General features: G+C 49.4%; 101 protein-coding genes, 3 tRNA genes and 1 pseudogene (2 of these 105 cut by a window edge). 37 read left to right on the plus strand and 68 right to left on the minus strand.

All coding sequences use genetic code 11. The features are described from left to right. From trpB to pyk, 6 genes are all read left to right on the plus strand, one after another. Nucleotides 1–593, plus strand: partial view of a tryptophan synthase subunit beta gene (trpB, locus tag AUMI_RS02860; protein ID WP_096381105.1) — the end only. 613 nt of this gene lie to the left of the window's left edge; the window shows 593 of its 1206 coding nt (coding positions 614–1206); its start codon lies beyond the left edge, outside the window; it ends in the stop codon at nt 591–593. Beyond that, on the plus strand, nt 590–1357 hold the full coding sequence (gene trpA, locus AUMI_RS02865; protein ID WP_096381107.1) for a tryptophan synthase subunit alpha: 768 nt from the start codon (nt 590–592) through the stop codon (nt 1355–1357). Before trpB ends, trpA begins: the two co-directional genes overlap by 4 nt. Nucleotides 1358–1390: 33 nt before the next feature. Further along, nucleotides 1391–2251 carry a prolipoprotein diacylglyceryl transferase gene (gene lgt / locus AUMI_RS02870; RefSeq protein WP_096381110.1) on the plus strand — a complete coding sequence of 287 codons (861 nt, stop codon included), beginning with the start codon at nt 1391–1393 and terminating at the stop codon, nt 2249–2251. 178 nt (nt 2252–2429) lie between these two features. After that, nucleotides 2430–6992 (plus strand): glutamate synthase large subunit, encoded by a 4563-nt coding sequence (gltB, locus tag AUMI_RS02875; protein ID WP_096381112.1) that lies wholly within the window; start codon nt 2430–2432, stop codon nt 6990–6992. After that, a complete protein-coding gene (locus AUMI_RS02880; protein ID WP_096381115.1) occupies nt 6985–8442 on the plus strand; it encodes a glutamate synthase subunit beta in 1458 nt (485 codons plus the stop codon). The genes gltB and AUMI_RS02880 overlap by 8 nt, the downstream gene beginning before the upstream one ends. 63 nt (nt 8443–8505) lie before the next feature. Then, nucleotides 8506–9951, plus strand: coding sequence for a pyruvate kinase (pyk, locus tag AUMI_RS02885; protein WP_096381117.1), 1446 nt, complete (start codon nt 8506–8508; stop codon nt 9949–9951). Nucleotides 9952–9995: 44 nt separating this feature from the next. Here pyk and AUMI_RS02890 read toward each other — a convergent pair. After that, a tRNA-Leu gene (locus tag AUMI_RS02890) sits at nt 9996–10076 on the minus strand. Between the two features lie 35 nt (nt 10077–10111). Here AUMI_RS02890 and AUMI_RS02895 point away from each other — a divergent pair. Beyond that, nucleotides 10112–10729: an ANTAR domain-containing response regulator gene (locus AUMI_RS02895; RefSeq protein ID WP_096381120.1), complete on the plus strand. Its 618-nt coding sequence runs from the start codon at nt 10112–10114 to the stop codon at nt 10727–10729. Here the strand turns inward: AUMI_RS02895 and AUMI_RS02900 are convergent, their stop codons facing one another. Further along, the gene (locus tag AUMI_RS02900) at nt 10730–11077 is read right to left on the minus strand and encodes a PaaI family thioesterase (RefSeq protein WP_231951860.1); all 348 of its coding nucleotides are present in this window, start codon (nt 11075–11077) and stop codon (nt 10730–10732) included. Nucleotides 11078–11204: 127 nt separating this feature from the next. On the opposite strand from AUMI_RS02900, the gene polA reads away from it, so the two are divergent. From polA to uvrC, 6 genes are all read left to right on the plus strand, one after another. Further along, nucleotides 11205–13922 carry a DNA polymerase I gene (gene polA / locus AUMI_RS02905; RefSeq protein ID WP_096381125.1) on the plus strand — a complete coding sequence of 906 codons (2718 nt, stop codon included), beginning with the start codon at nt 11205–11207 and terminating at the stop codon, nt 13920–13922. Between the two features lie 148 nt (nt 13923–14070). Beyond that, nucleotides 14071–15528, plus strand: coding sequence for a 30S ribosomal protein S1 (gene rpsA, locus AUMI_RS02910; protein ID WP_096381127.1), 1458 nt, complete (start codon nt 14071–14073; stop codon nt 15526–15528). Between the two features lie 63 nt (nt 15529–15591). Next, complete coding sequence (gene coaE, locus AUMI_RS02915; RefSeq protein WP_096381130.1) at nt 15592–16185, plus strand: dephospho-CoA kinase; 594 nt, start codon at nt 15592–15594, stop codon at nt 16183–16185. Between the two features lie 4 nt (nt 16186–16189). Next, entirely contained in the window at nt 16190–18268 is a 2079-nt protein-coding gene (gene uvrB, locus AUMI_RS02920; RefSeq protein ID WP_096381132.1) for an excinuclease ABC subunit UvrB, read from the plus strand. Nucleotides 18269–18272: 4 nt separating this feature from the next. Beyond that, entirely contained in the window at nt 18273–21125 is a 2853-nt protein-coding gene (gene uvrA / locus AUMI_RS02925; protein WP_172418301.1) for an excinuclease ABC subunit UvrA, read from the plus strand. Between the two features lie 4 nt (nt 21126–21129). Next, nucleotides 21130–22998, plus strand: coding sequence for an excinuclease ABC subunit UvrC (uvrC, locus tag AUMI_RS02930; RefSeq protein ID WP_096381136.1), 1869 nt, complete (start codon nt 21130–21132; stop codon nt 22996–22998). Here the strand turns inward: uvrC and AUMI_RS02935 are convergent. After that, a complete protein-coding gene (locus AUMI_RS02935; RefSeq protein WP_096381139.1) occupies nt 22983–23705 on the minus strand; it encodes a glycerophosphodiester phosphodiesterase family protein in 723 nt (240 codons plus the stop codon). The two genes, uvrC and AUMI_RS02935, sit on opposite strands and share 16 nt — an antisense overlap. Nucleotides 23706–23770: 65 nt before the next feature. On the opposite strand from AUMI_RS02935, the gene AUMI_RS02940 reads away from it, so the two are divergent. Next, nucleotides 23771–24535 carry an SDR family oxidoreductase gene (locus AUMI_RS02940; RefSeq protein WP_096383413.1) on the plus strand — a complete coding sequence of 255 codons (765 nt, stop codon included), beginning with the start codon at nt 23771–23773 and terminating at the stop codon, nt 24533–24535. Nucleotides 24536–24537: 2 nt separating this feature from the next. After that, nucleotides 24538–24996 carry an NUDIX hydrolase gene (locus tag AUMI_RS02945; RefSeq protein ID WP_231951862.1) on the plus strand — a complete coding sequence of 153 codons (459 nt, stop codon included), beginning with the start codon at nt 24538–24540 and terminating at the stop codon, nt 24994–24996. Nucleotides 24997–25042: 46 nt separating this feature from the next. On the opposite strand, the gene AUMI_RS02950 is transcribed toward AUMI_RS02945, so the two are convergent. Further along, nucleotides 25043–25642, minus strand: a complete 600-nt coding sequence (locus tag AUMI_RS02950) for an HdeD family acid-resistance protein (protein WP_096381143.1) — start codon at nt 25640–25642, stop codon at nt 25043–25045. A 390-nt stretch (nt 25643–26032) separates the two neighbouring features. Here AUMI_RS02950 and AUMI_RS02955 point away from each other — a divergent pair, with 390 nt between their 5' ends. Genes AUMI_RS02955 through glpK form a run of 3 tightly spaced genes read left to right on the plus strand, consistent with a single transcriptional unit; the run spans nt 26033 to nt 29940 of the window. After that, a complete protein-coding gene (locus AUMI_RS02955; RefSeq protein WP_231951864.1) occupies nt 26033–27184 on the plus strand; it encodes an MFS transporter in 1152 nt (383 codons plus the stop codon). An 18-nt stretch (nt 27185–27202) separates the two neighbouring features. Further along, complete coding sequence (locus AUMI_RS02960; protein WP_096381148.1) at nt 27203–28396, plus strand: MFS transporter; 1194 nt, start codon at nt 27203–27205, stop codon at nt 28394–28396. Nucleotides 28397–28425: 29 nt separating this feature from the next. Next, nucleotides 28426–29940, plus strand: a complete 1515-nt coding sequence (gene glpK, locus AUMI_RS02965; protein WP_096381151.1) for a glycerol kinase GlpK — start codon at nt 28426–28428, stop codon at nt 29938–29940. On the opposite strand, the gene trpD is transcribed toward glpK, so the two are convergent. Next, complete coding sequence (gene trpD / locus AUMI_RS02970; RefSeq protein ID WP_096381153.1) at nt 29937–30989, minus strand: anthranilate phosphoribosyltransferase; 1053 nt, start codon at nt 30987–30989, stop codon at nt 29937–29939. The two genes, glpK and trpD, sit on opposite strands and share 4 nt — an antisense overlap. A gap of 92 nt (nt 30990–31081) precedes the next feature. Between trpD and ctaE the strand changes: the two genes are divergently transcribed. The 4 genes from ctaE to qcrB are packed head-to-tail and all read left to right on the plus strand — an operon-like array spanning nt 31082 to nt 35219. Beyond that, the gene (gene ctaE, locus AUMI_RS02975; RefSeq protein ID WP_231951811.1) at nt 31082–31696 is read left to right on the plus strand and encodes an aa3-type cytochrome oxidase subunit III; all 615 of its coding nucleotides are present in this window, start codon (nt 31082–31084) and stop codon (nt 31694–31696) included. Nucleotides 31697–31717: 21 nt separating this feature from the next. After that, nucleotides 31718–32518 (plus strand): cytochrome bc1 complex diheme cytochrome c subunit, encoded by an 801-nt coding sequence (qcrC, locus tag AUMI_RS02980; RefSeq protein WP_096381157.1) that lies wholly within the window; start codon nt 31718–31720, stop codon nt 32516–32518. Nucleotides 32519–32556: 38 nt separating this feature from the next. Further along, complete coding sequence (gene qcrA / locus AUMI_RS02985) at nt 32557–33621, plus strand: cytochrome bc1 complex Rieske iron-sulfur subunit (RefSeq protein ID WP_096381160.1); 1065 nt, start codon at nt 32557–32559, stop codon at nt 33619–33621. Further along, complete coding sequence (qcrB, locus tag AUMI_RS02990; RefSeq protein ID WP_096381162.1) at nt 33618–35219, plus strand: cytochrome bc1 complex cytochrome b subunit; 1602 nt, start codon at nt 33618–33620, stop codon at nt 35217–35219. Before qcrA ends, qcrB begins: the two co-directional genes overlap by 4 nt. 611 nt (nt 35220–35830) lie before the next feature. Here qcrB and AUMI_RS02995 read toward each other — a convergent pair. The 5 genes from AUMI_RS02995 to AUMI_RS03015 all read right to left on the minus strand — a co-directional run bounded on the left by AUMI_RS02995 (nt 35831) and on the right by AUMI_RS03015 (nt 40827). Then, nucleotides 35831–36250, minus strand: coding sequence for a cytochrome c oxidase subunit 4 (locus tag AUMI_RS02995; RefSeq protein WP_096381164.1), 420 nt, complete (start codon nt 36248–36250; stop codon nt 35831–35833). Nucleotides 36251–36257: 7 nt separating this feature from the next. Further along, complete coding sequence (gene ctaD / locus AUMI_RS03000) at nt 36258–37970, minus strand: aa3-type cytochrome oxidase subunit I (RefSeq protein ID WP_096381166.1); 1713 nt, start codon at nt 37968–37970, stop codon at nt 36258–36260. Between the two features lie 9 nt (nt 37971–37979). Beyond that, entirely contained in the window at nt 37980–38870 is an 891-nt protein-coding gene (ctaC, locus tag AUMI_RS03005; protein WP_172418242.1) for an aa3-type cytochrome oxidase subunit II, read from the minus strand. A gap of 136 nt (nt 38871–39006) precedes the next feature. Then, nucleotides 39007–39363, minus strand: a complete 357-nt coding sequence (locus AUMI_RS03010) for a HesB/IscA family protein (protein WP_096381169.1) — start codon at nt 39361–39363, stop codon at nt 39007–39009. Nucleotides 39364–39444: 81 nt separating this feature from the next. Next, on the minus strand, nt 39445–40827 hold the full coding sequence (locus AUMI_RS03015) for a dipeptidase (protein WP_096381171.1): 1383 nt from the start codon (nt 40825–40827) through the stop codon (nt 39445–39447). 42 nt (nt 40828–40869) lie between these two features. On the opposite strand from AUMI_RS03015, the gene AUMI_RS03020 reads away from it, so the two are divergent. Then, nucleotides 40870–41427, plus strand: coding sequence for a DUF3043 domain-containing protein (locus tag AUMI_RS03020; protein WP_096381173.1), 558 nt, complete (start codon nt 40870–40872; stop codon nt 41425–41427). On the opposite strand, the gene AUMI_RS03025 is transcribed toward AUMI_RS03020, so the two are convergent. The 13 genes from AUMI_RS03025 to AUMI_RS03085 all read right to left on the minus strand — a co-directional run bounded on the left by AUMI_RS03025 (nt 41424) and on the right by AUMI_RS03085 (nt 57533). Further along, nucleotides 41424–42491, minus strand: coding sequence for a quinone-dependent dihydroorotate dehydrogenase (locus tag AUMI_RS03025; protein WP_231951812.1), 1068 nt, complete (start codon nt 42489–42491; stop codon nt 41424–41426). The two genes, AUMI_RS03020 and AUMI_RS03025, sit on opposite strands and share 4 nt — an antisense overlap. Continuing rightward, complete coding sequence (gene nrdR, locus AUMI_RS03030) at nt 42488–42955, minus strand: transcriptional regulator NrdR (RefSeq protein ID WP_096381175.1); 468 nt, start codon at nt 42953–42955, stop codon at nt 42488–42490. Before nrdR ends, AUMI_RS03025 begins: the two co-directional genes overlap by 4 nt. A gap of 4 nt (nt 42956–42959) precedes the next feature. Then, nucleotides 42960–44276, minus strand: coding sequence for a histidinol dehydrogenase (gene hisD, locus AUMI_RS03035; RefSeq protein ID WP_096381177.1), 1317 nt, complete (start codon nt 44274–44276; stop codon nt 42960–42962). 20 nt (nt 44277–44296) lie between these two features. After that, complete coding sequence (gene dnaE / locus AUMI_RS03040) at nt 44297–47812, minus strand: DNA polymerase III subunit alpha (RefSeq protein WP_096381180.1); 3516 nt, start codon at nt 47810–47812, stop codon at nt 44297–44299. A 37-nt stretch (nt 47813–47849) separates the two neighbouring features. Further along, complete coding sequence (lnt, locus tag AUMI_RS03045) at nt 47850–49334, minus strand: apolipoprotein N-acyltransferase (RefSeq protein ID WP_096381181.1); 1485 nt, start codon at nt 49332–49334, stop codon at nt 47850–47852. After that, entirely contained in the window at nt 49335–51776 is a 2442-nt protein-coding gene (locus AUMI_RS03050) for a DEAD/DEAH box helicase (RefSeq protein WP_096381184.1), read from the minus strand. 2 nt (nt 51777–51778) lie between these two features. Next, nucleotides 51779–52603 (minus strand): twin-arginine translocase subunit TatC, encoded by an 825-nt coding sequence (tatC, locus tag AUMI_RS03055; RefSeq protein WP_342393815.1) that lies wholly within the window; start codon nt 52601–52603, stop codon nt 51779–51781. 7 nt (nt 52604–52610) lie between these two features. Then, nucleotides 52611–52817 (minus strand): Sec-independent protein translocase subunit TatA, encoded by a 207-nt coding sequence (gene tatA / locus AUMI_RS03060; protein ID WP_096381188.1) that lies wholly within the window; start codon nt 52815–52817, stop codon nt 52611–52613. Nucleotides 52818–52852: 35 nt separating this feature from the next. Beyond that, nucleotides 52853–53824 (minus strand): helix-turn-helix transcriptional regulator, encoded by a 972-nt coding sequence (locus AUMI_RS03065; RefSeq protein ID WP_096381190.1) that lies wholly within the window; start codon nt 53822–53824, stop codon nt 52853–52855. Then, nucleotides 53824–54816 (minus strand): helix-turn-helix transcriptional regulator, encoded by a 993-nt coding sequence (locus AUMI_RS03070; protein ID WP_096381193.1) that lies wholly within the window; start codon nt 54814–54816, stop codon nt 53824–53826. Before AUMI_RS03070 ends, AUMI_RS03065 begins: the two co-directional genes overlap by 1 nt. Nucleotides 54817–54822: 6 nt before the next feature. Then, nucleotides 54823–55770, minus strand: a complete 948-nt coding sequence (locus tag AUMI_RS03075; protein ID WP_096381195.1) for an FKBP-type peptidyl-prolyl cis-trans isomerase — start codon at nt 55768–55770, stop codon at nt 54823–54825. A gap of 66 nt (nt 55771–55836) precedes the next feature. Then, nucleotides 55837–56844: a tRNA (adenine-N1)-methyltransferase gene (locus tag AUMI_RS03080; RefSeq protein ID WP_096381198.1), complete on the minus strand. Its 1008-nt coding sequence runs from the start codon at nt 56842–56844 to the stop codon at nt 55837–55839. Continuing rightward, complete coding sequence (locus tag AUMI_RS03085; RefSeq protein ID WP_231951814.1) at nt 56841–57533, minus strand: HAD family hydrolase; 693 nt, start codon at nt 57531–57533, stop codon at nt 56841–56843. Before AUMI_RS03085 ends, AUMI_RS03080 begins: the two co-directional genes overlap by 4 nt. A gap of 65 nt (nt 57534–57598) precedes the next feature. On the opposite strand from AUMI_RS03085, the gene AUMI_RS03090 reads away from it, so the two are divergent. After that, entirely contained in the window at nt 57599–58522 is a 924-nt protein-coding gene (locus AUMI_RS03090) for a proteasome assembly chaperone family protein (protein ID WP_096381202.1), read from the plus strand. Here the strand turns inward: AUMI_RS03090 and AUMI_RS03095 are convergent. Continuing rightward, nucleotides 58519–59343 (minus strand): undecaprenyl-diphosphate phosphatase, encoded by an 825-nt coding sequence (locus AUMI_RS03095; RefSeq protein ID WP_096381205.1) that lies wholly within the window; start codon nt 59341–59343, stop codon nt 58519–58521. The two genes, AUMI_RS03090 and AUMI_RS03095, sit on opposite strands and share 4 nt — an antisense overlap. Nucleotides 59344–59449: 106 nt before the next feature. On the opposite strand from AUMI_RS03095, the gene AUMI_RS03100 reads away from it, so the two are divergent. Continuing rightward, a tRNA-Leu gene (locus AUMI_RS03100) sits at nt 59450–59532 on the plus strand. Between the two features lie 38 nt (nt 59533–59570). On the opposite strand, the gene AUMI_RS03105 is transcribed toward AUMI_RS03100, so the two are convergent. The 3 genes from AUMI_RS03105 to AUMI_RS03115 form a co-directional block, all read right to left on the minus strand. Next, nucleotides 59571–60032, minus strand: coding sequence for a hypothetical protein (locus tag AUMI_RS03105; protein WP_096381207.1), 462 nt, complete (start codon nt 60030–60032; stop codon nt 59571–59573). 86 nt (nt 60033–60118) lie between these two features. Beyond that, nucleotides 60119–61909, minus strand: a complete 1791-nt coding sequence (locus AUMI_RS03110) for a DEAD/DEAH box helicase (RefSeq protein ID WP_096381209.1) — start codon at nt 61907–61909, stop codon at nt 60119–60121. Nucleotides 61910–61952: 43 nt separating this feature from the next. Continuing rightward, nucleotides 61953–62756 (minus strand): TrmH family RNA methyltransferase, encoded by an 804-nt coding sequence (locus AUMI_RS03115; RefSeq protein WP_096383419.1) that lies wholly within the window; start codon nt 62754–62756, stop codon nt 61953–61955. A gap of 61 nt (nt 62757–62817) precedes the next feature. Here AUMI_RS03115 and AUMI_RS03120 point away from each other — a divergent pair, with 61 nt between their 5' ends. Further along, a complete protein-coding gene (locus AUMI_RS03120) occupies nt 62818–63684 on the plus strand; it encodes a Sir2 family NAD-dependent protein deacetylase (protein WP_096381211.1) in 867 nt (288 codons plus the stop codon). Here AUMI_RS03120 and AUMI_RS03125 read toward each other — a convergent pair. Together AUMI_RS03125 and AUMI_RS03130 are read right to left on the minus strand one after the other, a co-directional pair. Then, a complete protein-coding gene (locus AUMI_RS03125) occupies nt 63649–64734 on the minus strand; it encodes a glycosyltransferase family 4 protein (protein ID WP_096381214.1) in 1086 nt (361 codons plus the stop codon). The two genes, AUMI_RS03120 and AUMI_RS03125, sit on opposite strands and share 36 nt — an antisense overlap. Beyond that, complete coding sequence (locus tag AUMI_RS03130; protein ID WP_096381215.1) at nt 64734–65630, minus strand: alpha/beta fold hydrolase; 897 nt, start codon at nt 65628–65630, stop codon at nt 64734–64736. The genes AUMI_RS03125 and AUMI_RS03130 overlap by 1 nt, the downstream gene beginning before the upstream one ends. A gap of 68 nt (nt 65631–65698) precedes the next feature. Here AUMI_RS03130 and AUMI_RS03135 point away from each other — a divergent pair, with 68 nt between their 5' ends. Then, nucleotides 65699–66400: an exonuclease domain-containing protein gene (locus AUMI_RS03135; RefSeq protein WP_231951815.1), complete on the plus strand. Its 702-nt coding sequence runs from the start codon at nt 65699–65701 to the stop codon at nt 66398–66400. A 57-nt stretch (nt 66401–66457) separates the two neighbouring features. Here the strand turns inward: AUMI_RS03135 and AUMI_RS03140 are convergent, their stop codons facing one another. The 3 genes from AUMI_RS03140 to glgA all read right to left on the minus strand — a co-directional run bounded on the left by AUMI_RS03140 (nt 66458) and on the right by glgA (nt 68795). Next, nucleotides 66458–66709, minus strand: coding sequence for a type B 50S ribosomal protein L31 (locus AUMI_RS03140; protein WP_096381219.1), 252 nt, complete (start codon nt 66707–66709; stop codon nt 66458–66460). A 95-nt stretch (nt 66710–66804) separates the two neighbouring features. Beyond that, nucleotides 66805–67590, minus strand: a complete 786-nt coding sequence (locus AUMI_RS03145) for an ABC transporter ATP-binding protein (protein WP_096381222.1) — start codon at nt 67588–67590, stop codon at nt 66805–66807. A 20-nt stretch (nt 67591–67610) separates the two neighbouring features. After that, nucleotides 67611–68795 (minus strand): glycogen synthase, encoded by a 1185-nt coding sequence (gene glgA / locus AUMI_RS03150; protein ID WP_096381224.1) that lies wholly within the window; start codon nt 68793–68795, stop codon nt 67611–67613. Between the two features lie 95 nt (nt 68796–68890). On the opposite strand from glgA, the gene glgC reads away from it, so the two are divergent. Both glgC and serB read left to right on the plus strand, forming a co-directional pair. Next, complete coding sequence (gene glgC, locus AUMI_RS03155) at nt 68891–70129, plus strand: glucose-1-phosphate adenylyltransferase (protein ID WP_096381226.1); 1239 nt, start codon at nt 68891–68893, stop codon at nt 70127–70129. Further along, nucleotides 70126–70794: a phosphoserine phosphatase SerB gene (serB, locus tag AUMI_RS03160; protein ID WP_096381228.1), complete on the plus strand. Its 669-nt coding sequence runs from the start codon at nt 70126–70128 to the stop codon at nt 70792–70794. Before glgC ends, serB begins: the two co-directional genes overlap by 4 nt. On the opposite strand, the gene fabG is transcribed toward serB, so the two are convergent. Continuing rightward, a complete protein-coding gene (fabG, locus tag AUMI_RS03165; protein ID WP_231951818.1) occupies nt 70791–71498 on the minus strand; it encodes a 3-oxoacyl-ACP reductase FabG in 708 nt (235 codons plus the stop codon). The genes serB and fabG overlap by 4 nt on opposite strands. Nucleotides 71499–71578: 80 nt before the next feature. On the opposite strand from fabG, the gene AUMI_RS03170 reads away from it, so the two are divergent. After that, entirely contained in the window at nt 71579–71854 is a 276-nt protein-coding gene (locus tag AUMI_RS03170; RefSeq protein ID WP_096381233.1) for a DUF3099 domain-containing protein, read from the plus strand. Further along, the gene (locus tag AUMI_RS03175; RefSeq protein ID WP_096381236.1) at nt 71851–72735 is read left to right on the plus strand and encodes an SURF1 family cytochrome oxidase biogenesis protein; all 885 of its coding nucleotides are present in this window, start codon (nt 71851–71853) and stop codon (nt 72733–72735) included. The genes AUMI_RS03170 and AUMI_RS03175 overlap by 4 nt, the downstream gene beginning before the upstream one ends. Here the strand turns inward: AUMI_RS03175 and leuA are convergent. The 12 genes from leuA to lepA form a co-directional block, all read right to left on the minus strand. After that, nucleotides 72732–74459: a 2-isopropylmalate synthase gene (gene leuA, locus AUMI_RS03180; RefSeq protein ID WP_096381238.1), complete on the minus strand. Its 1728-nt coding sequence runs from the start codon at nt 74457–74459 to the stop codon at nt 72732–72734. The genes AUMI_RS03175 and leuA overlap by 4 nt on opposite strands. A gap of 131 nt (nt 74460–74590) precedes the next feature. Continuing rightward, complete coding sequence (era, locus tag AUMI_RS03185; RefSeq protein WP_096381241.1) at nt 74591–75520, minus strand: GTPase Era; 930 nt, start codon at nt 75518–75520, stop codon at nt 74591–74593. Continuing rightward, nucleotides 75520–76815, minus strand: coding sequence for a hemolysin family protein (locus AUMI_RS03190; RefSeq protein ID WP_197702073.1), 1296 nt, complete (start codon nt 76813–76815; stop codon nt 75520–75522). Before AUMI_RS03190 ends, era begins: the two co-directional genes overlap by 1 nt. Then, nucleotides 76812–77282 (minus strand): rRNA maturation RNase YbeY, encoded by a 471-nt coding sequence (gene ybeY, locus AUMI_RS03195; protein WP_096381244.1) that lies wholly within the window; start codon nt 77280–77282, stop codon nt 76812–76814. The genes AUMI_RS03190 and ybeY overlap by 4 nt, the downstream gene beginning before the upstream one ends. Then, nucleotides 77279–78256: a PhoH family protein gene (locus AUMI_RS03200; protein ID WP_231951865.1), complete on the minus strand. Its 978-nt coding sequence runs from the start codon at nt 78254–78256 to the stop codon at nt 77279–77281. The genes ybeY and AUMI_RS03200 overlap by 4 nt, the downstream gene beginning before the upstream one ends. 46 nt (nt 78257–78302) lie before the next feature. Beyond that, complete coding sequence (locus AUMI_RS03205) at nt 78303–78653, minus strand: histidine triad nucleotide-binding protein (protein ID WP_096381248.1); 351 nt, start codon at nt 78651–78653, stop codon at nt 78303–78305. 9 nt (nt 78654–78662) lie between these two features. Further along, nucleotides 78663–79391 (minus strand): 16S rRNA (uracil(1498)-N(3))-methyltransferase, encoded by a 729-nt coding sequence (locus tag AUMI_RS03210; protein ID WP_096381250.1) that lies wholly within the window; start codon nt 79389–79391, stop codon nt 78663–78665. 4 nt (nt 79392–79395) lie between these two features. Next, nucleotides 79396–80505 (minus strand): molecular chaperone DnaJ, encoded by a 1110-nt coding sequence (gene dnaJ / locus AUMI_RS03215; RefSeq protein ID WP_096381252.1) that lies wholly within the window; start codon nt 80503–80505, stop codon nt 79396–79398. A gap of 26 nt (nt 80506–80531) precedes the next feature. Beyond that, nucleotides 80532–81551 carry a heat-inducible transcriptional repressor HrcA gene (hrcA, locus tag AUMI_RS03220; RefSeq protein ID WP_096381254.1) on the minus strand — a complete coding sequence of 340 codons (1020 nt, stop codon included), beginning with the start codon at nt 81549–81551 and terminating at the stop codon, nt 80532–80534. Nucleotides 81552–81617: 66 nt separating this feature from the next. Then, entirely contained in the window at nt 81618–82844 is a 1227-nt protein-coding gene (gene hemW, locus AUMI_RS03225) for a radical SAM family heme chaperone HemW (RefSeq protein WP_096381256.1), read from the minus strand. Nucleotides 82845–82847: 3 nt separating this feature from the next. Beyond that, entirely contained in the window at nt 82848–83510 is a 663-nt protein-coding gene (locus AUMI_RS03230) for a DUF1990 domain-containing protein (protein WP_096381258.1), read from the minus strand. Continuing rightward, entirely contained in the window at nt 83507–85354 is a 1848-nt protein-coding gene (lepA, locus tag AUMI_RS03235; protein ID WP_096381260.1) for a translation elongation factor 4, read from the minus strand. The genes AUMI_RS03230 and lepA overlap by 4 nt, the downstream gene beginning before the upstream one ends. Nucleotides 85355–85529: 175 nt before the next feature. Between lepA and rpsT the strand changes: the two genes are divergently transcribed. Continuing rightward, nucleotides 85530–85790 (plus strand): 30S ribosomal protein S20, encoded by a 261-nt coding sequence (gene rpsT / locus AUMI_RS03240; protein ID WP_096381263.1) that lies wholly within the window; start codon nt 85530–85532, stop codon nt 85788–85790. A 44-nt stretch (nt 85791–85834) separates the two neighbouring features. On the opposite strand, the gene holA is transcribed toward rpsT, so the two are convergent. The 3 genes from holA to AUMI_RS03255 are packed head-to-tail and all read right to left on the minus strand — an operon-like array spanning nt 85835 to nt 89433. Further along, entirely contained in the window at nt 85835–86839 is a 1005-nt protein-coding gene (gene holA, locus AUMI_RS03245) for a DNA polymerase III subunit delta (RefSeq protein WP_096381265.1), read from the minus strand. A 9-nt stretch (nt 86840–86848) separates the two neighbouring features. Then, nucleotides 86849–88870: a ComEC/Rec2 family competence protein gene (locus tag AUMI_RS03250; protein WP_096381267.1), complete on the minus strand. Its 2022-nt coding sequence runs from the start codon at nt 88868–88870 to the stop codon at nt 86849–86851. Then, nucleotides 88867–89433, minus strand: a complete 567-nt coding sequence (locus AUMI_RS03255) for a ComEA family DNA-binding protein (RefSeq protein WP_172418243.1) — start codon at nt 89431–89433, stop codon at nt 88867–88869. Before AUMI_RS03255 ends, AUMI_RS03250 begins: the two co-directional genes overlap by 4 nt. A gap of 240 nt (nt 89434–89673) precedes the next feature. Between AUMI_RS03255 and AUMI_RS03260 the strand changes: the two genes are divergently transcribed. After that, nucleotides 89674–90720 carry an FUSC family protein gene (locus AUMI_RS03260; protein WP_096381271.1) on the plus strand — a complete coding sequence of 349 codons (1047 nt, stop codon included), beginning with the start codon at nt 89674–89676 and terminating at the stop codon, nt 90718–90720. Here the strand turns inward: AUMI_RS03260 and AUMI_RS03265 are convergent, their stop codons facing one another. From AUMI_RS03265 to AUMI_RS03280, 4 genes and pseudogenes are all read right to left on the minus strand, one after another. Next, entirely contained in the window at nt 90721–91962 is a 1242-nt protein-coding gene (locus AUMI_RS03265; RefSeq protein WP_148664046.1) for a glycoside hydrolase family 3 N-terminal domain-containing protein, read from the minus strand. A gap of 13 nt (nt 91963–91975) precedes the next feature. Next, nucleotides 91976–92248 (minus strand): metal-sensitive transcriptional regulator, encoded by a 273-nt coding sequence (locus tag AUMI_RS03270; protein ID WP_096381276.1) that lies wholly within the window; start codon nt 92246–92248, stop codon nt 91976–91978. Further along, a complete protein-coding gene (locus AUMI_RS03275) occupies nt 92245–93897 on the minus strand; it encodes an FAD-dependent oxidoreductase (RefSeq protein WP_096381279.1) in 1653 nt (550 codons plus the stop codon). The genes AUMI_RS03270 and AUMI_RS03275 overlap by 4 nt, the downstream gene beginning before the upstream one ends. 30 nt (nt 93898–93927) lie before the next feature. Continuing rightward, nucleotides 93928–94996, minus strand: a pseudogene (locus AUMI_RS03280) (LLM class flavin-dependent oxidoreductase). A gap of 164 nt (nt 94997–95160) precedes the next feature. On the opposite strand from AUMI_RS03280, the gene AUMI_RS03285 reads away from it, so the two are divergent. Both AUMI_RS03285 and AUMI_RS03290 read left to right on the plus strand, forming a co-directional pair. Next, nucleotides 95161–96249 carry an ABC transporter ATP-binding protein gene (locus AUMI_RS03285; RefSeq protein ID WP_096381281.1) on the plus strand — a complete coding sequence of 363 codons (1089 nt, stop codon included), beginning with the start codon at nt 95161–95163 and terminating at the stop codon, nt 96247–96249. Between the two features lie 89 nt (nt 96250–96338). Continuing rightward, nucleotides 96339–97676 carry a DUF4032 domain-containing protein gene (locus AUMI_RS03290; protein ID WP_096381283.1) on the plus strand — a complete coding sequence of 446 codons (1338 nt, stop codon included), beginning with the start codon at nt 96339–96341 and terminating at the stop codon, nt 97674–97676. Here AUMI_RS03290 and AUMI_RS03295 read toward each other — a convergent pair. The 12 genes from AUMI_RS03295 to AUMI_RS03350 form a co-directional block, all read right to left on the minus strand. After that, entirely contained in the window at nt 97673–98023 is a 351-nt protein-coding gene (locus AUMI_RS03295; protein ID WP_096381286.1) for a zinc ribbon domain-containing protein YjdM, read from the minus strand. The genes AUMI_RS03290 and AUMI_RS03295 overlap by 4 nt on opposite strands. A 50-nt stretch (nt 98024–98073) precedes the next feature. Then, nucleotides 98074–98149, minus strand: a tRNA-Ala gene (locus tag AUMI_RS03300). Nucleotides 98150–98191: 42 nt separating this feature from the next. Beyond that, nucleotides 98192–98566, minus strand: a complete 375-nt coding sequence (gene rsfS, locus AUMI_RS03305; protein ID WP_096381288.1) for a ribosome silencing factor — start codon at nt 98564–98566, stop codon at nt 98192–98194. Beyond that, the gene (locus tag AUMI_RS03310; protein WP_096381290.1) at nt 98567–100084 is read right to left on the minus strand and encodes a hypothetical protein; all 1518 of its coding nucleotides are present in this window, start codon (nt 100082–100084) and stop codon (nt 98567–98569) included. Next, nucleotides 100081–100680 carry a nicotinate-nucleotide adenylyltransferase gene (gene nadD, locus AUMI_RS03315; protein ID WP_096381292.1) on the minus strand — a complete coding sequence of 200 codons (600 nt, stop codon included), beginning with the start codon at nt 100678–100680 and terminating at the stop codon, nt 100081–100083. The genes AUMI_RS03310 and nadD overlap by 4 nt, the downstream gene beginning before the upstream one ends. Nucleotides 100681–100690: 10 nt before the next feature. Next, nucleotides 100691–100885: a hypothetical protein gene (locus AUMI_RS03320; protein WP_096381295.1), complete on the minus strand. Its 195-nt coding sequence runs from the start codon at nt 100883–100885 to the stop codon at nt 100691–100693. Nucleotides 100886–100917: 32 nt separating this feature from the next. Then, nucleotides 100918–102189, minus strand: coding sequence for a glutamate-5-semialdehyde dehydrogenase (locus tag AUMI_RS03325; RefSeq protein WP_096381297.1), 1272 nt, complete (start codon nt 102187–102189; stop codon nt 100918–100920). Nucleotides 102190–102222: 33 nt separating this feature from the next. Further along, nucleotides 102223–103005, minus strand: a complete 783-nt coding sequence (gene proB / locus AUMI_RS03330) for a glutamate 5-kinase (RefSeq protein ID WP_096381299.1) — start codon at nt 103003–103005, stop codon at nt 102223–102225. Beyond that, entirely contained in the window at nt 102995–104515 is a 1521-nt protein-coding gene (obgE, locus tag AUMI_RS03335; RefSeq protein WP_096381301.1) for a GTPase ObgE, read from the minus strand. Before obgE ends, proB begins: the two co-directional genes overlap by 11 nt. 91 nt (nt 104516–104606) lie before the next feature. Next, entirely contained in the window at nt 104607–104858 is a 252-nt protein-coding gene (gene rpmA / locus AUMI_RS03340) for a 50S ribosomal protein L27 (RefSeq protein ID WP_096381303.1), read from the minus strand. A gap of 18 nt (nt 104859–104876) precedes the next feature. Further along, the gene (rplU, locus tag AUMI_RS03345) at nt 104877–105185 is read right to left on the minus strand and encodes a 50S ribosomal protein L21 (protein ID WP_096381305.1); all 309 of its coding nucleotides are present in this window, start codon (nt 105183–105185) and stop codon (nt 104877–104879) included. A gap of 175 nt (nt 105186–105360) precedes the next feature. Beyond that, on the minus strand, nt 105361–107739 hold the full coding sequence (locus AUMI_RS03350) for an Rne/Rng family ribonuclease (RefSeq protein ID WP_096381308.1): 2379 nt from the start codon (nt 107737–107739) through the stop codon (nt 105361–105363). 289 nt (nt 107740–108028) lie between these two features. On the opposite strand from AUMI_RS03350, the gene AUMI_RS03355 reads away from it, so the two are divergent. Then, on the plus strand, nt 108029–108625 hold the full coding sequence (locus AUMI_RS03355) for a vitamin K epoxide reductase family protein (protein ID WP_231951820.1): 597 nt from the start codon (nt 108029–108031) through the stop codon (nt 108623–108625). A gap of 2 nt (nt 108626–108627) precedes the next feature. Next, nucleotides 108628–110088: a DHA2 family efflux MFS transporter permease subunit gene (locus AUMI_RS03360; protein ID WP_096381310.1), complete on the plus strand. Its 1461-nt coding sequence runs from the start codon at nt 108628–108630 to the stop codon at nt 110086–110088. A gap of 45 nt (nt 110089–110133) precedes the next feature. Here AUMI_RS03360 and ndk read toward each other — a convergent pair whose 3' ends face one another. The 4 genes in view from ndk to ileS are tightly spaced (each overlapping or abutting the next) and all read right to left on the minus strand, a layout consistent with a single transcriptional unit that may run on beyond the window. Further along, nucleotides 110134–110553 (minus strand): nucleoside-diphosphate kinase, encoded by a 420-nt coding sequence (gene ndk / locus AUMI_RS03365; protein WP_096381312.1) that lies wholly within the window; start codon nt 110551–110553, stop codon nt 110134–110136. Further along, entirely contained in the window at nt 110550–110906 is a 357-nt protein-coding gene (locus tag AUMI_RS03370) for a DUF4233 domain-containing protein (protein WP_172418244.1), read from the minus strand. The genes ndk and AUMI_RS03370 overlap by 4 nt, the downstream gene beginning before the upstream one ends. Further along, on the minus strand, nt 110903–112366 hold the full coding sequence (locus AUMI_RS03375) for a bifunctional folylpolyglutamate synthase/dihydrofolate synthase (protein ID WP_231951822.1): 1464 nt from the start codon (nt 112364–112366) through the stop codon (nt 110903–110905). The genes AUMI_RS03370 and AUMI_RS03375 overlap by 4 nt, the downstream gene beginning before the upstream one ends. Next, on the minus strand, nt 112359–115343 hold the 3' portion of the coding sequence (gene ileS / locus AUMI_RS03380; RefSeq protein ID WP_096381317.1) for an isoleucine--tRNA ligase. It continues 360 nt past the right edge of the window; only the last 2985 of its 3345 coding nucleotides appear in the window; its start codon lies beyond the right edge, outside the window — the gene reads right to left on this strand; the stop codon is at nt 112359–112361. Before ileS ends, AUMI_RS03375 begins: the two co-directional genes overlap by 8 nt.

Below are 115343 nucleotides of genomic sequence, written 5' to 3' on the forward strand. Positions count from 1 at the left end.
GTGATTTCCACAAGATTATTGGTGAAGAAGCTCGTGAACAGATGCTTGATATCACTGGACAACTTCCTACCGCTGTCGCTGCTTGCGTTGGTGGTGGTTCAAACGCCATTGGTATCTTCCATGCTTTCCTAGACGACCCCACGGTTGGTCTGTATGGTTTTGAAGCAGCGGGTCGCGGTGTAGACACACCTGAACACGCTGCAACGATCACCAAGGGTCGCCCCGGTGTTCTACACGGCGCTCGTTCCTACATGCTCCAAGACGAAGATGGACAGACAATCGAGTCTCACTCCATCTCTGCCGGTTTGGACTATCCCGGTGTCGGTCCAGAGCATTCCTGGTTGAATGACATTGGTCGAGCACACTATCGCCCCATCACGGATGCAGAGGCAATGGATGCCCTCCGACTATTAGCTCGCACCGAAGGAATCATTCCCGCTATCGAAACTGCACACGGCCTTGCAGGTGCTCTGCAGCTAGGTAAAGAGCTTGGTCCTGATGCGATAATTTTGGTGAATAATTCTGGTCGTGGAGACAAAGACATGGAAACAGCTGCTAAGTACTTCGGCATTCTAGATGGGGGAGCAGCATGAGTTCGAAGGTTGAAGCAGCTATTTCCGCTAAAGGCAAGGTGCTAATTGGCTACCTTCCTGTTGGTTTCCCCACGCTCGAACAAAGTATTGAAGCTGCAGTAGCTCTCGTTGAAAGTGGTGTAGACGTCCTCGAGTTGGGTGTTCCTTACTCTGATCCTGTCATGGATGGTTTGGTCATTCAGGAAGCTACTCAGGTTGCTTTGGCAAACGGATTCAAATTGCCTCAAGCCATCGAAGCAGTGAAGCAAATCACCGCTCGTGTTGATATTCCTGTTCTATTGATGACCTATTTCAACCCGGTTATTCAATATGGCGTGGACAAGTTTGCGTCTGATCTTGCTGCTGCTGGTGGTGCGGGTCTTATTACTCCCGACCTCATCCCAGATGAAGCAGGAGAGTGGCTTGCTGCTGCAGAAAAATATGACCTAGATCGCGTGTTCTTGGCAGCTCCGTCCTCCACAGATGAACGTCTTGCACAGGCGGTACAGAACAGTCGAGGATTTGTTTATGCGGTTTCAACGATGGGGATTACTGGGGCCCGACAAGACGTAGATGTCGCTGCGAAATCTCTCGTTGCACGGCTTCGCACAGTTGGAGCTACCCACGTCGGCGTCGGGGTAGGCATTTCAAACGGCGCCCAGGTGAGCGAGGTATTGGCTTACGGCGATGGTGCGATTGTCGGTTCTGCTCTTGTCAAGTCTCTGAACGATGGCGGTATTGATTCACTTCGGTCCGTTGCAGAAGAACTCGCTCGAGGGAAATAACCTATTGCTCTCTTTCCAACCTAAACTGGCATTGTGCATCTGATTACAAGTATTCCAAGCCCCTCGATTCAATATTTCGAGCTAGGTCCACTTCGCGTTCACATTTATGCGCTGTGTATTCTTGCCGGCATTGCCTTGGCAGCGTGGATTACAGATGCACGCCTTACCAAGCGTGGCGCTGAACGAGGTGTTGTCCTAGACATCATCTTGTGGGCAGTGCCGCTAGGGATCATTGGCGCTCGTTTTTATCACGTCTTCACCCACCCCGCTGACTATTTTTATGAGGGTGCAGATCTGATGAAAGTCTTCTTTATCTGGGAAGGTGGAAACGCTATCTTCGGCTCACTCTTAGGTGGAGCAGTTGGAGCGTGGATCGGCTGTAAGCAAACCGGTATTCGTTTCTGGTCATTCGCAGACGCACTTGCACCTGCGATGTTGATTGCACAAGCAACTGGCCGTTTAGGAAACTACTTCAACCATGAACTTTTCGGTCAGCCCACCACGTTGCCTTGGGGCCTTGAAATCGAATCAACCAACCCAGCATTCCCTGTTGGATTGCCCGAAGGCACCTTGTTCCACCCGATGTTTCTCTATGAAATTCTGTGGAATCTGTTGGGAGTGTTTGTCATCCTTGCACTCGAACGCAAGTTCTACCTTCGTTGGGGTAAAGCATTTGGTGTGTATTTGATTTGGTATGGGATTGGTAGATCTGTTTTCGAGACATATCGCCTGGATTCGAGTGAAACGTTCTTCTCTATCCGTACCAATGTGTGGGCGGCCCTCCTAGCTGTTTTAGTCGGTGTGTTGATTATTCTCATTCAGAACCGTCGGCACTCAGGTAAAGAGCCCAGTGTCTACGTAGAGGGCGGTCCTGCTGTAAAGTTGGACAAGTAAGTTATTTCAGTCGGATCCGGGCAAAGATGCCCCCGTTATCGATGTAACTTCGACACTTCGCCCCGCCACAAGCGGCAAGGAAGTTCCCACGAGCGACAAACTCCCACGTTCCACTATTCCTGATGACTTAAGGGCCAACGTTGTCCCTCCCGATTAACGGTTTCGAGAGGAGGGTTCCATGTCGCTAGCGACTCCCCATCAACGCTTTTCATTGGCACCCACTGCCCAAGGTCTTTATGACCCCGCACTAGAAAAAGACGCCTGTGGTTTAGCCATGGTCGCAACTTTGCGAGGCATTCCTGGGCACGACATCATTGATGTCGCATTGAGTTCTCTTCGTAACCTCGAGCACCGAGGTGCTGTTGGATCTGATGCTGGTACTGGTGACGGGGCCGGTATTTTGACTCAGATTCCTGATGCGTTCTTGCGTGAAGTCGTTGACTTCGAGCTTCCTTCTGCTGGTACTTATGCCGTTGGTAACGCATTTCTTCCTTTGAAAGAATCCGAACGAGCAGCGATTCAAGCTCGCTTTGCTGAAATTGCACACAGCGAAGGACTCAAGGTTTTAGGGTGGCGTGTTGTTCCAACTGCTCCTGAGAACCTCGGAAAGCTCGCACGCGAAGCGATGCCTGCTATTGAACAGGCTTTCGTCACATCTTCTTCAGGAGACCTTTTCGGCATCGAACTGGACCGCCTGATTTACCGTTTACGCAAGCGCGTTGAACGTGAATGTGAAATCTATTTTGCATCTTTGTCTTCGCGCACCCTTGTTTACAAGGGCATGGTTACCACCTTGCAGCTGGAGCCTTTCTATCCAGATCTCAGTGATGTGCGTTTTGCTTCCACTCTCGCTCTGGTGCACTCTCGTTATTCCACGAACACCTTCCCCTCGTGGCCGCTGGCACACCCATTCCGTTTCATCTGTCACAACGGTGAAATCAACACTGTTCAGGGAAACCGTAACTGGATGCGTGCCCGTCAGTCGCAGTTAGAGTCCGAACTCCTTGGCGACATGAAGGATTTACTACCTATATGCACCCCTGGCGCTTCGGACAGTGCATCTTTCGACGAGGTAGTTGAACTTCTCACTTTGGCTGGCCGTTCACTTCCTCACGCAATCATGATGATGGTTCCCGAGGCATGGGAAAACCAGCCAGATATGGATCCCACACGTCGTGCGTTCTACGAGTACCACTCCTCCTTGATGGAGCCTTGGGATGGTCCTGCAGCAATCTGCTTTACTGACGGTTCTCTTGTTGGAGCAACGCTGGACCGTAACGGTTTGCGCCCTGGACGTTACCTTGTTACCGATGACGGTCTCATTGTCGTGGGTTCTGAAATTGGCGTTTACGACGTTGACCCCGCAAAGGTTGTTCAGAAGGGCCGTTTACAGCCAGGCAAGATGTTATTGGTCGACACCGTTGCCGGTCGCATCATCTCCGATGATGAAATCAAGAGCGAACTCGCCGCTTCTGGTCCCTGGCAGGAATGGATTGACCAGTCGCGTATTGACCTCGAAGAACTCCCCGAGCGTGAGCACATTGCTCACACCCGTAGCTCGGTTATTCGTCGTCAGCGCACTTTCGGATACACCGAAGAAGAACTACGCATCATGCTTGCTCCTATGGCAAAAACCGGTGCAGAGCCTCTCGGTGCTATGGGAACAGATACTCCTATTGCTGTTCTTTCTTCTCGTCCACGTTTACTTTTCGATTACTTTGTTCAGCAGTTTGCACAAGTAACCAATCCCCCTCTTGACTCCATTCGTGAAGAGGTTGTGACCAGCCTGAAGTTGGGTTTGGGTCCCGAGCGAAACTTGCTAGCTGCCGGTCCCGAGCACACTGAACAGGTTGTTCTCGATTTCCCTGTGATTGATAACGATCAACTGGCAAAGGTTCTCCACATTCGTGGAAAGAACGGTGCCCGTGAAGGAATCAAGCTCAAAGGACTTTACAAAGTCAATAAGGGTCCTCGTGCCATGGAGAAGCGCCTAGCGCAGCTCTGTGAAGAAGTAGATGAGGCAATTGCTCAGGGCATCAAGTTCATCGTGCTTTCTGACCGTGACTCGAACTCAGATATGGCCCCCATTCCATCCTTGATGATGGTTTCGACGGTTCATCACCACCTGATTCGTACTGAAAACCGCACCAAAGTTGGCATTGTTGTTGAAGCCGGTGACGTTCGTGAAGTTCACCATGTCGCTGTATTGCTGGGTTATGGTGCTTCTGCTGTCAACCCCTACCTCGCGATGGAAACGTGCGAGCAATTAGTCCGTGATGAATTCATCACGGGTGTGACGACGGAGAAGGCAACCAAGAACGTCATCAAGGCACTCGGTAAGGGTGTTCTGAAGGTGATGTCGAAGATGGGTATTTCAACCGTCTCGTCCTACACCGGCGCGCAGACCTTCGAAGCAGTTGGTCTCTCTCAGGAGTTTGTTGACCAGTACTTCACTGGAACCACCAGCAAGCTTGGGGGAGTGGGCATCGATGTTATTGCTGCTGAAAACCTTGCTCGCCATGCTTCTGCCTACCCCTCCGATGGTGCGCCGCTGACAACTGAGCGTTTGACCACTGGTGGCGAGTTCCAGTGGCGTCGCGATGGAGCACCGCACTTGTTCAACCCTGAAACTGTGTTCAAGCTTCAGCACTCCACACGTGAACGTCGTTTCGACACATTCCGTGAGTACACCAAGCTGGTCGACGATCAGACTCGTGAACTGATGACCCTTCGAGGTCTCTTCACCCTCGAAACAGGCAAGCGTAACCCTGTGCCTCTCGATGAAGTTGAATCAGTAGAGTCAATCGTGAAACGCTTCTCAACTGGTGCGATGAGCTATGGCTCGATTTCACCTGAGGCTCACGAGACACTCGCAATTGCGATGAACTCTATTGGTGCCAAGAGCAACACCGGTGAGGGTGGTGAAGACGTTGCCCGTCTTCTTGACCCCACACGCCGTTCTGCCATCAAGCAGGTTGCTTCTGGTCGTTTTGGTGTCACCAGCATGTATCTCACTCACGCTGATGACATTCAGATCAAGATGGCACAAGGTGCTAAGCCTGGTGAAGGAGGACAGCTCCCCAACAACAAGGTTTACCCTTGGATTGCGCGCACACGTCACGCAACCGCCGGCGTCGGTTTGATTTCTCCACCTCCACATCACGACATTTACTCCATTGAAGACCTCAAGCAATTGATCTTCGATGTGAAGCGCGCTAACCCCGCTGCTCGCGTGCATGTGAAGCTCGTGAGCCAGTCCGGTATTGGTGCTGTTGCTGCGGGTGTTTCTAAGGCCCTTGCTGACGTCGTTCTGATTTCAGGCCACGACGGTGGTACAGGTGCAAGCCCACTGAACTCCCTCAAGCACGCTGGAACGCCGTGGGAGCTAGGTCTAGCTGAAGCCCAGCAGACTCTGATGCTCAACGGCATGCGTGACCGTGTATCCGTTCAGGTAGATGGTCAGCTCAAGACCGGCCGCGACGTTATTGTTGCTGCACTCCTGGGGGCTGAAGAGTTTGGTTTCGCAACCGCGCCGCTTGTGGTCTCAGGCTGCATCATGATGCGTGTGTGTCACCTTGACACCTGCCCTGTTGGTGTTGCAACACAGAACCCTGAGCTTCGTGCACGCTTCACGGGTAAGCCAGAGTTCGTGGTTAACTTCTTTGAGTTCATCGCTCAGGAAGTTCGTGAATACCTTGCAGAGCTGGGCTATCGCAGCCTTGACGAAATCATTGGTCGTAATGATCTCTTGAATGTCAATGATGCAGTTGAACACTGGAAATCTGAGGGTCTAGACCTTGAGCCCATTCTTGTTGGACCAAAGTTCCTTGCAGACGAACCTCGTATTCGTGCACGTGCACAGGACCACGAACTCGAAGAACACTTCGACAACGAGCTCATTAACCTGTCTCGTGCTGCATTGTCTGAGGGGAAGCCTGTCTCGATTGAGCTTCCTATCCGCAATACAGAACGTGCTGTGGGAACCATGCTTGGCCACGAATTGACTAAGAAGTATGGTCAGGACGCTTTGCCACATGGAACCATTGACATCACGCTAACCGGTACAGCTGGTCAGTCTTTCGGTGCCTTCGTTCCTGCAGGAATCACCTTGCGCTTGGTTGGAGACTCAAACGATTATGTAGGTAAGGGACTTTCTGGCGGCACTATCGTTGTGAAGCCTTCACCTTCCGCAACGTTTGCTCCGGAAGAGAACGTTATTGCTGGAAACGTTATTGGTTATGGCGCTACCAGCGGTTCTATCTTCATCAGCGGTCTTGTTGGTGAACGCTTCTTGGTTCGTAACTCTGGTGCAACCGCTGTTGCCGAGGGTGTGGGGGACCACGCGCTTGAATACATGACCGGTGGACTTGCCGTCATTCTCGGTTCTACGGGTCGCAACCTCGGTGCTGGCATGTCTGGTGGCATTGCCTACGTACATTCACTAGACCCCTATAACGTCAATGCAGATTCGCTTGGTTCTGGCGAGCTTCGTTTAGAGAAGTTGGGAAGCGCAGATGCAGAAATCCTCAAGGACATCCTCGAATCTCATCTTGCAGAGACAGGGTCACCACGAGCTGCTTCACTTCTTGCCCACTTTGAGAAATCGGTTAAGGACTTCACCAAGGTTGTTCCGCGAGATTACGCGGCGGTATTAGAAGTACGTCAGGATGCTGAGAAAGCAGGTATTGACCCAGACGGGGATGCAACCTGGCAAAAAATTATGGAGGTGACCGGTGGCTGATCCCAAAGGTTTCTTAAACACTCGTCAACGTGAACTTCCAGCTCGTCGCCCCGTTCCCATCAGACTCATGGACTGGAAAGAGGTCTATGAAGCAGGTGATCGTGAAACGCTAGTGCGTCAAGCAGGCCGCTGCATGGATTGTGGAATTCCGTTCTGTCACCAGGGATGCCCTCTAGGGAACCTTATTCCCGAATGGAATGACCTCACCTGGCGAGGAGATGACAAAGATGCAATTGATCGCCTTCATGCGACCAATAACTTCCCAGAATTCACTGGACGCCTGTGTCCTGCACCCTGTGAATCTTCCTGTGTATTGAGCATAAACCAGCCTGCTGTGACCATCAAACAGGTTGAAGTATCCATCATTGATAAGGCCTTCGATGAAGGGTGGGTTACACCTCTCATTCCAGAACGTCTTTCAGGTAAAACTGTTGCTGTAGTTGGCTCAGGACCTGCAGGTCTTGCAGCTGCACAGCAGCTCACGCGTGCCGGTCACACAGTTGCTGTGTATGAACGTGACGAAAAGATCGGCGGTCTTCTCCGTTACGGTATTCCAGATTTCAAAATGGAAAAGATCCACATCGATCGACGTCTAGAGCAGATGGAAGCAGAAGGTACGCGTTTCCGCCCTGGCATCAACATCGGCACAGACATTACCTGGGAAGACCTACGCAAACGTTATGACGCAGTTGTGATTGCAACAGGAGCCATGGTTCCTCGTGATCTTCCCATCCCGGGTCGTGACCTCAACGGTGTTCACTTCGCTATGGATTATCTTGCACAGTCCAACCGTGCAGTTGATGGTCAGGATGTTCCCAACCAGATTCACGCTCAGGGCAAGCACGTTGTAATTTTGGGTGGCGGTGACACCGGTGCTGACTGTATAGGTACTGCTCACCGTCACCAGGCAGCCTCGGTGACCAACTTGGCTATTGGCAAGCAACCACCAACAGAGCGCCCTGATTCTCAACCGTGGCCAACGTTTCCCAACCTTTTTGAAGTTGCAAGTGCACACGAAGAGGGTGGTACTCGTGAGTACCTTGTCTCAACCGTTGAGTTCTTGGGCGATAAAGACGGCAATGTTCGTGCTGTACGAGTAGCTGAGACTGAATTCGTCGATGGTGCCCGTGTTCCTAAGGCGGGTACTGAAAGAGAAATCCCTGCAGATTTGGTCCTCCTAGCGCTCGGATTTACTGGCCCAGAAGGTGACATTGCCAACTCAGAACTTAGCGTAAGCTTCAACCAGCGTGGAAACATCAATCGTGATGATCACTATGCAACCGCAGAACCTGGAGTTTTTGTTGCTGGTGATGCTGGGCGCGGACAATCTCTGATTGTCTGGGCTATCGCCGAGGGTCGCGCGGCTGCAGCAGCAGTTGACCGCTACCTTGAAGGTGAAACGTTGCTTCCAGCTCCGGTAGCACCCACAGACCGCGGCTTCGCGGTTTAGTACGATAGTTGTGTCGCAACTCCCTCCTGCGACCAGGCACCACTGAAACGAAAGAGACATTTCATGAGACGCGCCAAAATCGTTGCGACCTTAGGTCCAGCAACTTCTAGCTATGAAAGCCTGAAGTCAATCATCGAAGCTGGTGTGGACGTAGCTCGTATGAACCTCTCACACGGTTCCTACGACGTTCACGAAGAGGTTTATCGCAACGTACGCAAGGCTGCTAAAGATGTAGGCAAGCCCGTTGCCGTCCTTGTTGATCTCCAAGGACCCAAGATTCGACTCGGCAAGTTTGAAGCTGGACCCTACGACCTCGCAGAAGGCGACATCTTCAAGATAACCATTGAAGACATCGTTGGGAATAAGGAGATCAGCTCCACTACTTTTAAGGGCCTTCCTCAGGACGTCAAGCCAGGCGATCCACTCCTGATTGATGACGGTAAGGTCACACTCCGCGTTCTGGAAACCGATGGAACCGTAGTCACCACAGTTGTTGAGGTTCCTGGGCCTGTTTCCAACAACAAAGGAATCAACCTTCCCGGTGTAGCAGTGAACGTTCCTGCGCTGTCTGACAAAGACGAAGCCGACCTGCGTTGGGGTCTCCGTTTGGGTGCGGATTTCATTGCGTTGAGCTTCGTTCGTGATGCTGCAGACATCAAGCGTGTCCACGAAATCATGGACGAAGAAGGTGTTCGTCTTCCTGTCATTGCCAAGGTTGAGAAGCCACAAGCAGTCGATAACTTAGAAGAAATCGTTGATGCGTTTGACGCCATCATGGTTGCTCGAGGCGACCTCGGTGTCGAGCTTCCTTTAGAGGCTGTTCCTATTGTTCAAAAGCGTGCCGTCGAACTCGCACGCCGTTGGGCCAAGCCTGTCATTGTGGCAACTCAAGTACTTGAATCCATGATCTCGAGCCCACGCCCGACCCGTGCAGAAGCCTCCGACTGCGCTAACGCTGTTCTAGATGGAACAGACGCAGTCATGCTTTCTGGTGAAACCAGTGTCGGTGAATTCCCCACAATCACCGTTGCCACAATGGCACGCATCATTGAATCCACAGAAGACCACGGTATTGAGCGTATTCCTGCGCTTGGCACCAAGCCTCGCACCCAGGGTGGAGCAATAACTTTGGCTGCAAAGGAAGTTGCTGAATTCGTTGATGCAAAGTACCTCTGTGTCTTTACCGAATCTGGTGATTCTGCTCGTCGCATGGCCCGCCTGCGTTCAGACATCCCCATGATTGTTCTGACTCCTCATGAACACATTCGTCGCCGCATGGCTCTGACGTGGGGCGTCAAATCTTACTTGGTTGATGCAGTGACACACACTGACCAGATGTTTGGTCAGGTAGATGACCTTCTTCTGGGTGAAGGACTGGCAGAAGCAGGCGACAAGGTCGTCGTTATTGCTGGATCCCCTCCCGGAATTGCAGGTTCTACCAACGACCTTCGTGTTCACAAAGTAGGGGATGCACGTAACGCAGCGGCTCCCGCATACGAAAACCTCTAGAACACAATAGAAAAGCCCCTCATTTGAGGGGCTTTTCTTGTTTGTGCCGAATGTGGGACTTGAACCCACACGTCCGAAGACAAAGCATTTTGAGTGCTCCGCGTCTGCCATTCCGCCAATTCGGCTCTTAACATCTATAAGAATATCCTAGGCTTGAGTCATGGCTGACCAAGAAATCCAAACTCCCACTAAACGTCGAGTTGTTGTCGCAGAAGATGAGTCGCTTATCCGTATGGATATTGTCGAAACACTTCGAGATAACGGTTTTGATGTGGTCGGCGAAGCAGGGGATGGCGAAGCCGCTGTGGTGCTAGCAAAGGAACTACGTCCAGATTTGGTCGTCATGGATGTCAAAATGCCCAAGTTAGACGGCATTTCAGCTGCTGATCAGCTCAACAAAGAACACATTGCTCCCGTTGTGCTTCTGACTGCATTCAGCCAGAAAGAACTCGTTGAGCGTGCCACAGAGGCTGGTGCATTAGCCTATGTAGTCAAGCCATTCACTCCCAACGATCTTCTCCCTGCTGTAGAAATTGCGCTTTCACGTTGGGCGCAAATTGTTGCACTTGAAAATGAAGTTGCAGATCTTTCTGAACGCTTTGAAACCCGCAAAATTGTGGATATCGCCAAAGGAATTCTCAACGAGAAAATGGGCCTTACTGAACCAGAGGCGTTCCGTTGGATCCAAAAGGCCTCAATGGATCGTCGTCTGACCATGAAAGACGTGGCGATTACTATTGTTGAACAATTAGGTACAGACAATAAAAAGACGAAGTAGTTACTTTTTATCTTTGATGAAATTGGTCAATCGAACCGTCGATAACCTGCGGCCTTCTTGATCAGTGCAAACAATCTCGTGTGTAGTGAGGGTTCTTCCTAAGTGAAGTGCCCGACAGGTCGCAATGACAAAACCTTCGCGTGCACTTCCTGTGTGAGTTGCGTTTACTTCAATACCTACCGCTACTCGTCCTTCGCCGGCAAACATGTTTGCACAAATTGAACCCAACCCTTCTCCAATAACAACGTAGGCACCGCCATGAAGAATTCCTACTGATTGCGTATTACCTGCGACCGGCATTGTGGCTACGGCGTATTCGGGAGTGAGCTCGTGTAGCTGAATATCCATTTTTTCCCACAAAGGCCCTGCAGAAAAACCTCTGAATTGTTCAAGGTTGAGAACGGGGGGGCGAACGTATTCAGCTGACATCCGGTTTCCTCCTGAATAGGTCTTGCCTGCTGTGTAGGCTGGGCACGTGTCGAATACAGCTCAGCCTACCCTGATGGTCATTGATGGTCATTCCCTCGCATTTAGGGCTTTTTACGCCCTCCCGGTAGACAGTTTCAAAACCGCAGATGGGCAACACACAAACGCCATTCATGGTTTCATTTCGATGATCCTTAATCTGCTGGCCAAAGAGAAGCCAACACATTTAGCAGTAGCTTTCGATATCTCACGATTCTCTTTTCGCACCCGGGAATACCCCGAATACAAGGGGACCCGCGGTGAAACTCCACCTGAATTTATTGGCCAGGTTCCACTTCTTCAAGACGCCCTTCACGCGATGGGCATCACGACACTCACAAAAGAAGATTTCGAAGCTGATGACATTTTGGCAACTCTTGCTGCTCAAGGTTCTGCACAGAACTATAAAGTTCTGGTGGTCTCCGGTGATCGAGACACAATTCAGCTCATCGATGACAACGTCACATTGCTCTATCCCTCGAAGCAGGGAGTTTCAGAACTCACACGATATGACGCTACAAAAGTGTTTGAGCGCTATGGAATCCAACCTCACCAATACCCAGAGATTGCTGCCCTGGTCGGGGAGACGAGCGATAACTTGCCCGGTGTACCCAAGGTTGGTGAAAAGACTGCGGTTAAGTGGATCAACGAGTTTGGCTCTTTGGATGAAATTCTTCGGCGCGCAGACGAGATTGGTGGCAAAGTCGGCGAAAGCCTCAGAGAGTACAAAGACAACGCCATAAGAAATCGAAAGCTCAACAGACTTGTCAATGATGTTGACCTGCCAGTTGGTCCAGCGGACCTAGAACGTCAACCATTCGATGTTGAAGCTGTTAAAGACGTGTTCGGGCGCTTGGAATTCAAATCCTTACTCACAAGAGTGTTGACTCTTGCAGGAGAAACTGACGTTACGCCACGTCAAGCTTCGCCAGTTACACCATCTCAGAACAGCCAACCAGCTCTTTCTCCGGTGACTCCATCGTCGCCTATAAACGGTGCAATTCCTCCGCGTTCCCAACAGATTCTTGATGAAGAACTTGCTGCATGGCTCCACCGCGCTTCAGATTCGTCGCCACAAGGTATTGCTGTTGAAGTTGAGGTGTATGCCTCTGGAATTGCCTCAGTCGGTCTAGCCACTGAGAATGAAACTGTTCTCGTTCCTTGGTCCCCAGTGCTCGCTGATATTCAACCCTTGATAGATTGGCTGGCAGGACCGACTCCCAAGATTTTTCATGGTGCTAAAGAACAACTCAAGACGCTATTTGCAGCAGGGGTCGTTGTTGAGAGCCTTGGCTTTGACACAGAAATTGCCGATTGGGTTTTGAGGCCAGATTCCTCAAAACGAGAACTTGGCGATTTAGCAAAGTTATATCTCAACGAAATTTTGCCTGAGCCTGACCCAAATCAACTTGTTCCTGATGATTCAGCACTAGACGTTGCGGGCCGAGCGTGGTTTATTCGTCGAATCGATGAGGCTATTCGTTCGGTTATGGATGCGGCAACACTTGCATTGTTTTTGGAGATCGAGCTTCCAACGTTGACAACTTTGGCAGCCATGGAACTTCGTGGCATTACCGTGAACAAAGCAAAACTGGAAAATCTTTCACGTGAACTTGGTGAGCGTGCTGAAAAAGCCAAACAAGAGGCATTTGCAGTTATTGGCCGCGAAGTTAACCTTGCGTCACCAAAACAATTGCAAGAAGTGTTGTTTGATCAGCTAGGCATGCCAAAAACACGTGCTACAAAAACGGGATACACCACCGATGCCACTGCATTAGCCGACCTTCAAGCTACAAACCCGCATCCATTCTTAGGTTTGCTATTAGAACATCGTGATGTCACCAAGCTCAAACAAATAGTTGAAACCCTAATCCAAGCAATTGGCACAGACGGACGTATTCACACCACATATGGCCAAACAGGAACCAGTACTGGGCGACTTTCTTCGGCGAACCCCAATCTTCAAAATATTCCTATACGTACCGCCGACGGTCGCCGAATTCGCGAAGCGTTTGAAGTTGGAGACGGTTTCGACACTCTATTTACGGCTGACTATTCACAAATTGAAATGCGTATCATGGCGCATTTTTCTGAAGATGAGGGCCTCATCGAAGCCTTTATTTCAGGGGAAGACTTACACCGCTTTGTTGGCGCGAGAGTTTTCGGCGTACAACCAGCCGATGTCACTTCAGATATGAGGAGCCAGGTCAAGGCAATGAGCTACGGCCTGGCATATGGCCTCAGCGCCTTCGGTTTAGCCAGGCAGCTAGGTATTGACAACAGTGCCGCCAAGAAACTGATGGCGGATTACTTCCAACGATTCGGAGGAGTGCGTGATTACCTCAGAAGCGTTGTAGAAGAAGCACGAGCTCAGGGCTACACGCAAACACTTTTTGGGCGCAGAAGACCTTTCCCTGATCTTGCAAGCCCCAATCGTGTACTGCGCGACAACGCTGAACGAGCTGCACTCAACGCGCCTATGCAGGGTACAGCTGCTGACATCATGAAGATAGCAATGATAGGAATCGAACAAGATCTTGTTGCCTTAGGGCTCAAATCTCAGCTTTTACTTCAAGTTCATGATGAATTAGTTCTAGAAATTGTGGAATCTGAGCGTCAACAAGTTGAAAAAATCGTTGTTGAAAGAATGTCCCACGCTGCCAAATTGAGTGTTCCCCTCGACGTTCAAATTGGCCTTGGCCGCAACTGGAACGACGCTGCCCATTAGTGATCTTTCCGCGAGTTTGCGCGGAAGTCTCTAGTCAAGTACTCTGATTAGTGCACATTTGTGCGCCTTTCCGTCTGCCCAAAAGACAATTGAATCAGCTTGCTGTGTCTCAAGGCCCGAATTAAATAAATACTGGAGCACGTTTTACATGACGCTTGTAGCAAAGAAAGCAGCCACTCAGGTTGCAATCAACGACATCGGATCTGCTGAGGACTTCCTCGCCGCTGTCGAAAAGACACTCAAGTTTTTCAACGATGGTGACCTCATTGAAGGAACCGTTGTCAAGGTAGATCGCGACGAGGTTCTCCTTGACGTTGGCTACAAGACCGAAGGTGTTATTCCTTCCCGCGAACTTTCCATTAAGCACGACATTGACCCTTCCGAGGTCGTCAAGGTTGGCGACACTGTAGAGGCACTTGTTCTTCAGAAGGAAGACAAAGAAGGACGCCTCATTCTTTCTAAGAAGCGTGCGCAGTACGAGCGTGCATGGGGCGATGTTGAGAAAATCAAAGACGCAGACGGCATCGTTACCGGTTCTGTTATCGAAGTTGTTAAGGGTGGTCTGATCGTAGACATCGGTCTGCGTGGATTCCTTCCTGCGTCTCTCATCGAGCTTCGTCGCGTTCGCGACCTGACTCCTTATCTCGGACAGGACATCGAAGCCAAGATTCTTGAGCTGGACAAGAACCGTAACAACGTTGTTCTTTCTCGCCGTGCACTCCTTGAGCAGACACAGTCCGAAAGCCGCAGCACCTTCCTGGTTAACCTTCAGAAGGGTCAGATCCGCAAGGGTGTCGTTTCTTCGATCGTCAACTTCGGTGCATTCGTTGACCTCGGTGGCGTTGACGGTCTCGTCCACGTTTCTGAGCTCTCTTGGAAGCACATCGAGCACGCTTCTGAAGTTGTTGAAGTTGGCCAGGAAGTTACCGTCGAAATTCTCGAGGTTGACATGGACCGCGAGCGTGTATCGCTCTCGCTCAAGGCAACTCAGGAAGACCCATGGCAGGTATTTGCCCGCACCCACGCAATCGGTCAGGTTGCTCCCGGTAAGGTCACCAAGCTTGTTCCATTCGGTGCATTCGTTCGCGTTGCAGACGGTATCGAAGGCCTCGTTCACATTTCTGAACTCTCTGGCAAGCACGTAGAACTCGCAGAGCAGGTTGTCTCTGTTGGTGACGATGTCTTCGTCAAGGTCATCGACATAGATCTCGAGCGTCGCCGCATCTCGCTCAGCCTCAAGCAAGCTAACGAGGGTGTTGACCCCGAAGGTACCGAGTTTGATCCCGCTCTTTACGGCATGCTCACCGAGTATGACGAAAACGGTAACTACAAGTACCCAGAGGGCTTCGACCCAGAGACCAACGAATGGCGTGAAGGCTTTGATGCCGCACGCGAGAAGTGGGAATTGGACTACGCAGCAGCTCAGGCACGCTGGGAACTCCACAAGACTCAGGTCAAGGCAACCCTTGAAGCAGAGGCAAATATCCCTGATGCACCAGCCCCGGCTGCAGAAAGTACTTCTTTCTCCAGTGAAGCTGAATCCGCAGGAACTCTTGCCGATGATGAGTCACTTGCCGCTCTTCGCGAGAAGCTCGCAAACAACTAACACGTTGTATCTTCTAATGGGTGAGGCCGTAAGGTCTCACCCATTAGTCGTTAACATGGACATATGAAACTCATTGGCCTTACCGGTGGTATCGGTTCAGGAAAGTCGACTATTGCCCGCCGTTTAGCAGAACACGGAGCGCATATCATCGACGCCGATCAGGTGGCCAGGGAAGTTGTTGAACCTGGAACTCCGGCACTTGTACAACTCACAGAACTATTTGGACGTGACATTCTTAAGGAAGATGGAAGCCTGAATCGGGGCGCTCTGGGGGACATTGTTTTTACAGACGCTGAAGCGCTGAGAAAACTGAACGCCATCGTTCATCCAGCCGTTCGTGAAAGAACTGCCTTTTTGATCTCTCAAGCCCCGCAAGATTCGATTGTGGTGTACGACGTACCGTTACTTGTTGAGAGCGAAAACACCTACACTTTCGATGCCATTGTTGTCGCTTCAGCTCCTGAATATGTGCGTGTTGAGAGGTTAATGGAGCATCGAGGGATGCTCGAATCAGAAGCACTTGCGCGAATTCAGTCTCAAGCTCCCGAGGAAGAGCGTCTTCGACGAGCAAATCACGTTATTGATACAAGCGGCGATTTACTCCATACATATAACCAAGTTGACGCACTGTGGCAGGAGCTGACGAAAGTAGACTAGGGGAGTGGAACCTAGACGATCTGAGAAGCCTTTCAAGGTCGTAAGTGAATATTCACCCAGCGGAGACCAGCCTGCTGCAATTTCGGAATTGGCCGGTCGCATCAATGCCGGTGAGACAGACGTCGTACTTCTGGGTGCTACTGGTACCGGAAAATCTGCAACGACCGCATGGTTAGTAGAGGCAGTCCAGCGTCCTACATTGATTCTCGCTCACAATAAAACTTTGGCAGCTCAGCTTGCCACTGAATTCCGTGAACTACTGCCAGACAATGCTGTCGAATACTTTGTGTCCTATTACGACTATTACCAACCAGAAGCGTATGTACCTCAGACAGATACATTTATCGAAAAAGATAGTTCTATCAATGCTGAAGTTGAAAGGTTGAGACACTCAACTACAAATTCACTTCTTACTCGCAGAGATGTTGTCGTGGTCTCGACTGTGTCCTGCATTTATGGACTGGGCGCCCCTCAGGAATACCTCGAAGCAATGATTACTCTCCAGGTCGGTGAGCGTATTCAACGTGATGCCATCCTGCGCCAATTTGTTTCAATGCAGTACGCACGCAATGACATTGATTTCTCTCGAGGAAATTTTCGCGTTCGTGGTGACACCATCGAAATTATTCCGATGTACGAAGAACTTGCTGTTCGCATAGAAATGTTTGGGGATGAGATTGAAGCTCTCTACAGTCTCCATCCGTTGACTGGCGATGTCGTAGAAAAGCTCGACATGGTTTCCGTCTTTCCTGCTTCCCATTATGTGGCCAGTGAAGACATAATGAAACGAGCAATCGTCACCATTAGAGAAGAGATGGAAGAGCGCGTTGCTGAACTCGAAAAGCAAAACAAACTTCTTGAAGCTCAGCGCCTTCGTATGCGGACAACGTTCGATCTTGAAATGATGGAACAGATTGGATTTTGTTCCGGAATCGAAAACTATTCACGCCATATCGATGTTCGAGAGCCTGGAGAGGCTCCTCAGTGTCTTTTGGATTATTTCCCAGATGATTTTCTCTGTGTCATTGATGAATCGCATGTCACAGTTCCTCAAATTGGTGCAATGCATGAAGGCGATGCGTCGAGGAAAAGAACTCTTGTTGAACACGGATTTAGGCTTCCATCTGCACTAGATAACAGGCCTCTTCGTTTTGACGAATTCAAAGAGCGTGTAGGTCAAACCGTTTATCTTTCAGCAACACCTGGCAAATATGAAATGGGGATTGCAGACGGTGTTGTCGAACAAATCATTCGCCCTACAGGTCTAGTCGACCCGCAAATTGTCATCAAACCCTCGCGTGGTCAAATCGATGATCTTCTTGAACAAATCAGAGTTCGTGCCGCTAAAGATGAGCGTGTGTTGGTGACCACGTTGACAAAAAAGATGGCTGAAGAACTCACTGACTTCCTCACAGAAGCTGGTGTGCGTGTGCGCTACCTCCACTCGGATGTCGACACACTTCGACGCGTTGAACTTCTGACAGAACTCCGTCAGGGAGTCTTTGACGTGTTGGTCGGAATCAACTTGCTGCGTGAAGGTCTTGATCTACCCGAGGTTTCTCTTGTCGCTATTTTGGATGCAGATAAAGAAGGTTTCCTCAGATCAGCTACCTCCCTAATTCAAACAATTGGTCGTGCAGCACGAAACGTCTCAGGTGAAGTCCACATGTACGCAGACGTGGTAACTAAATCAATGCAGCAAGCGATTGAAGAGACAACGCGCCGCCGTGAAAAACAAATTGCCTACAACAACGCTAACGGTATTGATCCACAACCTCTCAGGAAGAAGATTGCGGACATTACAGCAATGCTTCAGCGTGAGGAAGCAGATACAGCTGAACTTCTTTCAGAGACGTCAAAGAAATCTAAGCGGGGAACCGCATCAACTCCTGCACCTAGTTCACACACTCGATTAATTGGTTCTGAGGGTGCCGAAGAATTAGAAAACATCATTCTTGATCTCAATGAGCAAATGCTCATAGCTGCAGCTGAACTTAAATTCGAACTCGCAGCTCGTTTAAGAGATGAACTTTCAGAGCTCAAACGTGAGCTTCGAATCATGAAGGAAGCTGGCCATGCCTAAATCAATGACTACTCATTCTCATCTGAGCGTGAAGGGTGCGCGTGTACACAACCTTCAAAACGTTGACCTTGAAATTCCTCGTGATTCTTTAGTTGTATTTACTGGACTTTCTGGCTCGGGCAAATCTTCTTTGGCTTTCGACACCATATTTGCCGAAGGACAACGACGTTATGTTGAGTCATTATCTGCTTATGCACGACAGTTTTTGGGCCAGGTAGACCGTCCCGATGTTGATTTCATCGAAGGTCTTTCTCCTGCCGTTTCCATCGATCAAAAGTCCACTAATAGGAACCCTCGCTCAACAGTAGGTACCATTACCGAAATTTATGACTATATGCGTCTTCTCTGGGCACGCATTGGTGTGCCGCACTGTCCTGAGTGCGGCGAGATCATTCAATCTCAGACTGTGCAGCAGATTGCAGATCAATTGATGGATCTGCCAGAGGGCACTAGATATCAGGTTGTCGCACCAGTCGTGTCGCAGAAAAAAGGTGAATTCGTTGACCTGTTCACTGAACTTACTGCCAGTGGTTATTCTCGGGTGATAGTTGACGGTAAGGTCATTCAGCTGAGCGAGGCACCTGCCTTGAAGAAAAGTTACAAGCACGATATTTCGGTCGTGATTGACCGTCTGGTTTCCGGTCCAGACATTCTTAACCGCCTAACAGACTCTTTGGAAACAGCCCTCAAGCTGACAAATGGAACCGTCGATATTAACTTCGTGGATCAAGAGGGAGAATCGGCGTGGCAATCGTTCAGTGAGAAACTGTCATGCCCAAACGCGCATCCCATCCAACTTGCAGAGATTGAACCCCGTACTTTCTCATTTAATTCACCTTTTGGTGCTTGTTCGGTTTGTTCTGGTCTTGGAACAAAGATGTCAGTCGACGAAGAACTTCTTCTGGGTGATCCAAGCCTCTCCATTAATGAAGGAGTCATTATTCCTTGGGCAACCCAAGGTAAGGGTTTGTTTCAGTACTACGAAAAGCTCCTCATGGGGTTGGCAAACGATTTAGAGTTCTCTCTGAATACACCCTGGCAAGAACTGGATGAAGAAATCCGTGATGCTGTCATGAATGGCAACAACTTCAGCGTACGGGTGAAATGGAAGAACCGATATGGGCGCGAAGTCCAATACAGTTCAGGCTTTGAAGGCGTTGTTCCCTACATCGAACGCCAATACCTGCAAGCTGAAACCGATATTCAACGTGCTCGGTGGGCAGAATATCTGCGCGAAGTTCCCTGCCTTGAATGCAATGGACAAAGGCTGAAGCCTGAAGTTTTAGCCGTCAAGATAAATGGGCTTTCTATCTCTGACCTCACTGAACTTCCTTTGTCGGAGGCCCGAGCGTTTATGGATTCGCTCACCTTGAATGACCGTGATGCGATGATCGCTGCACAAGTGCTCCGAGAAATACGTGCACGTTTGAATTTTCTTATTGAGGTGGGTTTGAACTATCTCAACCTTTCTCGTTCCGCAGGTTCGTTATCTGGGGGAGAGGCGCAAAGAATCCGCTTGGCAACGCAGATTGGATCTGGCCTAACCGGAGTACTTTATGTTCTTGATGAACCCTCTATCGGTCTGCATCAAAGAGATAATCGGCGACTGATTGAAACCCTCATCAAGCTCCGTGATTTAGGCAATACCCTCATAGTTGTTGAACATGATGAAGACACAATTCACACCGCCGACTGGATTGTCGATATTGGTCCAGGAGCTGGAGTCAATGGTGGGCGAGTTGTTCATTCGGGCGATTATGAATCTCTGCTCAAGAACACCGAATCAATCACGTCAGACTATGTTTCTGGACGAACCCAGATCAAAATTCCCACAAGCAGAAGACCAAGTAACAAGGATCGTGAAATAACTGTCGTTGGTGCACAGGCCAATAATTTGAAAAATGTCACCGCTACATTTCCGCTAGGAACCCTCACGGCAGTAACAGGTGTATCAGGTTCTGGAAAATCTTCTCTCGTCAATGACATCCTCTACAAAGTACTTGCGAATAAACTCAACGGTGCTCGCACCGTTGCAGGCAAGCACACCCGTGTGACAGGTCTAGAACATCTCGACAAAGTAATCCACGTAGACCAAAACCCAATTGGTCGCACACCACGATCAAACCCAGCGACATACACGGGAGTTTTTGACAAGATACGTAATCTTTTTGCAGAAACCACTGAATCGAAAACCCGCGGTTATCAACAGGGTCGTTTTAGCTTCAACGTCAAAGGGGGGCGCTGTGAAGCCTGTGCAGGTGATGGCACGCTCAAGATTGAGATGAATTTCCTTCCTGATGTCTACGTAGATTGTGAGGTCTGTCACGGAAAACGTTATAACCGTGAAACCCTTCAGGTTCGCTATAAAGGAAAAAACATCTCTGAAGTACTCGATATGCCCATTGCAGAAGCAGCTGAATTCTTCGAGCCAATTTCTTCCATACATCGCTATCTTCAGACACTCGTAGATGTCGGTTTGGGATACGTACGTCTGGGACAAAGCGCAACAACACTCTCTGGCGGAGAGGCTCAACGCGTCAAATTAGCCACAGAACTGCAAAAACGTAGTAACGGAAGAAGTATTTACGTTCTCGACGAACCCACCACTGGTTTGCATTTTGAAGATGTTCGTAAACTTCTCCTTGTGCTGAACTCTCTTGTGGACAAAGGGAACACCGTGATAGTCATCGAACACAACCTCGATGTCATCAAGAGTGCAGACTGGATCATCGATTTGGGCCCTGAGGGTGGATCTGGTGGTGGCGAGATTATTGCTGAAGGAACGCCAGAAGAGGTAGCTGCAAACACGCGCAGTCACACCGGAATCTTCCTCAGAGAGATCATTGCAGTGAAGTAAAACAATGGCCGACACAGTCCCATACCGCCCTAAAACGGGTGACATTCCTACTAATCCTGGCGTTTATCGCTTCCAGGATAGTAATGGTCGTGTGTTGTACGTCGGCAAGGCCAAAAATCTTCGCGCACGTTTAACAAGCTATTTTGCGCCTCTAAACACTCTTCATGAACGTACCCGTCGGATGGTCACCTCTGCAAACAAAGTTGAATGGACTATTGTCTCGACCGAATTTGAAGCTCTTCAACTGGAATTTACCTGGATCAAAGAGTTTGATCCTCCTTTCAATATTCAATTCAAAGATGACAAGAGCTATCCCTATTTAGCAATAACACTCGGTGAGAGAATTCCGCGTGTGATGGTTACGCGAACAAAAAAGATTCCTCATGCTCGGTATTTTGGTCCTTACACAAAAACATGGGCAATTAGAGAAACTCTTGATTTGTTGCTTCCTGTTTTTCCTGTGCGGACTTGTTCTGAGGGGGTATATAAAAAAGCAGAACGAGCTAAACGCCCTTGTCTGTTAGGCGATATTGGCCGGTGTGCTGCTCCGTGTGCTGGACGAATCACCCCAGAAGAACATCGATCCTTAGCTTTAGATTTTGCCAATTTCATGACCGGAAAGAATTCTGATTACATCAAGGAATTGCGCGACAAAATGGGGCGCGCCTCTAAAGAGCAGGACTATGAGTCAGCAGCAAAATTTCGAGACAATATAGTCGCACTAGAGACAGTTGCTTCAAAGAGTGCTGTAGTTCTCAGCGACGAAGTTGATGCTGATATTTTTGGCATTGCACAAGATGAACTTTCAGCCGCAGTCCAGATGTTTATTGTTCGAGAAGGTCGCATTCGTGGTGTGCATTCATGGAATGTCGACACTGAACTTGATGTGAACGCAGATGAGCTCATAGATAATATGCTCCGAACTGCATATGAAACTGAGCTTGTTCCACCAAGATCTATCTATGTTCCAGAAATACCAGAGGACGCTGAAGCCATAACCTCATGGTTAACGAATATTCGTCATGAACGTACTGAAAATTCCCGACAGACTTCTGTCAAATTGAAACAAGCGCAACGCGGAGACATAGCTGCTTTGGCAAGTACCGTCTCCTTCAATGCTCAACAGTCTCTAGTGCTGTATAAAACCAAACGACGCAACGATTACGTCTCACGCACTAAAGCTTTAGGGGACATTCAACGAGCTCTTGGGCTGAAAGATTCGCCTTTAAGAATTGAATGTTTTGACATTTCTCATCTTGGTGGCACAAAAATAGTTGCAAGCATGGTTGTTTTCGAAGATGGCCTGCCAAAGAAGAGTGATTACCGCAAATTCAGCATTGCTCAAGCACGGGACGACACTGATGCGATGAACCAAGTGCTTGCAAGAAGGGCAGCGTATCTAGTTGAGAGTAAGGAAGAAGCAACATCGCGTTCTAGCTTTTCTTACCCTCCGGGATTATTTCTTGTCGACGGCGCCGGTCCACAAGCTAAAGCTGCCGCACTTGCTCTCGAAGATGCGGGGATCACAGGCATTCCTGTGGCGGGTCTAGCAAAGCGTCTTGAGGAACTCTGGTTGCCTGATGACAAATTCCCGATCATTCTTCCTCGAAATTCTGAAGCGTTGTTCCTTTTGCAACAGTTACGTGATGAGGCGCATCGCTTTGCTATTACTTTTCAACGCTCAACACGTAAACGTGACATCTCAACAGTCCTTACTGAAGTCCCTGGAATGGGACCAGCAAAGGTCAAATCTGTTTTGAAAAGTTTTGGCTCAGTCTCACAGCTAAGAAAAGCAACTGTGGAAGAAATTGCATCCACTCCACACATTTCGTTGGCTTTAGCTCAGGCAATTAAAGATCATTTATCGAAATAAGTGCTTCTTATTTCCTGCGCAACATCAGTTCTATCAGTCACTATTCCGTCGACTCCCAAAGAAAATAGTTTCTTCATTTCTTCAGGGTTATTGATTGTCCACACATGAACCTGAACTTGGGCTTCGCGATAAATCTTCATCATTTTTGGAGAAACCAAATTGATTCCGTAGGCGGAAGTCGGAATTTGAACTGCTTCAAAATTTTTGAGAATGTTCACAGCACGTCTGTGTGCACCCAGTGATGACCACACAACGGTGCGTATCATCTCTGCCATTGCAGGGGAGTGTGCTACACCCGGAACTAGTTCCATAGTTCGCTTTCTCCTCTGTGAGCTGAAGGAGGTAATAAGAACTCTGTTCTGCGCATTGTGGTTAGAGATGGTTCGAGCTACTGGTTCTTCAGCAGCTGAAGACTTGATATCGATGTTAAAGAGAGTTTGAGGAAATGAAGTCAGGGCAGCTTCCAACGTTGGAACATAGGCAGGTAGTTCATCAATACTGAATTCATTGATTTTCCTGCCATAAATCTTGTCATCGTGAAAAAGGACTGCAATTCCTTCTTTAGAGGAGTGTGCATCTGTCTCGATAACGTCAGCGCCGAATTCAATCGCTCGTGAAAACGCTTCAAGTGTGTTTGCTGGGCACGTTTGCCACAGACCTTGGTGCGCCAATATACAGGGACTGGGAAGCTGAGAATATGCGTGCACGGCTCGAGGCTAACATCTCAGATGCTTGCTAGTCTGCTTGTTGAGTATTTATGAAGGAGTCTTCTGTGTCTAACCCTCTTGCGCCTGGTTCACTTGCAGGAAAACGTGCCCTTGTTACTGGATCTTCCCGCGGCATCGGTGCTGATACAGTCAACTATTTTGCTGAAGCCGGGGCACAGGTGGTTGTTAACTTCCGAAACAAAGAAGCGCGTGCTCAAAAAATTGTTGATGCAATCATTTCCAATGGGGGAGAGGCAATTGCCGTTGGAGCAGACCTTACTGACAGGGAGTCTGTTGCTGCAATGTTTGCTCAAGCACAAGAAGCTTTTGGCGGCCTAGATATCCTCGTCATGAATGCCTCCGGAGGCATGGAGGCAGGCATGGGCGAGGATTACGCCATGAAACTCAACCGTGATTCTCAAGTAAATCTTCTCTCGGAAGCACTCAATGTCCTTGCAGATGGCGCTCGTGTGGTGTTCGTGACCAGCCATCAAGCACACTTCATTCGTACTACTCCGACCATGGATGAATATCTTCCTGTAGCGCTTTCCAAGCGTGCCGGAGAGGATGCCCTTAGGGAGATGATTCCACTGCTCGAAGAGCGTGGAATCGGTTTCACTGTCGTTTCTGGTGACATGATTGAAGGCACCATCACTGCTACTTTGCTTGAACGAGCAAATCCTGGCGCGATTAACGCCCGAAAGGAATCAGCAGGAAAGCTTTACAACGTCAGTGAATTTGCTGCTGAAGTTGCTCTCGCAGCTGTTGAACCTGTTCCCGCTGATCACACCAGGCTCGTTGGAGATGTCAGTTCTTTCGTCGCTGAATAATGATGTCAAGACCTGCACATAGGCGCGTTTCTCGCGTTATTTTGCTTGATCCTGAGGATCGTTTCCTTCTGCTCAAAACACATTCCCCGAATCTACTTGTGCCCAGAACTCGTTGGATTACACCAGGTGGGGGAGTAGAGGACCACGAGAGTCACGCAGAAGGTGCTATACGTGAGCTCTTTGAAGAGACAGGTTTGCTCATTGAAAGTGTGGGCGATCCAATTTGGGCCATTAGTAGCGAATCAGTTTTTAATGATGGTCATGTACAAACCACTTACAGTGAATTTTTTGTTGTGCACACCGATAACTTCCAGCCGGTTAACGACAACTGGATGGCAAACGAGTTTCTAGACATTTCCGACATTCGCTGGTGGACGAAACCTGAGTTGGCTTCATCCAGCGAAAAATATTCGCCTGAACCTCTTTTTGAGCTCATCGATAAAGCTATCGCGCTCAGATAAGAAGAAAGGCCCTGGAATAAACCAGGGCCTTTCTTCTTCGATATTTCTAGATACCGGCCTTTTTGGCCTGTACACCGATCACGATTGCTCCAATTACCTGGATGATTGCAAGTGCAATCAAGAAAATTCCGGCAACCATTGTCAGAACAGCGACACCACCGAGCGGCACAAAGAGCATGACGATACCGGCCACAATGCCGATAATTCCTGCAAAGATTGCGAAACCGCGCGAGGCAGCACGTCCAGACTCGATAAGAGTCGCGATTCCATCGAGGATCCAAGAAAGACCGATCAGAATTCCAAGCAACTCAAGCGATGTTCCTGGGTTTCTCATTGCGAAGATACCTACGACTATAAGAAGAATGCCCAAAACAATACTGAGTACGCGTCCACCAGCAGTGAGGCCCGGGGCAAAGATTCCGACTACGAGACGAACTAGTCCACGGATCAGGAAGTACAGACCAAGCAATACCGCAATGACCAGAAGGGTCGCTCCGGGCCAAGCGAGGATCATGCCTCCAAATAAACCGGCTAGAACTGCACCGATCCAGAGACCAGTCTGAATAACTTTTACTGCTTGTTTAGAGTTTTCGTGGCCATCTCCGTAGAAGGCAAAACCCTGAAGATCTGGGGTTGGGGTAGACATGTTTCTCCTTAATTTCGCGATAATCGCCTTCACACTATAAAGCTGTTTGAGGAACACAACTGGGATTTCGCGCTGATTTTGAGTTACAACAGGTGTTTCTACCTTCCAAATATTTTTATGTCAGTCGCAACAATGTAAAAGGTGAAACTCGATCAAAACAATGCTGAAAACTTCATTCAGGTACCAGAGAGTGCTTCAGGATCAGAAATTCAGTGCTATTACTCCTGTTGTATTGGGGTTGGCTTGAGAGATCACCAAACTGTCTATAAAGCGGATAATACACATTATGTCAGTTCATTCTTAGACTATTACATCCCCTACGCTAAAGAGGTGAGCAAACAGAGAATCTCGGGCAGAACCTGGTACTGGCTTACATTCGCGGCTTTTGGAGTGCAGGGTCTCTATTTCTCTACTTGGGTCAGCAGAACTCCAGAAATACAAAAGCTACTGAATTTAGACACAGCCCAGATGGGTTTATTTACCCTCGCGATGGCATTAGGTTCACTTTCAGGCTTACTTATTAGTGGTCCTATCATTGCCAGATTTGGGACAAGAATTGTCCTCATTTGTGCATATTCAGCAGGAGCAGTCTTTCTAGCAGCTCTCGGCTTATTTGCTGAGTTAGGGGCGCTTCCCCTGTCAACAATTGCGATTGTTCTGGTTGGCCTTTCTGGTGGATCAGGTGGCCTTGCAATCAATATCGAGGGCGCAAATGTTGACCGTGAATCACCAAAGAGTCTCCTCCCCTCGTTACACGGGGCATTTAGCCTTGGTTCATTGTTAGGTGGCGCCATTGGAACCATTGCAATCGTTGCAGGAATAAGCGTCTTTACTAACTTCCTGGTTATGTCAGTCCTGGTATTGATAGTCACTCTTGTTGTATGCACACCACTTCCCAGAACCTCTGGGAAGCATGTTCATGATGATATGAATACTGAAGAAATTCAGACAGTAGCAACTGCACGAGATCGTCGTCGGGTTTGGCGCGAACCACAGACCCTTATGGTTGCTTTCATTGTGATTGGCTTTAATCTCGCGGAAGGAACGGCAAGCACTTGGCTTCCCATCGCGCTTGTGGATGCTGGACTGTCAGCGGCGATTGCTACAGCTTCTTACACTGTTTTTGCTGGAGCAATGGCAGTAGGACGCCTTTCTGGCGGACCGATAGTTGACAAGTTAGGGCGTTCTAAGGCCCTGCTGGCATTCGCCGCAATAACCGCACTGGGTATTCTCATCGTGATTTTAACAGGATGGGTTGCACTCCCCTTGGTTGGAGCTGCTTTGTGGGGCCTTGGAAATTCAATTGGTTTCCCCCTGTGCGTCTCTGCAGTTTCAGAAGATTCGCGATTGGCTGGCACACGTGTTGGGGTCCTCGTTATCGCGAGTAACACTTCGGGTATTGCTGGTCCCCCGCTTCTGGGTTTCATTGGTCAGGTTGCGGGTCTTTTTACAGCATTCCTCGTGCCATTCTTCCTTCTGCTTTCTGGAATGTTATTCAATAAAGCAACAAGGCCCCACAAAGTTGTCGACGCGCGTCGATAGATGTGATTCAATACATCTATGAACACTGTCGTTCCACAGGTTAAATCGTTACGCGCGCAAGCAGTCATCCTTTTTTTATACTTTTTCGTTTTCGGTGTCGGCGGCGCTTCCTGGCTGGTCAGACTGCCAGATGTTCGAAGTTTCATTGATGTCTCTACGTCAATTTTGGGATGGGTTCTTTTTGCCGGCTCCGTAGGGGCAATGACTGCACTCATTGCCTCTGGTCGATTCGTTGCAAGATTTGGTGCTCGCACCGCCGTAGTAGTTGGTTTTACAACACTTGGAATCGGGCAAGTTGTCCAAGCGCTCTCCCTTATTGAAGGATCGGCTGTTGGTGTTGCTGTCGGTGGACTTATTGCAGGATTGGGATACGGTATCGGGGATGTCGGCATCAACGTAGAGGGTGCAGAACTAGAAAAACTCCGAGGCAAGAGCCTACTTCCCCAGCTTCATGGCGCCTATAGCTTGGGTGCACTCGCTGGAGCCGGCATAGGAACCTTGGCCATCGTCACGAATTTCTCCCTAGTTATCCAAATGATTGTTATTGCAGTTATTACAACTGCGATTGCATGGTTCACTTACAGGAATCTTCCTCTGTCCACGGGACGAACCCATGTTTCCAGCAGCGAGAAACAAGCACATCGTGAGCCAGTCGTGCTGTCCAAACGAATTGTGTTTCTGGGTCTTGGAATCATGGGGTTATCACTTGCCGAAGGTGGCTCGAATGACTGGTTAGCTCTATCAGTTGTTGACGACTACGGTCTTGATACAACAACTGCAGGTATCACATTTGCAATCATGACTCTGGCCATGGTAATTACTCGATTCTCTGGCGGTCGTTTAGTGGATCGATTTGGACGAGTATTCGCATTGCGCGTGTTGGGAACTGCTGGCGTTATCGGAATTTTGCTAGTCATCCTCTCCCCCACAATTTATTTGGCTTGGCTAGGAGCTGCTCTTTGGGGTGCGGGCGTTGCTCTGGGATTCCCTTTGTTTATTTCAGCTGCAGCCGACGGAGAAAATTCATCCCAACGCGTAGCAACTGTCACAGCTTTTGGATATGCCGCGTTTTTAGTAGGTCCTCCCCTTTTGGGATTTATCGGTCAGGCGTGGGGACTTCTCAACATGTTCTATTTACTCGCTTTATTTGTAGCTTGTGCGGTTTTTTTCGCAGGTGCAGCAAAGCCTTTAGAGCCACAAAAAAATCAGTAATTTACAGTCTTTACTGATAGTTTTCAGCCATGAGTGACTCTTATGTTCTTGCCATCGACAACGGAACGACCAGTACACGAGCAATAGTTTTCGATCGCATGGGTAATAAATGCGGCACTGGACAGTTAGAGACGACTCAAATCTTTCCTCACAGTGGATGGGTGGAGCACGACCCCCAGGAAATTTGGGCAAATACAAAAAAGGTCATTGAGCTTGCTGTCGAAGATGCAGGGGTAAAACCGGTGCAGATCCGCGCGATTGGTATTACAAACCAGCGTGAAACAACAGTTATTTGGGATAAAGAAACTGGCCTCCCGCTCTACAACGCGATTGTCTGGCAAGACACGAGAACTCAACAATTAGTTGATCGTCTAGCCGCAAATGCTGATGGTTCTTTTGATTTCAATAAGCTCAAAGAAAAAACGGGATTGCCTCTAGCTTCCTATTTCTCTGCCACGAAAATTATGTGGATTTTTGAGAATGTTCCTCATGCTCGTAAATTAGCGGCGCAAAACAAGCTCGCGTTTGGCACTATCGATTCTTGGTTGCTCTGGAATCTCACCGGCGTCCATGCAACTGATGTAACTAATGCTTCTCGGACACTTTTGATGAATCTTCACACACTTAAATGGGATGCGGAATTACTGAGATTCTTTGATATTCCTCAAGAAATACTGCCGGAGATTAAATCTTCTTCTGAAATATATGGGATTTCACAAGAGGTTCTTCCTGGTGTGCCAGTATCAGGAATTCTTGGAGATCAGCAAGCAGCCACTTTTGGCCAAGCAGCGTTTTCCTCTGGAGAAGCTAAGAACACTTACGGAACTGGTAATTTTCTGATTTTTAACACCGGGCACGACATTGTGCATTCACGTAATGGTCTTCTCACAACTGTTGCTTATAAGTTGGGAGAACAACCTGCCAATTACGCTTTAGAGGGCTCAATAGCGGTAACCGGGTCTCTGATTCAATGGTTGCGTGACAACCTCGGCATAATCTCGAGTGCAAGTGAAATCGAGGAATTGGCTTCAAGCGTTGAAGACAACGGGGGCGCATATTTTGTTCCCGCGTTTAGTGGTTTATTCGCCCCACACTGGAGACCTGACGCGCGAGGAGTCATCGTCGGTCTCACCCGCTATGTCAACAAAGCACATATTGCACGTGCAGCTTTGGAAGCAGTTGCATTCCAGACTCGAGAAGTTCTTGATGCTACAAATGCAGATACAGGTCTTCCACTCAAAGAAGTACGGGTTGATGGTGGGATGATTGCCAACAATTTGTTAATGCAGTTCCAAGCAGACATTCTGGGTGTTCCCGTCGTGAGACCGGTCATTGCAGAAACAACAGCACTCGGAGCAGCCTATGCTGCTGGTTTAGCAGTTGGTTATTGGCAGAGCACTGATGAACTTCGATCCCTGTGGCAAGAACAATCTAGGTGGGAACCTAGATTCTCCGAGGAGGAGAGATCCCGTCGTCTGCGTGTGTGGAACAAAGCAGTAGAGAAGAGTCTGAACTGGGTAGATATTGACTCTCCGCAAAATTAAATCTGTGTTGCCTGAACCCAGTCTTTGAGTTTGGACGTGGCAGCACCAGAATCAATTGCTTGTGAAGCAAGCTCTATTTTTTCGTGCAGTCTTTCCGCGATGGGTCTTAGGACTTGTGATGAATCTTGGGCAAGCTCATAGGAAACTAAACCAGCTGCCGCGTTGAGCAACACAATATCTCTCACTGGCCCTGTTTCTCCGGCAAGGGTGTTCTTGAGCACCTGTGCGTTGTAACTGGGTTCACCACCTCGAATGTCCTCTAGTCGGGCGCGTGGGATACCTAAATCAGATGGGTCGAGGTCGTGCTCAACAATTTGACCTCGTGATATTTCCCAGATGTGACTGTGACCAGTGGTCGTCAACTCATCGAGACCATCATCACCACGGAAGACAAGAGCTGTTGCATCACGTGTGCGAAATACTCCAGTGATCAGGGGAACCCTATCCAAATGGGCAACTCCTACAGCAGATGCTTCCGGACGTGCGGGGTTACACAAGGGGCCAAGGATATTGAAAATTGTAGGTACACCAAGATCACGTCGCGCTTCTGCTACGTGCCGGAAACCTGGATGGAAAGCTGCCGCGTACGCAAAAGTGATTCCTACTTTGTCTAGTACCTGAGCCACTTGGGTATTGGTCAGACCAAGATTAATTCCGAGTTCAGAGAGAACATCTGAGGAACCAGAGGCACTACTTGCTGCACGGTTTCCATGCTTAACGACTGGAACACCTGCTGCAGAACACACAATGGCTGCTGTACTCGAGATGTTAACTGTGTTGTGACGGTCTCCGCCCGTACCAACGATATCTAGTGCCATTGCAGGCACGGGTAGTTCGAGGGCATTAGAGAGGACAGCGTCGCGGAATCCAACTAGCTCGTGTACCGCTTCACCTTTGGAGCGCAATGCAATCAAAAATCCAGCAATTTGGGCATTCGTTGCATTTCCAGTAATTATTTGGTTCATTGACCATTCCGCTTCAGAAATGGTCAAATCAGTGTCTTCAAGAAGTGAAGTGAGGATTTGTGGCCACGAGTAGTTTTCGCTCATAGGTAACAGGCTACTTGTACAGCGTGGCGGTCGTCGATTGCGCCCACGCCACTTGTCATTTCCGCCATAATAGAAAGGTGACAGCAGCCACTATGAACTCAGCATCCATTACTCCAACTGTGAGTCGACCCAACCCTGTTGCGGTCGGAACTATCGTCTGGCTTGGCAGCGAAGTTATGTTCTTCGCAGGCTTGTTTGCGATTTACTTCACACTGCGTACTGCAGCCCCAGAACAGTGGGCAGCAGGGTCAGAAGTTCTCAATTTTCCCTACTCACTCACCAACACCATCATCCTGGTTCTTTCATCAGTAACCGCTCAATTTGGTGTTTTTGCTGCTGAACGCATGCAACCCCGTTCGACTGGATGGAAACTTTCGCAATGGGGAATGGTTGAGTGGTTCTTCCTCACATATGTTCTTGGAGCGATATTCGTCACTGGCCAGGTCTATGAATATGCTGTGCTCGTGAGCGAAGGAATTACGCTCAACGGAAATGCTTACGGAACCGCGTTCTATCTCACCACTGGTTTCCATGGTCTGCACGTGACCGGTGGATTGATTGCATTCTTGTTGGTCATTGGTCGTGCCTTTGCCGTCAAGAACTTCGGTCACAAAGAGGCAACCAGTGCAATCGTTGTCTCGTACTACTGGCACTTTGTGGACGTTGTCTGGATCGGCCTGTTCCTCGTCATCTACGTACTCAAATAAATAACGGACGGTAAATAGTTCATGTTTAAGAAGAAGACTGCACAAACAGCTCGTCAAGGACGCCGTGGCCCTCTTGCCTCTGTTGCCTTGATTCTGATTGGCCTTGTCGCAACTGGAGGTGCTTATGCTGCCTTCAGCACCGGCACAGCCAACGCAAACACTGACTTAAGCTCACCCGCTGTTATCGAAGAGGGACAAAAGCTTTTTGCAGCTAACTGTGCAACGTGCCACGGCAAGCAAGCACAAGGTACTGAAAATGGACCGACTCTGATTGGTGTCGGCTCCGCATCTGTCGACTTCCAGGTTGGTACTGGCCGCATGCCAATGCAGATGTCTGGTCCCCAGGCAGAGCAAAAGCCAGTTCAATTTACCGATGAGCAAACCAAAGCACTCGCAGCATATGTAGCGTCATTGGCTCCCGGCCCTGCAATTCCAAGCCAGTCGATGCTTGAAGGAGGCGACGTTGCCAACGGTGGTGAGCTCTTTCGCATCAACTGTGCAATGTGCCACAACGTCGCTGGAGCTAGCGGTGCTCTTACTGAAGGTAAATATGCCCCTGAACTCAAGGGTGTAGCTGCAGTTCACGTATATGAAGCAATGTTGACTGGTCCCCAGAACATGCCCGTTTTCAATGACCTGAATCTCACCCCCGAAGAGAAGAAGGACATCATCTCTTACCTGACCTACATCCAAGAAAACCCATCAGCTGGAGGTCTTGAACTTGGAAGTCTTGGTCCAGTATCAGAAGGTCTCTTCCTCTGGGTCTTCGGTCTCGGTGCAATCGTTGCGCTGACTGTCTGGGTTACTGCTAAGTCGAACTAAGACTTCACCAAAGTTTAGAAAGAATCTAAAGGAGAAACATGGCTAAGAACGAGAACGGCAAAGCCGACATCGTTCCTGCAGACAATGCAGAAGTAACCGGGACTGGTGTAGTTGCACCCGACGCATTCACCAACCCAGGTCTTCCCCCACACCGCCCACGCATAACAGACCTTGATCCCAAGGCAGCCAAGCGAGCCGAACGTGTTGTCTACGGACTCTTCTACTTCTCTATTGCAGCAAGTGTGTTTGCTGTATGGGCGTACATGTTTGTTCCCATCGAACCTGAAAACGTTCATTCAGTTCGAATGAACACGCTCTACCTCGGCCTCGGAATTGCATTCTCACTCCTTGCTATCGGTATCGCTGCCGTTCACTGGGGTAAGGCATTAATGGCCGACAAAGAAGCCATTGATCACCGACACCCAGTGCGCGGCACGGAGGAAACACGAGCTCGTGCGGTAGAAATTTTCCGTGAGTCTGATGAAGAATCTGGTTTCAGCCGCAGAACTCTCATTCGCAATGGTCTCATCGGTGCGTTGATTGCATTCCCGCTTCCAGCAATTGCTTTGTTCCGCGGTCTAGCTCCAATGGATGTTGACCCAAATAATGAACTGAAGCACACCATGTGGAAAAAGGGTCTTCGACTGACTCGTGACCCTCAAGGAACACCGATTAAGGCATCTGACCTCACCATTGGCTCAGCATTCCAGGTAATCCCCGAAGGCCTTGTTGATCTTCCAGAACACGAAATGCTCAACGCAAAGGCTAAAGCTGCTGTTCTTCTTGTTCGTTTGAAGAAGGAAGACCTGAACTGGACGAGTAAAGAACGTGAATCGTGGTCTTACGACGGAATCGTTGCATATTCAAAGATTTGTACGCACGTTGGTTGTCCAGTTGCTCTCTATGAACAACAAACACACCACCTACTGTGCCCTTGTCACCAGTCACAGTTCGACATTGCCAACGAATGTGCCGTGATTTTTGGCCCCGCAGCCCGCCCTCTCCCCCAGCTTCCTATCACTGTGGATGACGAAGGCTACCTTATTGCACGTAGTGACTTTACTGAACCTGTTGGACCTAGCTTCTGGGAGCGCGCTAAATGAGTAATGTAACGGCACCTGCACAAAGTGGCGTTGTAGGAAAGTTCTCCAACTACCTTGACGAGCGCACTAGTATTTCTGGCGCCGTAAAGGAATTCGGTCGCAAAGTTTTCCCCGACCACTGGTCCTTCCTGCTCGGTGAAGTCGCTCTGTACAGCTTCGTCATCATCTTGCTTTCTGGAAGCTTCTTAACCTTCTTTTTCCAAGCGTCCATGACTCCAGTTCACTATGAGGGTTCCTATGTACCCCTCAAGGGAATTGAAATGTCAGCGGCTATGGCGTCAACACTAGATATCTCTTTTGATATCCGCGGTGGATTGCTTATGCGCCAAGTCCACCACTGGGCGGCTCTTCTTTTCGTAGCAAGTATCGGTTTGCACATGTTGCGCGTGTTCTTCACTGGTGCTTTCCGCAAGCCACGCGAACTGAACTGGTCTATTGGATTCGTTCTGTTTGTGCTCGCTATGGCAGAGGGATTTACTGGATATTCACTTCCCGATGATCTGCTCTCTGGAAACGGTCTCCGTATTATCGACGGAATGATCCTCGGTTTGCCTGTAGTGGGTACCTGGATCACATTCCTCCTCTTCGGTGGCGAATTCCCCGGTGACGACATTGTTGGTCGTCTCTACTCTTTGCACATCCTCCTGTTGCCTGCTTTCGTGCTGATTTTCATCGTGCTTCACCTGATGTTCGTCATCATTCACAAGCACACTCAGTATCCTGGCCCAGGTAAGACCGAAGAGAATGTTGTTGGCTTCCCCATCCTTCCTGTTTACGCAGCGAAGGCAGGCGGATTCTTCTTCCTGGTATTCGGTGTTGTCATGCTCATGGCTGCAACCGTAACAATCAACCCAATTTGGAACTATGGACCATATGACCCCTCCCCTGTTTCTGCAGGTACTCAGCCGGACTGGTACATCGGTTTTGCCGATGGTGCTCTGCGTCTGATCCCACCCCACCTAGAAACATACTGGTTCGGTTACACATGGTCCTGGAACATCATCATTCCGGTACTAATTCTGGTTGTGTTCCTTGCTGCTGCATTCGCTTACCCCTTCGTTGAGGCTTGGGTAACGGGTGACAAGCGCGAGCACCACCTACTCGATCGTCCTCGAAACGCTCCCGTACGTACCGCTATCGGTGCTGCTGGTGTGACCTTCTACGCAGTTCTATGGGCAGCAGCGTCCTCCGACATCATTGCTACTCACTTCAAGGTGACTATGGAGGGTGTCATTAACACACTCCAAATTCTCCTGATCGTTGGCCCAATTATTGCGTTTGTCGTAACAAAGCGAATTGCTCTGGCACTACAGAAGAAGGATCGTGAGATTCTGCTTCACGGTTATGAGACTGGTCGCATTGTTCGTCTTCCAGGCGGAGAATTCATTGAAGTTCACCAACAGTTGGACGCTTATGACCGTTGGCAGCTTGTCTCCTATAACGACAACGCACCCATTATGTTGCGACCTAACCCACAGGGAAAGATTACAACAGGTATGCGACTGCGAGCATCGCTCTCACGCTTCTTCTTTGAGGACCGTATTGCTCCTGTAACACAGGAAGAGTACAAGCTAGCTCTCGAGCACGCACACCACTAAATTCACACGAAAGAGAACCCCTCTCCGGAGGGGTTCTCTTTTTATGCTCATTTTCGAGACAAAATGTGTCACACGCGTATCGATAAGGGCTGTCTAGCGAACATTCATACGTTTCAAGACAGAAATGAATACCGCTGAACGATCAAAAGAGAAATTTCAACGAGTTGAAGTTTGTTTTCTGATTCTTTACTCAACAGTTAGTCAGCAACCACTGGGGGGGGTATTCAGGGCAGCTGTGTAGCTCTGTAGCTCTGTAGCTCTGTAGCTCTGTAGCTCTGTAGCTCTGTAGCTCTGTAGCTCTGTAGCTCTGTAGCTCTGTAGCTCTGTAGCTCTGTAGCTCTGTAGCTCTGTAGCGTCACAATAACCTCCGGTAGGCACATAAAAGAGTAATTCGTTATGAAATTGTCCACAGAAAAATCTCAGGGTCTAAATCGCATCTGTTCAGAGCTCATAGTCTTCTGGGGGAATCGTGATTATGCTGTACAGATCACGCAGGTATTCAGTACTCAATGGATTGATCTGGATTCATCTGTAGTGCGGTTCTTCACGATACTTGTGCACAAACAAAAAGGCCCCAGAAATAGATCTGGGGCCCGTAAATTTGTTGTGAGTTAGTGACCGAAGTTTCCTCGGTAGTACTCGTATGTCCAACCTGTCACTGCAATCAATACAAATGGAATAGCTAAGAAAATAATCCAGAAGCCGACAGCGAGACCGAGGAATACAAGTCCAATGGCTGCACCAAGGATGAGTGGCCACCAGCTCCACGGACTGAAGTGTCCCAGATCAGGATCTGCATCATCAATGTCTGCATTAGGAGTGTCTTCAGGTAGCAGGATTCCGCCTTGTGAGCGGTTCACCATGTTGAGGAAGAACGCTACGAAACCTGCGAGAACAGCCGAAAGAAGCAGACCTATGGATCCCGTAGCTTCAAATTCCTGACCAGCTAGATGGTTCCAGATGATGTAAACGATTCCTGAAAGTAGGAAGTATGCCCCCAAAACGAGGAGCATGACGACATTGCTTTTCATATTTAGGTTATGCCTTTCCAGCTAGAGCAGGAGCGCTGGTGTAACCGCTAGGTGCAAGTTCTGGGTGATTGAGATCGAACGCAGGAGACTCGCTACGGATACGTGGAATAGAAGTGAAGTTGTGACGTGGGGGTGGGCAAGAAGTAGCCCACTCCAGAGAGCGGCCGTAACCCCAAGGGTCGTTGACCGTCACCTTAGCTCCATAACGAGCGGTGAGGTAGACATTGAGAACCCACGGAAGAAGAGATACAGCCATCAAGAAAGCGCCAACTGTGGAGAGCTGGTTCATCCAGGTGAAACCATCTTCTGGCAAATAAGTGGCGTAACGACGTGGCATACCGATGACACCTAGCCAGTGCTGAACGAGGAATGTCATGTGGAAGCTGATGAAGAACAGCCAGAAGTGCCACATTCCGAGGCGTTCGTTGAGCATCTTTCCGGTCCACTTTGGCCACCAGAAGTAGAAGGCACCAAATAGAGCGAAGATCAAAGCGCCAACAATGACGTAGTGGAAGTGAGCGACGACGAAGTAGGAATCAGACATGTGGAAGTCGAGCACTGGCGAAGCCAGGATGATTCCGGTAAGACCACCAAATACGAAATTGAATACGAAAGCTAATGCAAACATCATTGGTGTTTCGAATGTGACAGATCCACGGAAGATGGTTCCAATCCAGTTGAAAATCTTCACACCTGTGGGTACCGCAATAAGCATGGTCAGCAGAGCGAAGAATGGAAGTAGAACCGAACCGGTGACATACATGTGGTGAGCCCAGACAGTCATGGACAGAGCACCAATAGCAATGGTTGCGTATACCAAAGTCTTGTAACCGAAGATGGGCTTGCGGCTAAAGACTGGAATTATTTCCGAGACAACACCAAAGAATGGCAGCGCGAGGATGTAAACCTCAGGGTGACCAAAGAACCAGAACATGTGTTGCCAGAGAATTGCCCCGCCGGTTGCCGCATCGAATACGTGTGCGTCAAAGATTCTGTCAGCAGCTAAACCAAAGAGAGCTACAGCGAGAATTGGGAATACCAGGAGAACAAGGATCGATGTAATCAGAATGTTCCACGAGAAGATCGACATGCGGAACATGGTCATGCCGGGTGCGCGCATGGTGATGATGGTTGTGATGAAGTTCACAGCACCAAGAATGGTTCCGAAACCACCCATTGCGAGACCGAGTACCCACATGTTGGAGCCAATACCTGGTGAGAAGGTGGTGTCGGACAATGGCGCATAGGCAAACCAACCGAAGCTCGCAGCACCTTGAGGAGTCAAGAATCCACCTACGGTGATAAGCGCACCGAAAAAGTAGAGCCAGAACGAGAGCATGTTCAGACGTGGGAAAGCAACGTCAGGAGCTCCAATTTGAAGCGGAAGAATTGCGTTTGCTAGACCAGCGAACAATGGAGTGGCCACTAACAGAAGCATGATTGTTCCGTGCATGGTGAACATCTGGTTGTACTGCTCTTTAGTCTGCAGAACATTGAGACCAGGTGCAAATAGTTGTGCACGAATAATCAGTGCCATCACACCTGCAAGCAGGAAGTACAAAATCGAGGTGATGTTGTACATGTGACCAATGATTTTGTGGTCAGTGGAGGTAAGCCACTTAACGACGATGTTTCCCTTTTTGACAGGACGAGTCACTCCTACTGTCTGAGGCTTCTCAGTAGTAGTAACGACGGGCGTTGGAGTCAGAGTTGAGCTCATCACAGTTCCTTACTTCGACTCTGTAGCGGATGCAACAACATTCGCTTGGTTTGTAACACGGTCATATTCGTTGCCAAGCTGGCCCTCGAAGCCCTGTTCGCGGAGGCTTTCAATATAAGCATCGTATTCTGCCTGAGAGACAACCTTTACCTGGAAGAGCATCTGTGAGTGGAATTCTCCACACAGTTCAGCACACTTTCCAGCGTAAGTACCTTCACGCTGAGGAATGATGGACATGTAGTTGGTCTTACCCGGAATCATGTCCTTTTTGTATAAGAAGTCAATTACCCAGAACGAGTGAATAACGTCACGGGCATTGAGTTGAATTTCAACAGTTTTACCAACAGGTAAGTAAAGGGTTGGTAATGATTCAGGAAGAATCGCCCCTTGAGGAGCATCTGGAGAAAGATCAGGCTGGACCTGGATGCCAGAGTAGTAAACATCTTCGTTGGTGTAGTTGAAGTCCCAGGCCCATTGCTTACCAAAAGCCTGAATAGTGACTTCAGGGTTATCAAATCGCTTTTCGATAATTGCTTCATCACGAGCTGTGAATGCGAAGAAACCCAGGATAAGGATGAGTGGCACGACTGTGAAGAAAACTTCGATCGGCATGTTGTAACGCAGCTGTACTGGGAGCCCAGTGTCAGTCTTGCGACGGCGGTAAACAACCATCGACCAAAGCATTAAGCCCCAAGCAATGAAACCAACTGCGAAGAGAACAATCCAGCTGTTTACCCAGAAATCGGTGATGAGTTTTGTGTGATTGGTTACTGGCTCTGCACCAGAAACGAAACCAGGCATGTAGCCTGCGAGTTCTTGATCTGTACACGCCGTCATGGCAAGTACCAGCGTTGCTGCTAACGGAATGGCAGCCCATCGGATTCGACGTGTAGAACGCACTTTTGGCCTTTCACAAACACTTTTCAAAGTTCGAATCACACAGAAACGAACATGTTCAACTCTACCCTCAGTAGAGAGGTTGTTTGTGTAACAAACGGCCTAATTTTCGCTCTGGTGAAGCAAAAATGAAAGTTCTTTAGTGGAATGAATCCCCACATGCACAGCTACCCTCAGCATTAGGGTTGTCAATGGTAAATCCTTGCTTTTGGATGGTGTCTTCGAAGTCGATAGTGGCACCATCTAGATAGGGAACGCTCATTTTGTCGACAGCGACCTCTACTCCCCCAAAATCAACGACTGCGTCGCCCTCGAGCGAGCGTTCATCAAAGTAAAGCTGGTAAATCAAACCGGAACAACCACCGGGCTGAACGGCAATCCGAAGACGGAGATCATCTCGCCCTTCTTGTGCAAGAAGAGTTTTAACCTTTTCAGCAGCAGCATCGGTCAAACCAACACCGTGTGCACGAGATTGCGTGGTTGTCGTTTCATTCATTTCCGCTCCTTGGAAGGTGATTCTTCGCTTGTTTAGATTCTATTCTGACAACGTGCTGGGGTGCTGAAGTATTCCTGTGCATTAAGTCGATTGCTGATTACACCGAAGCAAAAAAAGTGACTGAGCAGTAATTGCCTTTTGGAATGAGCTGAGGTCCAACGATTCATTGGGACTGTGAGCGCAGGAATCAGGATCTTCCACACCTGTCACGAGTACCTGGGCGCCTGGGAAAACATCAACAAAACTTGAAATAAATGGAATTGAACCGCCGACGCCCATCTCAACGCATTCTGTACCAAACGCCTCAGAAAGACATTTCTCCATAGATTTCGCAGCCCAACCTTGAATATCTGTAACAAATCCTTCCCCGGTACTGACATCGGTTATGGAATAAACAGCCTTCGACTTCAAAAACGCTTCTGCGTAGCCAGAAAACGCTTGTAATGCATCCTGTGCACGTTGCCCAGGAGCGACGCGAAGACTGATGCGGGCCGAAATTTCTGGGACAAGAGTGTTTGAAGCATTTTCGATGGAGGGGAAATCAACACCAGTAACAGTTATAGAGGGTTGCGTCCAAAGCCTGGACAGAATGTCACCACTTCCAATCAGATCTACTTCAGGAAGCACACCACTTTCTTCTCGAATTCGCTTCTCAGAATATGACAGATCCGTAGTTAAAGTTTTGTCTAGACCTGGAATATCGACAGAACCAGACTTGTCATAGAAGCTAGAAACAAGTTGGCTAAATACAGTAAATGAATCGGGAACCACTCCCCCAAACATTCCAGAATGAAGCGCATGGTCGAGTGTTCTGAGACTGAGTTTGAACGTCACGTTTCCGCGCAAAGTTGTTGTCAGTGCAGGGGTCGAAGTGTCCCAATTTCCCGAGTCTGCAACAAGGATGACATCTGATTCAAGCTTGGCTCGGTAGAGCGAAAGAAAGTTATCAAACGAAGGTGATCCATATTCTTCTTCGCCCTCAATGAAAAGAACAACACCAAGATTCGGAGTGTTTTCCAGTTCTTTCAAGATTCGAATAGACGTCAAGTGAACAAGAATTCCAGCTTTGTCATCAGCACATCCTCGACCGAATAAACGCCCGTCTCGTTGCGTCGCTACAAAAGGTGGTGTTTCCCACAATGAAATATCACCAGGGGGCTGAACGTCATGGTGGGCATATAAAAGGATTGTGGGATATCCAGTCGAAGCTTCTCTTCTGGCAACAACCGCTGGTTGTCCAAGATCTTGTGTCTCACCGATAGAAGCCTTCAGAAGCTCAACAGAGTCAAAAAAATCAAGTTCGTCCACTAGAGAAACAATTTTCTCGGCGCTGCGCTCTACTTCAATTTGGTCAAAGGCAGGCCATGAGACTGAGGGAATTGCCACCAGTTCTGTCAAAGTATCGATTACTTGAGGGAAATGAGACGAAACTTTGAGCTCAACGTCAGGAAGTGAATCGGTCATGCCGGTAATCTTATGTTCGAACGTATCGATTGAAGGAATACCGTGGCGAAAAAGTCTGAAGAGGCCCCTGAAACTACTTCACAAGAAGTTGTAGGAAAAGGACATCCAACCCCTAGCCGTAAAGAGCGTGAAGCAGCCAACAAGCGCCCTTTGGTCCCTGACGACCGCAAAGAAGCTCGTCGACTAGAACGCGCACGCATGAACGAAGAACGTAACCGTGCTCGCATCGGTTTAGCTTCTGGAGATGAACGATACCTTCCACTACGCGACCGCGGACCTCAGAAGAAATATGCCCGTGACTATGTAGATGCTCGCTACAACGTCGGTGAATTAATGGTTCCTTTCATGTTCTTGGTCATCATCATGACCTTTATTCCGAGCTTGCCGGTCCAAGAAAGTTCATTCTTGGTGCTGTGGTCCTTCTTCTTTATTGCGCTTACTGATGTCATGATTTTGAGTATTCGTCTGCGCAAGAAGATGACTGAAAAGTTCGGCTCCATTGATAAGGGTGTTCGTTGGTATGCCGGCATGCGAAGCTTGCAAATGCGCCCTTTGCGCTTACCCAAGCCACAAGTTGGACGACGTCAGTTCCCCAGCTAAAGCTGTTCTTTGCGCATTTTGCGCAGACGTCTGTTTATAGACAAAGCCCATGCAGGGCCGTTGTAGATAAATCCCGAGTATCCCTGTACAAGGGTTGCACCAGCATCGAGACGTTCCTGAATTTGTTGTGCAGTTTCAATACCCCCGACCGAAATCACACACATTTCGGCAGGAACAACGTCACGAAGCTCTTTGAGTACCTCAAGGGATCTGTCATGAAGCGGTGCACCAGATAACCCTCCTGCACCGATTGCGTCCACTTTCTCTCGAGGAGTTAGCAAACCACTACGGCTGATGGTGGTGTTCGTCGCAATAATTCCATCTAGTTTGAGCGTGGTGACTAATTGAGCGATTTCACGGATTTCTTCAGAACTCAGATCAGGAGCAATCTTCACTAACAACGGAGTATTTCCTGAGGCTTCCTTCACAGCCGTCAATAACGGTGACAACGAAGAAATTTCTTGTAAACCCCTCAAACCTGGAGTGTTGGGGGAACTCACGTTGACAACGAGATAGTCAGCAAGCGGAGCAAGAAGGCGTGTACTGGTCAGGTAATCATCTATCGCATTCTCAACATCCACGATGCGTGATTTACCAATGTTCACTCCGATAACGGGGCGGTGTTTGAGTTTACGAAGTTTGTTGAGCCGTGGAACTGCCGCTGCTGCACCATGATTATTGAATCCCATCCGATTGATCAGGGCCCTATCAGGAATCAGACGGAATAGTCGAGGTTTCGGGTTGCCTGGCTGTGCGTGTGCTGTCAGAGTTCCGACTTCTACGTGACCAAATCCCAGCGCATAAAGGCCAGACACCATGTTGACATCCTTGTCAAAACCTGCAGCCATGCCGAAAGGCGAATCAAAGTTCAGGCCTAAAGCTTGGACATGGAGTTCTGGAGCAGGCCGGGTAAATGCATGTTTTACGTGGCGAATTCCGGGAAGTCCAGTAATCCGAATGACTAACGCGCCGAGATGATGAGCCTTTTCAGCATCAAGATGTTTGAAAAACGAATGAAAAATGAAATTGTAGAAACCGTGGCTACCGTTGTGCGTCGTCATCATTCGGAGGCAGGACCATTCGCTCGTTCTGCACGCAATGTTTGTACAGCGGCCTCAAAATCTTCTAGAGATTCAAAAGCTTGATAAACGCTCGCAAAACGCAGGTATGCAACTTCATCTAATTCACGAAGAGACGGCAAGATCGCTAAACCGATTTCATTTGCCTCAATTTGTGAAGCGCCAGTGGCACGGATTGTTTCTTCAACTTTCTGAGCCAAGACAGCTAAATCAGCATCTGTAACCGGACGACCTTGACACGCTTTACGGACTCCGAGAACGACTTTTTCGCGCGAGAAAGCTTCAACAACACCTGATCGTTTGATAACTGAGAGTGATGCGGTTTCAAGGGTCGAGAATCTGCCGTTGCATTCAGGACACTGTCTACGACGTCTAATCGACAAACCATCATCGCTTGTTCGAGAATCAATCACTCGAGAATCAGAATGACGGCAAAATGGGCAATACATTCGGCTAATTGTCCTCTTGTTGGAAACGAATATCTACAGCATCACCGTGAGCCGGTAAGTCCTCATCATCGGAGAGTGATCTGATGCCTTCGGCTACTGACGACAAGGCGTCCTTGGTATATTCCACAATTTGCTGAGGTCTCAAAAATGTATACGCTCCAAGGCCTGATGAAAAGAGAGCCTGTCCAGCCGTGGGCAAAACGTGATTAGACCCCGCTGAATAATCCCCCAGACTCACCGGAGTGAAATCACCAACAAAAATAGCTCCTGCATTATTGATCGAAGTAACAAGCTGATGTGCATTAGAGGTATGAATTGCTAAATGTTCTGGACCATATGCATTACTGAAATCAACAGCAATATCGAGGTCATCGACAATGACAAGCGCTGATTGATTGCCATTGAGTGAGGTCTCCACACGTTCTGCATGTTTTGTTAACGGCGCCTGCCGAGAAATTTCCTGCGCAGTTGCAGCAGCGAAAACTTCAGAATCTGTCACCAGGACTGCAGATGCCATTTCATCATGTTCTGCTTGGGAAATAAGATCAGCTGCAACGAAAGCGGGATTGGCAGAAGAGTCTGCGATGATCAATATTTCCGTTGGTCCAGCTTCAGAATCGATACCAACAGTTCCCCGGACCAAGCGTTTTGCGGCGGCAACATAAATATTTCCTGGACCGGTGACGACATTAACAGGTGTCAGTCCCAAATCTGGAACGCCAAATGCGAACGCTCCAACAGCTCCTGCACCGCCCATCGCATAAACCTCAGAAATTCCGAGGAGGCCAGCAGCAGCCAAGATGGTCGGATGAACTCTTCCGTCATATTGCGCTTGGGGCGGTGAGGCTAATGCGATAGAGGTCACGCCTGCTACCTGGGCAGGAACTACATTCATGATCACGCTGGATGGATAAACTGCCTTGCCGCCAGGTACGTATAAACCGACCCGTTCAACTGGTTGCCAGCGTTGAATGATGGTCGCACCGGGAGCAATCACTGTGGAAGTTTGAGAAGGAACCTGAGCTTGAGATCCGAGCCGAACGCGAGAAATAGTTTCTTCGAGTGAAGAGCGAAGTTGTGAGCTGAGTTCAGCAACAGCTTGGTCAATATGCTCTTGAGGGACACGAATATTGTGGCCTGAGACACCATCTAAATTGAACGCTTGCTCCTGTAATGCGAGAACGCCACGTTCACAAACGTCTGAGATTAACTCAGCAGCGATGCTTGAAGCGGTCTGAACATCAAGTGAATTACGTGGAATTAAGGCAAGTAATTCTTCTCGATTAGGTCGTGTTCCGCGAAGGTCTATAGTTCGAATCATGGCCAGTCCAGTCTATTTCGCTACCCGAGACAGCCAGGACCGAGAAGTGACTTGAGTTCACCGAATAAATCAGAATTCACGTTCACTCGTGCTGGCAATTCGAAAACACGGGCAACATCTCCTCGTGTGAGCTTGAGTCGAACTTCTGATTCACCTGGGTGTCTTTTGAGTACTTCTGATAGCTCTGACACTGTCGAAGATGTTGCTCTGATTTCCGGAAGCACAAGATTTAGCGGTGCATTGTTCGTGATGTTTGATCCGAGATCTGGAACAAACATGCTCATAGCTTGGATGTTGACACCGTCATCACGAACATTAACTCGACCCTTGACTGCAAGCACCATGTCAGTTTCGAGCATGGGGCCAAATTCTTGATACGTGCGCCCCAGCAGCATTATGTCAAGCTCTCCCCCGAAATCTTCGAGCTTGATTATTCCGTATGCGTTTCCTGACTTTTTAGCAATGCGCCGTTGAACTTCTGTCACCAGTCCAGCCAGAACAACAATGTCGCCATCATTTGTTTGATCGTTCGTAGTGAGCTCATTGATGGTGATAGTGGCGTGTTTCGCCAATTGGAGTTCTAGCCCTGCCAAAGGGTGATCAGATACGTAAAGACCCAACATTTCACGTTCAAAGGCGAGTTTGTCACGCTTTGTGAATTCGGGACGATCAGGAACTTGAGTGTGATCCTGCTCAAATTCAAACATGTCGCCGAAAAGGTCAACTTGCCCGTTTGCCTCGTTACGCTTCAGGCTGACTGCTGATTCGACCGCGTCTTCATGAATTTCGACCAGTGCTCTTCGGGTATTACCCATAGCGTCAAAAGCACCGGCTTTGATCAGTGATTCCAACGTCTTTTTATTTGCTACTGGAAGTGGAACTTTCTTCAAGAAGTCATGAAATGAATCGAATCTTCCTTTTTCCAAGCGTGCTGCTTTGATATGTTCAACGACTCCAAATCCCACGTTACGTATGGCACCCATGCCAAAACGGATATCTGTTCCAACTGCCGAAAAGACACCATCAGATTCGTTGACGTCGGGAGCGAGGACGTTCAGACCCATACGTCGACATTCAGAGAGATACATACCAAGTTTGTCCTTGGAATCACCCACAGAAGTCAACAGTGCAGCCATGTACTCTGCTGGGAAATTTGCCTTGAGATACGCGGTCCAATAACTCAAAACGCCATACCCTGCAGAATGAGCCTTGTTGAAGGCGTAGTCAGCGAATGGCATGAGGGTATCCCAGAGAATCTTGACGGCACTGGGCGAATATCCGTTGGAAATCATTCCCGCTTCGAAATCGGCAAACTGCTTATCCAGTTCCGACTTCTTCTTCTTTCCCATGGCGCGACGCAAAACATCTGCTTGCCCTAGTGTGAAGCCTGCGACTTTTTGCGCGACAGCCATCACTTGCTCTTGATAGACAATGAGGCCGTATGTTGTTCCCAGAATCTCAGAAAGTGGTTCTTCAAGCTCAGGATGAATGGGCTCAATTTCTTGCAGACCATTTTTGCGAAGCGCATAGTTTGTATGCGAATTCATTCCCATTGGACCTGGTCGGTAAAGGGCAATAACCGCGGAAATATCTTCGAAGTTTGTTGGTTTCAATTGCCTCAATAGTGCACGCATGGGACCGCCATCGAGCTGGAAAACTCCAAGTGTGTCCCCTCGAGAGAGGAGTTCGTACGTTGCAGGGTCTGCATCTAGGTCAAGTGTTTCAGGTTCTACGGTAATTCCACGGTTGTTCTTGATATTGACCAAAGCATCCTGAATAACCGTGAGGTTACGAAGACCCAAGAAGTCCATTTTGAGTAGCCCCAAAGACTCACAAGGGGGCTGGTCAAACTGGGTGATGATTGCTCCATCATCTTCGCGTTTCATGATGGGGATAACATCCATCAGCGGTTCAGCCGACATGATCACACCAGCAGCGTGAACACCCCATTGGCGTTTGAGATTTTCAATTCCCTGAGCTGTGTTGAACACTGTTTGCGCATCAACATCAGATTCCAAGACTGAGCGGAAATCATTTGCTTCTTTATATCGCGCTGACTGGGGATCCATGATCTCGGTAAGGGAGATATCTTTGCCCATAATCGAGGGCGGCATTGCCTTTGTCAGTTTTTCACCGACCGAATATGGCATACCAAGTACACGGGCAGAGTCTTTCAGTGCTTGTTTTGCCTTGATTGTGCCATAGGTCACGATTTGTGCAACACGATCATCACCATATTTTTCGGTGACGTATTTGATGACCTCACCGCGGCGACGATCATCAAAGTCAACGTCAACATCCGGCATAGAAACACGCTCAGGGTTGAGGAAACGCTCAAAAATAAGACCGTGATGCAGAGGGTCCAGTTCAGTAATTCCCATGGCATAAGAAGCGAGTGAACCTGCTGCCGAACCGCGGCCCGGTCCAACACGAATGCCTTGCTTTCGTGCCCATGCAATGAAATCCGCAACAACTAGGAAGTAGCCGGGGAAACCCATTTGAATAATGACATCAACTTCATACTTAGCTTGAGCTTGATGTGCTTCAGGAACGCCCTGAGGGAACCTTTTTTCCAACCCGGCAGCTACTTCTTTCGCAAACCAGCTGGCCTCAGTTTCTCCTTCAGGCACAGGAAAACGCGGCATGAGGTCACGCTTTTCGAAACTGGTTTCGCAACGTTCTGCGATGAGGAGAGTGTTGTCGCATGCCTCGGGGTAATCGGCAAAGAGTCGACGCATTTCTGCTGCAGATTTAAGATAGAACTCGTTAGATTCGAATTTAAATCTGTTTGGGTCATCAAGAGTAGAGCCCGACTGAACACATAACAATGCAGCATGCGCGTCTGCATCGTGTGCATGCGTGTAATGAAGATCATTCGTTGCTACAAGAGGCAATCCCAAGTCTTTGGAGAGCTTGATCAGATCAGTAACTACCCGTCGCTCAATATCTAACCCATGATCCATAATTTCAACAAAGAAATTCTCAGCTCCGAAAATGTCTCGGAACTCAGCTGCTGCTTCACGAGCTTCTGCGTATTGGCCTATACGCAAACGGGTTTGTATTTCACCACCTGGGCATCCTGTTGTCGCAATCAATCCTTTGCCGTAGGTATTGAGTAGTTCTCTGTCCATGCGAGGCTTGAAGTAATAGCCCTCTAGCGACGCAAGAGACGACATCTTGAAGAGGTTATGCATACCCTCCGTCGATGCCGATAGGAGCGTCATGTGGGTATAAGCGCCACCACCGGAGACGTCATCATCTCCCCCGTTGTTCCAACGAACACGAGTTTTGTCTGTACGGTGCGTTCCCGGAGTGAGGTAAGCCTCTGTACCAATGATGGGCTTAATTCCGGCATCGGTCGCGGTGTTCCAGAAGTCGTAGGCCCCAAACATGTTTCCATGGTCGGTAATCGCAATTGCCGGCATACCAGCATCAACAGCTGCCTGGATAAGTGGTTTGACGCGAGCAGCGCCATCAAGCATGGAGTATTCAGAATGTACGTGGAGATGAACGAACGAGTCGTTGTTCTTCGCCATCTTCACTCCAGTTAGTAACAGTCTCAGCTAGCCCATTCTATGGCTTACGTCGAATGAGAATGAGGAGCACGCCGGCTATGGCGACTGCTCCAATAGACCATTCAATAACACGGCCAAATGACATCGCAGGAGTGATAGTGGTACTCAAGGGAACAGTAGTCAACATCTCAGCAGGCTGGTAAGCAGGAATGCTATCTAAGGTTGAACCATCTGGACTGATAACAGCTGAAGTACCCACGGTTGAAATGTTCACAACAGATCGAGCTGTTTCAATAGCCCTAAGCCGAGCAATAGAAAGCTGTTGTAGATTCTCTGATGTTTTACCGAAATCAGCATTATTTGTCTGGGCAAGGATAATTTCTGCGCCATCACCAATCATCAAATAGGCCTGGTTATCATCTGTGATGTCGAAGCAGATAGATATGCCTGCAAGAACACCATTGATGTCGACAACATTTGGTCGTGTTCCAAAACTGTAATCTCGGGTGACGAGATCAACCAGATCAGGTTGAAATAGCCGCCAAAACTCTCGGTTTGGCATGTATTCGGCAAAAGGTACTGGGTGGATTTTGTCGTATTGCGCAAGGGCTTTATCGGTCCATACCAAGGAAGAGTTGAAGACTCTGTCCTGTTCATCAACAGTAATAGTGCCGGTAACAATGGGGGCATCTAACTTTGCAGACACCGCAGTAAGAACTTGTGCCGCCAAAACAGATTGCAGCGGGTTGAGATCACTTGCGTTCTCAGGCCACACAATCATGTCAATGTCTTGGCCCTGATAGGGCAAAGTACCGGAAACATGATCTTGCAGTATTGATCCGGGGGCGCCTCTATCGAATAATCCAGCGCGTGAATTGCCTTGAACAGAAAGGACGTTGGTGTATCCAGTAATTTCATGTGGAAATGCGGGTACAGCGAGTATTGACACAAAAAACAAAACTGGGAATGCCAAAAATTTCGTTTGTCGTTCACGAAGAGTTTGGAAAAGTAATGCAGAGCTGACTACAACGAGGAAAGTCAGCCCAGCAGTGCCAACCCACGCGACATTTTGAGCCAAAGGGCCCTCAGCTTGCGATTGAGCCATCCGGCCCCAAGAAAACCCCCCGTACGGCCAAACACTCGTGATTGACTCGCGAAGAGTCCACACTGAAGCCAGAACAATACTGACAACCCCAATTCGACCCCAACGTGATGGCCATCGTTGTGGGCCGCGGTTAATGACAATTCCTGAGACAGCAGCTCCGACACCAAAGAAGAGTGCCTGAAGTATTCCCAATGCAAGCCAGGGAACTGGGCCTAGATAGAGGGTGAGCCAATTAATGAGAGAAAGCCAGAATGTAGCTCCCGTGATTGTTCCGACAAGAAACCCAGTCCAGAAACTGCGACCAATGAGACTCAAATACAAAATGAAAACACCGACGAAAGCCAACGGCCAAAAGGCAGTTGCCGGGAAGGCAGCAGAAAGTGTAAAACCTGCTACGACAGCAAGTATTAGAGATATCCCAAAACTCATTCTCTTCATTCACACCACCGCAGAATAGGCAACGATGCCACGACGGACCTGGTCCAGTGAATCGCGAGCAGTTTTCTGAAGTTCACCGTCAGTAACCTGTGCAAGTTGATCTAGTAGATCGATGGTTTGTTTAGCCCAGCGAACAAAGTCACCGGCTGGCATATCAGCATCGAAGAGGACATTATCTAATCGGTCACCTTTGGCCCATTTATACATTGCTAAACACAGCCCTGTAGCTAGCGGAGATGTTCCAGGAAGCTTGTGATAGTTCTCTAACTCATCCAGGTCCGCCCAGAGACTTTGGGTTTCATGAAGTGCATCGAGAAATTTACCTCGAGGGAGATATCTTTCGTTGATCAGCCCCTCTTCACGACGTGGTTCAAAGACAATTGCACAAGCCATCGCAGCCAATGAGGGCACATCAAGTTCATTCCACAGCTGTAAACGAATGCTCTCGGCAATCAGAAGATCACGCTCTCCGTAGATCTTTCCGAGATACTCACCCTTAGGCGTGAGTGAGAACTCTGTACCCAGAGGATCTTTCATCAAATAGTCAATATCCACCAGAACATCGCAAACACGATCAAAAATTCGAGCAACAGCACCGGTGCGCGTATTGATTTGTTGGACAATTTTGTCGGTGTCGCGTTTGAGTCTCCACCATCGCTCTGCCCAGCGGGCATGCTGTTCGCGATCAGGGCAATGATGACATGCATGAGACTTCAATTGCTTTCGAAGGGAATTGAGTTCCGCACTCCGTTTTTCCTTAGCTGCTCGAGAACCTGACTCAGATTGCCTTTCGATGTCTGTCAGTTTGCGACGAAGCGCTGCATATTCAACAAAATCACCCAAATGGCAGGTCATTGGTTCTGCGTAACCAGCTAACGTTTCTTCTTGTTGCTTTACTTTTCTTGCTAAATCAACAACGGCACGGTCCGCCTGAAACTGGGCAAAACTACTTTCAAGAATGTCCCTAGTTCGTGCACGACCAAATTGTTCGATCAGGTTAATGGCCATGTTGTAGGTTGGGCGAAAGCTTGAGTTCAGCGGATACGTTCTCCTACTGGCCAAACTTGCGACTGTTTGTGGGTCCAAATTATTGGACCACTGAATCAGTGAGTGACCTTCGACATCAATACCGCGACGGCCTGCACGACCAGTGAGTTGAGTGTATTCGCCTGGAGTCAGAGGGAGACGAGCTTCACCGTTGAATTTCTCAAGTTTTTCCAGAACAACAGTCCTTGCCGGCATATTGATACCTAATGCAAGAGTTTCAGTGGCAAAAACCACTTTGACTAATTTCTTTTGAAATAACTCTTCAACTACTTCCTTGAATGCAGGCAAAAGTCCAGCATGGTGAGCTGCAACTCCGCGTTCCAAACCGTCAATCCAGTCCCAATACCCCAAGACACCCAAGTCTTCATCGGGAATAGGCGAACATCGTTGTTCAACTATTTCGCGAATTTCTTCTCTTTCTTCTGCTGTCGTCAGACGAATACCCGACCGCAAAACCTGTGAGACTGCTTGATCACAACCGGCTCGGCTGAAAATAAACGAAATCGCGGGAAGGAGATTCTTCTCTGCAAGTAGTTCAATAATTTGTGCACGGTCCATGCGACCTTGTAGAGGTGCATTCATCGCATAATTGGGTTTATTTCTTCCGCCGCGATGTGAATTGCGCCCTGCTGAGCGAATATGAGGAGCTCGTTGATGGGAATGTGCCAACCTCAGAAGTTCCGGGTTAACACGAATGGTTGCGCCTGACCCAGCTGAGTCAAAGAGGTCAATAAATTTGTTACCTACCAACACATGTTGATCTAACGGCACGGGACGATCTTCAGAAACAATGATTTCAGTGTTTCCGCGGACAGCTTGGAGCCAATCTCCGAACTCCTCTGCGTTTGACACGGTTGCACTCAAACCAACAAGACGAACATGTTGAGGTAAATGGATAATGACTTCTTCCCACACAGCACCACGGAATCTGTCCGCAAGGTAGTGAATTTCATCCATCACTACGAATTTGAGGTTTCTCAGTAAGTCACTGTCTGCATAGAGCATGTTTCTCAACACCTCTGTGGTCATCACCATGATGCGTGCAGTGGGATTGATGTTGGTGTCACCAGTGAGCAAACCAACGTTACTTGCGCCCCACTCGTCAACGAACTCGTTATATTTCTGGTTCGACAACGCTTTCATAGGCGTCGTGTAAAACAATTTGTCTGTCTCAGTAGACATCGCAAGAAAGACAGCAAATTCTGCAACAACTGTTTTGCCCGCACCAGTCGGTGCAGCAACTAGTACGGAGCTACCAGCTTCAAGAACGTTTGCCGCAGCGATTTGGAATGGATCAAGGTCAAAAGTTCTGCGTTCCCGGAATTCATTAACTAGAGGGGTCTTTTTGCGCGCCTGTGCAAGTGCGTAACGTTCAGCAGCTGTGAGCTCAACCATTGTTATGCAGACAATGGTTCTGTGGGCGGTAAGGCACTTGCTTCATCTGGATTCACGGAATCAGTTTTTTTTGCAACTCTTTTATCGTGTAGCCACGCGATGCCGGCGGCTAGGAAGAAAAGCATAATCATCGGAATTGCAAGCAAGAACATTGAGAGAACATCTGCTGCAGGTGTTGCAATTGCGGTGAACAACGTAATCATCAAAATAGCAATCCGCCACGACTTGAGGATGCTCTGAGCAGAGATGAGACCGGCGAAGTTAAACAACACGAGGAAGACCGGCAGCACGAAAGCCACGCCGACCACGATCACTAGTTTGAGCACAAAATCAAAATATGTCTTTGCTTCAATAATTGACGTATCTTCGCTTGGGGCAAAGCTTGTCATGAGGGCAACAATATGCGGATAGACATACCAACCTGCTGCGCTGCCCAAAAAGAACAGAGGAATCGCACTGAACATAAAGCCCAAGGTGTATTTCTTTTCTTTTTTTGTCAGTCCTGGAACAAAAAAAGCCCAAATTTGATATAGCCAAAACGGGCTAGAAATGACAATGCCGACTGTGAAAGCAATTTGTAGCTTGAGGTCGAAGGCGCTCGTAATTGAGTTGTAGTTGATAGTGGCGACTCGATCTTGTGTTTCTGCTACTGCGTAAATCGGATCACGCAACAGAGCTAGCAAGTAATCAGAGGCAAACCACCCCACTACTGCGCCCAGAACAATAAATAGTGCAGCTAAATAGAGTCGTTTACGCAACTCAACAAGATGCCCGCTTAAGGGCATTCTTGCTTCGCGTGCCGAGCTTCGGCGAGGACGTGTCGCCATGACCAATTTAGGAAGACTTGGAAGAGTCGTTATTTTCGTTACTGGGCTGGTCAGCAGGCTTGTCATCGTCCTTCATCTGCTTGACTTCACTCTTGAAGATACGCATTGACTGACCAAGAGAGCGTGCGAGACCAGGAAGTTTCGGTGCCCCAAACAACAGCAGGACAACAGCAATGATGATAAGCAGGTGCCAACCAGAGAGATTTCCAAGCATCAATTTGTCCTTAGTACACGAGGGATAGTTCTAGTTTAGGCGGTATATCTGGCAAGTGCCTGATTGGCCCAATCTTGAACGGCCGTTACAGCTTCTGACGGTGAAATCACACGAATGAGTCCGGGCACTTGAGCGACAAATATGGGGACAGATTCTAAGTTCGCGAAGGACACCTCTACGGCGACCGATTCTTCGTCTAATTGAGAAACAATCTGCGGGTTATACGCAGAGATGAGGGGCAAAGCCGCAGTGTCCACGTGGAATTGCACACGGAGATCTGTTTCAGAAACATCGAAAAGTTGATCTGTTAGCTCGTTTGTCGATACCGGCGAAGAAAACTTTTGCTCTGAAAGTTCGAGTTCAGAAATTCGGTCTAAACGAAAAGTTCGAAGTGCCTGCCGGTCATGACACCATGACCTTAAGTACCAGGTTGGCCCAACAAGATCTAGTCTCAATGGATCAACTGTGCGAACCTGTTCAATCCCTTGACCGTTCCTGTAACGAAAACGTATGGACTTCTCTGAAGCAACTGCAGTTGTGATGACATCAACATCAACAGGCATCTCTGCTGCACTGATTAGGAGATTCTCTGGTGCAGCTGAAGCTCCAGCGGATATTTTCTTCAGTAACGTCGAAATAATCTCTTTGTCAGAATCTGGAACAATCCCGGAAATGTACTGAAGTCCCGCAACGAGTGCCGCTGCTTCTCTCGCGGAGAACCTAGGGGTAGCTTCGACACCAACATGAGACCACAGCTCTACCTGTGCTTCATTTTCAAATAAATCCCAATTGATATCAAACAAGTCAGAATGCTGATAAAAACCGTTGTCTCCAGGAATTCCTGACATTGCCAAGAGTTGGACTATTTCCTCAACCTGAGTAGTCGTGATGTCAAAATGTTGCGCTAGTTCATCAATCGAAACAGGTCCATGTTCTAGAAGGTAAGGAACAAAAGACATTAATAATGTCACTCGGTCAGAGGCTTCGAGGCGGGATGAATTGACCATTATTTTCCCCCCTTATTGGATATTGACTCAAAACGGGAAATGACTGCGGAGATCAGTTCAGGAGGAGAAACAACTCTGAGTTGATGTCCAAATTTCACAAGATCATCAGCAAGAATCTCAAGATCTGAGAAACCAAAAGTCAGCGTTGTGAGTTCGGGACTTATCCCCTGCTCTGACGCGATACGAAGTTGCGCATCTGAACCAGGTTCAACCTCAATGACAGCTGTGTGCATTTTTGTGAGTTCTAAGAGTTCTAACTCGAGTTGTTTCGCATAGGAAGCTTCAACTCGTGGGAATGTTTTTTGTGGAACCCGAACGGGATTAGAGACAATTCGCTTGAGCAGAAAGGTACGTTGAGCATCAACCTCTAAGTCGTGAGCAAGTACATACCATAGCCCTCTCCACTGAAGCATTGCCAAAGGTGCAACAGTTCTTAGCTGCGGTTTGGCTATACCCGGTTTGAGGTAGTTGAAAGTCACTATGAGTTCTGCATCTAGTGCTTCCTCAATCGCTGTAAATGCCTTGTCATTTGTTCGAATGTGAGGGGCAACACCAATGAGTGGATCATTGGCAGAAATGCCCAAAGATTTGATTTTTGTCAGTGCATGGCGTGACTCATTCGAGAGAGAAGCTTCTCGCCAGGCTGTAGCAGCAAGGTTGATGAGAGTCATTTCATCTGAAGTGAAAGTCACATCGTCGGGGAAGTCATAATTCTTCCGAGAAATCGAGTATCTGATGTTGTGCGTTTGACCTTCCTCTTCTGGAAGCTCAAGGGTGTCAATAACAACACCCATCGCGCGAATTTCTTCTTTGTCTCGTTCGAACATTTTGTCGAGAGCTGTGTTTGCTTTGAAATCGTATATCTCTGCATAGCCTCGAACCGAGCGGAGAATCTCCGTCTTTGTCAGACCTTCTCGCGAAGAAACAAGGGCAAGAATCAGACTAAAAAGACGGTCTTCTTTCTTGACGCGAGTCCCAGCTTTTCCTGCCATACCTGACTACTTAGTTGTGCCCAATATGTCGATAACGAAAACCAGGGTCGAACCTGGAGGAATGGTTCCGTTGTCCTGGTCACCGTATGCAAGCTCAGGTGGGATGACTGCAAGAATTTGTGACCCGACAGTCTGGCCTTCAATTGCTTGAGCAAAACCTGGAACCACTCCATCAAGGCTAAATGTTGCTGAAGTATTTCGAGACCAACTCGAATCAAAGACAGTGCCATCACTCCATAAAACTCCGGTGTAGTGAACGGTGACGGATGCACCAGCTGAAACTACCGGACCGTCACCTTTGATGAGGACAGCAGTTTCAAGCTTGGTTGGAGGAGCAGTTTTGGGCACCGTGATACCAGGAACACCGTTAGCGTCGAGCACCACCGTAGGCATGCCATCTGGAGATGGCTGTGATTTACCGCTTGCTCGAGCAAGGCTCGTTGAAACCAGATCGGCAATGACAACGATTGAAGTATTTTCTCCTAAGTCCCCAATGGTATTTCCGTTAGGGTCTAGCAGATCACTTGGTGCGATGACAGAAACGATTTGGCTTCCAGCATTTGCACACTGAAGAGTTGCAATTAAGCCAGTGACGAGAGTGTTTTCAGAAAGAGTTGTGGTTTGAAGATCAGATCCGTCATAAGAGGTTTGACCGATAAGTTCCCCGGTTTCACCGTTATACAGTGTGAAGTCGACTGCTACTGCTCCACCTGGAAGAGCAGGGGCTCCATCTCCTTCAAGAAGAATTTTGCGTTCAGTTTTTGTGGCTTTGAGCGGAGTTGGGAAGGTCGCTGTCGGAATTTCACCAAAGCTTCCTTCTACCTTGACCGAGTCGACAACCGATCCGCTAGAAGCCAAAGGGGTGCACTCCGGAGTGTTCGAATTCGCACTCGAGCATCCGACAAGACCGGTGATAAGAGTGAGACTAGCTATAGCTGCAACAATTCGACGCATAATTCCTCAGAGTCCATTTGGAGAGTTGTCTCCCCCACCGTTCAAGCTTAGAGCTGAGTGTGCGTTCTAGACTTCAGGCTGGCTGTCTGAAGACTGTGAAAGTTCTGCGCTTTCTGTTGCGTTTCGAACTCGTTTACGAAGACTCTTTGGACTTATTTCGCGTCCACCCAAAATCCCCGGTGTCCAGGCTTCCATATCTTCATCGGAGAAGTCTGACTTAGACGCTCGACGCTTAAGGTCAGGTAAGTAGGCTCCTGGGGCGAGCTTTCGTGCTGTGACCAAAAAGGCTGTGTGCCCGATCATTCGATGTTCCGGACGTACTGCGAGTCCTTCAACGTGCCAGCCGCGAACAATTGTTTCGCTGGATTGGGGGTGTGTGAATTGACCAGTAGCACGTAAGGCTTCGACTACGCGTGAAAGCTGAGTCACCGTTGCCACATACATCAGTACTACACCGCCTGGAACAAGAGCCTCAGCAACCATGTCTACACACTCCCAAGGTGCGAGCATGTCAAGTACCACACGGTCGGCTTCGCCTGGTCGCACAGTTTTTGGCAAAGCATCTTGCAAATCACCTACTGTGACTGTCCAATTTTCAGGAGTGAACCCATGAAAAGTAGCTACGTTCAGTTCCGCAATTTCAGCAAACTCTTCACGACGTTCAAAGGAATACAAGTGACCCTGTGGCCCAATTGCGCGAAGTAACCACAGTGACAATGCACCGGAACCCACCCCGGCTTCGACAACACGTGCCCCTGGGAAAATGTCTGCCTGACCCAAAATCGCTTGAGCTTCCTTGGGATAGATAATCGCAGCACCTCGTGGCATCGACATGACAAAATCAACCAGCAAAGGTCGCATCACCAAATATTCAATGCCTGAGCTATTCAGCACAACTGAAGCATCAGGCAAGCCAATGATGTCGTCATGTTTGATCACGCCACGATGAGTATGGAATTCATCACCAGGTTTGAGGGAAACAGTGTTGATTTTTCCTTTGGGATCTGTCAGCTGGCATCGATCACCTGCTCGCAGGGGGCCGGGCAAATAACGCGGAGAGACGTCGTGGTTCATAATGCTGCCTGTGGTCGTTGGGCGAATAAGTTGAAAATCTGTTCCGCATCGACGCCAGCGAGGGTATCTAAAATCACGTCTGCTGGCTGATTCTTGAGCGGAACAATATTGGTGACTCCAACTGTGAATGCACCAGAAGCGGATGCAGAGCGAACCCCCGAGGGTGAATCTTCAAAAGCAACGCACTGGCGTGGGTCTACTGAAAGTTTTTCTGCACCAAGAAGATATGCCTCAGGATGTGGCTTGGAATCGACCACATTGTCACCGGCGACAACATCGTGAAGTGGGGTGCCCGGAATAAGTGCGATAACTGCACGAGCCATTCGTTCAATGGACATTGTCACAAGTAGCTGAGGCAAACCTGCAGCTTGAAACTGATGGATGAGTTCCACAGCGCCTGGGCGCCAAGGAACTGCAATCTCCAATTGCTCAAGTACGCGATTGGTAAGCGTTTGAATAATTTCATCCACCGATAGTGTGACGCCTCGTTCTTGGAGTTTCACCGCAGTGGTTGGCAAACCATTACCAACTAGGGCTAATCCGTCTTCGTGAGACCACGAACCGCCGAATAATTCAACTAGTTCTTGTTCAGCAATGATCCAATACTCTTCTGAATCGACAATTGTGCCGTCCATGTCCCACAGTATTGCTGCTGGACGAATCTGCATGTTGGGTTTGTCGGTACTCACTCGACTAGCCTACTTGTCCGTGGTGGGACGGTATTCTTATCAATTAACAGATCGGGGCAATACAGGTGAACAAAGACCGTCATCCTTTTCGCGGCAGACTGCTCGTCGTTGCTTTTGAAGGCTGGAATGACGCAGGAGAAGCTGCCAGCTCTGCTGTCCGAACTTTGCAAGAACAGCTTGATGTAGTTCCACTTCACACAGTAGACCCAGAAACCTATTACGACTTCCAGTTCAATCGACCAGTCATTGGTTTTGATGACGACGGAAATCGTTCTCTGACGTGGCCAACCTCGATTCTCTATGCCCCCATGGTTCCTAGCGATGTTATTGAGGAGATTGTCGAAGATAATCTGCTCGATGTCACTGGCACCAATTCAGGAAATATCTATCTCCTGCAGGGTGTAGAACCGAGTCGAAACTGGCTTACTTTCACCAATGAGATTTTAGATATTGCGCTCGCTGCAGACATTTCCGCGATAGTTCTTCTCGGAGCCATGCTAGCTGATGTGCCACACACCCGACCCATTTCAACATTTGTCAGTAGTGAAAACGCTGCTGTTCGACACGAACTAGATGTTGAACGAAGCAGTTATGAAGGCCCTGTCGGCATCTTGAGTGTGATTGCTGCCGCAGCAGAGGAAGCAGATATCCCCACTGTTGCAATCTGGGCTTCAGTCCCCCACTACGTTCATCAAAGTCCTAGCCCGAAGGCAACATTGGCCCTCATCGACAAGCTTGAAGAAATTGTTGATGTCGTGATTCCCCGAGGAGAGCTGGTCGAAGAGGCTGCAGCATGGGAAGAAAACATCAACAAACTTGCCGCCGAAGACGAAGATATGTCTGCCTACATTGCCCAACTTGAACAGGCACGAGACATGGTTGACTCCCCCGAAGCCACAGGAGAATCTTTGGCACAGGAGTTTGAACGTTTTCTGCGTTCAACTGATAAGCCTGGCCCTGACGGAAACGAGCCCCCTAAGGGCGTTTAGCCTTGAAGTACACCCGTGGCTAAGAGAACCAATATCGTTCCGCCGAGTAAAACCCTATAGACGACAAATGGCCAGAAGCTGTGTTTGCTGAGCCAGTTCATCAAGAAGGCAATCACGCCAATGCCCACAATAAATGCAACAACGGTTGCAGATAGCGTTTCCAGCGGCCCAACAACTTGCGGACCTGAAAAACTTTTGGCTAGCTGATAGAACCCACTTCCAAAAACTGCTGGAAGAGCTAAAAGAAACGAATATCTAGCTGCTGCAGTTCTGCTGAACCCCATAAACAACCCAGCAGTAATTGTTCCGCCAGAACGAGAAACCCCTGGGATCAAAGCGAGGGCCTGAGCGAAGCCAAAGACAACACCCCGACCGACGGTCAGTTGCTGGAGGCTGCGAGTCTTTTTTCCAACGACATCAGCAATACCCATCAGAATGCCGAAAATAATCAACATGCTTGCAACAAGCCACAATGACCTAAAAGTAGTCTCAATTTCGTCCTGAAAAACAAGGCCTAAAACAATGATGGGCAGAGAGCCCACAATAATGAGCCAGCCCATTCGTGCATCAGGGTCGTTTTTTGGTGCTTTACCGACTAGTGCACGTGACCATTGTTTAACGATACGAACAATGTCTCTCCAAAAGTAGACAACAACGGCTGCCTCTGTTCCGAGTTGAGTAATAGCAGTAAATGTTGCCCCAGGATCAGCTCCATTGGGCAAGAATTCGCCGATAATCCTCAGGTGTGCCGAGCTGGAAACGGGAATAAACTCTGTCAGACCTTGAATAAACCCGAGGAAAAGTGCGTCAAAAAAACCCATAACTTCGACAGTAGTTGTGTTGCACCTCAGCATGAGGAGGCACAGTGCACTTTGAAGATAATTCTTCGTGCTAATGTTGTTTCTCGGTAGTTATCTACCATCACCTGCGCGGGTGGCGGAATGGCAGACGCGCTAGCTTGAGGTGCTAGTGTCCGTAAGGACGTGGGGGTTCAAGTCCCCCTTCGCGCACAATAAGAAATCCCCGACAATCTCGGGGATTTCTTCGTTTAGCTTGCAGCTTGAAGTTCTTCTTCTGCAAGAGAGGCTTTCCATGCAACAAGCTTGCGAACGGATGCGCTCTTGTCGGATGCCAGAGTTTCCATGACGTCCTGCGGAACAAAAAAGTTCACAGCAACCCAACTGCGCACTTGTTCACTCTTGTCTGAAGCAAGGAAACGAAGAATGTCACAGGGTGTGGTTTCGTTTCGTGCAACACAAATACGAACACCTTCGTTCTTATCCTTTGCAAGCTTCCACATAACTTCTTCAGGTACGTGATAACTCAGAGCAACACTTTCACGAATTTTGGGATTTTTATCAACCGCCATGGTCCGAAGACGTTTGATCTTGGTTTCACCGAATTCTGGACCAAGGAACTGAGCAACAGCTGTTTCGTTGAGTTTCTTGTCGTTACGCAACATATCAAGCTGTGCACGCTGTGCTGGGGTGTTGAATCGTATGCAAGACATGAAGAAATAGTACTTCGAAAAAACCTTCAACTTATGATTGAAACACCTCATGTTGCGTGTATTTCAAAATTTAGGACTATATCTAGTTATTTCACGGGTGAAGAGATACGTCGCCTCATCAAATCAATACGTGCTTGAAGTTGAGCAACTGTTGCTTGTGCAACAGGCGGACCCCCGCATGTTTGACGAAGTTCAGTATGAATAATGCCGTGTGGCGTATTTGTCTGTTTACTCCATAACGCAACTAAGGAGTTCAACAAAGCCCGCTGCTCTTTCAAGCTTCTGTGCAGAGGGATGCTGCGGTTCTCGGCAACATCGCGAGAGCGACCACTTCCACGCTGAGCTTGGCGTCGCTGTCGAAAGCGCAGTAGGTCAGCAATTTGTTCTGGTTCTAATAAACCAGGAATACCGATGAAGTCATGTTCTTCTAGTGAACCTGGTTCAGCGTAACCACCAAACTCCTCCCCTTGAAACATGACCATGTCGAAGTTTGCATCTGAACCTAAGATCGCGAACTCATTGAATTCTTCGTCTATTTGTGAAGAAGCTTGTTCTTCCCTCTGCGAATGTTCAAAATCAGACATTTCAGGATAATCACTCTCAGCAGCACTGGACCTGCGTTCGAGAGCGTGATCACGTTGAAGTTCCAGCTCCTGAGCTAAAGCTAGGAGTGAAGGAACATTGGGCAAAAAGACTGACGCAGTTTCACCTCGGCGTCGAGCACGAACAAAGCGCCCGACAGCTTGGGCGAAATATAAGGGTGTAGATGCACTTGTTGCGTACACACCAACTGCAAGTCGAGGAACGTCTACTCCCTCAGAAACCATCCGAACAGCAACCATCCACCTGTTGTTCGAAGAAGAAAACTCTTCAATCTTCTGGCTTCCACCCACCTCGTCACTGAGCACGACGGTGGGTTGTTCGCCAGTGATTGTGTGAAGGATACGTGCATATGCTCTGGCGTCATCCTGATCTGTTGCGATAACAAGACCAGCTGCATCTGGTATGGAATGTCGGACTTCACTCAAGCGAGAATTAGCCGCAGTCAAAACTTGAGGAATCCAGTCACCGCCTGGATCAAGAGCTGCACGCCAGGCTTGAGAAGTCACATCCTTGGTATTGTCCTGCCCAAGACGCGCTTCCATTTCTTCCCCAGCTCGGGTCCGCCAGCGCATGGAACCGGCATAAACCATAAACATGACAGGACGGACAACACCGTCCTGCAATGCACGACCATATCCGTAGTCATAATCGGTTTGAGAAACTAATACCCCGTCACGATTGGGGAGATAACTCACGAACGGAATAGGTGCTGTGTCACTACGAAAAGGAGTCCCTGTGAGAGAAAGACGCCTCTCAGCTCGAGAAAAAGCTTCTCTGATACCGTCACCCCAACTGAGGGCATCTCCGCCATGATGAACCTCGTCAAGTATGACTAGTGTCCGAGCAGACTCTGTCAGATCTTTGTGAACATGCGGCTTCATCGCAATTTGTGCATAGGTCACAGCAACACCATGGAACTGTTTACCGTGACGTTTGTGCGCATTGGTGAAATGCGGATCAAGCCGAATGCCAACTTTATGCGCAGCATCAGCCCATTGTGTTTTCAGGTGTTCAGTTGGAGTGACCACTGTAATGCGATCAATCACACGGCGGCGTAACAGCTCTGTTGCGAGACGCAAAGCGAAGGTCGTCTTCCCTGCACCTGGTGTAGCTGCTGCAAGGAAATCTTTCGGCTCATGCGTGAAATATGCATCTAAAGCCTCGGTTTGCCACGCACGTAAGTTATCGGCAGTTCCCCATGGTGCGCGAGCGGGATATGCAGGAGAGAGATGTTCTGCGGCAAACGATCCAATGTGTGTCGTTTCCCCGGTCATAGTTTGTTTAGTCTATGAAATCGGACAGTAATGAGTGTGGAGTTCACTCGGTGAGTGCGTATAAAACGACAGCACTGGCTGAGGCGACATTGAGTGAATCAACACCGTGTTTCATCGGAATGGTCACGACCGAATCACATACCCCTAATGCCTCTCGCGAAAGTCCATCCCCCTCAGAACCAAAAACCAAGGCTATTTTTTCCGGCGGATGCGTTGCGAATTCTTTAAGTGAAATGGCCTGATCGGAAAGAGCTAGAGCTGAAATATGGAAACCATATTTGTGGAGAATCTCTCTCGCTTGTGCCCACTCTGGAAGTCTTGTCCACGGGACTTGGAGAACTGTGCCCATCGAGACACGAACAGATCGACGATAGAGCGGGTCAGCACAGCGAGGAGAGATGAGAACGGCATCAGCACCAAGGCCAGCTACTGCCCTGAATATTGCTCCAACATTCGTGTGGTCGACAATATCTTCCAAAACAACGACACGCTTTGCGCCTGAGAGAAGGTCACTCAGCTCGGGCAATCTGGGACGATTCATCGAAGCCATTGCACCCCTGTGCATGTCGTAACCAGTTAACTCTGCAATAAGTTCTGCCGGTGCAACAAAGATCGGACAGTCATCATTGGCAACTAACGGCTCAATGTCACTGAGCCACTGTTCTTGAATCAATACAGCCCGAGGGACGTGGCCTGCTGCAAGTGAGCGTTGAATGACTTTGAGTGATTCAGCTAAATACAGCCCACCTTCAGGTTCAAGAATCTTTCTCAAAGCAACGTCGGTGAGCTGAGTGAAATCTGCGAGCCGCGGATCAGATAGATCTGAGATTCTGAATACCGTGGACATAAGTTCAGTTTGCCAGTTTTCTGAAACATGAACGAAACGAAGATGACTTAGGCTTGCGGCCATGGCCGCAATTGTCCACGAGACCACCCACATTGAGGGGCTGGAATCTTTAGTGCAATTAGTAGCAGGTCGACGTGTTGCCGTTCTTACGGGTGCAGGTGTCTCTACCGATTCAGGAATCCCCGATTATCGCGGGCAAGGTGCTTCTAAACGAACACCGATGAACATTTCTGACTTTCTCAACAGTGAACTTGCCAGAAAACGTTATTGGGCCGGGGCGCACGTCGGATGGAAAAGTTTTTCACAAGCTGAACCCAACGAGGGCCACCTGGCTATCGCCGCCATGGAACAAGGTGGAATCATCGAAGGAGTAATCAGCCAAAACGTAGATGGATTGCATCGCCGTGCAGGAAATTCTCACGTAGTGGATCTGCATGGCTCACTCGATCGAGTGATTTGTTTGGAATGTAGTCAACAGTTCGATCGAGTCAGCATTGAACAACAACTCAGTGATGAGAATCCTTGGCTTGAAGAATTGAGCAATATTGTTCTTGCCCCCGATGGTGATGTCGATGTATCGAATTTCAACGAGGTAACGATTCCAGCGTGTACTGTCTGTGGCGGAATATTGAAGCCTGATGTTGTCTTTTTTGGGGAGTTTGTCCCAGCAAAGATCTTTGCCGCTGCTCAAAGTCTTGTGAAACGCGCAGATGCACTCATTGTGGCTGGATCTTCTTTAGCAGTGAATTCTGCTGTGCGATTAGTAGATCAAGCCAGGCGCGAGAAAATGCCGATAGCCATCATCAATAAGGGTGTGACAAAGGGCGATCGTAAGGCTGCAGTAAAACTTGACGGTGGTACGAGCCCAATTTTGACAGCTCTTGCTCATGAATTAGGTTCGGGCTACCTTTACGAGGACATCGAATAGTTCTTCAGCAGAACTTTCCCAGCTGAATTTGCTTGCTTGTCGGCGAGCTGCTTCAGATGCAGTGTTCCAGGTTTCGTGGTTTGTGAGAGTTCGAACTGCTTTCGCAAAAGATTGTGGATCCTCAGGATCAGCAAAAAGGGCAGCATTTCCACCAATTTCATGAAAAATGCCAATGTCTGAAATAACGACAGGAGTGCCTAGGCTCATCGCTTCCACAAGTGGAATACCAAAACCCTCGTCTTTAGAAGCCGAAACTAATGCTGTGGCGTGGGAGAGCAAATCAAAGTAATCCTCATCAGAAATTCCATTGTGAAAATGGATTTGAGCATCAGGAGCAATTTTTTGCAGTCGCGTGAGATCAGCATCAGTGATTTTGCTCAACAAATGAAGGGTGAAATCAGGAAGTAGAGCTGCTGCCCTGACGAGCGTTTCAACATTTTTATATGGCATGAAAGAGCCCATATATACAAGGGATTGTGATCTTTCGCTGGCAACCGCGACGTCAATGTCCTCAGTAATACTGTCTGCAGCGTTGTGGACAACATATACAGGCTTGGAAGTTAGTTTGTTCTCGTGGATGAGTTGTTTGGTTGTCTCTGAAACGGCAACAACTGCATCGCTGCGTGAAAGCAGAAAACGTTGAGGCCACCAGGCTGTGTGATACAGCCGCCACAATAAGCGAATGGGCCACGACAAATTTCGTGGCGGGGTGGGGTGCGCGTAATAGATCAAGTCGTGCACGGTCAAAACTAGTCGATACTTGCGCCCCCGGGAACCAATTGTCTGCATCGGGCTGAACACAATATCCGGAGAGATTGAGTTGATCTGTTTTGCGACACCACGTTCTTTGATACTCGTAGGCGAACTAACCAAGTGATGCGGAAGATTTGGCAACATAGCAAGCTGTCGAGGGTCACTGATGAGCATGATGAGCTCATCACCGTTGCGACTTACGAGTGGGATAAGGTGCTCAACAAGTCGAGCACTGAAGCGCGAAATTCCATCATGATGATCAATGCGCACATAACGACAGTCAAAAGCAATGCGCATTATTTTTTAGCCTCATTTAGGAAAGCTTGAATGTGCTTGGCTGCGAAATCTGGAGCCTCATAATGAACAAGGTGTCCAACACCTTCGACTACTTCAATCTGCGCTCCTGGAATTCGTGACGCGAGAAGTTTCTGTTCTGGCAGTGCAGTGATGTCGTCCTTATCAGCAACGAGCATGAGCAATTCCTGATGAATTTTAGGAGCAAACATGCTGACGTCATTAGAAACGGAAGTTTCGAATGCTTCCAAAACTGAGTCCCGGGAGTCAAACAGGCTGAAATATTGATCGTGCTGTTCGTGAATCCACTGACGTAAGTTTTTGTCTTCCGTCTTGGCCATGGTTTCACTCATGACCCGAACAATCAGTTTGTTTTTGAGTAACGCATAACCAGCACGTGCTGGCAGCGCAGCCGCTGCTTTGTAATAAAGAACTGCCAGACGAGTCATGATGCCGCGGGGACCTTTGAGTGCATTCGCAGCTATGGGATTAATCATTATTATTCTGCGCTGTGTAAGGCCCTGAGCGGTAGCACCACCAACAATAATTGAGCCAAAAGAATGCCCCAATACAACAACATCCTTGTCGGCACCGATTACCTCAAGAAACTGAATGAGCCATCTGCTGAATGAGTCAATATTTGCTGGTGAAGGTAGCGCTTCTGAAAGACCAAAACCAGGTAAATCAGGTATGACGGCATGAACTCCAGGCCCCAATTCGGCAACGATGGGCTCTAAGCCGTGATGATCTCCACGAAATCCATGTATCAAAACCAATTGAAGTGGAGATGATGAGTCACCATATTCCCAATAATCAGTTCTGAGGCCAGAGACGTCGACAGAAGCATGAACGGTTGGAATTTGTTCAAGCTTGTAAGCATAAGGAGATACAGCAGGCATTGCCTCAAGTGTAGGCGCACCGAGCCTCTAAAGCCTGCTTGTCCGTCGGAGAACCTAAAGTGAATGACGTGACCAACACTGGATTGCCCGAATGGGCTAACGTAATTGCTGTTTTTGACACCGAAACGACGGGAATTGCCCCTGAGACGACACGTATCGTCTCAGCGAACGTCAGTGTCCTCAACCCTTATGGCGAGGTGGAAGAAGAGCATAACTGGCTCATCGATTGTGGAATTGAAATTCCTGAGCAAGCAACGGCTGTGCATGGCATCACAACAGAACGCATGCGCTCAGAAGGCGCACCAGCTCCGGACAGCATTTATGAGCTACTGACGATTATTTCAAGCTTTATGGATCAGGGAATTGGCGTGGTTGCATATAACGCTTCGTATGACTTCACGATTCTTGACCGGGAAGCAAAAAGATATGGGTTTGATCCACTTGAACTCCCCCGTCCAGTGATCGATCCCCTCATTATTGACAAGCAGGTCGATAAATACCGCAAGGGCAAAAGAACGTTAGAAGCCGCCGCTGCTCATTATGGTGTTGCGCTCACTGATGCCCATGATGCTGCGGCAGATGCGATTGCAGCTGGGCGCGTTGCCCATGCAATTGGGAAAAAGTACGCTGCGGACCTGGCTTTTCCCGCTGAAGAGCTACATGACCTCCAAGTCACCTGGGCTAAGGAACAAGCTGAAAGTTACGCCAACTGGCGCCGGAGTCAGAACCTACCTGTTTACCCAGGAGATGGAATGTGGCCCGTCAGATAGCGCTCAACAGCAAAAAGCCCGGTCGCATGACCGGGCTTTTTAGTGAAAACTTGTGAATTACTGACCGAAACCAGCAAAGCGCTTGTTGAACTTCTCCACACGTCCTGCAGAGTCCATGATGCGCTGCTTACCTGTGTAGAACGGGTGGGATGCACTGGAGATTTCAACGTCGATGACGGGGTATTCGTTACCATCGGTCCACTTAACAGTCTTTGAGCTGGTAGCGGTAGAACGTGTCAGGAACGACTCGCCCGAAGCCAGGTCGTGAAAGACGACTGGTGCGTACTCGGGGTGGATGTCAGACTTCATCGATATTTCCTTTAATTGACGTTGTTCATCAGACGACGAACAAGAAGCTTTGTGCCAGCGCTTTTCAGCGGGCTGACTCACTATGTTATCAGAAACTAGAGGGTTGCCTGCGCCGAGTATCGACCATCATTGGTGAATAGAGAAATTTTGACTCCAAACACGTCTGAAAGGTTCGCTTCCGTCAGTGTGGAATCAATTGGTCCTGCGTGAGCTGCGGTTCCATCCTTCATCAGAAGAACATGGGTAAACCCACGTGGAATCTCTTCAACATGGTGGGTCACCATGATGATTGCGGGAGCTGAGGGGTTTCCAGCAAAGTACCCCAACATCTGCAAAATTTCTTCACGCGAGCCCATATCTAGTCCAGCAGTCGGCTCATCGAGTAAAAGCAATTCCGGGTCGGTCATGATCGAGCGTGCAATTTGCATTCTCTTTGCTTCACCTTCAGAAAGTGAAACAAGAGTGCGATCGCTGAAACCTTCGAGACGCCACTCAGCAAGAACGCGTCGGGCACGCCGGATATCAATGTCTTCGAACTGTTCACCACGACGTTCCGCAGCGGCATATGCCGCGGTGATAACAGCGTCCGAAACAGTTTCTGTTGGAGGGATTCGCTTGGCCATGCTTGAGGAGGCGTAGCCCACTCGAGGACGCAACCATTCGGGGTCTGCCGTGGCAAGATCTTCATCGAGAACGGTCACCTGTCCGCTGGTTGGGATGTCCCATCCAGCAGCCATATCCAAAAGTGACGTTTTCCCAGCACCGTTAGCGCCAAGAATGATCCAGCGTTGGTCACTTGTCACATCCCAATTAAGGTCAGAAACAACGGAATGTCCGTCGCGGACAAGAGACGCGTGCGAAAACTTAAGAACCTGGACCATGTCTCAATGCTAACGACTAGTTATGCGCGAACTAAGTTGTAAATAGACCGTGTTTGCTCTGCTATTGCCGCCCAGTCGAAGTGTGTGCGTGCTCGTTCGCGAGCAGCAACACCCATACGACGAGCCCGGTCAATATCCGAGACAGCATTAATCATTGCCCGGGCTAAATCAGAGACATATTTTTCCGGATTTAGAGGGGTACCAGTGCCATCTTGAAGTTGTTCAATAGGAACTAACCAACCCGTTTCTCCGTCTGCAATAACTTCCGGAATTCCTCCAGTAGCTGTTCCCACCACCGGTATTCCACAGGCCATGGCTTCTAAATTGACGATTCCGAGAGGTTCATAAATGGAGGGACATACGAAAGCAGTGGCTGAGGTCAAAATGGCTGCAAGCTCGTGTCGGGGCAGATGATCAGGAATCCAGATAACTCCAGAACGTTCCTTCTGCAGTAGAGAAACCCTGAGTTCTACTTCTTGCTTGATTTCCTCAGTGTCTGGTGCTCCTGCACACAAAATCAACTGAACATCCTCCGGAAGAGCTTGAGCTGCCTCTAGTAAATAGGGCAAACCCTTTTGGCGAGTAATTCTTCCAACAAAAACAATGGAAGGGCGGGACGAATCAATCCCCCACCTCTCCAAGAGTTCAGGATTAGATGTTGGAGCCCATGCCTGAACATCAATTCCGTTGTGAATGACGTGCACTTTGTTGGGATCGATATCGGGGTAACTTCGCAATATATCCAAACGCATGCCGCCGGAAACAGCAATTACCGCATTTGCACTCTCATATGCGCTGCGTTCTATGGAGCTGGAAACTTTGTATCCACCGCCGAGCTGTTCTGCTTTCCACGGCCTCAAAGGCTCCAGACTGTGGGCGGTGATGACGTGAGGAATTCCATGCAATTGTTGAGAAAGCCGTCCAGCTTCATTTGCATACCAGGTGTGCGAATGAACGATATCTGCACCCACGGTGTCATTTGCCATCAGGAGATTCACGCCAATGGTCTGCAATGCCGCATTAGCCGAATGAAGTTCTTGAGGAACCAGGTAGCTTGTCACATCAGCTTCATCACGAACCGAACCAAAGCAGCGAACGTGAATCTCATCACTTGCGCGCAAAGCCTTTACCAATTCAGCAACGTGAACACCGGCACCGCCATAAATCTCAGGCGGATATTCCTTGGTAAGCAAATCAACGCGCATGACAATGACGTTATCTCACCTTCAAATAGTTATCGAACGTAACGTTGAAAAATTTATGTTGCTAAACCGTTACCTTGTTGCCCTACTGTTGAGAAATGGCCAAGAAGGTTTTTGGAATTGTTCTCGCTGGCGGCGAGGGCAAAAGACTAATGCCCCTGACCGAGGACAGGGCAAAGCCCGCAGTCCCTTTTGGTGGGCAATACCGTCTCGTTGATTTTGCGATTTCGAATCTGATTAATTCAGGGCTTCGCCAAATTGTGGTCCTTACGCAATACAAATCACATTCACTGGACCGTCACGTCTCCCAAACGTGGAGAATGTCTGGTCTTCTTGGCTCTTACGTTGCCTCCGTTCCAGCACAACAACGCTTAGGAAAGAGATGGTTTTCGGGTAGCGCAGATGCCATCTTGCAAAGTTTGAACCTCATCCGTGACGAAAAACCTGACATTGTCGTTGTTGTTGGCGCCGATCACGTTTACCGCATGGATTTTGATCAGATGATTCAAGCCCACATTGAATCAGGACGCAAAGCCACTGTTGCCGCTATTCGCCAACCGATTCGTCTAGCTGATCAGTTCGGTGTCATCGAAGTCGATGACAAGGACGTGACAAAGATTTCCAGATTCCGTGAAAAGCCAACCGATGCAGTGGGGCTGCCAGACAATCCTGGTGAAGTTCTTGTATCCATGGGTAACTACGTGTTTGACGCAGATGCCCTTATTGAAGCCGTTGAACGAGATGGTGAATTATCAGATTCAAACCACGATATGGGTGGAGACATCATTCCCTATTTCGTGAGTGAAGATCAGGCCGGAGTCTACGACTTCCAACGTAATGATGTTCCAGGGTCGACTGATCGCGACAAGTATTACTGGCGCGATGTGGGAAGCATCGAAAGTTTCTTTGACGCACACATGGATTTGATCTCCACCCTGCCCGTCTTCAACCTATACAACACTGAGTGGCCGATTTACTCTATGCAGGTCAACTCTCCCCCAGCCAAGTTTGTTCGTGATGCACGAGGACGCGTCGGAGCAACAATTGATTCTGTCGTCTCATTGGGGTCTTTGTTATCTGGTGCTCACATTGAACGCAGTGTTCTGGGTCCTTGGTGTCAGGTTGATTCAGGTGCGAGTATCCACGACTCCATCGTTTTTGATCATGTCAATGTTGGTCAGGACGTTGAAATTCGCCGAGCTATTCTTGATAAGGAAGTCGTTGTTGAACCCGGTGCAAAAATCGGTGTTGATCACGAACGCGATAAAGCACGAGGGTTCACAGTTACTGAATCTGGAATCACCGTCGTGGGCAAGGGAGTACGAGTAACACCATGATTGAAGGCCGTATCGATTTCACCGCTACGGACTCAACTCGGTACCTCGTAGTTCTCGACGTTGACTCAACGTTGATAGAAAACGAAGCTATTGAACTGTTAGCTGAGGAAGCAGGTTCACTAGAGCTCGTCGCTGCTGTAACGGAGCGTGCAATGCGTGGCGAGCTTGATTTTGCTGAGAGTTTGCGAGAGAGAGTTGCCACTCTTGCAGGATTACCCTCCTCGGTCTTTGATACTGTCCGATCACGAATTACAGTCACCGCAGGTGCAGAGATACTCATTAAACGAATACAGGAACTCGGCGGCACAGTAGGAGTGGTAAGTGGTGGTTTTCACGAACTCCTCGATCCGCTCGCACAGCAACTTGGCTTAGATAAGTGGAAAGCAAATCGTTTAGAAGTTATAGATGGAGTTCTGACCGGCAACGTCCTAGGACACATCATTGACGCAGATGCTAAAGCGGATGCTCTGCGCCAATGGGCTGAAGAAACCTCAACTCCCCTATCGCACACTGTAGCCATCGGAGATGGGGCAAACGACCTCAAAATGATGGAAGCAGCTGGTCTGGGAATAGCTTTCTGCGCAAAGCCAATAGTTCAAGAAAGTGCTGATGTGTCCTTGAACGAACGAGACCTCAGCAAAGCCTTGGGGCTAATTGGGCTTTAGTGCCCCATACCTAATCCACCATCAACAGGAATCACAGCTCCAGAGATATAACCTGAGTCATCAGAAGCAAGCCAGGCACACACTTTGGCTACCTCAGAGGGTTGAGCAAAGCGTCCAGCGGGAATGTTCTTTTTATATTGTTCTTGCTGTTCCTCGGGTAGTGCTGCTGTCATATCCGTCTCAATGAAGCCAGGTGCAACAACGTTCGCGGTAATTCCACGTGCGCCTAATTCACGAGTAAGCGAACGTGCCATACCCACCAGTGCGCTCTTGGAAGAGGAGTAGTTAACCTGGCCGGCCGAGCCATAAAGTCCCACAACAGATGAAATCAAAATGATGCGACCGAAACGTGCCTTTAACATGCCCTTGATCGCACGCTTGACTACTTTGAAGGTTCCTCCGAGATTGGTATCAACGACGGAATCAAACTCTTCGTCCGTCATTCGCATCACAAGGGTGTCTTTAGTAATGCCAGCATTGGCAACGAGAACTTCTACTGGGCCAAGTTTCTCTTCAACTTCTGCATATGCAGAATCAAGTGAAGACCCATCAGTAACATCTGCTCGAACAGTAAGCGAACCGGCAGGACCTTCACCAGAACGTGCTGTGACAGCTACACGATGACCCTGGGCGATGAATTCCTCCGCAAGGGCATATCCAATGCCTCTGTTTCCACCAGTAATGAGCACTGTACGAACGGTCACATTTCCTCCTATTGGATGCATCGAATGCCAGCTTAGTCGTAGGCTAGTAGCACCACATCAACCTTGGAGTAGTGCTGGCAATGAAGAAGAAACTTCAGTCCGCAACAACCCTTCCACCATCCCCCGCTGACGAGCGGCGAATTCGGATGGTCAAGTACACCATCGCTATGAGTATTCGCATGGTTTGCATCATTGGAATGCTCTTTGTTTCAGGCTGGTGGCTTGTCGTCTTTGCAGCAGGAGCAATTGTGCTTCCCTATTTCGCCATGATTGCTGCAAACGTCAAGATGGCGCCTAAAACCTCTATTGTTGAGCGCCCTAGCACCATCGTGCTCTATCAAGAAAAGCAGTCTTGAACACAGTTCCCACCCCTTCAGAAGCACCAGAACGTGTTCCTTGGTATGCAGTTGCCCTCACCAAAAGGTGGTTGACATACCTTTTGTTGACAGCCATATTCGCAGGTACCTGCATAGCCCTATCAACATGGCAGTTCAACCGGCGTGAAGAAGCTCAGCAAGAAATTAGCAGGGTCTTATCGAACTACGAGGCGTCCCCAATAACCCTCAGTGAAGCTCTACCAACCCTGGATACATTCGAACCTGACGATAAGTGGATTCCAGTTACCGTAACTGGCACATATTTATCTGAAGACCAATTTATTGTTCGAAGTCGTCCGCGTGAACAACAAGCTGGTGTTGAAGTTCTGACTCCCCTGCTGACAGAGCAGGGCAATGTCTTTGTTATCAATCGTGGATGGCTACCAGTTTTGCCTGACGGCACAGAAAACTACACCTTGCCTGCACCACCGTCCGGTGAGGTCACTGTTATTGCCCGGCTGAAAGCAGGTGAACCGGCCATTCCAGGCCGCGAAGCAGCTGGAAACCAACTAGCAACAATTGAATTACCCCTCATCGCAGAAAGGATCGGATACCCTACATACACCGGTGCATACGGTGTACTGGACTCAGAGACGCCTCCACCAATTGAGAATCCACCACTGGCAGCCAAAAAGCCTTCACTGGATGAAGGCGCTCATCTGAGTTATGCCTACCAATGGATCATGTTTGGTCTACTGGCATTTATTGCTTTGGCGTGGGCAATACGCAACGAACTTCGTATACGAAATGCTGAGACTGACGAGGGTAAAGCTCGCGAACTTAAACGTCAGCAAAAACGCGCAGCACAACCTACAGAAGAGGACATCGAGGATGCTCTTCTTGATCAGGCCTCTCGCTAGCGAACTGCTCGGTTGATTGCAGAGACGACTGCTTTTAGCGACGCAGTTGAGATATCAGAGTCGATACCAACACCCCATAGTCGTGTGCCATTGACATTGAGCTCAACATAGGCAGCAGCCATGGCGTCACCACCGGCGGAAAGCGTGTGTTCCACATAATCAAAGAGCTCTACGTTGATTCCCTCTTCGTGCATGAGCTTTAGGAAGGCATCAATAGGACCGTTTCCGATGGCATCTTTGCGTGTGACACTCTCGCCATCTCGTAAGTCAACCGAGAGCTTCAGCGTGCCATTGAAATCGCTTTCGGTTCGGCTACCCGTGAGTTCAAACCGACCCCACTTGTTGACCGCGTCCTTAGCTGGCAAGTATTCATCTTGGAAAATTGCCCACAAATCATCACTGGAGACTTCGCCACCTTCAGCATCGGTTTTGTGTTGAACTACACCAGAGAATTCAATCTGAAGGCGTCGAGGAAGTTCGAGGTTGTGATCTTTCTTGAGAAGGTAGGCCACGCCACCCTTGCCCGACTGTGAGTTAACACGGATGACAGCTTCGTAGCTGCGTCCGAGGTCTTTGGGGTCCACCGGAAGGTAAGGGACAGCCCACACAAGGTTGTCAACATGTGTGCCTTGAGCTTCTGCATCTGCTGCCATACGCTCAAAGCCTTTTTTGATGGCATCTTGATGTGAGCCAGAGAAAGCAGTGTAGACAAGGTCACCAGCCCAGGGGCTGCGTTCGTGAACTTTGAGTTGGTTGCAGTACTCAGCAGTTCGCTTAATTTCATCGAGGTTACTGAAATCGATTTGAGGGTCGATTCCTTGAGTAAACATATTGATACCCAAAGCAACAAGGTCAACGTTCCCTGTGCGCTCACCATTACCGAACAGGCATCCCTCGATGCGGTCTGCACCTGCCATATACCCCAATTCAGCTGCAGCTACCGCTGTTCCTCGGTCATTGTGAGGGTGCAATGAGATAATGACGTTCTCGCGATGGGCAAGGTGGCGACCCATCCACTCAATTGAGTCTGCATATACATTGGGCGACGCCATTTCGACGGTGGCAGGAAGGTTGATGATGACCTTGCGCTCGGGTGTTGGCTCAAGGACTTCGAGAACTGCGTTGCACACCTCAACGGCGTATTCCAGCTCTGTACCAGTGAAGCTTTCAGGAGAGTATTCGTAAAAGACCTTCGTCTGCGGAATCTTCTTCTCCATTTCACGACAGAAACGCGCGCCATGAAGTGCAATGTCCATGATTCCTTGACGGTCTTCACGAAAGACAACATCACGCTGCAAAATACTGGTCGAGTTATAGAAGTGAACGATGGCCTGCTTGGCGCCCGCGATGGATTCGTAGGTGCGTTCAATGAGGTGATCACGCGCTTGAGTAAGCACCTGAATAGTGACATCGTCTGGAATAGCTTTTTCTTCAATCAGAGATCGCACGAAATCAAAGTCGGTCTGGCTCGCAGAAGGGAAACCTACTTCGATCTCTTTGTAACCCATTTTGACTAAGAGGTCGAACATGATGCGCTTGCGCTCAGGACTCATGGGGTCGATGAGTGCTTGGTTTCCGTCTCGTAAGTCAACTGCACACCAGATTGGTGCTTTTTCGATGCGCTTCGATGGCCACGTTCGATCTGGAAGATCTATTCCCAAGCTCTCGTGATACGGGCGGTATTTGTGCACTGGCATAGTGCTAGCAGTCTGGTTATTCTTCATCTGTCTTCTCCTCGCGAATGGTGTTCAGCCAACGGGCATCTCCGCGACGAGTGAGGCCTAATAAATGGACTCGTCGCGGCAACTAAGAAGAAGCAGACCAGTGGACATATTTCTAGGCTAGCACTTGCGCTTTAGAAGCCCAATCGCTGAAGTAGTTTGGGGTCTCGCTGCCAATCTTTGGCAACCTTTACTCGCAGAGATAAAAATACTTTCTTACCGACTACGGGCTCGATCGCTGCTCTGGAGCGTTGACCGATGTCTTTGAGTCGCTCTCCGCCAGAACCGATGATGATTCCTTTTTGACTGTCGCGCTCGACGAAAACATTGGCGTAAATTTCGAGAAGATCCTTATCCTCCCGTTCGATCATGTCGTCGATAGTTACAGCAAGGGAATGCGGGAGTTCTTCATGAACTCCTTCAAGAATGGTCTCTCGAATGAGTTCAGAAATACGCTTTTCAATCCCCTCATCTGTGTTGGTTTCATCAGGATAAAGTGGCTGCCCCAGTGGCAGGAGTTGAATGAGCTCATCTGCAAGAAGATCAACCTGATCGTTGCCAACAGCTGAAACTGGAATTATTGTTGCCCAGTCTCGCAGTTCTTGAACTTGCATGAGCCTTTCGGCTGTTTGCGCTTTGGAAGCAACATCTGTCTTAGTGATGACAGCTATTTTGATGGCCCGGGGATACTTGTCCAATTGTTCGTTGATAAAACGATCACCTGGGCCGATGGGTTCATCAGCCGGAAAACACATTCCAATCACATCAACATCCCCGAGTGTTGCCTGAACGAGGGCATTCAAGCGTTCACCCAGTAGTGTTCTAGGACGGTGAATTCCTGGGGTGTCTACCAGAATCAGTTGACCGGTTGGACGGTTCGTAATTCCTCTGATTGTGTGACGGGTAGTTTGTGGCTTGGAGGAGGTAATGGCGACCTTTTCACCGACAAGGGCGTTTGTCAATGTGGATTTGCCCACGTTAGGGCGTCCAACCAGGGAGACGAAACCAGATCGAAATTCACCTGAGCTTTCTTCACGCTTTGATGCTTTGGGTGGTCTCGCCATTATTCATCCTGTTCTGAAAATGCATTGAGGGCATCAATGAGATCTTGATCGCGTTCTACAACTACTCGGGTTACACGCTTTCTGTGTGAGCCACTCACATCAGCGGTAATGATCAATCCGCTCACGGTAACGCTATCTCCTACAACAGGGAGTCTGCCAAGCTCTTTTGCCAGCAATCCACCAACAGAGTCAACATCTTCATCATCGAGTTCAAGCCCAAAGAGTTCGCCTAATTCATCCAGTGGTAGACGTGTGGCCACGCGGTAAGTGTTCTCATGAATCTGCTCAACATCTGGGGCGCCTCGATCATGCTCATCAGAAATATCGCCAACGAGTTCCTCAATAAGATCCTCGAGAGTCACCAGGCCTGCAATGCCTCCGTGTTCGTCCACGACTAATGCCATGTGAATAGATTCGGTTTGCATCTGTTTGAGTGTGTCATCCACCTTCTTTGATTCAGGCACAAACATTGCAGGTCGTGCCAAATCAATAAGTTTGCCTTCTGCAAAGTTTTCAGGGTGTTCGAACATTCGACGAGAAACATCACGAAGATTGAGCACGCCGACAATGTCATCGATTTCTTCACCAATGATTGGCACTCGAGAGTAACCGGATTCATGGAACAACTTTGCAGCATCACTCAGTGATGCATGTGAGTCGATTGTGACCATATCTGTTCGAGGAATCATGACCTCTCGCGCAATGGTCTCTCCCCATTCGAAGATGGAATGAATGAGCTCCCGTTCGTCGCTCTCCAACACATCATGCTTCACGGCTTCGTCAACCATACTCAGAAGCTGTTCTTCAGAGGCAAAGGATGTTGTGCCTGGACGACCTGGAGTGACTTTATCTCCCATGGTGACAAGAAAGTTCGCCAAAGGCCCCAGAATGACGCGAAAGAAATGAATGAGTGGCGCAGAAACACTCAATACTTTTTCAGGATGCACTCGACCCACAGACCGTGGACTTGAACCGGCCAAAACAAAGCTGGCGATAGACATCACCAAAATAGCTAACAGCAGAGCTGCCCAATACGGCAGACCTAACGACACTAGAGCCAGTGTGACGATAACGGCGGCAGCTGTTTCGGCAAGAATTCTCACAAATGTTGTGACTGTCCGGTGAGGTCCTACATCACGTGAAATTGCGACAAGAGATCGTTGCGCACGACGTCCTTGAGCGGCTTGACGAAAATCTTCTGACGACATCACACCCATTGCAGATTCGCTGGCAGCCATCAACCCGCCGAAGCCAATCAGCGCAATCATGCCGAGAATGGTGAGGAAAATTGTCACGAAGTCTCTCGTTGTTTCTCTGCCATGGTGAACCCAATAATGAGGTCCCGTTGGAGGGCAAACATTTCTTTTTCTTCATCAGGTTCAGCATGGTCAAACCCGAGAAGATGCAATATTCCATGTGCGGTGAGATAGAGCAGCTCATCCATTGTGGAATGACCGGCACCCTCTGCTTGAACCTCTGCAACTTGAGGGCACAGCACAACATCACCGAGAACACCTGGTGGCGTCACGACATCGTCATTACCTGGACGTAACTCATCCATGGGGAAGCTCAATACATCTGTAGGGCCTGGTTCACCCATCCACTGAACGTGAAGTTGCTCCATCGCTCCCTCGTCAACAAGGACGAGGGCAAGATCTGCATCGGGATGAACGCGCATAGCGTCCAGGCAATACGTAGCTAATCTTTGGAGTGCTGCTTCATCAATGGCGAAGCTAGATTCATTGTTGACTTCGATACTCATTGACGAGCCTCCTGGGCTTGTTCGCGCTTATGACGAGCAGCTAAAGACTTTTCGTCATATTCGCTGTAGGCGTCAACGATACGTCCGACAAGAGAATGACGAACAACATCTGCGCTTGTCAGACGAGCAAAATGGATATCGTCGATGTCTTGAAGGATTCCCGTGACTAGTCTCAATCCGCTTGCAGAACTTGGTAAGTCCACCTGAGTGATGTCACCGGTGATGACCATCTTGGAGTCAAAACCCAGTCGAGTCAGGAACATTTTCATCTGTTCTGGAGTGGTGTTTTGAGCCTCATCCAAAATAATGAAGGAATTGTTGAGTGTACGACCTCGCATATAGGCCAGTGGTGCGACTTCAATAGTGCCTACGGCCATCAGCTTGGGTACTAGCTCAGGGTCGAGCATTTCGTTGAGCGCGTCGAAAAGTGGGCGCAGATACGGGTCTATCTTGTCTGTGAGAGTTCCTGGCAAAAATCCCAAGCGCTCCCCCGCTTCAACGGCAGGGCGGGTCAAAATAATTCGTTCGACTTCTTTGCGTTGCAAAGCTTGAACAGCTTTTGCCATAGCCAGATATGTTTTTCCCGTTCCGGCTGGGCCAATGCCGAAAGTAATGGTGTGATCTTCGATGGCGCGGACATATTCCTGCTGACCAACAGTTTTGGGGCGGAGAGTTTTTCCCCGCGTGGAGAGAATATCTTCACCCAAAACGGCCGATGGCGATGTGTGCGGGTGTACATCCTGTATGTGTTTCCCGCTTGCAACATCTGTCGGGGCAAGATCATGTCCTTGTCGAACCATGGTCAGTAGCTCGCGCACGAGATCCTGAGCCGCGAGTAGTTCTTTGTAAGCTTCGTCACTAGCGATTTTGGGGCTGAAACGAATCTCATTACCTCGAACGTGAACGTTAACAAGCGGGTACTGTTTCTCAACAGTGGTGAGTAATCGGTCTTGAGGCCCCAGCAATCGAACCATTTCAACACCATCAACAGTGATGACGTCTGAATGCGGCGCAGCAAATTCAGGCAAGTGTGTGCTCCTGAAGACCGCCGGAGAGTACATGTGCATGTACGTGAAAAACTGTCTGACCTGCGCTCTCACCAGTGTTGAAGACTAGGCGATACTCACCGTTGGAGTGCAAGGTTGCCAAGTTGTGAGCGGTGGAGACTATTTCAGCCAAAAGCTGAGGATCTCCCGCAGCCAATTCTGTGACGTTCTGGAAGTTTTCAGACTTAGGAATCACGAGTAAGTGCATAGGAGCTTGTGGAGCAATGTCTCTGATTGCAATGAGGCGATCATTCTCGAAGAGAATTTCTGCTGGTATTTCGCGATTAATGATTTTTGTGAAAATCGAAGGAGTCTGTTCGGACATAGCTCTAGCTTAACAGCGCCCTAGTTTGGCATTCATGATGGCCAGTGCAGCAGGTCCTGCGGTCGACGTTCGAAGAATATTGTTTCCCATCGTGACGATTGTGGCACCTGCATTACGGAACGTATCCAATTCAGTCTCTGTGATGCCGCCCTCTGGCCCAACAATGATCGCTATTTGATGCGATGTGGGATTGAAATAACTCAGTGGAACATCTCCTGTCGGATCTAATACGACGATGTCAGCACCTGACAACACCTGGGCAAGTTCGTTACTGGTTACTGGAGGGTGAACCTGTGGAATGAATGCACGAATGGATTGTTTGCTAGCTTCACGAACAATTGCTGACCACCTGGCAATGCCTTTTTCAATCTTGGGCCCGTCCCATTTGGAGATGCTCCGTGAGGCAGACCACGGGATGACGGTGTCAACACCCAGCTCTGTTGCGGCTTCGATAGCTCGTTCATCACGGTCTGTTTTGGCTAGCGCTTGGACAAGAATAATTTCTGGTTGAAGGCGTTCCTTGTGTTCAACGTGAAGTACACGAAGTTGAACGCAGTCTTTGGATACTGTTTCAGCTTCGACTGTAAGAACGAGACCGCGTCCATTGCCTACAGTGAGCTTCTCTCCTGGTCGCACCCGGGAGACAGTGGCAGCATGTTTCCCCTCCGAGCCATCTAAAACTACTTCGGATCCGACAGAAGCGGATTCCAGGCTTTCCAGAATGTAAAAGTGTGCCATTGATTTATGCGTTGAAGAATCGATCGCGCAACTTTGAGAACATACCCTGTTGGAAATGTGTCAGTGCTGGAGCGGATTGCTTTCGACCCTTGGCGAATGTTGAAATGAGTTCTTTTTCTTTAGAGCTCAACTTGGTGGGAGTAATTACGTGGATTCCCACTTTGAGATCACCGCGACCATTTCCGCGTAGGCGGGTTATGCCTCGATCTTTTACTGTCAGAACTTCGGAGCCTTGTGTTCCAGGTTTAATCTCTAGCGTGACCTCACCATCAAGCCCAGGAACCGTAACTGTGGTTCCTAGGATGGCATCTGTCATTTGAACTTCTAGAGTGCACAGCAAGTCATCATTGTCACGACTGAACACATCGTGGTGATTGACTTTTATTTCAAAATAGAGGTCGCCGGGGACGCCGCCTGCTTGACCAGCTTCTCCTGCTTGAGCCATGTGAAGTCGAACACCTGTATCAACACCTGCAGGAATGTCCAGGGGAATAGTTTTTGATGCTCTTACACGGCCTTGCCCTTGGCATGTTGTGCAGGGTGCGGGAATGGTGGTTCCATAACCTCTGCAGCTTCCACAAGGGTTGGAAGTCATGACGTTTCCCAGTAGGGAGCGAACTGCACGTTGAATTGTGCCTGATCCGCCACAGATGTCACAGGTTACAGGTGAAGTCCCTGGTTGACAGCAGTTTCCCGAACAGGTTTCGCACACCACTGCTGTATCAATTTCAATATCTTTGTGAACGCCAAAAATCACATCGGCGAGGTCTACCTCTACGCGCAGTAGAGCATCCTGACCACGTTCCATTCGTGAGCGGGGACCGCGTTGCTGGCCTCCACCGAAGAAGGTGTTGAAGATGTCTCCAAAGTCACTAAAACCTTGCCCGCCGAAATTTCCGCCAAAGCCGGCTTGTGGACCCAAATCATATTGTTGGCGTTGCACGGGGTCACTGAGAACTTCATAGGCGTGGGTGACGAGTTTGAATTTTTCTTGTGCAGCCTCGTCTGGATTCACATCAGGGTGAAGCTCACGTGCAAGTCTGCGATAGGCCTTCTTGATATCTTCAGCACTGGCATCACGTGAGATACCTAAAACGTCGTAATGATCAGCCACGAAGGCCATCTCCTTTGAATGAGGGTTTAGCGTGCATCGAGCACACGAGTGAGATATCGGGCAACAGCACGAATTGATGCGATGTTGGAGGAATAGTCCATTCGGGTTGGTCCGACCAACCCTAGCGTGGCCTTTTCACCAGCCGAGCTGTAGCCAGTGGAAAGCAAGCTTGCTTGCTCTAAGCCTGAATTACTGTGTTCACGGCCGATACTTACTGCCACCTCGTCAGCATCCGCCTTCATTTCGGTCAATAGTTTCAATAGGACTACTTGTTCTTCAATGGCATCGAGAACTGGGTAGATACTGTCGGAGAAATCTTCGCCCGTTCGCACCAAGTTTGCTGTGCCCGCCATCACTAACTTGTTTTGCCGATTAGCTTGAATGCTGTCACTCAGAGCGGAGGCTATGTGTGTGACTGCTGGAATCAGGGCTTTCGGCACCTGGGACGTGAGCGAAGTTATTGATTCAGAAAGCTCGCTGTGAAGCTTCCCTGCTACTTGAGCATTAATTCCAGAACATAACTGGGCAAGGTCTTGTTCACTGAGCTCAACTTCGAGGTCTATCAATTTCTGTTCGACCTGGCCGTTGTCGCTAATCACAACGCACAAAGCACGACGATTACCCAGTGAAACGAGCTCGATGTGACGAATTCGGGTAGAACCCAATGTCGGGTATTGGACGATAGCGACCTGGTTAGTCAATTGAGAAAGCAACCGAACTGTTCGACCAAGGAGTTCATCAAAATCTGCTGAATCATCGAGAAATTGATCGATGGCTTGCTTTTGCGTGGGCGTGATGTGTTTGACTTCGGCAAGGTGGTCAACGAAAAGGCGATATCCCTTGTCTGTGGGAACTCGACCGCTAGATGTGTGAGGGGCAACGATGAGCTCTTCTTCTTCCAACAAAGCCATATCGTTACGTATTGTCGCTGCAGATACTCCAAATTGATGACGGTCAACAATAGCTTTTGAACCGACGGGCTCACGTGAAGAAACGTAATCCTGAACGATGACGCGAAGAACTTCAAGCCCACGTTGTGAAACCATCGAATCCTCCTTTACACCACTAGCACTCAATGCTCCTGAGTGCTAATGATATCTGATTTTCCGCTGTCAATCCTGAGAACGAAAGAGTAATTCTCGAACAACTTCATCAGCACGAAGGCGGCCAGAAAGTGTTAATACAATTCGGCCCTCTATAGCTCGCTTACCGTCAATGAGACCCCGAGCAATCAGAGTAGAAATGGCTTGAGGATCGTGTCCTTGAGTAGGAATACCTGCCGCTAATCGTGACCCCAATAACACTTGTTCCAATGTGACTGCTTGCTGGTCGGGAGTTTCATAGGACAAGGCTGGGCTGTGAGCTTCGGCAAGACGTCCGGCATAGGCAGCTGGGTGTTTGACATTCCAGAAACGTGTGCCTCCGATAGCTGAGTGCGCACCAGGTCCATAGCCCCACCAGTCTTGATTATTCCAATAGGCAAGGTTGTGTTGCGACTGTTGCTGTTGCGACTTCGCCCAGTTGCTAATTTCGTACCACTGAAATCCAGCTTTGCTCAATAGTTCGTCAGCTAGTTCATACATTTCTGCTTGTAAATCATCATCTGGAGCATCCATTGCACCGGAACTAATTTTGCGCGCCAAAGCTGTTCCGTCTTCGACGATGAGGGCATACGCAGAAATATGCCCTGTGTTCACAGAGATAGCTTGTTCTAGAGACCTCCGCCAATCTGCCAGGCTCTCTCCCGGAGCTCCGTAGATTAAATCGATACTGGCTTCTAGCCCGGCAGATTGAATAGTTGAAACCGCTTGATCGACGGCTGCTGGATTGTGTGTCCTATCAAGTGCTGAAAGTACGTGAGGAACTGCAGACTGCATTCCCACACTCACACGTGTGAAACCAGCTCTGACTAATCCATCGACATATTCTGCAGTGAGGGTATCCGGATTGGCTTCAACCGTGATTTCAGCTTCTGGTTCAATTCCATGGCTGTCACGAAGAGCTTGTAACGCATCTGCAAGGTCAGAAACAGGAAGTAACGTCGGTGTACCACCGCCGAAAAAAACTGTGTGTAACTGTCTCAGTGAGACATCTGCTCGTTGAAGAACATCTATCGACAGAGCAATTTCTTTTTTGAGTTCCTCAACATATGAGGCTCGTGAAACGCCTCTGAGCTCAGTGGCTGTGTATGTGTTGAAATCGCAATAGCCACAACGAACCCGGCAAAAGGGAATGTGCACATAGGCGCTCATCGTTTTGCCCAAGGCGCCAACACCTACAGTGCTTGGCAATGCCCCATTGAGCGGCATTGCCAGACCATCTGGCAATTGGCTAGCCATTGTTTACACCGAACGGGCAGGAAGCAAAGCCCGCACGTAATGACGACGGAGCCACCACTGTCGCGCACGAATGAGCGGAGCACTCCAGGCGTATTTTCTACCTTCAGCAATTGAGGTGACAGAGCGAACTACAGCCCACACTGAATCATCTTCGCGCCATTCCACACCAAAGTATTCCTCGCCAATGACGGGCTCAAAATCAAGAGTTCCGAGTGCATAACCCATACGACGATCTTCGCGGACGACATAAATCACGCGATAGGAGGAAGAAATCTTTGACGGGGCCCACACACCCGCGAGTTCAATCGTGGTTCCCGCAGAAAGAAACGGGGTGCCATCTGAGGAATAGAGCTGATCTAACACGTCAGAAGTTGGTGCAATCGGGGCACCAAACTCATTGAATAACAAGCCTGCATAACCTTCAGAATCTGCTTGGTCTATCTTCAAGACCTCGAGACGTGAACCCCGTGGCACACCCCACGTCATCAGCGCGGCAGAAGCAGCGTCAAAACGTTCTTGACCGCTACCGAGGCGAAACTCTGATTGCGAGGAGGAGAAGCCTTGCGGAGGGAAAACCAAAACATCCGCTGCTTGGGTTGCTCCTACGCTGCCATAACTGACAGAGCGATCGGCAGAATAATTGCTTCTACGAGCTGATTCGGTCATTTCTTTTTCACCTCATCATCACCTTGTAACGCTGCAATGAATGCTTCTTGTGGAACCTCGACACGGCCAACCATTTTCATGCGCTTTTTACCCTCTTTTTGCTTTTCGAGGAGTTTGCGCTTACGAGTAATGTCACCGCCGTAGCATTTGGCAAGGACGTCCTTGCGGATAGCAGAAATGGTTTCTCGCGCAATGATACGTGCCCCAATAGCAGCCTGAATCGGCACCTCAAACTGTTGCCGCGGAATGAGTTTCTTCAAACGCTCCGTCATCATCAGTCCATAGGCATAAGCCTTATCTTTGTGGACAATCGCGCTGAAGGCATCGACCTGTTCACCTTGCAACAGAATGTCTACTTTCACCAGATCCGAATCTTGTTCACCGGCTTCCTCGTAGTCCAACGAGGCATAACCCTGGGTTCTGCTCTTGAGGTGATCAAAGAAATCAAAGACGATTTCGCCTAGAGGGATTTCGTATTTCATTTCTACACGATCTTCACCGAAGTACTCCATGCCTAGAAGATTTCCACGACGGCTTTGACACAATTCCATGATTGTTCCGACGTAGTCCTTGGGAGTCAGAATTCCAGCGCGAACTAAGGGTTCAGATACTTTAATGATCTTTCCCGAAGGGTATTCACTGGGGTTTGTCACGGTGACAGTCTTTTTATCTTCGGTTGTGACCTCGTAGGGAACAGAAGGAGCTGTGGCAATGAGATCAAGGCCAAATTCGCGTTCGAGACGTTCGGTAATGATTTCTAGATGCAACAGACCTAAGAAACCACATCGAAAACCAAACCCGAGGGCAACAGAGGTTTCTGGTTCATAATTCAAGGAAGCATCGGAGAGTTTGAGCTTGTCGAGAGCTTCACGAAGGACGGGATAGTCCGAGCCATCAATGGGGTACAGACCTGAGAACACCATTGCTTTGGGGTCGGTATATCCCGGGAGAGGCTCCGTAGCTGGTTTGACGAAGTCTGTAACAGTGTCACCAACTTTGGACTGACGGACATCTTTCACACCAGTGATGAGATATCCCACTTCACCAACCCCCAATCCTTCTGAGGGAATAGGCTCTGGTGAACTAACACCAATCTCAATCAGCTCATGCGAAGCTTTGGTACTCATCATTTGGATACGCTGACGAGGCTTCAACATGCCGTCAATGACGCGCACGTAGGTAATAACTCCTCGATATGCGTCGTACACCGAGTCAAAAATCATTGCTCGAGCAGGTGCTTCCGCCTGGCCGACTGGAGCAGGAATCTTCTCTACCACAAGATCTAACAATTCAGGAACACCCATACCGGTTTTACCGGATACGCGAAGGACATCTTCTGGCTTGCCACCGATCAAATCGGCAAGCTCTTTGGCATATTTTTCTGGGTCTGCAGCTGGCAAATCAATCTTGTTAAGCACAGGAATGATCGTTAGGTCATTTTCCATTGCCAGATACAAGTTCGCGAGAGTCTGAGCCTCAATACCTTGGGCAGCATCAACGAGAAGAATCGCTCCTTCACACGCAGCAAGTGAGCGTGAAACCTCGTAGGTAAAGTCAACGTGACCTGGGGTGTCAATCATGTTCAGGGCATATGTTTGACCGTCAACATCCCAGGGCATGCGTACTGCCTGACTTTTGATGGTGATGCCACGTTCACGTTCAATATCCATCCGGTCCAGGTACTGAGCACGCATAGAACGGTCATCAACGATGCCAGTAATTTGAAGCATGCGATCGGCAAGAGTCGACTTACCGTGGTCAATATGAGCGATGATGCAAAAATTGCGAATCTTCGCTGGGTCGGTTGACGCAGGCTGCAATGGTTTTGAGGAACGAGGAGACATAGAACCTCTAGTCTCCCACGAACTCAGGCACAGTTTTAGCAACGACAACTATTACTGGTAGTGTTGTCTATTGGCTTACGTGTAGTCCCACCTGCACGATTCGTCGCCGTGAGCCCTCTACCTCTAGTGCGACACAATCCAAACGTACGAATAACGAGTGAAAGACACGGTAAACGTGGCAAACATTAAGTCGCAAATCAAGCGAATTGGCACCAACGAGAAGGCTCACGAGCGTAACAAGGCAGTGAAGTCTGAAGTGAAGACCGCCGTTCGTGCAACCAAGACCGCTATCAGCGCTGGCGACAAGGCAGCAGCTGAAGCAGCACTAAAGAACGCAAGCAAGAAGCTTGACAAGGCAGTGAGCAAGGGTGTTCTTCACAAGAACAACGCCGCAAACCGCAAGTCATCAATTGCTAAGCAGGTTGCTGCTCTCTAAGCATCGCAATCAAATAAGGCCCCCGCAATGGGGGCCTTATTTAGTTAACGTCTCCCGTAACGTGCAACCACATTAACCATGCGTTCAAGTGAATAGATAGGGTCGCGCGAAGCCCCCTTAACATTTGCATCTGTTTCTGCGATGACCTCTATGGCATTGCCTAACCCGGTTTCGGTCCATCCTTGAAGATCCTTGCGTGCTCGATCTATCTGCCATGGAGCCGCTCCCAGCGCTCCCGCTAGCTCTCCTGCATTTCTGCGCTCACCGAAAAGTTTGGCCATCAAACGCAGTTTTGCCGCAAACGTCGCAACAATAGGAACAGGGTCAGCGCCGGTTTGCAGGGCATGGCGAAGAATGACAAGAGATTCTCCAAGCCGACCGGCAACAGCGTTATCAACGACTTTGAATGCCGTAGCTTCAACTCGTCCACCGTAATAATCTTCGACGGTACGGTCTGTTATTTCACCTTGGGCATCGGCAATAAGTTGTTGGCAGGCATTAGCAAGTTCCGAACCTGAACCTGAAAATGCTTGGACGAGCGAACGCAGTGCACTTGGTGAGATGTTTCGACCTGCGTGTCGAAATTCTTGGGCAGCAAAGTCATATTTGTCGTTATCGCTCTTGAGCTCAGCACATACAACCTCAACGGCTCCACCAGTTCCAGCTCGGAGAGTATCGAGAAGTTTTTTACCGCGTACTCCCCCGTTATGACGAAGAACTACAGTCGTGTCTCGATCAGGAGATGCGACATAGTCAAGCATTTCAAGGAGAAATTCGTCGTTACATTTTTCAACGTCACTTACTCGAATTAATCGTGGCTCCCCGAACAAAGAAGGACTTGCGAGAGTGAGGAGTTGGCCAGGGGTGTAGGAACTTGCATCAATATCACTGACTTCCAAGGAAGCATCTACTGCACGAAGTGATTCGCGTATTCGCTGCGTAGCACGATCTGCTAGGAAGCTTTCTGCTCCAGTGACGAGAACGAGAGGTGCGGGTTCGGCAGTTGACCACGTGAACTGTGGAATGGAATTCTTTGCCTTTGCTGCCATGATGCAAGCTTAATGCTCAGTCCAGACAGAGAGCCCTGTTTGATTCGGTATGACAAGAATCATTCCATCCTCATCGGTTCGAGGGGTAATAGCGTTCAGGCTTTTGAGTTCATTCAAGATTTCTTTTCTTGGGTGACCATATTCATTGCCTTTCCCTACAGAAAACAAGCCCACTGCAGGCTGGATGCGTTGATACAAAGTCCTGCTTTGATCTGCTGATCCATGATGCGCTACTTTCACAACGTCGATGTGAGGAAGTGAAACTGTTTTCATCAGTGCCAATTGAGATTCTTTTCCTAAATCTCCTAAAAACAGGCTTCGAAATTCAGGAAAACTAACTAACAGGGTCACAGATCCTGGGTTCCCCACAGTCATTTCTGGATGCAGTCCATCTGGCCACAGGATCTGCCACTTCGCAGCACCAAGATTCCCCGACAACCCGGTGATTCCGCGAGAAAGATGTGCCCCTGAGCGTGCGAGTTCTGACAAGAGGGATTCATCTTCTATGTTTTCGGGTTGCCCCACAATTGCTTTATCGACTTTTCCGATTACGGCTTGAAGACCGCCTACATGGTCTTTGTCGAAGTGTGTGAGAACAAGGTGATCAAGTCGAGAAATTCCTAATCTCATCAGACACTGCTCAAGCGAGTCCGGTTTTCGCCCGGTATCAATGAGAGCGAAAGACCCTTCTGAGGCAAGGACAATTGCATCTCCTTGACCTACATCACATACTGCGATGCTCCACTCTGTAGGGATAGAAGAAATACTTCGAAAGTTGATGACAAACAAAATAAGTACCCAGGACAAAACGAACACAGCTAGCAGTGTTGCGAAAATCCTCCTCACGCGCGGCGACCGAGCGAGTAAGGCTAAAAGTACGCACGTACTGACAAATGCCGCTAACAGTGCACCCGCTACACCCGAAACCCATCCGAGGGACGCAAAAGGGAATTGGGAAACTGTGATCGCAGTTGAACCAATCCACTGTGCAGGCAGCCAGCCGATCCACATCGCAAGCTGACCAAGCCAAGGTGCTGGCAGGGATATCAGACACGTGAGCAGCCCAAATACGGTGGCCAATGGCGCTGCTGGACCTGCAACCATATTTGCAAGAACACCATAAGTAGGCATCTGTGGCGAAAGCAGGATGATAAAGGGCTGGCAAAGCAACTGTGCGGAAAGTGGAGCAGCAATTGCCAGCGCACACCAATAGGGCATCCATTGAGCAAGTTTGTGGGATAGCGGAAGTGAAAAAAGCAATAATCCGGCAGTGGCAGACACAGAAAGTACGAAGCCTAATTCGATCGCCCACCAAGGATTCCACATCAGCAAACCCACAACCGCACCAGAAAGGAGAGGGATGCCGGCTGCGGGGCGTCCTAAGAACAAAGCGATCATCACAATAGTTGCCATCACCGCAGCTCGAACCACGCTCGGTTGAGGAGTCACAATAATCACAAACGCAACAAGTGCCGTCATGCCAGCAATCAATCGAAGTTTGCGCCCAGCTCCACACAAGGCAGCGAACATCATGACACCGGCCGTAACAATTGCACAGTTTGCACCCGAAACAGCAGTGATGTGGGTCAAAGAAACTGTTTTCATGGCGTGATCAAGTGATTCAGATAACCGCGAAGTATCCCCAATTGCTAAACCTGGCAACAATTCACCACCTACACCCGGAAGCTCGGAGGTCAACTCAAGAAATCTCTGCCTGAGATTGACCGCCCAGTCAGGAGATGCCTGTTGTTGAGAAGCGACTGTTTCCCAGGGCAGTGACTCTTTATGTGTTGGAAGACGAATCAGGTAAATCAAGAAAAAGGCCGCGGTAATCCATCCGCTCAGGAACAGCAACGAGTGCAGCCGTGGTCCAAAAATCACAGCACTAAAACCAACACAACAGCCGATCATTCCCCACAAGAAACTGTTGCCGAATACTTGACCAAGAAGTAACGCCGCGGCGAGCAGAATCCAGCTCGCCAGAACAGGTATAGCCAGACGAAGATCTATGGTTCGTGACGTGAAACTCACAAGCTGACAAGCTCGCGCAGAGTCTCAAATAATTTGTCTCCAATACCGGGGACGTCATTGATCTGATTTATGTCAACAAAACTTCCATTGGCCTCGCGCCACTCAAGGATTCGTTGAGCCAAAGTGGGACCGATACCCGGTAGTCCATCAAGTTCTTCAGCTGTTGCGTTATTAAGAGAGAGCAAAGCTCCGCCAGCATGTACTTGACCTTTTTCGGCACTACAGGCGGTGTCAACACTTATTACTATCTGCTCCCCATCAGATACCTGACGTGCAAGATTTATACCACAATCACTGGCACCAGGAGCTATTCCTCCAGCGGCCATGACTGCATCGATAACTCGTGAGCCTGGGGAAATTTGGTAAATTCCTGGGTGATTTACTCCACCGACTACATGGACCAGTACCCCAATGTCCTGCGCGGAGATTGTGGGTAAACCTTGTGTAGTTGATTTGAGCTCTACTGGTACTGAGTTACTGCTGGTAACTGAGCCCATAAATGACCAGCCCACGGCAACAAGAACGACCGCTAACCCTGCAATAAAAACAGCTGCTGTAGTCATCCTCCGTCTGAACATGGTGGGCTGTTGGAGCGAGATTTGGTCATTTCTCTCTAATCCGAATGTTTTCTTAAACAGCGTTTTCAGAATTTTCATCCACACAACATAAATACATTTGCCTAGTAAGAGAGATCGCTTTTCGCTCACTGTGGATGAATTGCCAGAAACCTGAGTGTGCATGTCTAGCAGTGTGTCTACGCGTGGCACTGAAGCCGACAGCGGCTTAACCCATACGGTGAGAGAGTGAGTATTGTCTCCAACGTCCAAACGAAGAAACGCATACCGTTTTTACAACTTGCCAAAACGATTATTGCCACTCTTCTGGCGTGGTTTTTCGCGTTACTCGTTTATCCCGATGAGCAACCTATCTTTGCTGCAATTGCGGCCATCATCGTTGTGCAACCAAGCATCAATCAATCTTTGGGTAAAGCCATTGAACGAAGCACCGGGGTAGTACTCGGCGTCGCAGTTGCTTTAGGCGCAAGCCTGATTTTTGGATCTCACAGTTGGCTTGTTCTTGTCGCGGTTATTGCCGCGTTCATTGCTGGATGGTTATTCAAATTCACTCCGGGAACATCGAATCAAATTGCTATTAGCGCCATGCTTGTCATCGCTATCGGTTCTGCAACACCGGAATATGCGCTCGGCCGGATTGTTGAAACCATCATCGGTGCAACAATCGCGTTCATTGTGAATGCGGTTATTGTTCCCCCAGTTGCCCTAGAACCATCTCAAAAAGCAGTTTCTGAACTTGGTGCAAATATTGCAGAGGTCCTCGAAGATATTGGAAGTGTTCTGCGACGTTCAACAAGCTACGAAGTGCTCTCCAACATCAACACACGCGCACGTGAACTTCGGAATCAACTCAACGTTGCTCAGGCAACAATTCAAACTGCTCAAGAAAGCCTTCGATTTAATGTCATCAAAGGAAAACACGAGAAAGAACTTGATGCAGAACAGCAATTACTCTCTCAATTAGCCGTACTCGTCACCCGAACTATTGGTGTTGCTCGCGCAGTTCGCGACAACTATGACGAATCAGTCATTGCTGAACCTGGTATTGCCCAGATTGCTGAAGAGTTTATGCGTTCAGCTCATGATCTGCGCATGTTGGTTCGTGATGCTGGTCTTCCGGCACACAACCAATCACACCCAGCAACCAATGAACTACCCGCCTTAACCGAACCGATTAGACTCACTCCGCCTTCAGGAGCTAACTGGATATTGATTGGTTTCCTGATGGAAAACCTTCGGCGTATTCGCGACGAAATTATCGGTGTTTCGGACTAATTAATAGGTCACCCAGATGAGACATCGCTCATCACACGGTGGTATCCACGTCTTCGCTTCAGGATAAAGCTCTCTGCGGAGAGAAAGTACACGAGCTACAGATTCATCAAGCTGTTCTGCTGATACTGTTCCCGCATTCACAGCATTCGTTACAGCAGAAACAATTGTTCCAACATCAAAATTCACACTCGGGACATACAACAAGAGATCGTTTCCAGCCCGCAGCGCTTCAACTGCATTGGCAGCAGGGTCTGAATATTCTGGAATGCCCGAGCTTTCCAGCATGGTCATATCGTCGGTGATGATGACACCGTCGAACCCCATATCCTCCCGCAAAATCTGATGCCATCGTTGTGAAAGCGATGACGGAACTGAATCGATTGCTGGGAAAGATAAATGCCCAAACATCACTAGAGGGTTCCCTGCAGCAATCCCCATGGCAAAAGGAATTCCGTCGCTCTGTTTCCAAGACTCATAGTCAAGCGGTGATGATGGAATGCCAATGTGAGAGTCTCCTGGCGCACTCCCATGACCGGGAAAATGTTTGAGAGTACTGAGTACATAAGGATTCTCGGCAGTCACTGCAGCTTGTACACGATCACCGGCGCTCAGGCCGTCAGAGCCAAATGATCTTCCATATATGAAAGATGAACTGTCTCCAGAAACATCAGCAACAACGCCAAAGTTGAGATTGATACCAACCGACTTCAACAGTTGAGCTCGTGAGGTGAAAGCTTGAGCTGTTGCCTCAAGGGGTTCATTGCGAAGCACATCAGCGCCCGCATAAGTGTCATAGGGAAGTCGCGTTACTTCCCCTCCTTCTTCATCAATGCCGATGAGACGTGGAATTTCTGGATTACCTTGTATCGCTGCTGTGATGCCGGAAAGCTCTTCAGGGGTCGCAGGAATATTGCTTCCCATGAGGATGAATCCACCCAATTGTTGAGACTCAACAAATCCCTGAAGCGAGGTTACGTCAATACCGGGTTGGTTGATGATGAGTAGTGATCTGATTTTCTGCTCAAGAGACATCTCAGACATGGTCTCGTGAACATAAAACTCAACAGGGTCTTCACCCCACACAGTGGGCTGCGCTACAGGGGTAACTCGATAAAACGTAACCGGGTCAGCTTCGACAGCTTTTGGCTGAGGCCACGTCACAAAGATCCACACAATGAAGACAGACGCAACAAACACTCCAAGTATCGTCCACCGACGGCGTACTTGTTTGAGTGTTCCCACCCTGCGAGTTTAGCTAGGAGAGGGAGAGAAAAAGCTTTTCTAATTCAGCAACCGTAGGAGCATCTTTATCTGATTTATCTCCATTGGCTATGCAATCCTGCATTGCCTTGGCAATGATGGCAAAGCCTGCTTTATCAATCGCTCCGGAAACAGCAGAAAGTTGGGTGACAACCGCACGGCAGTCACCTCCTGCCTCGATTGCTGTAATAACAGCGGCGAGCTGACCTTGTGCTCTTTTGAGACGATTAACGATGGCACGCTGTTCTGCGGCAGTCACATCAGTCATTTTTGATCTCCAATCGAAGCTAAACCAGCTTTATAGGTGAGATATCCACCATTGAGGTTGAAAACCTCAATGCCTTCTTGAGCTAGAACACGTGCAGCGGTATGACCGCGCTGACCAACTTGGCAGTACACAACTACCCTGTGGCCTTTGAGCTCTTGAATGTGATCTCGTAGGACATCCAGGGGGTAGTTCACGGAACCAGCAATGTGTCCGTATTTGTGTTCACCCTCAGTGCGAACGTCAACAATGGTGAAACCTTGTTGTGAAAGTGATTCAATTTCATGCCATTCAACAACCTGCGTGAGTCCCTGTGCGATATTTCTGTTCACATACCCCAACATGTTGATGGGATCCTTGGCAGAACCATGTTGAGGGTCATAGGCCAATTCCAGTTGTGCCAGTTGAGAGGCTGTAATGCCGGCAAACATGGCTGTAGAAATGACGTCAATTCGCTTGTCAACGCCATTGCCACCAACTGCTTGTGCGCCAAGAATGAGATCAGTGTCAGGATCCACCATGAGCTTGAACCTCATTGTTTGAGCGCCCGGGTAATAAGCGGCATGGTCTGCCGGGTGCGTGTGAATAACGCGAACTTTACGCCCTGATGCTCGCAAAGCTTTCTCGCTCCAACCAACTGTGGCTGCAACCAAGCCATCAAAACTGACGATTGATGTACCCAAACTCGGTGTTGCAGAAATAGTGTCAGCACCAGCAATGGCATTGGCAACGGAGTGCCCATGCCTGTTGGCCAGACCAGCTAGGGTTGCAAGTCTTTCATCGCCACTGATGGCATCAATCTTTTCTGCAGCATCTCCAACAGCAAAAATGTGTGGGTCACTGGTGCGCTGCAGGTCATCAACCCAGATTCCGCCGTTGGCGCCAATTCGAAGACCCGCCTCCACCGCAAGTGTGATTTCAGGCTTAACTCCCATGGCAGAAAAAATCACATCTGCTGGGACAACTTCGCCTCCGACCAGTGTCACCGACGTGCGCTGGAATGATTCAACAGCTGAGCCCAAACGTAAATCAACACCTGCAACACGCACACGTTGAGCTATTGCAATCGCGAGTTCTGGATCGAGATAACTCAGAAGTTGCTTTCCCCGGTGTATCAGTGTCACGCTCATTCCGCGCTTGAGAAGATTTTCAGCAAGCTCTAAACCGATGAAACCTCCGCCGACAATAACTGCCGACTTGGGATTGGGATATAACCAGGCGATTGCTTTATCCATGTCCTCCACCGTGCGCATTGCAAGAATCCATTTTGAATCAGCACCTTCGGGCATCACAGCTGCTGCGCCAGGAGAGAGAACGAGAAAGTCATATTTCTCGACGTAAGTTACCTTCCACACCCGATCAAAGATTGTGACTGTTTTTGCTTCACGGTCAATAGAGAGCACTTCGTGACGTACCCGAACGTCTAAATTGAATCGGGCACCTAAGCTGACTGGATTTTGCAGAATCAGTAAAGAACGTTTTTCTATGGTGTCACTGAGATGGTAGGGCAAGCCACAGTTCGCATAGGAAACAAAGCCGCTTCGTTCCAGGACAACAATATTGGCTTTCTCATCAAGGCGGCGAAGACGTGTCGCCGCGGACATACCCCCGGCTACACCACCGATGACTACGATTTTGCGAGGCCGAGACATATCTTCAGTTTATACCCCCCTGGGGTATGTTTACTCCGTGTTACTTTCCATTTCTGAAAGCAGTTCCCTCACACGTGGAACAACCACTTCACCATAAAGGCGAATGCTTTCCATCAAATGCTCATGTGGCAGTGTGCCCAAACTGTATTTGAGGTCAAAGCGAGAGATTCCCAAACCATGAATACTCCGAGCAAGTTTGATAGCGACAGTTTCTGGTGACCCGGCGAAAAGAGCGCCTTCAGGACCGGCCTCATGTTCGAACTGTGCCCGCGAAAGCGGAGGCCACCCTCGTGTACGACCAATGCGCTCATGCATGGTTGCGTAGTGAGGGAACATGAGATTCTTAGCTTCTTCGTCAGTTGCGGCAATAAAGCCAGGTGAATGCTGTCCAATCGGCAGAGATGGCAATTTCAGTTGTGCCAATGCTTGGTGATAGAGATCAACATACGGTCTAAACCGCAGCGGGTCTCCCCCAATGATGGCAAGCATCAATGGAAGACCATATTGGGCCGCACGAACAACAGACTGGGGGCTGCCCCCGACTCCAATCCAGGTCTTGAGTTTGCCCGAAGCAGTCGGTGGAAAAACTTCTTGCTCGACTAAAGCAGGTCGTATTGTGCCTTCCCAAGAAACTGGGCCGCCATTGACCAAATGAGCAAACAGATCGAGCTTCTCTTCAAAGAGCTTTTCGTAATCCTGAAGGTTGTATCCAAATATCGGGAAAGACTCAGTAAACGAACCGCGGCCAACGATGACTTCGGCTCGGCCATGAGAAACAGCATCCAGAGTAGAAAACTTTTGAAAAACACGAATGGGGTCGTCTGAACTCAACACAGTAACTGCTGAACCCAAGTGAATATTTTTAGTTTGAGTAGCAATCGCCCCGAGAAGAACCTCCGGTGAAGAAACCGCGAAGTCAGATCTGTGATGCTCCCCTATCCCAAAAAAAATTCAAACCAATTTGATCTGCAAGTACTGCCTCGGCCGCAACATTTCGAAGAACTTGGTCATAAGGTACGGGATTACCCTCTAAATCGACGGTGACATCACCAAAAGTGTCCAAACCAAATTCCACGTTTTGTGTCACGATGATCCTCATTCTCAAAAGTATTTGCTACAAGTAACAAGTCAGACAGGCTTTGTTCTATTCCCCAACCTGTATCTATGCCAGACTAGACAACGTGATATCCAAAGACGGGTATCACTTTCCATTCACGACGGATCGTCCGGCACGTACCTGCCGGTGAAGGAGCAGTATTCATCATGGCTACAGTTACATTTGATAACGCCACTCGCCTCTACCCAGGGACAAACAAGCCCGCAGTAGACAACATCAATCTTGAGGTTGCTGACGGCGAATTCCTCGTTCTCGTTGGCCCTTCCGGCTGCGGAAAGTCAACGACTTTGCGTATGCTCGCAGGACTTGAAGAGGTAAACAGCGGTCGCATTCTCATCGGTGATCGTGACGTTACGGATATGCCTCCTAAAGACCGCGACATCGCTATGGTCTTCCAGAACTATGCTCTTTACCCCCACATGACAGTGGCAGAAAATATGGGTTTCGCACTCAAGATTGCTGGCGTGGGTAAGGAAGAACGCGCAGAACGCGTGCTCGAAGCAGCAAAACTTCTCGACCTCGAACAGTACCTCGACCGTAAGCCCAAGGCGCTCTCAGGTGGTCAGCGTCAGCGTGTAGCCATGGGACGTGCAATCGTTCGTAAGCCGCAGGTATTCCTCATGGACGAGCCTCTGTCCAACTTGGACGCGAAACTGCGTGTACAGACTCGTACACAGATCTCCTCCTTGCAGCGCCGCCTAGGCGTCACAACTGTGTACGTTACCCACGACCAGATTGAAGCGCTCACCATGGGTGACCGCATTGCTGTTCTCAAGGACGGTGTGCTTCAGCAGGTTGGAACTCCTCGTGACCTTTACGAACGCCCTGCAAACAAGTTCGTCGCAGGCTTCATTGGTTCTCCTGCGATGAACCTTCTCCCTTCAACTATCGTCAGCGGTGGACTGGAGTTCGGAAACGCTACTGCAAAGGTCGACGCAGAAGTAACCAAGAAGGCTACCGGTCCTGTCACCATCGGCATTCGCCCCGAAGACCTCATCGTTACCAAAGACAAAGGCCTCAAGGTCAGTGTCGACGTTGTTGAAGAACTCGGTGCAGATGGGTACCTTTACGGCCGTTCAACAATCAATGGTGAAGAGCTCATGGTTACCGTCCGTGTAGACGGTCGTAACCACCCTCTCCGCGGTGACGAAATCTTCGTTATGCCCGAAGAGAAGCACATTCACGTATTTGACGCTGCTTCTGGTGAGCGTCTCTCAGGAGCTGTAAAGCTATAGATCACACCACAATGTGATTCATTGTTGCCCGCGATCCGGATGCGATCGCGGGCAACAGTATTTCACCTGAGTATCAACAAGGACATTCAATGAGTGGGTCACTCAACATCACTGCGTCATCGGTAGAGCCCGGATTGCTCACCTTGCCGTGGAATATTCCTTTGGAGATGTGGCCAGATGACACGATCACAGCTCTTCCCAAAGGTATTTCACGGCATATCGTGCGCTTTGCTCAACTTGACGGCTACGTCATCGCGATCAAAGAAACCACGGACGAAATGGCGCAAAGCGAATACGAGATGCTCCGGAATCTTCAGAAAATTGATGTTCCCTGCGTTGAACCGGTTGCTGTTGTTCAAGGACGCAAAGATGAGCAAGGCAATCCGCTTGCTGCCGCATTAGTCACCAGGCACCTCAAATTCTCAATGCCGTTTAGGGCTTTGTATTCAACTACTTTGCGACCAGAAACGACCCAACGTCTCGTTGACTCTCTTGCCCTTCTCCTCGTTCGACTCCACAACGTTGGGTTTTTCTGGGGAGATGTTTCTTTGTCAAACACCCTTTTTAGGCGCGATGCGGGATCGTTTGCTGCCTATCTAGTCGACGCTGAAACAGGCCGACTTTATGACAACCTCACCCCGGGGCAGCGAGAACATGATCTCGAGATTGCTCGTGTAAATATTGCTGGTGAGTTGATGGACATTCAGGCAGGTGGGAAACTCGATGCTTCAATCGATCCAGTTGCGACGAGCGAATCCATCATGGCCTCTTATGACACTTTGTGGCATGAGCTCAACGATCCTGAGTTATTGAAACAAAGCGAACTGTGGCGAATCAACAAAAGAGTTCAGAGACTCAATGAGCTCGGGTTCGATATTGAAGAGCTTTCTATCAAGACAGATGAAGACGGTACACACGTCAAAATTCAACCCAAGGTTGTTGACTCAGGTCACCATGCCAGGCGCCTTCTCCGTTTGACGGGACTAGACACTGAGGAAAACCAAGCTCGTAGGTTGCTCAACGATCTAGACGCGTACGCTGCAACAGTAAGCTTGCTCAATCTTGATGAAGAAGTAGTGGCACATTTATGGCTTACCCGTGTTTTCGAACCCGTCATTAGGGCGGTGCCAGAAAATCTCGACAGCAAACTAGAGCCAGCTGAAGTGTTCCACCAGGTCCTCGAACATCGTTGGTTTATGTCCCAAAAACAAGGACGAGATGTCCCACTTAACGAAGCTGTCCGCGACTACATCGACAATGTGTTGCAGTATCGCCGTGATGAGGAAGTGGTCATCAATCCTCCAACTGGAGCATTCACTGCATCAATTGGCATCCACACCGACAGCATCGGTTTTGGTGCTGAGGATGGCCCTCCCCCTCCACGAGGAGCAGATGAGCCAGAAGTGGACTGGAGAGACTTGGTTTAGAGGACTTTCTTCACTACGGAGGATTTGAGCTGCATCTGACCAAAGCCGTCAACCTTGCAGTCAATGTCGTGACCGTTAGCAGCATCAGGAACTAACCGAATATTGCGTACCTTCGTTCCTACTTTGATGTCCTGGGGAAAGCCCTTAACCTTCAAACCCTTAATCACAGTGACGGTATCGCCATCAGCGAGAATATTTCCGACAGCGTCTTTGATAATTGACGAATCTAGAATTTGATCCTCGTCAGGGTTCCATTCGTGTGCACACTCAGGGCACACCAACAAGGCGCCCATTTCATAGGTGTATTCAGATGAACATGCAGGGCATGCAGGCAAAGCGTCAGCCATGATTCTCCATAAGTATTAGATTAAAAAATCCCCGCCTGAGGCGGGGATTCTGGTGGATCTGAGGGGACTCGAACCCCTGACCCCCTGCATGCCATGCAGGTGCGCTACCAGCTGCGCCACAGACCCTTGTTCTCTGAGCTAAAGCTCAGTGACAACTTGTTTAGATTACTACACCTCAGAGGGGCGTGCTAATTCGAGCGGAATAGTGGGGCAGTCTTTCCATAAACGCTCGAGCCCGTAGTACATGCGCTCTTCCTCGTGGAATACGTGAACTACAAGATCCCCGAAGTCCAAGAGAATCCATCGTCCTTCTGCGCGGCCTTCGCGTCGGATTGTTTTGACGCCGGCCTCAATCATTTTGTCTTCAATCTCATTAGAAATTGCGATGACATTACGCTCGTTACGTCCAGTAACGAGCAAGAAAATATCAACTAATGGCAAAGGTTCGGAGATATCCAGTGCAACAAGATCTTCTCCGCCCTTGTCATCTGCAGCAGAAGCAGCAATAGCGAGCAGGCGAAGAGCGTTTTCAGTAGCAGCCAATTAGAACAGTCCTAAGAAATAACCGGCAACGAATAAAGCCACCACTCCCACAGCCAAACCGGCAGCTGTTACAGAGAGGATGAAAGGTAGTCGTTCGTTCATACCACGAGGCGTTGTGACGACTGTGTTGGAGATGTTGTAGGCGCTGACAGCAGAAGCTGCACTGACGGGAGCCATTCCCTGTGTCGGTGCGGGCTGATCCTCTTCGGCAATGATGTCGACCTCAGAGGTGTCAATTGCTTCAAGTGCACCAGTTTGAGAGACAGAGGAGGGAATCAAAATTGAACCCGTGATGACTATTTCTCCGGTAGGAACAATCGGTGCAATGCTTCCGGTTGTTTCGGGAAGATTAGGCAAGATGAGAGTGTTGGGAATGATGGAGATAGAGCCAGTTGTTGCGGGCACGGCGCTGGCAAGATTGCCATTGTCGACACTTACTTCACCGGCTTCAACAACAGCTTCAGCTGCAGCAACAGCTTCTGCGATGGCAATAGCAGCAGTAGCCTCCGAAATAGTTTGGGGCTCCAACTCAAATTCAAGGTCATCATCGGCATCATCAGACTCATCCTCGAGTTCTTCGACTGGAAGATTCTCGTGTGTTGATGCTGGCTCGGAAGTTTCAGCAATAGTTAATGTAGCTGCGACAGTAGCTGCAGCAGCGACCTCTGCCTGCAGCTGCTCTTCACGTTTCTTTTCTTCAGCTCGCGCTTGTTCTGCACGGCGCTCAGCTTCAGCAGACTCTGCTGCACGACGTTCCGTTTCAGCGATCTCTGCTGCGACACGCTCTGCCTCGAGACGCTCAGATTCTGCTCGCTCGGCAGCTAGTTGTGCTTCAGTAGCTCGTGCCTCTTCCTGCTCAGTAGCAATAACTGCCGCCGCGGCAGCAGCTGAAACTGCGGCTTCTTGGGCTTCACGTTGTGACGCTTCCTTAGCAGCGAGCTTTTCTGCCTTGACGGCTGCGGATTGAGCTTTCTTTTCTTTGCGAGCTAGTTTGCGAAGTTCACTCTTTGTGGGGCCTGTTGACACATTGTCGGTGTTTGTGGTGAGCAGAGAATCAAAGCCGGTAACAACTTCACCAGTGTGTTCAGAAACAGTTGCCAGAGTTTCTTCAACTGCAGTGAGGGAACCTGAATCGAGAGCTGGGGAAACGACAAGAGGTTCAATGGGCCCAGTTTCTGCAGCTGTGACAGGAACTGAGATGGGAGGAACCGTGGTTTGAGGCTCGATAGCGACTTGTTCGACGGGAGGAACAGCAAGTTCAGGCCTACTGGGAATGGGTTGTGCGGCAGAAGGTGCTAGAACTACTTCCTCGGCGCGTGATATCTCTGCTTCTACCTGTGCTTGGGCCTTGGCGGCAGCTGCTTCTTCGGGGGTTATGACAGGCATTTGGCCAGTTGCAGCGATGTATTCGACAACAGCAGTGTCCGGATCAATCCCGCGTGCTTCTAGTTCACGTCGGGCTTTACGAGAGAGGTCGCCGAATTCGTTGAGGACGATCTCGGGGGTGTCACCACTCACGTTGTTCTCCGATACAAATTCTTCTTCTCGATGTATTCAGCTACTCCTGCTGGAACAAGTCCCTCGAGAGAGTGACCTGCCATGATTCGTTCTCGGCATAGCGTGGACGAGATGGGTAAAGCTGACATTTCTAGCAAGTTTACGCTGGGTGAAAGCTTTGTGGGGACTTCTACAGGTGTTCCGTGCCGTGACACGACAACTATTGTGGCCAACTGGGCTAATTGTTCGTAATTTTTCCAGGAAGTAATTCCAGAAAAGGCATCATCCCCGAGGATAAAAAAGAGTTCTGCGCCGGGGTATAACCTTGCAAGATCCGTGAGGGTATCTATCGTGTAAGTGGGGCCTTCACGTTCAATATCGACGCTACTGACGGACATGCGGTCTTGCCCGAGTAGAGCTATTTCAACCATCTCAAAACGTTCCGCCGCTGGTGTCTGGACAGTTTTTTGCCAGGGATCTCCTGCTGGTACAAACAGGACATAATCGAGCTGTAGTCGCTCTAAAACGGCCTGAGCTACAGCTAAATGGCCGTTTTGGGGCGGGTCAAAAGTGCCGCCAAATACGCCGATTCGTGTGGTGTGACCGAGGACGGTCATGAAAACTTCTTTAGTGGTGGGCGCCGTGATCGGATGCCTCAGACCACTTTTGACGGTGACGCGCTGCCACGTTCTTGTAGCTGTAGGTAACTAAGCCAAGGAAAGTGAAGAAACCAGCAGCGATGATTCCAAAAGCGATTGCTGGAAGTACGAGCGGAAAGGTTTCGTGACCTTCGGTGTTGGCAAGAATCTCTACTGCATTCATCGTTTCTCCGTATTAGTGGTGATAAATAAAGTCTAGTGGCGAATTTGCCCGGAACCGCGGACAATCCATTTTGTTGAAGTAAGTTCTGGAAGACCCATAGGGCCACGGGCGTGAAGCTTCTGAGTCGAAATACCCACCTCCGCGCCGAAGCCAAATTCTCCGCCGTCTGTGAACCGTGTTGAAGCGTTCACCATTACTACAGCAGCATCCACCTCGGCTAAAAACCGTTCTGCCTGCGCAATATTGTTCGTGAGGATGGACTCAGTGTGTTTGGTTGAGTATTTTCTGATGTGCTCGAGCGCCTCGCTCAAGCCAGCGACGACTTTAACTGACATCTCGAGGGACATGTGTTCAGTCGCAAAGTCTTCATCAGTGGCAGATCCCAAGCTAGAACAGAGAGTCTGTGCTGACGTATCGCCCTTGAGCGTTACACCAGCAGCTTCAAGCCGAGAAACAATGCGTGGAAGCAATTCTGAAGCAATTTTTTCATCGATGAGAAGTGTTTCCAAAGAATTGCACACACTCGGACGTTGAACTTTGGCGTTATGTACGATCTCCACTGCCTGATCGAAATCTGCTGATTCTTCGACATAAATATGCACAACACCAGCGCCAGTTTCAATAACAGGGACTTTGGATTCTTGAACCACTGCATTGATGAGGTTGGCACTTCCACGAGGAATAAGAACATCCACAAAGCCGCGTGCAGCCATGAGTTGCCTAGCACCCTCACGACCGAACTCATCAATTGTTTGAACTGATGCTTGTGGAAGCCCAACGGACTTCAGGGCTGATTGCATGAGCGCGACAGTTACCGTATTGGTTCCTTCTGCCGCATTGCCACCACGTAACACCGCTGCGTTACCACTTTTAAGGCATAACGCGGCAATGTCGACTGTGACATTGGGTCGCGCTTCATAGATTGCACCGATGACACCAAAGGGCACCCTCACCTGCGAAAGATGAATACCGTTAGGCATGTCATTTCCACGAACAACTACCCCGACTGGATCGGGAAGTGAAATAACGTCACGGACAGCTTGAGCTAGGGAAGAAAGCCGCTCTGGGGTGAAACGAAGTCGATCGAGCATGCCAGAGGACATGCCACTTGCCCCCGCCTTATCCATGTCCAAAGCATTTGCCTCGAGGATAAGGCTATGGTTTGCATCGATGGCGTCTGCAATTGCCTCAAGTGCCTTGTTTTTCTGAGCGGTGCTCAATGATCCTAAGACGCGAGACGCTTCTTGAGCAGACTCAAGCTTGATGAGGAGTTCAGGACTGAGTTGCGTATTCAAAGCGGACATATCCCCATGTTATCGAGCTCAGAGATGATCAATTTAGCTTGCGGCGTCGAACCAGGTTCCTACGTTTTCTCCACGCAATGCAGAAGAAACGAGTGCAGCATCCGTGATGAGCACAGATGTTCCGGATTGAGCAGCGAACTGTGCAGCAGCTGCCTTCGTTCCTGCGCCCCCACTTCCAACGCCAGCGGAGCCAACAGTTCCAAACACAACATGGTCAAGAAGATGACCAAAGGGTACGTTTTCAATACGTTGTGCACCGGGTTCATGAGGCGGTTTGGTGTAAATGCCATCGACGTCTGATAGCAACACAAGCACATCTGCTTGAACGAGCTGAGCAACAAGAGCAGCAAGGTGGTCGTTGTCACCAAAGCGAATTTCTTGGGTGGCAACGGTGTCATTCTCGTTCACGATGGGAAGTACGCGCAGTTCCAGCAATTTCTCCATCGCCAGTGCAGCGTTGGAGCGCGTTGAGTCGTTTTCGAAATCACCTGAGGTGAGCAATACCTGTCCTGCAACGATGTCGAAATTGTCCAAAAGCTCTTGGTATCGAACCATCAGCCTGCTTTGACCAACAGCAGCGGCAGCCTGCAGGGTTGGGAGATCTGTAGGTCGTGAAGTCAGATTGATGTACGGAAAGCCTGTCGCCATCGCTCCAGAGGAAACAAGAACAACCTCGGTTCCTCGACTGTGCATTTCTGCCAGTGCGTCCACAACAGTCTTGATTTGGTGAACATTTTCACCACTGATCGAGGAAGAACCGACCTTGACCACTACACGATGTGCACGAGGGATATCTTCGCGTGAACTAACTCTCATCTGCGATCTCTTCATCTACTTGCCAAATACCTGCATCACGTTCTCGAACGAGTTCGTCACGGGCTTCTTGTTTCGCGTCCATCAAGTCGTAATAAGAATCCCGGCGTTCCTTGTTGGTTCGACGATTGTTTTGATTCAACCTCTCGTCTGTTCCGCGAGGTCCTGTCATGAGTTCTGCCGCAGAAGTCATAGTGGGCTCCCAGTCAAAGACCAATCCGTTGCCTTCGCCAATGATGACGGTTGAACCTGCAACAGCGCCTTTCTTGAACAACATGTCCTCAACACCAAGCTTCGCTAAACGGTCAGCAAGGTAACCGACTGCCTCTTCGTTGTTGAAGTCGGTTTGTTCAACCCAGCGCTCAGGCTTAGAACCCAGGACGCGGTACACATTCCCGTTAGACCCACCTTCGACGCGGATGTCAAAACCTTGATCATCCACTGCGCGAGGTCGAAGCATGATTACAGGAACAACTTCATTATCGGCGGCTTGTTGACGTCCCTGTTCAACAACCTCGGCAAGAGCGAAAGACAGCTGACGAAGTCCCTCATGCGAGACGGCAGAAATCTCAAACACGCGATATCCCCGTTCTTCAAGGAACGGCCTGACCATATCTGCAAGATCTTTCGCGTCAGGAACATCAACCTTATTCAGAGCAATCAACTGAGGTCGTTCCAATAAAGGAATCTGGTCTGATGGAACTGGATAAGCGGCAAGCTCCCCCAGAATCACATCAAGATCAGTGAGCGGGTCACGACCTGGTTCCAGAGTTGCACAGTCAATCACATGAAGAAGAGCTGTACACCGCTCGACGTGGCGAAGAAACTCTAGGCCAAGTCCTTTACCTTCGGATGCACCCTCAATGAGGCCTGGAACATCTGCGATGGTGTATCGGACTTCACCAGCTTGAACAACACCCAAGTTGGGGTGAAGTGTTGTGAAAGGATAATCAGCAATCTTGGGTCGAGCTGCAGATAAAGCTGCAATGAGTGAGGATTTACCTGCAGAGGGATATCCCACAAGAGCGACATCAGCCAAGGTCTTGAGTTCAAGGATGATGTCACCTTCAAACCCCATAGTTCCCAGGAGTGCGAAACCAGGAGCCTTGCGTTTGGTGGATGCCAAAGCAGCGTTGCCGAGACCTCCCTGACCTCCAGGGGCAATCACAACTTTCATACCCGGAACATTCATATCAGTAATGAGAGTTCCGTCTGCGTCCTTGACGACAGTTCCTACAGGAACGGAAAGGACAAGATCTTCGCCTTTAAATCCTTGACGGTGGTCGCCCATACCGGGGCCACCGTGTTGGCTTTTGATGTGGGGGGAACGATGGAAGCTCAACAGTGTTGTTACCTGAGGATCTGAGTAGAGGACAATATCTCCCCCATCTCCGCCATTTCCACCGTCAGGCCCTGCAAGAGGTTTGAATTTTTCCCGCTTGACCGAGACACAACCATTTCCACCGTTGCCAGCTTTGAGGTGCAAGGTGACGTTGTCAACGAATGTTGCCATCAGCTGCTCCTCATCTGTTGAAGTGAAATATGTGAAATAAGAAAAGGCGAGCTAAAAGCTCGCCCTTCCTCTAAAGCTGTATGTGCAGGTGTTAGACAGTCACAATGTTGACGACCTTGCGGCCACCCTTGTTCCCGAACTCAACAGCACCTGCTGCGAGGGCGAAGAGAGTGTCATCCCCGCCACGTCCGACGTTCACACCGGGGTGGAAGTGAGTGCCGCGCTGGCGAACAATGATTTCGCCGGCAAGAACCTTCTGACCACCGAAGCGCTTCACGCCGAGGCGCTGTGCGTTGGAGTCACGACCGTTGCGAGTGGAGCTCGCACCCTTTTTATGTGCCATCTGAGTCTCTCCTAGGCCTTACTTGATGCCGGTAATCTGAACGCGAGTGAGCTCCTGACGGTGGCCCTGACGCTTCTTGTAACCGGTCTTGTTCTTGTACTTCTGGATGATGATCTTGGGGCCACGCAGGTCGTTGAGGACTGTAGCGGTGACCTTTACCTTGGCGAGTGAAGCCTGGTCTGCGGTAATCTTGTCGCCGTCTACGAGGAGAACTGCGGGCAGTTCGATGGTGCCGGACTTATCTGCCTGCACACGGTCCATTGTGACGATGGTGCCGACTTCAACCTTTTCCTGGCGACCGCCGGAGCGCACTACTGCGTAAACCACTTTGCTACCTAATTTCTTAAAGCTAATGAATTATTTCTGCGAAGGTTTCGGGCAAACTGACAACTATTCGCAGAAGACTGGGGCACAAAGTTCTGAATGGAACTGGCACCAAGGTTCAAGAATAGCCATTTATGGCACGCGGGTCAAACCAACAAGGCCGCACGCACCATCGGAATTACTCCCCTCCAGCCTCAATGTCGTCGACAGCCGGGGATAGATGCTCTGTCGTTGAGATTGTTGCTGTGGAAACTCGACGTGAACGACCTCGTCCATGACCAGCAGCACTGGGTTCTGGCAAGGCATCAAGCACGTTTTCGAGGATGTTTTCAACCTTCTCAGCAGAAACTCGGGACTTACGGCCACGATCAGATTTCACAACAGGAATGTCGAGAATTTCGACAACCTCAGTTGTTGTGTCCTCGTCAACATGGTCTTCAGTGTTGTGGCCAAGAGTACTGGCTGCAATTTGAGCCAGTGCATTCTTGGCACCTTCGGGAATGGGGTGTGCCACAACAGCTGCAGCTGCAGGCTTGTCGCTGTTACGACCCTTGCTACGCTTGCGAGGTTCAGCAGCGTTTGATTCACCGTTGTTTCCCGGACGTGTAACAGGTTCGTGGTGAACAATGACACCTCGACCAGCACATACCTGACATGCTTCTGAGAATGTTTCAAGCAGACCTAAACCAAGCTTTTTACGGGTCATTTGTACGAGACCGAGTGAGGTCACTTCAGCAACCTGGTGCTTTGTGCGGTCTCGCGACAGACATTCAATCAAGCGACGGTGGACAAGGTCTCTATTTGATTCCAAAACCATGTCAATAAAGTCGACAACAATAATTCCGCCGATATCACGCAAGCGAAGTTGGCGAACTATTTCTTCAGCAGCCTCGAGGTTGTTCTTCGTGACGGTTTCTTCCAGGTTTCCGCCAGAACCAACAAACTTTCCCGTGTTGACGTCGACGACCGTCATTGCTTCAGTTCGGTCAATAACTAGTGAACCGCCTGAAGGAAGCCAAACTTTACGGTCGAGTGCCTTCTCAATTTGCTCAGTGATGCGATATTCATCGAATGCATCACGATCGCCTTCATACGCTGAAATACGATCGAGAAGCTCAGGTGCTACCTGGTTGAGATAGCTCTCAATAGTGGCCTTAGCCATATCTCCTTGAATAATCATGCGCTGGAAGTCTTCATTGAAGACGTCACGCACAATTTTGATCAGAAGGTCTGATTCACTGTGCAAAATAGCTGGAGCATTGTCGGTTTCTGCCTTACGAGAAATCTCTTCCCACTGCTGGGTCAACCGCTGCACGTCAACGGTGAGTTGCTCTTCGGTTGCACCTTCAGCTGCGGTACGAACAATGACACCGACATTTTCAGGAAGAACCTCTTTGAGGATGCGCTTGAGGCGTGTGCGTTCAGTGTCAGGAAGTTTGCGACTGATGCCGTTCATTGAACCGTTAGGAACGTACACAAGGTAACGACCAGGGAGAGAAACCTGAGAGGTCAGGCGTGCACCCTTTTGACCGACTGGATCCTTGGTTACTTGAACAAGGACCTTGTCTCCTGGCTTGAGTGCATTCTCAATCTTGCGCGGTTGGTTGCCTGTTTCTACCGAGTCCCAGTCAACTTCACCTGAGTAAAGAACAGCGTTACGTCCACGGCCGATATCAACGAATGCTGCTTCCATCGACGGAAGAACATTTTGCACTTTACCGAGGTAGACATTGCCAATCAGGCTTGCCTCAGAGGCGCGAGCAACGTAGTGCTCAACAAGAACATTGTCTTCAAGCACGCCTATCTGTACGCGATCTTCGCGCTCGCGAACAATCATGGAGCGGTCTACTGCCTCACGGCGGGCAAGGAATTCACTCTCGGTGACTACCGTACGGCGACGCCCAGCATCACGGCCATCACGGCGGCGCTGCTTCTTCGCCTCTAAACGTGTTGAACCCTTAATGCGTTGTGGTTCAGTAATGACCTCAGGTGCACGCGGAGTGCGAATGCGAACAATCGTGTTAGCCGGGTCATCCTGTCCAACACGATCTTCACCCTGACGTCGACGCGCACGTCGACGCAGTGTTGAACTTCCCTCTTCGGCATCGTTGTCCTGGTTTTGACCGAAAGCACCGCGCTCGTTGCGTCCTTGACGGTTGCGTCGATCCTCGAAACGCTCACGACCGTCACGGCTGGGAATACGGTTTTCTGAGCCTGGAAGATTCGGCGCAAAGAAGAAAATATCTGTGACGTCCTGAGCAACGAATGTGGGGTATTCGATTGGTGTCGGGGTTGCTACTTCCACCGCAGTCTCCATAATTGCTTCTGCAATCACGTCAGTGGCAATCTCAACTTCAGCTGCGTTGATTTGTGCCTGAGCGACAATTTCAGCCGCTGTATCTTCGGCCTGCTCAACTATCGATTCAGCAACCTCAACGGCTTCAGAAATGATGAGGTTTTCCGCTTCAACAGCTTCAGCGAGAACCTCAGAGACAACCTCTAGGGTCACGTTCTCGTCGTTTTCGGTGTTATTCACCATCAGTGGTGTACTTCCCATTACCCCCGGCTGTCACCGCGCCAGCTGGAGCAACTATTCTCTTGTTACAGAAACTCAAAGCTTCTGTTCTATAAATCTTATTAGTCTTCCCATAACTTCCGGCCCGTGTGGCTCTGGAACTATGGCGGGTGATCGCGGTGATCTCCCGTGCGCACAATCACATTGTGCAAAGTCTGTTTGTCACGTCGCACGAGACCTCATGTCTTCGCACTATCTCAATTATGGCAGGTTTCCACACATACGTGTGGCTCACAGCTGAATCCCGGGCGATTCTCGAGATAATGATGACGTGAGTATTACTAATGAACCGGGCACCCGTTTGAGAGGTTTGCCCATTTTTCTTATTGTTTCTGGGTTTGTGGGCCTTGTGGCCGCATTTGCCCTGACCTTAGAAAAAATACATAAGCTCACCAACCCAGATGAAGCAGCCTCTTGTGACTTCAGTGTCATCGTGCAATGCGGCAAGAATCTTGGTTCCTGGCAGGGGTCACTCTTTGGTTTCCCCAACCCCCTCATTGGCTTGATGGCGTGGTCTGTTGTCATCACGATTGGGGTGGGCATTCTTGCTGGTGCTCGCTTCGCCAACTGGTTCTGGCGTGCGTTCGTCATTGGCACAGCAGGTGCTTTTGCTTTCGTTATTTGGCTGTTCAGCCAATCAGTATTTGTTCTGGGAACTCTGTGCCCTTGGTGCATGGTGACCTGGTTGGCCGCTATTCCACTGTTTTGGGTTGCAACGTTCTGGACGATGAAAAACGGTGTGTGGGGCTCCAAAGCAATCAAGCTTGGTGAAACACTTCTGAGCTGGGTAGTCATCATCACGCTTGCGTCCTACCTCATCGAAGCTGTTGTTGCGCAACTTGTGCTGAATTGGGTCGGTACGCTGTAGTAATGCCTGCTGCGGAATCTGCCATCGTTTCCGACAAGCTCGCTCCTCGCCACAAGGTCATCCTTGGTGTGCTAATGGTGTCGACCTTCGTCGTCTTCTTGAATGAGACAGCACTGGGTGTTGCTCTGCCCCAGATTATGGAGCAACTACATATTCAACCAAGCACTGGGCAATGGCTCAATACTGCCTACATGCTCACCATGGCTGTGATTATTCCCACCACAGGGTTCTTGTTACAGCGATTCAGCACCCGGAACATGTACATGGCGGCCATGTTGTTCTTTACCTCGGGAACTCTTGTTGCCGCGTTGTCTCAAAGTTTCTTGCAGCTGTTATGCGGACGTATCTTGCAGGCAAGTGGAACAGCCATCATGCTGCCTTTGTTGATGACTACGGTCATGCAACTCGTTCCTGAACACCTTCGCGGACGTATCAATGGAAATATTTCGTTGGTTCTCTCTGCGGCACCTGCGTTAGGTCCAGCCTTTTCAGGGATTGTGTTGAACTTCCTTGACTGGCGTTGGTTGTTTTGGATCATGCTGCCCATCGGTGTGACCACACTCATCATTGGCTCTTTACGAATTACCAATTCTCAAGAAACACGCAAGATTCCTATTGACACCCTCTCCGTTGTCCTGAGCGCATTCGCATTCTCCGGCTTGATTTATGGTTTGAGCTCGTTTGCTGACTCGGCCCGCGGAACAGCAGTAGTTTCACCGTGGCTTCCCCTCGGCGCAGGTGCGATTCTGTTTGCACTCTTCCTCATTCGTCAGACCAGATTGCAAAAGACAGATTCTGCTTTGCTTGATTTGCGAACATTTCGCTCTCGTTCATTTACAGAAGCCATGATTCTGATGGCTATTGGCATGCTCATTTTGTTTGGTTCTGGAATCCTGATTCCGATTTATATGCAAAATGTTCTCGGTGTTGAACCTTTGGTTACTGGGCTGATGATGTTGCCTGGTGGCCTCATCATGGGCCTGCTCGGCCCAACTGTAGGACGCATCTATGACAAACATGGCCCCAGAAAGCTTCTCTTGCCAGGAGCAATTACGGTCAGTGTTGCATTCTGGTCAATGGTGACATTTACTACCTCCACCACAGTGTGGATGGTGTTCATCAGCTACACCGTTCTGAGCATCGGCTTGGCCTTTTTGTTCACACCACTGTTTGCATTGTCTTTGAGCTCTGTACCACCGAAGCTCTACAGCTATGCAAGCGCCACAATTGGCACACTGCAGCAATTAGCAGGAGCTGCAGGTACTGCACTATTCATCACGGTCATGACGCTAATTTCAGTTAATCTTGCGCAGACAGGAAGTTCAGAAGTTGAGGCGCTCAGTGCTGGAATCACCACGGCATTCCTCATTGGCGCGATCTCATCACTAGGCCTTATTGCGGTTGCGGCAATTTTGAAACGGCCTGCTACCGCTGAGGAAATCGCTGCCGAACTCCAGCCTTAACGAGTTGTGACCCCCGCACAAGCGAGGGTCACAACCATATATGTTCTAGCTAAACCACAGAGCTAATTCACGTGCTGCAGACTCTGGTGAGTCCGAACCGTGAACGAGGTTTTGTTGAACTGCAAGACCCCAGTCGCGACCGAGGTCTCCACGAATGGTGCCCGGGGCAGCAGTCGTGGGATCTGTGGTTCCTGCGAGAGACCGGAAGCCCTCAATAACCCGGTTACCTGCAAGTCGAATAGCAACCACTGGACCAGACTCCATAAAGCTCACAAGAGGTTCATAAAATGGCTTACCCACGTGCTCTTCGTAGTGTTTCCGAAGTAATTCGCGGTCAGCTTGAACCATCCGAATATCAACAAGCGCATAGCCCTTGGCTTCGATACGGCGCAAGATTTCCCCGGTTAATCCTCGCGCGACACCATCTGGCTTAATCAGGACGAGAGTTTCTTCAATTGCGGTCATGAGTTTCCTTTACTTTGAGAATCAAGTTTTGCACCTGTCGTCATGGCGAAGGTCCAGATACCGGCGAAAACAGCACCTATCAAAAACAACATCGTGACAAGGAATCCTGAAGCAACAAGAATCACTTGAACAATCCAGCCGAGGATGAATGCCCACTTAAACCTCATCATGAGGGCGATGGTGAGGACCATAAGCAGACACAGAGCTGCTCCCCCGCCCAGCGCAAGAACAGGCGGTAGAGCACCTAAGCCAAAAATGGTTAACGCAGCCAATGCCACAACTATCAATTCAAAGCCAAGTACAACTTGTCCAAGTGAAGTCTGCGCTGACCTTCTGCGTGGAGGGGTGCTCATAGTGTCCATCCTTGTGTTTCTGCTGCCAAACCAATGGTTAGTCCAACGAGAGTTATTGAGCCTGTGACGACAACAGCACCTTTTTCCGAATTCGCGGCATACCCTCTTGCCATTGCCAATGCCACGACAGGATCTTCCTCGATGACAACTTTGTCGTCACCGGCAATATCGGCCACAAGGAATCCAAGGTCACGGGCCGAACGTGTCCGCTCAGAAGGTGCGGTTGTCACAATGAAACGTGTTGCAATGGGGGCAAGTGCCTGAACAATTCCCTGTGCATCCTTGTCTTCGAAAATGGCAAGCACAATAGTGAGGTCATCGAAGGTGAAATAGTTTCCTAGTGCTGATGCAAGAGAGAGCGCACCGTGAGGATTGTGCGCCGCATCAACCAACACAGTCGGATCTGCGGCCACAAGCTGGAGACGCCCTGGCGAAGAGACTGTGGCAAATGCTTCAGCGAGTACTTCTTGTTCTAGTTGTTGAGAAGCGCCACCCAAGAAAGCCTCGACTGCAGCGATAGCCAAAGCGGCATTATCTGCCTGATGGTCTCCATACAAGGCAAGGAAAATGTCCTCATAACGCCCAGCTGCTCCTTGAATGGTGACCAGTTGTCCCCCCACGGCTACAGCGCGAGAAACTACAGCAATCGGGTTTCCCACTTCAGGCTCAGTCGTTGTCGAGACAAATGTGAGTGTTGATTCTGTGAGGTCAGCTGCTTCTTCTAAGACCGCACGAACCTCAGGAACCTGAGCGGCAGAGACCACCATTGATGCCGGCTTGATAATTCCAGACTTCGTGCGCGCGATCGTCTCAACGTCTTTACCCAGGCGTTCCATGTGATCAAGTGCAATCGGAGTGAAAACAGCAACTACTCCATCTGCAACATTGGTGGAGTCCCATTCACCGCCGAGGCCCGCTTCCACGATGGCCACATCTACTGGGGCATCCGCGAAAGTACCGTAGGCGAGAATCGTCATCACCTCAAAGAAAGTCAGGCGAGGCTCGCCTTTCGCCTCCAATTCACCGTCAACCAGTTCGACATAGGGCTTGACATCAAGCCAGTTTGTGACCAAGACGTCGTCACGAACAGGAACTCCGTTGAGCAATATACGTTCTTTGAACGAAACAAGGTGGGGTGAAGTAAAGACTCCCGTGGAGAGACCATAGGCGCGCAGTATTGCCTCAATTAAGCGTGCTGTGGTTGTCTTTCCGTTCGTTCCTGCGATGTGAATGATGGGATATGCGCGGTGGACATCTCCCAGTAGTTCAACAACGCGGCGTGTGGGCTCTAGCCTGGGCTGAGGCATTCCTTCGCCCAAACGGGCCTGAAGCTCGTTGTAGACCAACGAAGCAGCACGCGCATACTCATCCATCTCCGCCGGATCTAAACCGTCATAGTCATCATCAGATGAGAAGTCACCGTTGGCAAAGCCTCCGGGAGTCAGGTCATCACTAGACATTGAGTACTCGATTCACACGCGATACAGCCACTACAAAGCTACCCTCATTCGCGTATTGTCCGGCAGGGAATACCGCAAAATGTTCTGGACTGTGAGAAAGCAACCCAGGTAACCACTCAGCTGGAGATACTGTTTCCAACTGAGAAAGTTCACCGTGGAATACAGGATCATGAACACCAAATTCGGTGGCTAAAGTGTCCGCAGCAATGTTGGCATCTGTCGTCAACTTGAGTGCCTGGGCATCAGCTTCAGCAAAGCAGAACACGTCCAAATGAATTCTGTCTGAAACCTCAAATCCTGCAGCCTTGCGTGTGTCTTGAACTGCACGAATCACATCACGGGCTAAGCCTTCTGCTTCAAGTTCAGCTGTGGTGACAGTATCGAGAAGGACAAACCCACCAGCTGGTAACAACGCCAGTGCTCGCGCACCATCAGCGCCATCACCGGTTTCTAAGGTGAGCTCATACTCACCCTCAATGAGTTCCACGCCTCCGGCTGTAACTATGCCATGAGTTTCTGACCAATCCCCCGCTTTAGCGGCCTGAATGATTTGCTGAACTTGCTTACCTAGGCGAGGACCTGCAGCACGTGCGTTAACACTGAGTTTGGAAGTGATTCCATATTCCGCAGCGGAACCTTCCGTCAATGGCACCAACGTAACCTGTTTGACGTTCAGTTCATCACGCAAAATATCGCTAAATTCCTCGAGAGCTTGAGCATGCTCTGTGACAACCGTCAAATCCGCTAATGGGAGTCGAACACGAAGGCCAACCTTTTTTCGAAGTGCCAAAGAAGATGACGTGATTTCGCGAACAGCATCCATCGAAGCAACGAGAGATTCATCCGCTGGGAATAGTCCAGCATCTGGCCAGTCTTCCAAATGAACCGACCGCCCACCTGTCAGGCCCTGCCAGATGTTTTCCGTAATGAGCGGAAGCATCGGAGCGGCTACACGGCAGAGAGTTTCAAGCACGGTGTACAGCGTGTCGAATGCTTCATGCGCTTCGGAGCCACCGGTCCAGAAACGATCACGAGAGCGACGCACGTACCAGTTAGTCATCACGTCAGCGAAGTTGCGAAGAGCTTCTGCGGCGTTCGTAGAATCCAAGCTGTCTAAATGTCCTTGAACCTCACGAATGAGATCACCTGTCTTTGCAAGGAGATAACGGTCGAGCACATTTGTACTGTCTGTGCGCCAGGTTGCTTCATAGTTATCCGCATTGGCATACAAGCTGAAGAAGTAATAGCTATTCCACAAAGGCAGCAGCAACTGTCGAACGCCTTCTCGAATTCCCTCTTCGGTGACGATGAGATTTCCACCACGAAGCACAGGTGAACTCATCAAGAACCAACGCATGGCATCTGAGCCATCGCGGTCAAATACCTCAGAAACGTCAGGATAGTTCCTCAGTGACTTAGACATTTTCTGGCCATCGCTACCGAGCACAATTCCGTGAGAGACCACGTTCTTGAACGCCGGGCGATCAAAGAGTGCAGTAGCCAAAATGTGCAGGGTGTAGAACCACCCACGAGTTTGACCGATGTACTCCACGATGAAATCTGCAGGGTTGTGGCTGTCAAACCATTCCTGGTTTTCAAACGGGTAGTGCACCTGAGCAAATGGCATCGAACCAGAGTCAAACCACACGTCAAGGACGTCTTCAATACGACGCATGGTGGATTGCCCGGTTGGGTCATCGGGGTTAGGCCTGGTTAGCTCATCAATGAATGGTCGGTGTAAATCAGTGGGACGAACACCGAAGTCAGCTTCGATTTCATCGAGCGATCCGTACACGTCAATGCGCGGGTAGTCGGGGTTGTCTGACTTCCACACAGGAATGGGAGATCCCCAGTAGCGGTTGCGTGAGATAGACCAGTCGCGAGCATTAGCAATCCACTTACCAAATTGTCCGTCTTTGACGTTCTCAGGAACCCAGTTGATGTCTTGGTTGAGTTCTTCCATGCGATCGCGGAATGAGGTGACTGAGACAAACCAGGAAGATACAGCACGATAAATCAAAGGCTGACGGCACCGCCAACAGTGTGGGTAGCTGTGCTCATAGGAGGCAACACGCATCAGTCGGCCTTGTTCGCGCAGCATTGTTGTCAGCGGCTTGTTTGCCTCGAAAACCTGCATGCCTGCGACTTCTGTGAAACGAGAGAGGAACTTTCCTCCATCATCTACAGAAACGCGCACACCAATACCTGCGGTTTCACAGACCTTTTGGTCTTCTTCACCATAAGCAGGTGCTTGGTGAACAACGCCCGTGCCGTCTGCAGTGGTGACATAGTCTGCAACAAGGATTTGCCATGCGTTAGCTTGGTATTCCTCATCATCCGCGTAGTAATCCCAAAGACGGTCATAGGTCACACCATCAAGATCCTGGCCAACGATATGAGACTTCACTGCTTCTTGTGCGGATGTCGCATCTTCATAACCCAAATCCTTGGCATAGTTGCCTAACAGATCCTCTGCAATCAGATAGTCCGCTTCACAGCATGCAGCACCATCTGCCGCACCATTGGGCCCAGCAGGAACAATCGCATAACGAATGGTTGGCCCAACAGCAAGTGCCGCATTTGTTGGAAGAGTCCAAGGTGTGGTCGTCCATGCGAGGGCTCGAACCCCCGAAAGACCCAATGCAGTTGCTTTGTCCCCGGTAAGAGGGAATGTAACTGTTACAGACTGGTCCTGACGCATCTTGTAAACGTCATCGTCCATGCGCAGCTCGTGGTTTGACAGCGGAGTCTCATCGTTCCAGCAATATGGAAGGACCCGGAAACCTTCATAGGCTAGGCCCTTGTCATACAGGCGCTTGAACGCCCAAATAACGGACTCCATGAAGGAGATATCGAGAGTTTTGTAGTCGTTTTCAAAGTCAACCCAGCGAGCCTGGCGTGTAACGTATTGTTCCCATTCGCCGGTGTAGCGAAGAACCGAAGAGCGAGCTTCTGCGTTGAACGCAGCAATACCCAT

The sequence above is a fragment of the Aurantimicrobium minutum genome (assembly GCF_002355535.1).
In the GTDB taxonomy this organism is placed as follows: Bacteria; Actinomycetota; Actinomycetes; order Actinomycetales; family Microbacteriaceae; genus Aurantimicrobium; species Aurantimicrobium minutum.

Excerpts from the sequence above, each read along its gene's own strand:
- trpA (WP_096381107.1), top strand. The coding sequence starts at position 590 with ATGAGTTCGAAGGTTGAAGCAGCTATTTCCGCTAAAGGCAAGGTGCTA.
- gltB (WP_096381112.1), top strand. The coding sequence starts at position 2,430 with ATGTCGCTAGCGACTCCCCATCAACGCTTTTCATTGGCACCCACTGCC.
- pyk (WP_096381117.1), top strand. The coding sequence starts at position 8,506 with ATGAGACGCGCCAAAATCGTTGCGACCTTAGGTCCAGCAACTTCTAGC.
- AUMI_RS02895 (WP_096381120.1), top strand. The coding sequence starts at position 10,112 with ATGGCTGACCAAGAAATCCAAACTCCCACTAAACGTCGAGTTGTTGTC.
- AUMI_RS02900 (WP_231951860.1), bottom strand. The coding sequence starts at position 11,077 with ATGGATATTCAGCTACACGAGCTCACTCCCGAATACGCCGTAGCCACA.
- rpsA (WP_096381127.1), top strand. The coding sequence starts at position 14,071 with ATGACGCTTGTAGCAAAGAAAGCAGCCACTCAGGTTGCAATCAACGAC.
- coaE (WP_096381130.1), top strand. The coding sequence starts at position 15,592 with ATGAAACTCATTGGCCTTACCGGTGGTATCGGTTCAGGAAAGTCGACT.
- uvrA (WP_172418301.1), top strand. The coding sequence starts at position 18,273 with ATGACTACTCATTCTCATCTGAGCGTGAAGGGTGCGCGTGTACACAAC.
- uvrC (WP_096381136.1), top strand. The coding sequence starts at position 21,130 with ATGGCCGACACAGTCCCATACCGCCCTAAAACGGGTGACATTCCTACT.
- AUMI_RS02945 (WP_231951862.1), top strand. The coding sequence starts at position 24,538 with ATGTCAAGACCTGCACATAGGCGCGTTTCTCGCGTTATTTTGCTTGAT.
- AUMI_RS02950 (WP_096381143.1), bottom strand. The coding sequence starts at position 25,642 with ATGTCTACCCCAACCCCAGATCTTCAGGGTTTTGCCTTCTACGGAGAT.
- AUMI_RS02960 (WP_096381148.1), top strand. The coding sequence starts at position 27,203 with ATGAACACTGTCGTTCCACAGGTTAAATCGTTACGCGCGCAAGCAGTC.
- glpK (WP_096381151.1), top strand. The coding sequence starts at position 28,426 with ATGAGTGACTCTTATGTTCTTGCCATCGACAACGGAACGACCAGTACA.
- trpD (WP_096381153.1), bottom strand. The coding sequence starts at position 30,989 with ATGAGCGAAAACTACTCGTGGCCACAAATCCTCACTTCACTTCTTGAA.
- ctaE (WP_231951811.1), top strand. The coding sequence starts at position 31,082 with ATGAACTCAGCATCCATTACTCCAACTGTGAGTCGACCCAACCCTGTT.
- qcrC (WP_096381157.1), top strand. The coding sequence starts at position 31,718 with ATGTTTAAGAAGAAGACTGCACAAACAGCTCGTCAAGGACGCCGTGGC.
- qcrA (WP_096381160.1), top strand. The coding sequence starts at position 32,557 with ATGGCTAAGAACGAGAACGGCAAAGCCGACATCGTTCCTGCAGACAAT.
- qcrB (WP_096381162.1), top strand. The coding sequence starts at position 33,618 with ATGAGTAATGTAACGGCACCTGCACAAAGTGGCGTTGTAGGAAAGTTC.
- AUMI_RS02995 (WP_096381164.1), bottom strand. The coding sequence starts at position 36,250 with ATGAAAAGCAATGTCGTCATGCTCCTCGTTTTGGGGGCATACTTCCTA.
- ctaD (WP_096381166.1), bottom strand. The coding sequence starts at position 37,970 with ATGAGCTCAACTCTGACTCCAACGCCCGTCGTTACTACTACTGAGAAG.
- AUMI_RS03010 (WP_096381169.1), bottom strand. The coding sequence starts at position 39,363 with ATGAATGAAACGACAACCACGCAATCTCGTGCACACGGTGTTGGTTTG.
- AUMI_RS03015 (WP_096381171.1), bottom strand. The coding sequence starts at position 40,827 with ATGACCGATTCACTTCCTGACGTTGAGCTCAAAGTTTCGTCTCATTTC.
- AUMI_RS03025 (WP_231951812.1), bottom strand. The coding sequence starts at position 42,491 with ATGATGACGACGCACAACGGTAGCCACGGTTTCTACAATTTCATTTTT.
- nrdR (WP_096381175.1), bottom strand. The coding sequence starts at position 42,955 with ATGTATTGCCCATTTTGCCGTCATTCTGATTCTCGAGTGATTGATTCT.
- hisD (WP_096381177.1), bottom strand. The coding sequence starts at position 44,276 with ATGATTCGAACTATAGACCTTCGCGGAACACGACCTAATCGAGAAGAA.
- dnaE (WP_096381180.1), bottom strand. The coding sequence starts at position 47,812 with ATGGCGAAGAACAACGACTCGTTCGTTCATCTCCACGTACATTCTGAA.
- lnt (WP_096381181.1), bottom strand. The coding sequence starts at position 49,334 with ATGAAGAGAATGAGTTTTGGGATATCTCTAATACTTGCTGTCGTAGCA.
- AUMI_RS03050 (WP_096381184.1), bottom strand. The coding sequence starts at position 51,776 with ATGGTTGAGCTCACAGCTGCTGAACGTTACGCACTTGCACAGGCGCGC.
- tatC (WP_342393815.1), bottom strand. The coding sequence starts at position 52,603 with ATGGCGACACGTCCTCGCCGAAGCTCGGCACGCGAAGCAAGAATGCCC.
- tatA (WP_096381188.1), bottom strand. The coding sequence starts at position 52,817 with ATGCTTGGAAATCTCTCTGGTTGGCACCTGCTTATCATCATTGCTGTT.
- AUMI_RS03065 (WP_096381190.1), bottom strand. The coding sequence starts at position 53,824 with ATGGTCAATTCATCCCGCCTCGAAGCCTCTGACCGAGTGACATTATTA.
- AUMI_RS03070 (WP_096381193.1), bottom strand. The coding sequence starts at position 54,816 with ATGGCAGGAAAAGCTGGGACTCGCGTCAAGAAAGAAGACCGTCTTTTT.
- AUMI_RS03075 (WP_096381195.1), bottom strand. The coding sequence starts at position 55,770 with ATGCGTCGAATTGTTGCAGCTATAGCTAGTCTCACTCTTATCACCGGT.
- AUMI_RS03080 (WP_096381198.1), bottom strand. The coding sequence starts at position 56,844 with ATGAACCACGACGTCTCTCCGCGTTATTTGCCCGGCCCCCTGCGAGCA.
- AUMI_RS03095 (WP_096381205.1), bottom strand. The coding sequence starts at position 59,343 with ATGGGTTTTTTTGACGCACTTTTCCTCGGGTTTATTCAAGGTCTGACA.
- AUMI_RS03105 (WP_096381207.1), bottom strand. The coding sequence starts at position 60,032 with ATGTCTTGCATACGATTCAACACCCCAGCACAGCGTGCACAGCTTGAT.
- AUMI_RS03110 (WP_096381209.1), bottom strand. The coding sequence starts at position 61,909 with ATGACCGGGGAAACGACACACATTGGATCGTTTGCCGCAGAACATCTC.
- AUMI_RS03115 (WP_096383419.1), bottom strand. The coding sequence starts at position 62,756 with ATGTCCACGGTATTCAGAATCTCAGATCTATCTGATCCGCGGCTCGCA.
- AUMI_RS03120 (WP_096381211.1), top strand. The coding sequence starts at position 62,818 with ATGGCCGCAATTGTCCACGAGACCACCCACATTGAGGGGCTGGAATCT.
- AUMI_RS03125 (WP_096381214.1), bottom strand. The coding sequence starts at position 64,734 with ATGCGCATTGCTTTTGACTGTCGTTATGTGCGCATTGATCATCATGAT.
- AUMI_RS03130 (WP_096381215.1), bottom strand. The coding sequence starts at position 65,630 with ATGCCTGCTGTATCTCCTTATGCTTACAAGCTTGAACAAATTCCAACC.
- AUMI_RS03140 (WP_096381219.1), bottom strand. The coding sequence starts at position 66,709 with ATGAAGTCTGACATCCACCCCGAGTACGCACCAGTCGTCTTTCACGAC.
- AUMI_RS03145 (WP_096381222.1), bottom strand. The coding sequence starts at position 67,590 with ATGGTCCAGGTTCTTAAGTTTTCGCACGCGTCTCTTGTCCGCGACGGA.
- glgA (WP_096381224.1), bottom strand. The coding sequence starts at position 68,795 with ATGCGCGTTGATTTGCTTACCAAGGAATATCCGCCTGAGATTTATGGC.
- glgC (WP_096381226.1), top strand. The coding sequence starts at position 68,891 with ATGGCCAAGAAGGTTTTTGGAATTGTTCTCGCTGGCGGCGAGGGCAAA.
- serB (WP_096381228.1), top strand. The coding sequence starts at position 70,126 with ATGATTGAAGGCCGTATCGATTTCACCGCTACGGACTCAACTCGGTAC.
- AUMI_RS03170 (WP_096381233.1), top strand. The coding sequence starts at position 71,579 with ATGAAGAAGAAACTTCAGTCCGCAACAACCCTTCCACCATCCCCCGCT.
- leuA (WP_096381238.1), bottom strand. The coding sequence starts at position 74,459 with ATGAAGAATAACCAGACTGCTAGCACTATGCCAGTGCACAAATACCGC.
- era (WP_096381241.1), bottom strand. The coding sequence starts at position 75,520 with ATGGCGAGACCACCCAAAGCATCAAAGCGTGAAGAAAGCTCAGGTGAA.
- ybeY (WP_096381244.1), bottom strand. The coding sequence starts at position 77,282 with ATGAGTATCGAAGTCAACAATGAATCTAGCTTCGCCATTGATGAAGCA.
- AUMI_RS03200 (WP_231951865.1), bottom strand. The coding sequence starts at position 78,256 with ATGGTTCGATTGCTGGGGCCTCAAGACCGATTACTCACCACTGTTGAG.
- AUMI_RS03205 (WP_096381248.1), bottom strand. The coding sequence starts at position 78,653 with ATGTCCGAACAGACTCCTTCGATTTTCACAAAAATCATTAATCGCGAA.
- AUMI_RS03210 (WP_096381250.1), bottom strand. The coding sequence starts at position 79,391 with ATGGCACACTTTTACATTCTGGAAAGCCTGGAATCCGCTTCTGTCGGA.
- hrcA (WP_096381254.1), bottom strand. The coding sequence starts at position 81,551 with ATGGTTTCACAACGTGGGCTTGAAGTTCTTCGCGTCATCGTTCAGGAT.
- hemW (WP_096381256.1), bottom strand. The coding sequence starts at position 82,844 with ATGGCTAGCCAATTGCCAGATGGTCTGGCAATGCCGCTCAATGGGGCA.
- AUMI_RS03230 (WP_096381258.1), bottom strand. The coding sequence starts at position 83,510 with ATGACCGAATCAGCTCGTAGAAGCAATTATTCTGCCGATCGCTCTGTC.
- lepA (WP_096381260.1), bottom strand. The coding sequence starts at position 85,354 with ATGTCTCCTCGTTCCTCAAAACCATTGCAGCCTGCGTCAACCGACCCA.
- holA (WP_096381265.1), bottom strand. The coding sequence starts at position 86,839 with ATGGCAGCAAAGGCAAAGAATTCCATTCCACAGTTCACGTGGTCAACT.
- AUMI_RS03255 (WP_172418243.1), bottom strand. The coding sequence starts at position 89,433 with ATGACTACAGCAGCTGTTTTTATTGCAGGGTTAGCGGTCGTTCTTGTT.
- AUMI_RS03270 (WP_096381276.1), bottom strand. The coding sequence starts at position 92,248 with ATGACTGATGTGACTGCCGCAGAACAGCGTGCCATCGTTAATCGTCTC.
- AUMI_RS03275 (WP_096381279.1), bottom strand. The coding sequence starts at position 93,897 with ATGTCTCGGCCTCGCAAAATCGTAGTCATCGGTGGTGTAGCCGGGGGT.
- AUMI_RS03285 (WP_096381281.1), top strand. The coding sequence starts at position 95,161 with ATGGCTACAGTTACATTTGATAACGCCACTCGCCTCTACCCAGGGACA.
- AUMI_RS03290 (WP_096381283.1), top strand. The coding sequence starts at position 96,339 with ATGAGTGGGTCACTCAACATCACTGCGTCATCGGTAGAGCCCGGATTG.
- AUMI_RS03295 (WP_096381286.1), bottom strand. The coding sequence starts at position 98,023 with ATGGCTGACGCTTTGCCTGCATGCCCTGCATGTTCATCTGAATACACC.
- nadD (WP_096381292.1), bottom strand. The coding sequence starts at position 100,680 with ATGACCGTCCTCGGTCACACCACACGAATCGGCGTATTTGGCGGCACT.
- AUMI_RS03320 (WP_096381295.1), bottom strand. The coding sequence starts at position 100,885 with ATGAATGCAGTAGAGATTCTTGCCAACACCGAAGGTCACGAAACCTTT.
- AUMI_RS03325 (WP_096381297.1), bottom strand. The coding sequence starts at position 102,189 with ATGTCCGCTTTGAATACGCAACTCAGTCCTGAACTCCTCATCAAGCTT.
- proB (WP_096381299.1), bottom strand. The coding sequence starts at position 103,005 with ATGAGAGTTAGTTCACGCGAAGATATCCCTCGTGCACATCGTGTAGTG.
- obgE (WP_096381301.1), bottom strand. The coding sequence starts at position 104,515 with ATGGCAACATTCGTTGACAACGTCACCTTGCACCTCAAAGCTGGCAAC.
- rpmA (WP_096381303.1), bottom strand. The coding sequence starts at position 104,858 with ATGGCACATAAAAAGGGTGCGAGCTCCACTCGCAACGGTCGTGACTCC.
- AUMI_RS03350 (WP_096381308.1), bottom strand. The coding sequence starts at position 107,739 with ATGGGAAGTACACCACTGATGGTGAATAACACCGAAAACGACGAGAAC.
- AUMI_RS03360 (WP_096381310.1), top strand. The coding sequence starts at position 108,628 with ATGCCTGCTGCGGAATCTGCCATCGTTTCCGACAAGCTCGCTCCTCGC.
- ndk (WP_096381312.1), bottom strand. The coding sequence starts at position 110,553 with ATGACCGCAATTGAAGAAACTCTCGTCCTGATTAAGCCAGATGGTGTC.
- AUMI_RS03370 (WP_172418244.1), bottom strand. The coding sequence starts at position 110,906 with ATGAGCACCCCTCCACGCAGAAGGTCAGCGCAGACTTCACTTGGACAA.
- AUMI_RS03375 (WP_231951822.1), bottom strand. The coding sequence starts at position 112,366 with ATGTCTAGTGATGACCTGACTCCCGGAGGCTTTGCCAACGGTGACTTC.